The sequence below is a fragment of the Leptolyngbya sp. NK1-12 genome, assembly GCF_032598965.1.
Taxonomy (GTDB): Bacteria; Cyanobacteriota; Cyanobacteriia; order Elainellales; family Elainellaceae; genus Elainella.
On sequence record NZ_CP053586.1, the window covers coordinates 4,766,919 to 4,882,261 of the forward strand.

General features: G+C 50.0%; 76 protein-coding genes (2 of these 76 cut by a window edge). 37 read left to right on the top strand and 39 right to left on the bottom strand.

Annotated elements, in window-relative coordinates; genetic code table 11:
* The 6 genes from cobN to HJG54_RS20415 form a co-directional block, all read left to right on the top strand.
* Positions 1 to 2,901: the 3' portion of a cobaltochelatase subunit CobN gene (gene cobN / locus HJG54_RS20390; RefSeq protein ID WP_316431037.1), read on the top strand. Its footprint begins 855 nt before the window's first position; the window shows 2,901 of its 3,756 coding nt (coding positions 856-3,756); its start codon lies off the left edge, out of view; its stop codon occupies positions 2,899 to 2,901.
* A 324-nt stretch (positions 2,902 to 3,225) separates the two neighbouring features.
* Entirely contained in the window at positions 3,226 to 3,915 is a 690-nt protein-coding gene (locus tag HJG54_RS20395; RefSeq protein WP_316431038.1) for a hypothetical protein, read from the top strand.
* Positions 3,916 to 4,545: 630 nt separating this feature from the next.
* Complete coding sequence (locus HJG54_RS20400; RefSeq protein ID WP_316431040.1) at positions 4,546 to 5,454, top strand: CoB--CoM heterodisulfide reductase iron-sulfur subunit B family protein; 909 nt, start codon at positions 4,546 to 4,548, stop codon at positions 5,452 to 5,454.
* A gap of 1,353 nt (positions 5,455 to 6,807) precedes the next feature.
* Entirely contained in the window at positions 6,808 to 8,043 is a 1,236-nt protein-coding gene (locus tag HJG54_RS20405) for a sedoheptulose 7-phosphate cyclase (RefSeq protein ID WP_316431041.1), read from the top strand.
* Entirely contained in the window at positions 8,040 to 8,867 is an 828-nt protein-coding gene (locus tag HJG54_RS20410) for an O-methyltransferase (protein ID WP_316431042.1), read from the top strand. The genes HJG54_RS20405 and HJG54_RS20410 overlap by 4 nt, the downstream gene beginning before the upstream one ends.
* Before the next feature lie 127 nt (positions 8,868 to 8,994).
* Entirely contained in the window at positions 8,995 to 10,380 is a 1,386-nt protein-coding gene (locus HJG54_RS20415) for an ATP-grasp domain-containing protein (protein WP_316431043.1), read from the top strand.
* A gap of 17 nt (positions 10,381 to 10,397) precedes the next feature.
* Here the strand turns inward: HJG54_RS20415 and HJG54_RS20420 are convergent, their stop codons facing one another.
* The 7 genes from HJG54_RS20420 to HJG54_RS20450 form a co-directional block, all read right to left on the bottom strand.
* Positions 10,398 to 11,201 (bottom strand): Uma2 family endonuclease, encoded by an 804-nt coding sequence (locus tag HJG54_RS20420; protein WP_316431044.1) that lies wholly within the window; start codon positions 11,199 to 11,201, stop codon positions 10,398 to 10,400.
* Between the two features lie 100 nt (positions 11,202 to 11,301).
* The gene (locus tag HJG54_RS20425; protein WP_316431046.1) at positions 11,302 to 11,664 is read right to left on the bottom strand and encodes a hypothetical protein; all 363 of its coding nucleotides are present in this window, start codon (positions 11,662 to 11,664) and stop codon (positions 11,302 to 11,304) included.
* A 10-nt stretch (positions 11,665 to 11,674) separates the two neighbouring features.
* On the bottom strand, positions 11,675 to 12,298 hold the full coding sequence (locus HJG54_RS20430; RefSeq protein ID WP_316431047.1) for a ribonuclease H-like domain-containing protein: 624 nt from the start codon (positions 12,296 to 12,298) through the stop codon (positions 11,675 to 11,677).
* A 31-nt stretch (positions 12,299 to 12,329) separates the two neighbouring features.
* On the bottom strand, positions 12,330 to 12,845 hold the full coding sequence (locus HJG54_RS20435; protein ID WP_316431049.1) for a CAP domain-containing protein: 516 nt from the start codon (positions 12,843 to 12,845) through the stop codon (positions 12,330 to 12,332).
* Positions 12,846 to 13,007: 162 nt separating this feature from the next.
* Positions 13,008 to 13,604 carry a DUF4126 domain-containing protein gene (locus HJG54_RS20440; RefSeq protein ID WP_316431050.1) on the bottom strand — a complete coding sequence of 199 codons (597 nt, stop codon included), beginning with the start codon at positions 13,602 to 13,604 and terminating at the stop codon, positions 13,008 to 13,010.
* A 13-nt stretch (positions 13,605 to 13,617) separates the two neighbouring features.
* Positions 13,618 to 15,426 (bottom strand): ATP-binding protein, encoded by a 1,809-nt coding sequence (locus tag HJG54_RS20445; RefSeq protein ID WP_316431052.1) that lies wholly within the window; start codon positions 15,424 to 15,426, stop codon positions 13,618 to 13,620.
* Positions 15,427 to 15,658: 232 nt separating this feature from the next.
* The gene (locus HJG54_RS20450; protein WP_035997790.1) at positions 15,659 to 15,886 is read right to left on the bottom strand and encodes a hypothetical protein; all 228 of its coding nucleotides are present in this window, start codon (positions 15,884 to 15,886) and stop codon (positions 15,659 to 15,661) included.
* Positions 15,887 to 16,561: 675 nt separating this feature from the next.
* On the opposite strand from HJG54_RS20450, the gene lepA reads away from it, so the two are divergent.
* Together lepA and HJG54_RS20460 are read left to right on the top strand one after the other, a co-directional pair.
* On the top strand, positions 16,562 to 18,367 hold the full coding sequence (lepA, locus tag HJG54_RS20455) for a translation elongation factor 4 (RefSeq protein WP_316431055.1): 1,806 nt from the start codon (positions 16,562 to 16,564) through the stop codon (positions 18,365 to 18,367).
* Between the two features lie 709 nt (positions 18,368 to 19,076).
* Positions 19,077 to 19,445: a hypothetical protein gene (locus tag HJG54_RS20460; RefSeq protein WP_316431056.1), complete on the top strand. Its 369-nt coding sequence runs from the start codon at positions 19,077 to 19,079 to the stop codon at positions 19,443 to 19,445.
* Positions 19,446 to 19,493: 48 nt separating this feature from the next.
* On the opposite strand, the gene HJG54_RS20465 is transcribed toward HJG54_RS20460, so the two are convergent.
* Positions 19,494 to 20,480 (bottom strand): lipid kinase, encoded by a 987-nt coding sequence (locus HJG54_RS20465; RefSeq protein ID WP_316431057.1) that lies wholly within the window; start codon positions 20,478 to 20,480, stop codon positions 19,494 to 19,496.
* A gap of 74 nt (positions 20,481 to 20,554) precedes the next feature.
* The gene (locus HJG54_RS20470) at positions 20,555 to 21,088 is read right to left on the bottom strand and encodes a GAF domain-containing protein (protein ID WP_316431058.1); all 534 of its coding nucleotides are present in this window, start codon (positions 21,086 to 21,088) and stop codon (positions 20,555 to 20,557) included.
* Positions 21,089 to 21,511: 423 nt separating this feature from the next.
* Here HJG54_RS20470 and HJG54_RS20475 point away from each other — a divergent pair, with 423 nt between their 5' ends.
* A complete protein-coding gene (locus HJG54_RS20475) occupies positions 21,512 to 22,438 on the top strand; it encodes a DNA-methyltransferase (RefSeq protein WP_316431061.1) in 927 nt (308 codons plus the stop codon).
* Between the two features lie 13 nt (positions 22,439 to 22,451).
* Here the strand turns inward: HJG54_RS20475 and HJG54_RS20480 are convergent, their stop codons facing one another.
* The gene (locus tag HJG54_RS20480; RefSeq protein ID WP_316431063.1) at positions 22,452 to 25,256 is read right to left on the bottom strand and encodes an ATP-binding protein; all 2,805 of its coding nucleotides are present in this window, start codon (positions 25,254 to 25,256) and stop codon (positions 22,452 to 22,454) included.
* A gap of 471 nt (positions 25,257 to 25,727) precedes the next feature.
* Here HJG54_RS20480 and menB point away from each other — a divergent pair, with 471 nt between their 5' ends.
* Complete coding sequence (gene menB / locus HJG54_RS20485) at positions 25,728 to 26,561, top strand: 1,4-dihydroxy-2-naphthoyl-CoA synthase (protein ID WP_316431064.1); 834 nt, start codon at positions 25,728 to 25,730, stop codon at positions 26,559 to 26,561.
* Positions 26,562 to 26,593: 32 nt separating this feature from the next.
* Positions 26,594 to 27,244 carry a hypothetical protein gene (locus tag HJG54_RS20490; RefSeq protein ID WP_316431067.1) on the top strand — a complete coding sequence of 217 codons (651 nt, stop codon included), beginning with the start codon at positions 26,594 to 26,596 and terminating at the stop codon, positions 27,242 to 27,244.
* 5 nt (positions 27,245 to 27,249) lie between these two features.
* Here the strand turns inward: HJG54_RS20490 and HJG54_RS20495 are convergent, their stop codons facing one another.
* Entirely contained in the window at positions 27,250 to 28,614 is a 1,365-nt protein-coding gene (locus HJG54_RS20495; RefSeq protein WP_316431070.1) for a gluconeogenesis factor YvcK family protein, read from the bottom strand.
* A gap of 198 nt (positions 28,615 to 28,812) precedes the next feature.
* On the opposite strand from HJG54_RS20495, the gene HJG54_RS20500 reads away from it, so the two are divergent.
* On the top strand, positions 28,813 to 29,652 hold the full coding sequence (locus tag HJG54_RS20500) for an ABC transporter ATP-binding protein (protein WP_316431073.1): 840 nt from the start codon (positions 28,813 to 28,815) through the stop codon (positions 29,650 to 29,652).
* Between the two features lie 80 nt (positions 29,653 to 29,732).
* Positions 29,733 to 31,127 (top strand): MlaD family protein, encoded by a 1,395-nt coding sequence (locus tag HJG54_RS20505; RefSeq protein ID WP_316431075.1) that lies wholly within the window; start codon positions 29,733 to 29,735, stop codon positions 31,125 to 31,127.
* 86 nt (positions 31,128 to 31,213) lie between these two features.
* Here the strand turns inward: HJG54_RS20505 and purQ are convergent, their stop codons facing one another.
* The 5 genes from purQ to HJG54_RS20530 form a co-directional block, all read right to left on the bottom strand.
* Positions 31,214 to 31,912, bottom strand: a complete 699-nt coding sequence (gene purQ, locus HJG54_RS20510) for a phosphoribosylformylglycinamidine synthase subunit PurQ (protein WP_035997827.1) — start codon at positions 31,910 to 31,912, stop codon at positions 31,214 to 31,216.
* Positions 31,913 to 32,143: 231 nt separating this feature from the next.
* Complete coding sequence (locus HJG54_RS20515) at positions 32,144 to 34,144, bottom strand: serine/threonine phosphatase (RefSeq protein ID WP_316431078.1); 2,001 nt, start codon at positions 34,142 to 34,144, stop codon at positions 32,144 to 32,146.
* Between the two features lie 261 nt (positions 34,145 to 34,405).
* Positions 34,406 to 35,284, bottom strand: a complete 879-nt coding sequence (locus HJG54_RS20520; protein WP_316431079.1) for an ABC transporter permease — start codon at positions 35,282 to 35,284, stop codon at positions 34,406 to 34,408.
* Between the two features lie 155 nt (positions 35,285 to 35,439).
* A complete protein-coding gene (locus HJG54_RS20525; protein ID WP_316431080.1) occupies positions 35,440 to 36,444 on the bottom strand; it encodes an ABC transporter permease in 1,005 nt (334 codons plus the stop codon).
* Between the two features lie 88 nt (positions 36,445 to 36,532).
* On the bottom strand, positions 36,533 to 38,203 hold the full coding sequence (locus tag HJG54_RS20530) for an ABC transporter substrate-binding protein (protein WP_316431081.1): 1,671 nt from the start codon (positions 38,201 to 38,203) through the stop codon (positions 36,533 to 36,535).
* Between the two features lie 610 nt (positions 38,204 to 38,813).
* On the opposite strand from HJG54_RS20530, the gene HJG54_RS20535 reads away from it, so the two are divergent.
* Positions 38,814 to 40,622: an ABC transporter ATP-binding protein gene (locus HJG54_RS20535; RefSeq protein WP_316431082.1), complete on the top strand. Its 1,809-nt coding sequence runs from the start codon at positions 38,814 to 38,816 to the stop codon at positions 40,620 to 40,622.
* A gap of 57 nt (positions 40,623 to 40,679) precedes the next feature.
* On the opposite strand, the gene HJG54_RS20540 is transcribed toward HJG54_RS20535, so the two are convergent.
* Entirely contained in the window at positions 40,680 to 42,590 is a 1,911-nt protein-coding gene (locus HJG54_RS20540) for a serine hydrolase (protein ID WP_316431083.1), read from the bottom strand.
* 317 nt (positions 42,591 to 42,907) lie between these two features.
* Positions 42,908 to 43,702, bottom strand: coding sequence for an RNA methyltransferase (locus HJG54_RS20545; protein WP_316431084.1), 795 nt, complete (start codon positions 43,700 to 43,702; stop codon positions 42,908 to 42,910).
* A gap of 89 nt (positions 43,703 to 43,791) precedes the next feature.
* Between HJG54_RS20545 and HJG54_RS20550 the strand changes: the two genes are divergently transcribed.
* The 3 genes from HJG54_RS20550 to HJG54_RS20560 all read left to right on the top strand — a co-directional run bounded on the left by HJG54_RS20550 (position 43,792) and on the right by HJG54_RS20560 (position 45,629).
* On the top strand, positions 43,792 to 43,995 hold the full coding sequence (locus HJG54_RS20550) for a DUF2256 domain-containing protein (RefSeq protein ID WP_316431085.1): 204 nt from the start codon (positions 43,792 to 43,794) through the stop codon (positions 43,993 to 43,995).
* Positions 43,996 to 44,231: 236 nt separating this feature from the next.
* Positions 44,232 to 45,194 (top strand): isoaspartyl peptidase/L-asparaginase, encoded by a 963-nt coding sequence (locus HJG54_RS20555; protein ID WP_035997843.1) that lies wholly within the window; start codon positions 44,232 to 44,234, stop codon positions 45,192 to 45,194.
* 69 nt (positions 45,195 to 45,263) lie between these two features.
* Positions 45,264 to 45,629, top strand: coding sequence for a hypothetical protein (locus HJG54_RS20560; RefSeq protein WP_316431087.1), 366 nt, complete (start codon positions 45,264 to 45,266; stop codon positions 45,627 to 45,629).
* A gap of 276 nt (positions 45,630 to 45,905) precedes the next feature.
* Here HJG54_RS20560 and HJG54_RS20565 read toward each other — a convergent pair whose 3' ends face one another.
* Complete coding sequence (locus HJG54_RS20565) at positions 45,906 to 47,303, bottom strand: IS110 family transposase (protein ID WP_316431088.1); 1,398 nt, start codon at positions 47,301 to 47,303, stop codon at positions 45,906 to 45,908.
* Between the two features lie 411 nt (positions 47,304 to 47,714).
* On the opposite strand from HJG54_RS20565, the gene HJG54_RS20570 reads away from it, so the two are divergent.
* Positions 47,715 to 48,662, top strand: a complete 948-nt coding sequence (locus HJG54_RS20570; RefSeq protein WP_316431089.1) for a GDP-mannose 4,6-dehydratase — start codon at positions 47,715 to 47,717, stop codon at positions 48,660 to 48,662.
* A 302-nt stretch (positions 48,663 to 48,964) separates the two neighbouring features.
* Positions 48,965 to 49,255 carry a DUF2470 domain-containing protein gene (locus HJG54_RS20575; protein ID WP_316431090.1) on the top strand — a complete coding sequence of 97 codons (291 nt, stop codon included), beginning with the start codon at positions 48,965 to 48,967 and terminating at the stop codon, positions 49,253 to 49,255.
* Positions 49,256 to 49,263: 8 nt separating this feature from the next.
* Here the strand turns inward: HJG54_RS20575 and HJG54_RS20580 are convergent, their stop codons facing one another.
* Positions 49,264 to 54,684 carry an LpqB family beta-propeller domain-containing protein gene (locus HJG54_RS20580; RefSeq protein WP_316431091.1) on the bottom strand — a complete coding sequence of 1,807 codons (5,421 nt, stop codon included), beginning with the start codon at positions 54,682 to 54,684 and terminating at the stop codon, positions 49,264 to 49,266.
* A gap of 965 nt (positions 54,685 to 55,649) precedes the next feature.
* Between HJG54_RS20580 and hflX the strand changes: the two genes are divergently transcribed.
* Positions 55,650 to 57,344: a GTPase HflX gene (gene hflX / locus HJG54_RS20585; protein WP_316431092.1), complete on the top strand. Its 1,695-nt coding sequence runs from the start codon at positions 55,650 to 55,652 to the stop codon at positions 57,342 to 57,344.
* A 61-nt stretch (positions 57,345 to 57,405) separates the two neighbouring features.
* Here the strand turns inward: hflX and HJG54_RS20590 are convergent, their stop codons facing one another.
* Entirely contained in the window at positions 57,406 to 58,749 is a 1,344-nt protein-coding gene (locus HJG54_RS20590) for an oligosaccharide flippase family protein (protein ID WP_316431093.1), read from the bottom strand.
* A gap of 395 nt (positions 58,750 to 59,144) precedes the next feature.
* Complete coding sequence (locus tag HJG54_RS20595) at positions 59,145 to 59,936, bottom strand: FkbM family methyltransferase (protein ID WP_316431094.1); 792 nt, start codon at positions 59,934 to 59,936, stop codon at positions 59,145 to 59,147.
* 867 nt (positions 59,937 to 60,803) lie between these two features.
* On the opposite strand from HJG54_RS20595, the gene rfbF reads away from it, so the two are divergent.
* From rfbF to HJG54_RS20625, 6 genes are all read left to right on the top strand, one after another.
* On the top strand, positions 60,804 to 61,577 hold the full coding sequence (rfbF, locus tag HJG54_RS20600; protein WP_035997860.1) for a glucose-1-phosphate cytidylyltransferase: 774 nt from the start codon (positions 60,804 to 60,806) through the stop codon (positions 61,575 to 61,577).
* Between the two features lie 63 nt (positions 61,578 to 61,640).
* Positions 61,641 to 62,855 carry an L-2-hydroxyglutarate oxidase gene (gene lhgO, locus HJG54_RS20605; RefSeq protein WP_316431095.1) on the top strand — a complete coding sequence of 405 codons (1,215 nt, stop codon included), beginning with the start codon at positions 61,641 to 61,643 and terminating at the stop codon, positions 62,853 to 62,855.
* A gap of 17 nt (positions 62,856 to 62,872) precedes the next feature.
* Complete coding sequence (locus tag HJG54_RS20610) at positions 62,873 to 63,898, top strand: NAD-dependent epimerase/dehydratase family protein (RefSeq protein WP_316431097.1); 1,026 nt, start codon at positions 62,873 to 62,875, stop codon at positions 63,896 to 63,898.
* Positions 63,898 to 64,437 (top strand): dTDP-4-dehydrorhamnose 3,5-epimerase, encoded by a 540-nt coding sequence (gene rfbC / locus HJG54_RS20615; RefSeq protein ID WP_316431098.1) that lies wholly within the window; start codon positions 63,898 to 63,900, stop codon positions 64,435 to 64,437. Before HJG54_RS20610 ends, rfbC begins: the two co-directional genes overlap by 1 nt.
* 97 nt (positions 64,438 to 64,534) lie before the next feature.
* Positions 64,535 to 65,473 (top strand): glycosyltransferase family 2 protein, encoded by a 939-nt coding sequence (locus HJG54_RS20620; RefSeq protein WP_316431099.1) that lies wholly within the window; start codon positions 64,535 to 64,537, stop codon positions 65,471 to 65,473.
* 2 nt (positions 65,474 to 65,475) lie between these two features.
* Positions 65,476 to 66,831 carry an NAD(P)H-dependent oxidoreductase gene (locus HJG54_RS20625; RefSeq protein WP_316431100.1) on the top strand — a complete coding sequence of 452 codons (1,356 nt, stop codon included), beginning with the start codon at positions 65,476 to 65,478 and terminating at the stop codon, positions 66,829 to 66,831.
* A gap of 1,130 nt (positions 66,832 to 67,961) precedes the next feature.
* Here HJG54_RS20625 and HJG54_RS20630 read toward each other — a convergent pair.
* Complete coding sequence (locus tag HJG54_RS20630) at positions 67,962 to 68,549, bottom strand: L,D-transpeptidase (protein WP_316431102.1); 588 nt, start codon at positions 68,547 to 68,549, stop codon at positions 67,962 to 67,964.
* Between the two features lie 217 nt (positions 68,550 to 68,766).
* Between HJG54_RS20630 and HJG54_RS20635 the strand changes: the two genes are divergently transcribed.
* On the top strand, positions 68,767 to 69,513 hold the full coding sequence (locus HJG54_RS20635; protein WP_316431103.1) for a sulfotransferase: 747 nt from the start codon (positions 68,767 to 68,769) through the stop codon (positions 69,511 to 69,513).
* Here HJG54_RS20635 and HJG54_RS20640 read toward each other — a convergent pair.
* The 10 genes from HJG54_RS20640 to HJG54_RS20685 all read right to left on the bottom strand — a co-directional run bounded on the left by HJG54_RS20640 (position 69,510) and on the right by HJG54_RS20685 (position 90,783).
* Complete coding sequence (locus tag HJG54_RS20640; RefSeq protein ID WP_316431104.1) at positions 69,510 to 70,439, bottom strand: sulfotransferase; 930 nt, start codon at positions 70,437 to 70,439, stop codon at positions 69,510 to 69,512. The two genes, HJG54_RS20635 and HJG54_RS20640, sit on opposite strands and share 4 nt — an antisense overlap.
* Positions 70,440 to 70,468: 29 nt before the next feature.
* On the bottom strand, positions 70,469 to 71,299 hold the full coding sequence (locus HJG54_RS20645; protein WP_316431105.1) for a class I SAM-dependent methyltransferase: 831 nt from the start codon (positions 71,297 to 71,299) through the stop codon (positions 70,469 to 70,471).
* A gap of 75 nt (positions 71,300 to 71,374) precedes the next feature.
* Positions 71,375 to 74,539, bottom strand: a complete 3,165-nt coding sequence (locus HJG54_RS20650; RefSeq protein ID WP_316431106.1) for an HAD family hydrolase — start codon at positions 74,537 to 74,539, stop codon at positions 71,375 to 71,377.
* Positions 74,540 to 74,651: 112 nt separating this feature from the next.
* The gene (locus HJG54_RS20655; RefSeq protein WP_316431107.1) at positions 74,652 to 78,302 is read right to left on the bottom strand and encodes a tetratricopeptide repeat protein; all 3,651 of its coding nucleotides are present in this window, start codon (positions 78,300 to 78,302) and stop codon (positions 74,652 to 74,654) included.
* 221 nt (positions 78,303 to 78,523) lie between these two features.
* Positions 78,524 to 80,569, bottom strand: coding sequence for a tetratricopeptide repeat protein (locus HJG54_RS20660; RefSeq protein ID WP_316431108.1), 2,046 nt, complete (start codon positions 80,567 to 80,569; stop codon positions 78,524 to 78,526).
* Positions 80,570 to 80,726: 157 nt separating this feature from the next.
* Positions 80,727 to 83,240, bottom strand: coding sequence for a tetratricopeptide repeat protein (locus HJG54_RS20665; RefSeq protein WP_316431109.1), 2,514 nt, complete (start codon positions 83,238 to 83,240; stop codon positions 80,727 to 80,729).
* Positions 83,241 to 83,319: 79 nt separating this feature from the next.
* On the bottom strand, positions 83,320 to 84,228 hold the full coding sequence (locus HJG54_RS20670) for a calcium-binding protein (protein WP_051924818.1): 909 nt from the start codon (positions 84,226 to 84,228) through the stop codon (positions 83,320 to 83,322).
* 1,079 nt (positions 84,229 to 85,307) lie between these two features.
* Positions 85,308 to 86,882, bottom strand: a complete 1,575-nt coding sequence (locus HJG54_RS20675; RefSeq protein ID WP_316431110.1) for an HlyD family efflux transporter periplasmic adaptor subunit — start codon at positions 86,880 to 86,882, stop codon at positions 85,308 to 85,310.
* A 101-nt stretch (positions 86,883 to 86,983) separates the two neighbouring features.
* On the bottom strand, positions 86,984 to 89,980 hold the full coding sequence (locus tag HJG54_RS20680) for a peptidase domain-containing ABC transporter (protein ID WP_316431111.1): 2,997 nt from the start codon (positions 89,978 to 89,980) through the stop codon (positions 86,984 to 86,986).
* Positions 89,977 to 90,783 (bottom strand): peptidylprolyl isomerase, encoded by an 807-nt coding sequence (locus tag HJG54_RS20685; RefSeq protein ID WP_316431113.1) that lies wholly within the window; start codon positions 90,781 to 90,783, stop codon positions 89,977 to 89,979. The genes HJG54_RS20680 and HJG54_RS20685 overlap by 4 nt, the downstream gene beginning before the upstream one ends.
* Before the next feature lie 434 nt (positions 90,784 to 91,217).
* On the opposite strand from HJG54_RS20685, the gene HJG54_RS20690 reads away from it, so the two are divergent.
* Complete coding sequence (locus HJG54_RS20690) at positions 91,218 to 92,060, top strand: metallophosphoesterase (protein ID WP_316431114.1); 843 nt, start codon at positions 91,218 to 91,220, stop codon at positions 92,058 to 92,060.
* 64 nt (positions 92,061 to 92,124) lie between these two features.
* Here HJG54_RS20690 and HJG54_RS20695 read toward each other — a convergent pair whose 3' ends face one another.
* Positions 92,125 to 94,461 carry a GumC family protein gene (locus HJG54_RS20695; protein ID WP_316431115.1) on the bottom strand — a complete coding sequence of 779 codons (2,337 nt, stop codon included), beginning with the start codon at positions 94,459 to 94,461 and terminating at the stop codon, positions 92,125 to 92,127.
* A gap of 398 nt (positions 94,462 to 94,859) precedes the next feature.
* Positions 94,860 to 96,296, bottom strand: coding sequence for a polysaccharide biosynthesis/export family protein (locus tag HJG54_RS20700; protein WP_316431117.1), 1,437 nt, complete (start codon positions 96,294 to 96,296; stop codon positions 94,860 to 94,862).
* 774 nt (positions 96,297 to 97,070) lie between these two features.
* Between HJG54_RS20700 and HJG54_RS20705 the strand changes: the two genes are divergently transcribed.
* Positions 97,071 to 99,500, top strand: coding sequence for a single-stranded-DNA-specific exonuclease RecJ (locus HJG54_RS20705; protein ID WP_316431118.1), 2,430 nt, complete (start codon positions 97,071 to 97,073; stop codon positions 99,498 to 99,500).
* A gap of 2 nt (positions 99,501 to 99,502) precedes the next feature.
* Here the strand turns inward: HJG54_RS20705 and HJG54_RS20710 are convergent, their stop codons facing one another.
* A complete protein-coding gene (locus HJG54_RS20710) occupies positions 99,503 to 99,832 on the bottom strand; it encodes a DUF4870 domain-containing protein (RefSeq protein WP_316431119.1) in 330 nt (109 codons plus the stop codon).
* Between the two features lie 237 nt (positions 99,833 to 100,069).
* Here HJG54_RS20710 and HJG54_RS20715 point away from each other — a divergent pair, with 237 nt between their 5' ends.
* From HJG54_RS20715 to HJG54_RS20730, 4 genes are all read left to right on the top strand, one after another.
* A complete protein-coding gene (locus tag HJG54_RS20715; RefSeq protein ID WP_316431120.1) occupies positions 100,070 to 101,494 on the top strand; it encodes an aldehyde dehydrogenase in 1,425 nt (474 codons plus the stop codon).
* Between the two features lie 110 nt (positions 101,495 to 101,604).
* Positions 101,605 to 101,919 (top strand): glutaredoxin 3, encoded by a 315-nt coding sequence (gene grxC / locus HJG54_RS20720; RefSeq protein ID WP_316431121.1) that lies wholly within the window; start codon positions 101,605 to 101,607, stop codon positions 101,917 to 101,919.
* Between the two features lies 1 nt (position 101,920).
* Complete coding sequence (gene tadA, locus HJG54_RS20725) at positions 101,921 to 102,442, top strand: tRNA adenosine(34) deaminase TadA (protein WP_316431122.1); 522 nt, start codon at positions 101,921 to 101,923, stop codon at positions 102,440 to 102,442.
* A gap of 115 nt (positions 102,443 to 102,557) precedes the next feature.
* Complete coding sequence (locus HJG54_RS20730; RefSeq protein WP_051924825.1) at positions 102,558 to 103,964, top strand: GTP-binding protein; 1,407 nt, start codon at positions 102,558 to 102,560, stop codon at positions 103,962 to 103,964.
* A 547-nt stretch (positions 103,965 to 104,511) separates the two neighbouring features.
* On the opposite strand, the gene HJG54_RS20735 is transcribed toward HJG54_RS20730, so the two are convergent.
* Positions 104,512 to 105,366: a peptidoglycan-binding domain-containing protein gene (locus tag HJG54_RS20735; protein WP_316431123.1), complete on the bottom strand. Its 855-nt coding sequence runs from the start codon at positions 105,364 to 105,366 to the stop codon at positions 104,512 to 104,514.
* Positions 105,367 to 105,833: 467 nt separating this feature from the next.
* Here HJG54_RS20735 and HJG54_RS20740 point away from each other — a divergent pair, with 467 nt between their 5' ends.
* Both HJG54_RS20740 and HJG54_RS20745 read left to right on the top strand, forming a co-directional pair.
* On the top strand, positions 105,834 to 106,850 hold the full coding sequence (locus HJG54_RS20740) for an ADP-ribosylglycohydrolase family protein (RefSeq protein WP_316431124.1): 1,017 nt from the start codon (positions 105,834 to 105,836) through the stop codon (positions 106,848 to 106,850).
* Between the two features lie 307 nt (positions 106,851 to 107,157).
* A complete protein-coding gene (locus HJG54_RS20745) occupies positions 107,158 to 109,686 on the top strand; it encodes an HD family phosphohydrolase (RefSeq protein ID WP_316431125.1) in 2,529 nt (842 codons plus the stop codon).
* Between the two features lie 130 nt (positions 109,687 to 109,816).
* On the opposite strand, the gene HJG54_RS20750 is transcribed toward HJG54_RS20745, so the two are convergent.
* Positions 109,817 to 111,007 carry an outer membrane protein gene (locus tag HJG54_RS20750; RefSeq protein WP_316431126.1) on the bottom strand — a complete coding sequence of 397 codons (1,191 nt, stop codon included), beginning with the start codon at positions 111,005 to 111,007 and terminating at the stop codon, positions 109,817 to 109,819.
* Between the two features lie 1,232 nt (positions 111,008 to 112,239).
* Between HJG54_RS20750 and HJG54_RS20755 the strand changes: the two genes are divergently transcribed.
* A complete protein-coding gene (locus tag HJG54_RS20755; protein ID WP_316431127.1) occupies positions 112,240 to 113,628 on the top strand; it encodes a metal-dependent hydrolase family protein in 1,389 nt (462 codons plus the stop codon).
* A 421-nt stretch (positions 113,629 to 114,049) separates the two neighbouring features.
* Here the strand turns inward: HJG54_RS20755 and HJG54_RS20760 are convergent, their stop codons facing one another.
* Positions 114,050 to 114,313 (bottom strand): hypothetical protein, encoded by a 264-nt coding sequence (locus tag HJG54_RS20760; protein ID WP_316431128.1) that lies wholly within the window; start codon positions 114,311 to 114,313, stop codon positions 114,050 to 114,052.
* A gap of 167 nt (positions 114,314 to 114,480) precedes the next feature.
* Here HJG54_RS20760 and HJG54_RS20765 point away from each other — a divergent pair, with 167 nt between their 5' ends.
* Positions 114,481 to 115,343, top strand: partial view of a 16S rRNA (cytosine(967)-C(5))-methyltransferase gene (locus HJG54_RS20765; RefSeq protein WP_316431129.1) — the 5' portion only. The gene runs 511 nt beyond the window's last position; only the first 863 of its 1,374 coding nucleotides appear in the window; it begins with the start codon at positions 114,481 to 114,483; the stop codon falls past the right edge of the window.

The window sequence follows — 115,343 nt, forward strand, 5'->3', positions numbered from 1 at the left end:
CCGGTACTTCAGGTGATTCTGAGTGGTGGGACTGAGGAGCAGTGGCGCAGTCAGCTGCGGGGTTTGTCGCCGCGGGATGTGGCCATGAATGTGGCGCTGCCGGAGGTGGATGGCCGCATTATCAGCCGGGCGGTTTCGTTTAAGGCGGTACAGCAGCGGCATCCGATCTTGCAAACCGATCTGGTTACCTATCAGCCCATAGCGGATCGAATTGAGTTTGTGGCGGAGCTGGCGGCCAACTGGGTGCAGCTGCGACAAACGCCTTGTTCCGAGCGGCGAATTGCCCTGATTCTGGCCAATTACCCAACGCGAGACGGTCGCCTTGCCAATGGAGTGGGCTTGGATACACCCGCGAGCTGCGTGGCAATTTTGCAGGCGTTGCAACAGCAGGGATACTCGCTGACCGATGTACCTCAAACCGGCGCAGAGCTGATCGCTCGCCTCACGGCCCAGGTGACAAACGACCCCGAAGCCCAGCCCCTACGAACTGTCCATCAGTGGCTTCCTCGTGCAACCTATCAGCAGTACTTTGCCACCCTACCCACCGCGGTGCAGCAAGCCTTACTTGACCGCTGGGGCAATCCAGCTGCCCTGCCCACGGCGATTCCGATTGCGGGCATCCAGCTCGGCCAGATTTTTGTTGGCATCCAACCCGCCCGAGGTTACGACCTCGATCCCAGCTTGAACTATCACGCGCCCGATCTAGAACCAACCCATGCCTATCTAGCGTTCTATTACTGGCTGCGGCAAACCTTCGGAGCACACGCCATTGTGCATGTGGGTAAGCACGGCAATCTCGAATGGCTACCCGGCAAAGGCACCGCCCTGTCAGCAGCCTGTTTTCCGGAAGTGGCTCTTGGTCCGTTGCCCCACCTCTATCCGTTTATCGTCAACGATCCGGGCGAAGGCTCCCAGGCCAAACGCCGCACTCAGGCTGTGATTCTCGATCACCTGACGCCGCCCCTTACCCGCGCTGAACTCTACGGCAGCTTGCAGCACCTAGAAAACCTAGTAGACGAATACTACGAAGCCCAAACCCTCGACCCCTCTCGTCTATCTCTGATTCGTGACCGGATTCTAGAACTGATCGTCGAAACCCACTTACAGCAAGAACTAGCCCAAGCGTCACCAGACGCCAATCCAGCCGACCAAACCACCTCCGACACCCTATTCAACTCCCTCGACCGCTACCTCTGCGAACTAAAAGAAGCCCAGATCCGCGACGGCCTCCACATCTTCGGCCAATGTCCCCAAGGCCGCCAGCTACGCGATTTGATTATTGCCATTGCCCGCCACCCCGGCTCCGGTCGCTTAGGTCTCACCCGCGCCATTGCCCAATCCTGGGGTCTAGACTTCGACCCCCTCACTGCCGATCTAGGCGCACCCTGGCACCCTCCCAGCCAATCCCAGATCCAACCCGCCCTACTCAACTGCCGCACCCACGGCGATGTCGTTGAACTTCTAGAAACCGCTGCTGCCAGCTACATCGCCCCCCTCCTCCACCCCTTACCCCCCCCCTCCTCCACCCCCCCACCCCTCCTCCCCGACCTCACCTGGATCACCCACCACCTCCTCCCCGCTCTTCAACAAACCCAGCGAGAAATCACCAACCTGCTGCACGGACTGGCGGGCGGCTATGTTCCGAGCGGTGCTTCGGGAGCACCAACCCGAGGACGGCCTGAAGTGTTGCCCACCGGGCGGAATTTCTACTCGGTTGATATCCGGGCGATTCCGACGGAAAGTGCCTGGGCTGTGGGACGCAAAGCCGCCGAGACGCTAATAGAACAGTATGTGCAGGAGCAGGGCGAATATCCGCGCTCGCTGGCGTTGTCAATCTGGGGCACCTCGACCATGCGCACCGGAGGAGACGATTTGGCGGAAGCGCTGGCCTTGTTGGGTGTGCAGCCGGTTTGGGATGGAGCAGCACGGCGCGTAGTCGATTTCGAGATTCTGTCCCTGTCGGTGCTGGGGCGTCCGCGGGTTGATGTGACGTTGCGCATCTCCGGCTTCTTCCGCGATGCCTTCCCCAATTTGATTGATTTGTTTGATCAGGCGGTGGCATCTGTGGCAGCGCTCGAGGAACCAGCCGAGCAAAACCCGTTAGCTGCTCAGGTGCAGGCCGATACCCAAACCTGGCAGGCAGCAGGCTTGTCAGAAACCCAGGCAATCGAGCGCTCCCGCTATCGCATTTTTGGCTCTAAACCGGGAGCCTACGGAGCGGGTCTACAAGGCTTGATCGAGTCCCAGAACTGGACCGATGACCAGGATTTGGCGCGGGCCTACCTCAACTGGAGCAGCTATGCCTACACCGGCCAAGGCGACGGACGTTCCGCCCCAGAAGCCTTCGAACAGCGGCTGCGGCAGTTGCAAATTGTGCTGCACAACCAAGACAACCGCGAGCATGATCTGCTCGATTCGGATGACTACTATCAGTTTCAGGGCGGCCTAACGGCAGCGGTGCGTGCCCTCACCGGCAAAAATCCCACCACCTACTTTGGCGACCATTCTCTGCCCGAAAACCCAAAGCTGCGGCAGTTGAGCCAAGAGATTGCGCGAGTCTATCGCTCACGGGTTGTCAATCCCAAATGGATCGCGGGCGTGATGCGACATGGCTACAAAGGCGCGTTTGAAATGGCGGCCACGGTGGATTACCTGTTTGCCTACGATGCCACGACCCACTGCGTTGCCGATCACATGTACGAGGGCATTGCCCAAGCCTATCTGCTCGACCCAACGGTGCAGGCATTTATTCAAAACAATAACCCTTGGGCGCTGCGAGACATGGCCGAACGGCTGCTAGAAGCCAATCAGCGCGGCCTCTGGCAAGCTGCTCCAGCCGACACCCTAGAGCAATTGCGGGCACTCGTGCATCAAGCTGAAGCCGAAATTGAATCAAAATGAGTAAAAGCTAGTGATAAGTAGGTCAACCTGATTAGACGGTAGATGCAGTGCGGGCATCTTGCCTGCGCCAGCAAAACGCTTGTCCTACGGATCTTCAAATTAATGATGTTGATCGACTTAGGACTGTATAACAGAGCTGCATAACAGAGCTGCATATGTTTTGGCTTGGACCGGCTAGATGTTTATATATAGTGTTTGCCACAACAATATTTCTGTCCTATCTGTTGTGGCGACGGCTATAACCTTCTGGAAAATCCACCGAAATTTTGTTTATCCAAAGCTGTTTTTTAGCCTAGGATGCTTCACCTCCATCATGGGATCAGAATGAACGAAAAGCAGAATAGAGATCGGAATAGAGATCAAAATAGATACAAGAAAATCAAACAGGCCGAAGCAGAGTTTGAACGATTAATTCAGAGAAGCCGTTGGGAAACACTAAATCCAGTCAGGCTTGAACGAAAACGAGCCGGCAAGCCTGCGCAGGCAAAAGTTTCAACTAATCAAAACTCTGAGTCCATTTGGCCTCTGGCGTTTGGAATCGGTTTAGTTATTTTATTAATATGTCTGATTTTGTATGTGCTTTGGCGATTAAATCCACCTATACGAACAGTTCTTGTTGTCCTTTTATGTTTGGTACTACCTGGGTTGTGTAAAGTCTACGGTATTATCGTGGGCGGATTCACCATATTCTCTGGCATCAGATTAGGATTCTCGGCAGGACAATCTTTTTCGGTGTTGCCAATTGCTCCTTTCTATATCTTTGATCCATCCCTGAGCTATTTTTGCTTGAGCTGGGGGCTGCTGGTCGCCAGTCGGCAAACACGCTCAAAACTTGGTTTTTCATTAGGCTTGCTCAATTTGCTGGGCGGTGTCTTTGGTCTGTTTTATTTTAAGAGCAGTACTAAAGTGACCGCTCCTGGTATTTTGGGTGGCATCATTTCTGGTTTGTATATGGTGGGGCTGGGTAGCTCCATCATTAAGACGATCCACGAGTCTTGGACGCAGTCGGATTAGCACTTATTTATGATTAGGAATTGGTTGCCAATTCTTATTCAGGTATGGATGTGGGAAGAGAAACCAGGAACTAGGAGCTAAAATTTTTCTTGATTTCTAGCTTCTTGATGAATTCATAATTTCTTTAGACCTGCTATAGCTGCAAGACACTTCTAATACCAATTCTTAGTTTTGAGTTTTGGCTTCCGGTGAGTCAGCCGAACCGAGTTTTGAATTACGGAAGCTGCATACCGCAACCCATCGAATGCTGTAATCTGTAGCCCGATTAAGAGACTGTTTGTAAATGAATTTTAAGAGGCTAGAATCGACTTCACATCTGATCCTCCCTAACCCTCCTTAAATAAGGAGGGAACCGAGTTAAATCTCTGAAGTCCCCCTTAAAAAGGGGGATTTAGGGGGATCTCAAGCTTTGTTTACAAACAAGCTCTAAAGGGAAATGGTATAACTGCATTCTAGTGAAGTACGAAAAACGGGGTGCAGGGACAGTGCCCCTGCGTGGGAGCGAAGCCCCCCACCCCTTATACCTCACAGGAGTGAAAAACGCTGTATTTAAGGAATGTGATCACTCAGCCAATTTCATAGAAACACAGCATTATAGAGATAGAGGAGATTACTTTTACCCAACGATCCATGACATTAAAATACGCTTACTTTCCAGGCTGTGTGGCTCAGGGAGCCTGCCGAGAGCTATACATGTCTACGCAGGCACTGACGCAAGCTTTGGGGATTGAACTGATCGAACTGAAAAAAGCATCCTGCTGCGGCTCTGGTACTTTCAAAGAAGACTCCCAACTGCTCGAAGACACGGTGAATGCCCGCAACATTGCCCTGGCCGAGTCGCTGAATTTACCGTTGCTCACCCATTGCAGCACCTGTCAAGGCGTGATTGGACATGTGGACGAGCAGCTCAAAAAAGCCCAGCAGGACAATCCGGCTTACCTAGAACAGATTAATGGTTTGCTGAAACAGGAAGGCTGTTCCCCCTACAAAGGTACGACCGAAGTCAAGCACTTGCTGTGGGCGCTAGTAGGTGATTTTGGTTTAGACGAATTGCAGAAGCGCGTGACTCGTCAACTTTCGGGGTTGAAGTGTGCGGCCTTTTATGGTTGTTACCTGCTGCGGGCACAGGACCACTTGCCCTACGACGATGCCCATAATCCTCAGTCGATGGAAAACTTGTTCACAACGGTAGGGGCAAGGCCAATTTATTACCGGGGGCGGACTCAGTGCTGCGGTTGGCCGCTGTCTAGCTATGCAACCGAAACCTCGTTTAAGATGGCAGGCAGGCATATTCAAGAAGCTATCGATGCTGGGGCGGACTGTATGGTGACGCCTTGCCCCTTGTGCCATCTAAACTTAGACTCTCGCCAACCTGAAGTTGAAAAAGTGATTGATCGCAAACTGGGCTTGCCAGTACTGCATCTGTCTCAACTCGTTGCCTTGGCTTTGGGGATTAGCCCGAAGCAGCTAGGGATGGAACGCCATATTGTTTCAACTCGCCCTGTACTCGAAAAACTGAACCTTTATGCTCTAGCATAAGTCACTGATTGGCTGAGAAAACCTGGATGCTGTGGCTAAAAGCCACGTCTACACAGGCAAAACTCGCCCGGCGGGTTCCTCCTCCTACCAGAGTCGGCGCAGATTGACTTGATTTGTGTAGCAGCGATGACTCTGTGAGAAGCTGCTATCCTAACGACAGGCTATCGCCACCGCATCTAGAATCGCCACAAGCAAACGATTTGTCAGTCAAACAAGGCTTCATACGAACTGGGCTTTAGAAAAGCTGCAATCGGAGCAGGTTTTGCCAGATCTTGGAGGCTAGCCCAAATTGGGTGAACCTGCCCTAACAAAAATTTGGCCTGTCATCTTTCTATTGCATTGAGATTGAATTGAGCAACTTGAACATATGAGACATTGCTAAAACTCGACCGCCATTTTCCAGTTTTGCTCGTTTGATGGATGCATAACTAAAACATTTAGTCGCAAGGTGATGTAGAGCACGTGGCTAGGTGTTTTATAACTAGTAAAATTGACTCATCCTAATTTTTAGTTTCTCTTATTTCCTTTCCAAGACCTCAGCCGATTCATCTCCTATTCTTATTAATAGTTATCGCCGTCGCCACGGCAGTTAGGGCAGAGATATTGTTGTAGGCGCGAAGTGTATCCACGACAATGTCCTCTCTCTTCTGGCAAACACTATAAATTAATATCCTTATTCCTTGGTCTTCTACTTTTAGAGAGATGTTAGCCAAAATCAGCTCTGATAGGTTTGAGGTAACTTAGAACCAACCTGCGTTTGATTGTTATTTATGCAACTCAGATAGGGCGGTAATGCCTACTCTAGGAGAGATACCGGCAGGTTCTAAATGGGGTTGCTTTAAAGGTTTCATCAGCCCAATCCATCATTAGGTTTAGCAATGTTGGGAATTCAATCGATCAAGCAGTTGCAAAATTCTGGTTTGCAAATCAATCAAGGTTGCAACCTTAAGTGGAAACTTGGCGACAAACAATCGCCGCTAGCTCACCCTGCAAGTTTAATGTATCAGGTGGCTACAGACGACAGTGAACGGTAGCCACACCCAAAAGTAAACTGCTTAGCAAATCAGGTTTACTTTTAGTTCAGGCAGCTCACTTTCTTGGCTGCTCAAGACTTTAATGGCCAAATTTATCGATTTGGCTGAGTACACTGCTGGCAAATTACTGGCCAAAGCAGGCGAATGACCATTTCGGTATCGCAGTTCTGGCAGGCTGATGGGGAGAAGGCTACATGGCTACCCTGTCTGGCTTGGCAGATGCGAATGTTCAATCAGTTCGATCATTTGCTGACCTGATACAGAAATTGGGCTTCAGTTTATTTGACCTATTTAACCCTACACTCTAGGAAACATATCCATGACCATTGCTCACACTCAACTGTCTGTTACAGACAAAGCTTTTCGCGTCGAAGGTTATGAAAAAATTGACTACAGTCTGCTCTGCGTGGATGGCGTATTTGATTTGCACAATCCCCAGCTAGCAGAAAGCTACCGGCCTTTTGGGCGCTGTTTGGCGGTTATAGATGCGAATGTTGAACGGCTTTACGGCAGTTTACTCCGTAATTATTTCAAGTATTACGAGCTTGACCTGACAGTTTTTCCGATTACCATCACCGAACCGAACAAATCAATTGACACCTGCTTAAGAATCATTGATGCGTTCACACAGTTTCGCCTAGTGCGTAAAGAACCCGTACTCGTGATTGGTGGCGGATTGATTACAGACGTAGCGGGTTTTGCCTGCTCCATGTACCGTCGCAGCAGTAACTACATCCGCATTCCTACCACCTTGATTGGCCTAATCGACGCCAGTGTAGCAATCAAAGTCGCAGTTAATCACGGTAAGCTGAAGAATCGTCTGGGTGCTTATCACGCCTCCCAAATCGTCATGCTCGATTTCTCGTTTCTGCAAACCTTACCAACAGCGCAAGTGCGAAACGGCATGGCTGAATTGATCAAAATTGCGGTAGTGGCAAATTCCGAGGTTTTTGATCTGTTGGAGCAGCATGGCGAGGCATTGCTCCAGACTCATTTTGGCTATTTAGATGACTCCTTCGACCTGAGGCAGATCGGGCACCGCGCCACCTATGCAGCCATTAAAACCATGCTAGAGCTAGAAGCTCCCAACCTGCACGAGCTGGATCTGGACCGTGTCATCGCCTACGGTCACACCTGGAGTCCGACGCTAGAACTCGCGCCCCAGATTCCCATGTTCCACGGACATGCGGTTAACATTGACATGGCGTTCTCGGCTACAATTGCTGCTCGGCGGGGTTACATTACTGCTAATGAACGCGATCGGATTCTGGGATTGATGAGCCGAGTTGGATTAGCGCTTGATCATCCCCTGTTTGAGGAAGCGTTGATTTGGCAAGCTACCGAATCGATTACTTTGACCCGCGACGGCCTACAGCGAGCAGCCATGCCCCGTCCAATTGGAGACTGTTTCTTCGCGAACGATTTGACCCGGCAAGAGCTAGCAGAAGCTTTACAGGAACATAAACAGCTTTGTGCAGCTTATCCACGCACAGGTGCTGGTGTAGAAATGTATCCGGTTCAGTACGAACCAGAGTTGATCGGGAGTGAATCATGACTGCTACACCCCAATCTCAATCGGACACCAGGCCAGTAACACCACTGGGAATATTAACCGAGCAGCTAGAGATGCTGTTGCAGCAAGTCGGCACCGAACCTCCAGAACTGCATGACCGGCTCTATCGGGCTTGGCAACTGGCAGCTGGATTAGACCCTTACCTGCAAACTTGCACATCACCCGAGTCAGCTGATCTGGCAGTATTGGCGCAGCGCACGGCAGCAGAAGCCTGGAATCAGCATTTTTCAACCGGAACTACAATCCGCCCACTGGAGCAGGAGATGTTATCCGGCCATATCGAAGGACAGGCGCTCAAAATGTTCATTCACATGATCCAAGCGCGTCGAGTTCTGGAAATTGGTATGTTCACTGGTTATTCTGCCCTAGCGATGGCCGAGGCTCTACCGGCAGACGGCAAGCTGATTGCTTGCGAAGTAGACCCCTATGCCGCAGCAATCGCTCAGGCCAGTTTTCAGTCCTCACCCCACGGAGTCAAAATTCAAATCGAGCTGGGGGCAGCATTAGAAACCCTCTGTCGTTTAGCCGATGCCGGTGAAAGCTTCAATTTTGTCTTCATCGATGCGGACAAACGAGAATATATCGCCTACTTCCAAACACTGCTGTCCACCAATCTGCTCCCATCCGGTGGTTTTCTGGCGGTAGATAACACCCTACTGCAAGGTCAGCCCTACTTGCCTCCTGAGCAGCGTTCTCGAAATGGGGAGGCCATTGCTCAATTCAACCGTCTTGTAGCCGAAGATCCGCGAGTAGAACAGGTCTTGCTCCCTCTACGGGATGGATTGACTCTGATTCGGCGCATCTGACCCACAGGTAAATCATTCGATTTGATCAAATCGCAGAGAAGGCGGGCAGCTTGCCCGCTTCTATCTCGTTGGCACGGTAGATTGAATCAAGAATTAGACTCATTTTGCTTCTGATTTAACTCCTTCTATGGCACAATCTTCATTCGGCTCGTTTCTCAACATTCCAACTGCGTTTCCTGGTCGTGTTAATATTCAGGTAATTCTACAAAACCTAGGAACTTTAGTTTTGTTGTCGATTGCATTACCACTTAATGCTGCTTTTGTATTTCTAACATCAATAGGAAATCTATTTATAGAACTATCTCAGCCTCGGATTGCTCAGCCGAAAACCGTTTTGATCAGCGGTGGCAAGATGACTAAGGCGCTTCAGTTAGCACGCTCCTTTCATGCGGCTGGGCATCGAGTCATTCTGGTGGAAACACACAAGTATTGGCTGACTGGACATCGATTTTCTAAAGCAGTGAACCGCTTTTACACTGTACCCACGCCCCAGGATAGTGCTGATGCCTATACTCAAGCACTCTTAGAAATTGTGCAGCGAGAACAGGTTGATGTCTATGTGCCGGTTTGTAGTCCCGTCGCCAGCTATTATGATGCGTTGGCAGAAGCCGCTCTATTGCCCTATTGCGAAGTATTTCACACCGATGCAGCAACGGTGAAAGCCCTCGATAACAAATACAGCTTCAATCAACTGGCGCAATCACTCGATTTATCTGTTCCCAAATCGTTCTACATCACTGCACCAGAACAAGTACTACAGTTCGACTTCTCTCAAGAAACACGCTCCTATATTCTCAAAAGCATTGCCTATAACTCGGTTTATCGGTTGAACTTGACTCGTTTACCCTGTCCTTCCTACGAGGACATGAAAGCATTTGTCTATAGTTTGCCAATCAGCTCAGAAAATCCTTGGATTATGCAAGAGTTTATTGCTGGACAGGAGTTTTGTACCCACAGTACAGTGCGAAACGGCGAATTGCGCTTACACTGTTGCTGCGAATCTTCTGCCTTTCAGGTCAATTATCAGCATGTGGAGAATCCAGCAATTCTGGATTGGGTACAGCAGTTTGTCAAAGGGCTAAACCTAACCGGACAGTTCTCGTTCGATTTTATCCAAACCGCAGATGGTGCAGTCTACGCGATTGAATGCAATCCCCGCACTCATTCTGCAATTACGATGTTTTATAATCATCCTGGTGTGGCAGATGCCTATCTGGATACCGTTCCTCTGTCAGAACCGATGCAGCCTTTACCTACTAGCAAACCTACCTATTGGCTGTATCACGAACTGTGGCGCTTCACGGGAATTCGTTCACTCTCTGATCTACGCACTCGTCTACAAACTCTCTTCCAGGGCACCGACGCAATTTACCAAGTTCACGATCCGCTACCGTTCTTGATGGTACACCACTGGCATATTCCGCTGTTGCTCCTGAAAAATCTAGAGCAGATGAAAGGCTGGGTACGCATTGATTTTAATATTGGCAAACTAGTCGAGCTAGATGGAGATTAACTCAGCTAATTTCCACGCTACAGGTCTGGATCAACACCCATGGCCCGCAGCCGTTCTGCCAGCCTAGCAGCTCGTTGTTCTGCTGATTCGGCTCGTTGTTCTGCTGATTCGGCTCGTTGTTCTGCTAGCTCTGCCCGCTCTTGGCCTGTCAACAGCAGATTGCCTTCCAGATCCCACCAGCGCAGCCAAGCCTGAGTTTGGTTCAGATAAGTCCCCTGCCAAATACCAATTTCTACTTCTAGAGGCGGAATCGGATAGTGACCTCGCTGGTTGGGTATCATGCGTTCATAATAAGCACCAACGAGCTGGTACATCTCTAATTCGTTGCGGGTGATCAGAAAAATGCCGTAGTAGGGAATGTGAATAATTTGTTCATAGACCCAAAACTTGCCGGGTTTACTGCCTGTTCCTTCAACACGGAAGACCGGGGTTTGGTCCCGCTCTTGGCTGCCATCACCCGACGCAAATTCCAGAGCAATTGTGGGGGAAATATGTTCACGCCAGATCACATAGGAGCGGCGGATCTGTCCGTCTAACTTAGGCGGCACATTTGGCACATAGAACCAATCCGGTGCTTCCGCACCCTTTTCCGGGGGATCCGTTTCTCGCCAGTAAATGCCACAATCTTGACCGATCGCATACTGCCCGTCCGGATGCAGTCGCTCTAAAATTGGGTTGAGCGAATCTGTCAAAATCAGGCTTTGAGGATGTTCTTGAAAATTTTTCACAAACGAACCATCTGACTCTGGAAGCTGAGTATGGTCAGGAAATGGAGGAGGCAGATCAGTTTCTAATGAGGTTTGAGCAAGGATTTCAGTCATATCGGCTTGGTTTTGCTCAATTTCTGATTGGCTCTAGCATAGCGTAGTTTTCCATTCCCCAGATTGGGTTCGATCTAGAGGTTCAATGTACAGGCTCAATCTATAGACCAGAAAATCGATAGCGGATTGAAATCCTTCCCGACTTGACGCGGACAGGTTCGTAGCGAATCACAGCTTTGTCGGCGTACCAGTCTCCTTCCCAGATCAAGTTCACTTGATTGTGAATCGTCTCAACTCGATAGGGTTGGGCATTGGCAAGTAGCGCAACCTTAGCTTCTCCATCTAGCTTGCCAGAAAGGTGAATCCGCAGAGCATAAATATTGCCTTGATTCGCCACCTTCTGAAGCGTAATCTCTTCTGATTTCTGAACGTCGTTAATACTTACTTCAGGATTAGAAAAATCACAAGCCGCGAATAAACTAGCAAGGAGAAAAATACTAGCAACTAATACAGTTTTATTCATGCAAAATTTATCAATGCTCAAAAACTCCCTGATATTGCAGTAAATCAAGCGACACAATCGTCGGCAAACATTGAAAACACTGCCGAGCCAGTTCCCAGCGCTCTTCTCGCTGCAGCATATCGGTAAGTTTGAGGCGAACATCCAGTAAATAGCGCACATCGTTAGCCGCGTAGCGCAGTTGTTCGTCTGAGAGGTTAGCCGCATTTCCCCAGTCAGAACTTTGGGCCGTTTTATCCAGCTCAACCTGCTCTAGCTCTTGCACCACATCCTTGAGGCCATGCTTGGGACTGTAGGTGCGGGCTAGCTTACTGGCAATTTTGGTGCAAAAAACCGGGTTGACGTGAATACCAAGGTGGTAGCGCAGCGTAGCTAGATCGAAGCGGGCAAAGTGGAAGACTTTCAAAACCGAATCGGTTTCGAGTAGACGCTTGAGGTTGGGAGCGGCTGCTTGACCCTTGGCAATGCGCAATGCGGTGACATGTCCTGCCGGATCACAAAGCTGCACCAGACATAACCGATCACGCTGTGGTAGAAGCCCCATTGTTTCGGTATCGACGGCGATCGCCTCTGCTTGCAGATAGCCCGCTAAAATTTCTGCCGGCAAATCTTGATCGCACACTTGAAAGTCTTCCACCCTATGCCTCCCTGAATCTTAGAAACTCGTGCTAACGCCTGATAAAGATCTGAGTAAAGTAGAACTCGCCCTGACTGTTTTTGGCAACTCCGATCCCAGTCAGATTATAGTTGCCCATGATGTTGCGCAGATGCCCCGAACTTTTGAGCCAACCATTCACGGCTTGAGCTGCTGGATTGCTGAAACCCGCATTGTAGGCTACGTTTTCGGCAGCAGCCCGATAGGGAATCGTTTTGCCGATCGTTTGAATGCGAGCGCTAAAGCCGTTATGGCTCAAGGTACGGCTATTCGCCATATTTTGGCTATGCTGACGCGCCTGCTGGTTAATAGTGGCATTGCGCGTCAAAGGAGCTAGTCCCCTCTGCTGACGATATTGGTTGATCTGCTGAAACACAGATTGTTCCAACGTCGCCATCGAGGAGTTGGCGGTGGCCCGCTTGTTGACCCGCATTCGAAGTTGACTGAACGGCGATCTGTTTTGGGATCGGCCTAGCTCAACGGTCAGTTGGGTACGCGCAGGCGTAACTGTAGGCACTCTGTTGTTCATTAAAAACACCTCCAAGAGTGTCTGATTTGCCGCCTTCAGGTTAGTAGAGTTGCGGTCCCCCGGGTGTGATCGAGATCGATGACTAATAGCTCAACAGACCCATTTGCCATCGTATTTGCTATCTTGCTTGCTATCTCAATTGGCTATTTCTCTGAGCATCTCCTAGTCTGGATCACGCTTGTACTGACGCGGATTGCGACTATTTCTGGCACCCGCCTGCTGAATATACCAACGTCGCCATTCAGTTGAACTGCGAATTGTCAGCCAGAGGAGCAGCAGCGCCAGTAAGCCCCCCTGCTGAGGGGCATCAAAGGCAAGCAGAGCTAAAGCAACACAGAGAAAGTCTTGAATAAAGATCACCCAGATCGGCAGCCCCCGTAGCCGATAGGACCAGCCTACCTGCACAAGGTGCAGCACAAACGCCAGCAAGCCACCCAAAATGGTTAACACCCAAGCCAAAGCGGCATCGAGTTGGGCGGTGCGAGCCACAGTCATGCCCACAATCCCACCCACAACAGGACTGAACAAAAGCTGCACGATTTGCAACAGCCTCTGCCCCAAGCGCTCCTTCGAGAACAGTAATTCCACCAGCGACCAGCTCACCAGTACCCCTAAGACAATCGGCGGTGGAATCTGTGACAAAATCGGTACATTGGCCCAGAGGTTATCGCTGTAGAGCAGGCCAATCAGCAGCAGCGGCAGGCCAATCCGCATCCCCACCGCAGCTGAAAGCGAGAGGGCGGCTAATACTTCCAGCATTTGTCACCCTCCCTTAAAGCAGCAAATCTGCCGAATCGGTCAACGGTGCTGCCACCATCACCGGATCTTGATACAGCGGTACGGTGAAGGTCACGGTGGATCCCAACCCTTCGCCCATGCTGAAGAAGTTCACCACTCCGCCCATTGCTTCCACCAACTTTTGAGAAATCGCTAACCCCAAGCCAGTGCCGCCATACTGTCGCGTCCGCGAGCCATCCACCTGGCTAAAGGTTTGAAACAGCTTGTCTTGCTTTTCTAGCGATACCCCAATTCCCGTATCGGCGACGCTAATTTTGACCATACCGGGCTTTTCTTCGCCCTGCACAACCACTTTGCCTGGAATTACTTCGGCGCTAATCGTAATGCTGCCCTCATGGGTGAATTTGATCGCATTGCCGACCAGATTCAGCATTACCTGCTTCAAGCGCTGGTAGTTGCCGTATAGGATCACCTCGTCTCGCGTATCAGGGGCACGAATCTCGAAGCTTAAGTTACGCTGCTGCGCCTGCGGACGGGTAAACTTCTCGACATCAACCAGCAGGTCATCGAGCTTAACTGGGTTGAGATCAAGCTGCATTTTGCCCGCTTCAATTTTGGCAATGTCGAGAATGTCCTGAATCACATCCATCAAATGCATAGCAGAGCGATAGGCTTCGTCAATGCACTGACGCTGTTCTTCAGGTTCGTCAATCATGCCGTCTAGAATCAGCTTCAGAAAGCCAATCACACCGTTGAGGGGCGTCCGCAACTCGTGGGAAGTATTGGCGAGAAACTCACTCTTGAGGCGAGAAGCGGCTTCGGCCTGCTGACGGGCCTCTTCCAAATCCGAGTGCTGCCGCATCAGGCTTTCGTTCATCCGCTGCAACTCATCGACTATGGTACGGCTGGCCTTAAATAGCGAAGCATGGGCAATTCCGGTACCCACCTGATCGGCAATTTCGCACAGCAAATCAATCTCGATTTCACTCCAAAGGCGAGAGCGGTTCAACTGATGCAACAGAATTAAACTATTGGGCTGGTCTTGATAACAGGTGGCAATTACCAGCATCGCGGGAGAGGCTGCCTCTCCGTTGCTTTCCGATGCTGGCACCACTACAGGCTTTAGCGTCGTTAACGCTTCATTGATGTGGGGGTCTGCGATGGCCAGCTCAGTGCTCAACAGCGAAGGTAAGTCGGGCTGATGGTACTCCGCTACAGCGCTCAGACTAGAATTGTCCGGCTGATAGGGATAAATCAGGCAGCGACTCACTCCCAGAACTTCGCCCAACCCATCTACCGTCTGCTGACAAATCACCTCTAGATCCAGCGTATGGCGAATGTTCCAGATAATCTTGCTAAGCTGTTTGCGGGAGTGATTGGCCCGAGGCGACGGTTCGGCATGGACTCGATCGACGAACTCTAGCGCCCGACTTTCAGGAACCGTGTAGAGAAACTGCCCGTTCACAACAACGCTGGTGGCTGTGCCGTGGGGCACCAACACTGGACTGACAGTCAAGTTAAAGACAAAGTACTGACCGGCATAGGCGAACGGATACTCAAATTGGAGCGGGATCAGGTAGTCTAATACTTGCTGAATCTGCTCTACATAGGAAACAATCGCCACGGGGGCAAAAGTTTCCTGCATCGGTTGGCCGATCACCTGCTCCAACTTGAGGCCGTAGCGCTGTGCCTCCCGCCAATAGAAGGACAGATAATGCCCTGTCAGCGTTTGGGTGAAAACCAGATCAGCTCCAGCCACCGATGAAAGACCATCCAACCTCTGAGCTGTTGCAGGGGGCAGCGAGTCAGCAGTGGAAAGTGAAAGGTCGCCGGAAGAAGTCATCGGTGTAGAGTCACAAGTAGAACCACAAACAGCAGGGTAAAATTTGGAGAACTTTCCCAGGTTGACTTGAGATCGATCCAGCCGACAGACCAGCCAAGGCAAGTCAACGTTGCGCTAACCTAAATATTCCAATTCATTCCCACCGGAAGCCGGAGCCAGCCAAATTGCTGAGATTGTAAATCACAATTAGCGAAGCAGGTTGCGCTATCCAAACCGATCCAACCGATCCACATTAATCATTCCACTCTCCCTTGGGAGGAACAGGAGGATTTCGGCGCATCGTGCGCGTCAAATCATCATCTCGGCGACTGCCGCCCAGCCATTGCCGCACTGCGACTTCAATTACCTTACTGGGATCGCTTGTTAGATGACTAATCTGCTCTAGCAACTCCGCGTCAATTTGGATCGAGACGCTAACTTTGCCAGACAGGGGTTTAGAGTCAACACTGGGGTCATTCATACAGGATTAGGATGATTCAGAATTAGGGTTTTACCAGCAAATCACTGATAGTAAAGTACGGGGCAAAGTATGGAGCTATTGTAGGGCGGGCGCAGGATCTGCCGTAGGCAAGATGACCGCACTATGCCTGAGAAATAAGGTCGTTCTAACTTTCATGCCGTAAATTTACTAGCAATAAGTACTAGACTAGAGCAAACTGTCGATCGAAGCCGTAAGCATAAATGCTGAGCGGGTAAGGTGCGGCCAAGCTGCAACCCAATTGCAACCAAGCGCCAGAGCCTAAACAGGCCAGTAGAGCTAACTCAATTAGAGCCAACTCAGAGCCACTCAACGCTTCACTGAGCGCCTTCAATTAATCAAGCAGATCCGACGCCTTGAGAACACCGAGACAGACTGAACCTCTGCAATCCATTAAACCCTATTCAACCCCAAATCGCTTTAATTGCTGTCACTTCGGCTAGATGGGTTTGATTGTATGTAGGGGTCAAAATGCCTCAACCGCTTGCCCAACCGCCCTGAGAGAGTCTTTGTTCCGTCCGCAGAGGGAAGGGAAGGATTACAATGTTTTAAGCAAGCATTGATGCTATCTGTTATCCCCAGCGATCCCCGGTATAGGTCAGGTCTGATGCTGTGGGGTTGAATCTACCTACTCTGCTTCCCCTTACGTTGAGGTTTATGACGGACGCACCTGTCTCTCGAATTCGCAACTTTTCGATTATTGCCCACATTGACCACGGTAAATCGACCCTGGCAGATCGCCTGCTGCAAGTGACGGGTACGGTCCCCGACCGCGAGATGAAAGACCAGTTGCTCGACAACATGGAACTGGAGCGGGAACGCGGCATCACGATTAAGCTGCAGGCTGCTCGCATGAACTACACGGCTAAAGACGGGCAGCAGTATGTGCTGAATTTGATCGACACACCAGGGCATGTGGACTTTTCCTACGAGGTCTCACGCTCTCTGGCTGCCTGTGAAGGGGCACTGCTGGTGGTGGACGCCTCTCAAGGCGTTGAAGCCCAAACCCTGGCCAATGTCTACCTGGCCCTAGAAAACGATCTGGAGATTATCCCAGTACTCAACAAAATTGATTTACCCGGAGCAGAACCCGACCGGGTAGCAGGCGAGATTGAGGAAATTATCGGGCTGGATTGCAGCGACGCAATCCATGCCTCCGCCAAGGAAGGGATTGGGATTGATGAAATTCTCGAGGCGATCGTTGAGAAGGTGCCGCCGCCGCGAGACACTATCAACCAACCGCTGAGGGCATTGATTTTTGATAGCTACTATGATGCCTACCGGGGTGTGATTGTTTACTTCCGGGTAATGGATGGAGCTGTCAAGCAGGGCGACCGCATCCGCTTTATGGCTTCCAAAAAAGAATACGAGATTGATGAGCTAGGAGTTTTGTCACCCAACCAAATTCCGGTGACAGAACTGCACGCGGGCGAAGTAGGCTATTTAGCCGCGGCAATTAAATCAGTGGAAGACGCGCGAGTCGGCGATACGATCACGCTGGCAACGGCTGCCGCCCCCGAACCGCTACCCGGCTATACCGAAGCCAAACCAATGGTGTTCTGCGGCCTCTTCCCCACCGATGCCGATCAGTTCGAAGATCTGCGCGAAGCCCTAGAAAAACTCCGGCTCAACGATGCTGCCCTCCAGTACGAACCGGAAACTTCTAGCGCGATGGGATTTGGCTTCCGCTGCGGCTTCTTGGGCCTGCTGCATATGGAAATTGTGCAGGAGCGCCTAGAACGGGAGTATGACCTGGATCTGATCACGACTGCGCCTTCGGTAATCTATAAAGTGACCAAAATCGGCGGCGAAGACATTTTCATCGACAACCCCAGCCTCTTGCCCGATCCCCAATACCGGGAAAAAATCGAAGAGCCTTATGTACAGGTTGATATGATTACGCCGGAGGAATTTGTTGGGGCGCTGATGGAGCTGAGCCAGAGCCGTCGCGGTGTCTTTAAAGACATGAAGTACCTCACCCAGGGCCGCACGACGCTGGTCTACGAAATTCCCTTAGCCGAGGTTGTGACTGATTTCTTTGACCAAATGAAGTCCCGCTCGCGCGGTTATGCCAGTATGGAGTATCACCTGATCGGCTACCGCGAAAACCCGCTGGTGAAGCTAGATATTCTGATCAACGGCGATAAGGTCGATCCGTTGGCAACCATCGTGCATCGCGACAAGGCTTACTACGTTGGCAAAGCGCTGGTGGAAAAGCTGAAGGAACTAATTCCCCGCCACCAGTTTAAGATCCCAATTCAGGCGGCTATTGGCACCCGAATTGTTGCCAGTGAGCATATTCCGGCCCTGCGGAAGGATGTCTTAGCCAAGTGCTACGGTGGCGACATTTCCCGTAAGAAGAAACTGTTGCAGAAGCAGGCCAAGGGCAAGAAACGCCTGAAGGCAATTGGTACCGTCGATGTGCCGCAGGAAGCATTTATGGCGGTGCTGAAGTTGCAGTAGGCTTAACTGAGCTGCTTATATCAGGCACAGGGGTCAGACATTGCTGCAACTGCCGAAGCAATCAAGGTTGCGAAAGTTAGCATAAAAATAGACGACCATTTCCGTGAACAGGAAAGTAGTCGTCTGTTGATTAAAAGGAGAAACAGTGCTGTGAAGAAACGTTAGTGCAATTAACGTCTTCTGTAGTTGTCTCCTACTGTAGCTAGCTCATGAATGAAACACAATAGATAAAGGTCAGTCAAAAGTCAGTTCCAAGTCAGATTCTGCAAGCCGCAGCAATCTTTTCTAAATGCTGTTCTAAATGCTGTAGCTACTGCTTCACTTCCCCACCCATCCACCTCCAATCAGCTGCTATAGATGGCACTCAACTGATACCAATTCAGGAAAGATGCCACAGATGCCTGTGCAAAAATTAATTGCGCCACCAGTCCTCCAAAATCCATAGCTGTTGCCACGACAGTTAGGGCAGAAATATTGTTGTGGGGCACTTCGCTCGCCCATAATAATGTCCTATCCCTTCTGGCAACCACTATAAAATGCAAAATCTAATGGTATGACTTTTCCTGACTTTCTCAGACTGACATCAACCGCAACACCCGATACCCTGAAATCAATTCGTTGCATCAAGGCATAGGGTCTTGCTAGTGGTCTTAAGTATCAATAGGAGAAGTTTAAGGTGCAAGCATTTTCAACCAGATTGCAAGTAACCATGGATCTACGAGATACAATCCTCAGGCGGGAAGAAAATCGGTTCACTCGCGATTACTCCCAGGGATATTGCTACTACAAAGAATCACAGCAGCTCACGCTCTATGGTAACTTTACATTCCACTTTGCCCAAGTTGTATTGGCTTCTATATCAAGCAATAGATCCGGATTACCTACAGAACGCCATCAGATCCATAGCGGAGCGTGGCAGGTTGAAATCCGACAAGGCAGAACCGCGTTGGTGTTGAATAACGAGAATGGTTCTGAAGTATGGTGGTACATCGAAGATGGCGAGACCGGGGTGCAATATTTAGATGGCAAAGCTTGGCAGCGCTGCCCAATTCACGACAAGCTAGAAGATCCTCGCTAAAGTCTCCTAACTCCCAGCATCAATACTCGTAACATTAGCTTTTAAGCTTTACACAGTTGGCACAAATACAGCAATTGCTTGGGGCACCACCCGGAAGTGAGCCGGCGTTTGGCAGGTGATTTCACCATCGGTGTTGATTGCCTGCCGCCTGCGGGTAAATACTTCCACCTCTCGACAACGATAGTGCTGTACAAATGACCAGGAGGTGTGATTGCCGGTGCGCATTGCTGGCAAAATCAGGAGCATTTGCCACCAGTGTTTGATATTGAGACTATAGACATCGAGCTGTTGATCGTCAATGGTGGCCCGTTTGGCAACCGTCATGCCGCCTCCATAATAGCGCCCATTACCAACGGCAACCTGAACAGTCTTCATTTGAATCGGCTCACCCCGATTCAGGCGCAGCTCGACGCTAAACGGACGGGAATGGAGCAAAACGCGCAAAGCCGCTACCCCATAGGCCAAAACACCCCAGTGCCGCTTCATTTCTTGGTTGAGCTGACGAGTAATTTGCACGCTTAGCCCCAAGCTAGCGACGTTGAAGAAATATTGGCCGTTCACCCAGCCCAAATCAATCCGCTCCTGTTTGCCGTTGGCAATGATTTGGCAGGCGGCAGCGAGGTCTGTAGGAATATTCAGCGTCCGGGCCAGGTCGTTGGCCGTACCCAGGGGCAGAATTCCTAGCGGCAGTTGGGTGTCTACCAGTCCGGCGATGGCCGCATTTAGGGTACCATCCCCACCGCCTACAATCACTAAATCTACCTGCTGACGATGCTGTTGCATCACTTCCGTTAAACTGCGCCCCGGCTCAATCAATTCCTCGATTAACTCAAAGCCAGCTTGTTTGAGTAAACCGATTGCTTCAGCAAGCTTGGCCGGTCCTTTGCGGGCACGGCGGTTGACCAAAAATAGGGCACGCTGGTTCACAGAGGTTGCTTCGTTGGGTTTGGAGACAAGAGCGGGCAGGTAGATTGCCAAGCTCCAACTAATCGTACTGGACTGATTCCCCCGCCACATCCCTCCAAAGGTTGTCATAGCAAAGTTCATCGGCCGCTCAGCCAACCTTCTCAGTCCATCCCTGTCTCACCAGCGAGCTAAAACCACAGCCTCTAAACCGTAGCTAACCTGGCCGTCTCCCCATAGCGGACTACGAAGGGTCGGAGGCGCTCTATAACCGGCTCGATCACCGACCGATCAAACTCACTCCAAACTCTGGGATGTCCAAACATACAGGGCTGCAAAATTCCATACAACACGCCGTCCTGGCAGATATGGGCATGAACTAGCGCTCGATGGCCGAAGTTTTTGCGCTCAAAATCGAGATTCACAACCTCTGGTGGGGCAGTTTCCACATCCTCAACATAAATTGACGGCTCAGCTCGGAGTGCGGCGGCATACAGAGGGTCTTCGGCTTCCCACAATTTCTCGCGTTGCCAGCCATCAGTCGTTAGGTCGGGAAACTCAGGACGGCGTCGCCAGCAGAATACCCGGTATAGCCGCTCCGAGGGTTTGCGCACTTCTAGAAAACAGCGATCGGTGTGAAGAATATCACAAATGGCAGGCAACAGAGCCTCAAATAGCGCTTCCGGCTCCTGGTGTTGCGAAAATAGAGTTTCTAGGCTTGCAGGCATTGTGAGAGTCATGCTACTCCTAGCTTGGATGAAGGACAGAATGGCAGGTGACGGGAATGCGCAGAGGAGTAAGGTGGCAGGTCTGATTATCACCAATAGTGATTATCACCAATAGTGTGATCCGCGTTGTGACTAACTTTTATGACCAGTTTTCAGTGAGCATCGGATACGAAGTAGTGCTTTGTAAATCGACCTTTCGAGAGAAATTGTGGTTTGCAGCGTATAGCATTTCGTCTCAGCCTGCGTCCCGCGCCAACTATCGCACCACGCTATATCGTTGGGTCGAGTGACCTGCGAAGGCGGGTTTTGTCTGTGTAGCTGCGGCTTGAAGCCGCCAGCGATTGGAGTTTTGTCAGTCCAGCCTGAAACTAACTTGAAAATAAGCGCTTAGCCTTCTACAACTGACCAAGGACCAATTAATTACTCACTCAAACTGTGGAAAAGCTAAGAGCACCCCGCAATCGAACTCTTCAATTAACCGCTGCCGAGCTGTCTGATTATCAGCAGCAGTTGCTGCACTTATCAGCTGAGGTGACGCCGACCCAAATTTTGAACCGAACAATTCAACAGAATCTGTTTGAGATTCTGGATTGGTTGCCCAGCCAATTTGTCGATTTGCTATTCATCGATCCACCTTACAACCTAACTAAATCTTTTGGTGAAACTGCTTTTCGGAAAGGCTCGATTGCTGATTACCAAACCTGGTTAGAGCAATGGTTGCCAACGCTGCTGAAGGTACTAAAGCCCACTGCTTCGGTTTATATCTGCGGCGATTGGCGTTCGGCAGCAGCTATTCACTTGGTGGCAGAGCGGTATCTGCATGTGCGTAACTGCATCACCTGGGAGCGAGAGAAGGGCCGAGGAGCTAAGGCCAACTGGAAGAACTGTGCCGAACAAATCTGGTTTTGTACGGCGACCGAGCACTATACCTTCAATTTGGATGCGGTGAAGCTAAAGCGGCGCGTCATGGCACCCTACACGGACCCAGTCGGCAACCCAAAAGACTGGCAGCGTACAACCAACGGTAATTATCGCCTCACCCATCCCTCCAACCTCTGGACCGACTTAACCGTCCCGTTCTGGTCAATGCCCGAAAATACCGACCACCCGACCCAGAAGCCCGAAAAATTATTGGCAAAGATTATTCTGGCTAGCTCCCATGCCGGCGATCTGGTGTTCGATCCTTTTGCAGGTGTCGGTACAACCGCCGTGGTTGCCAAAAAAACAGGTCGAAATTACGTCAGCGTTGAAATTGACCGCACCTATTGCTGTTTGGCCGAAAAGCGGCTGGCCTTGGCCGACCAGGACAAAACCATTCAAGGCTACAGCGAAGGCGTATTTTGGGAGCGTAATTCTAAATAACTAGAGGGATGCATCAAGTATTGACACCAACTACCTCAACCTGTTGCTGGACAGGAATTTCGATCACAAACTCTGAGCCACCGTCCCGTACAGGTAAATAGCGCAACCTGCCGCCGTGCTTTTTGGTGATAATGTCATAGCTGAGGGACAGCCCCAATCCAGTTCCTTTGCCGACAGGCTTGGTGGTGAAAAAGGGATCAAATAAGCGGTGGCGAATTGCTTCCGGTACGCCAGAGCCATTGTCGATGATGCAAATCCTTACCCAGTCCCTGTCGCACGGCTGCGTATGAATGTAGATCGTAGGTTTGAAATTGGGTTGATATTTCAGCTTCTCCTCTAGTGCATCGATAGCGTTAGCCAGGATATTCATAAATACCTGATTAAGTTGACCAACATAGCATTCCACAGTCGGCAATTCGCTGCATTCTTTGATCACGGCGATCTCACCACGATTAGGTTTGGCTTTCAGCCGACTCTGTAAAATCAGCAAGGTATTCTCGATCCCCTCGTGGATGTCTACCATTTTGATCTCAGCTTCGTCTTTACGAGAGAAATTACGCAGAGAAAGCACAATTTTCTGAATTCGATCGGCTCCGACTTTCATAGAGGTCAACAGCTTGGGAAAATCCTCTTTGAGGAAATCCACATCAATCGCTTTAGCCTTGGCTTGGATTTCAGCTACCGGGTTGGGGTAATAGCGTTGATAGAGATGCAGTAAGGCCAGCAGTGATTGGGTATACTCATCGGCATGGGCTAGATTGCCATAGATAAAACTGACGGGATTGTTGATTTCGTGGGCCACTCCCGCCACCAATTGGCCCAAGCTTGACATTTTTTCACTCTGAATTAACTGGGCCGCCAGTTGCTGAGCCTGTGCCCGCATTTCCGCTTCAGACTGCTGCAATACCTGCTCGGCCTGTTTGCGTTGAGTAACATCGTGCAGAATCACAATGTATTCCCGAAAATCTTGATGAGGCCGGTCGGAAATCGAGATCTCTAGAGTGCGGGTTTGATTAGGTAACTCTAGGGATTGCTCACTGCGCTGTGGCCATTGCGACGGATCGGGTGTCAATCCTGGCAACCATTTGCTGAGCTGATGTCCGATCAGCCGGTCTGGTTCAACCTCGAATAAGGATTGAATTGTGGGGTTAGCTCGCTGGATCCTACCGGTTTCGTCAACGACCAGAATGCCATCCTGGGCAACTTTGAGCAGGTGTTCTGTGGCTTCACGGGCTTCGGCAATCGCGACGACCTGAGGCAAACTCGTCCAGCAGGCAATTGCTACCCCCACAAACACCACAGTCATCAACAAAATTGCCACCAGATTGTCGCCGCTAGCTGTGTTGCTGTCGTTGAGGCGGGTGCCAAACCACCAGCCTGTCAATACCGAACCTGAAAGCAGCAGAATTAGAATCACGACCTGCACCATAACCGAGTCGTTCAGCCCTACCCAAGGGCGAGGCTGATACCGCCGCCGCCACCACTGAGGGTGAAACAAGGGCAGTTGGACCCGACGAATCATAGCGTCGATGCCCATAATTCCAAGCGGCGGCAGCAATCCCAGCACAAAATTTTGCCAACCCCAGGCCACTGCTGCCACAATCAGCACAATTACTTCTAGGCAAAAAAATCCCAAGCTGATCCGAGGCCAAAGCACATTCGGCTGACGACGTTGTCGCCACAGTCCTAGATGAAACGCCGTCATCGCCACGAACCAGGTGACATTGCCAAACACCACCAGTCGAGAAACATCTCCCCAGGCCAATCCCATCAAGCTCAGGACTGCCATCAGTGCCAAGGCTGGACCGAATACTCCCCGCCGCGACACAACGGCAAAAATGGGCGAAAGATGCCCGTCTAGAGACAGCTGATACAACATGCGGGGACAAATCGAAACAACCGTAGCATTATTCAGCAAACAGGTCGCCACCAGCCAGAAAGTAGTAATTAGCGCTGCCGATTCTCCCCAAAAGGGCTGAGACGCTGCTAGCACATTCAAAAAAGCATCTTCTCCTAAATTTGGATCGGTCGCGAGCCGCATCACGACCCAAGAGCCACCTATAAATACGGGTACCAACAGCCAAGCCGAGATCGGTAAAAACCGGAGCGTCCCCCTCGGATTGCGACTGTCTGCGGTAAAGGCTGCCGCTGACTCGCCAGAATAGGTCACCCAAACCACCAGAAAAAACCACTGCGCCCATTCCCTGAAGCCAGGAATGGCAATGCTTTCTGGGAAAAAACCAGGACTGGCCGATGAAAACGCCAACCAACCCAGCCCCTGGCAGCAAAACAGCAGCAGTAACCCCAGCGCCGGAATAATAAAAAATAAATGCAAGAGACTGATGGCGCGAGCACCGCTGAAGGCTAAGAGTAGGGGCAAGAGTGTAAAGCCAATCTTCAACAGCAGTTCTGGACAAGACAAGTTTAGGACTGCTAAGTTGGCTTTGATCAAATTTGTCAGGACAATTGCATATACCGGAACTGCTGCGACCCAAGCACAGAAGAACGCTAGAGCAACATACCGCGCTATAAGGGGCCGGTCTTGCCAAAGCCGTAGGGTGTAGCTGGAGGTGCCGCCTGCTAGATCGATGAACCGCATGCCTAAGCGCTGAACCTGATAATTGAGCAGCATCCCGATCAGCACCGCCGGAACCCAGACGAAAATGGCTTTTACCCCCAAAGCAGCATGAACCGAGGGCACCACAATCGGCCAGCCAATGTGAGTGACGACACCAAATCCCCAGGTTTCTAAGGTGCTAAGACTACGGGGCAGACGAGGGGTAGGAAAGAGGCTAGAAGGCGGAGGTGCGGTTGTCATGGATTTCTCAGGAAAGTCAACTCAGGGCATCAACGACTAGGAACAAGCTGCCAGGGATTTGAGCAACTAATTTGTGGTAGGTTAAGGCAATTTTGCCGGTTTAGAATAGGTTTTGCTAGATGGGACCGGAAGTGGGTCTGGGTGCAAGATGAGCTGATGTTAATCTAAGATGCTAGTCTAAACGGATGTTTCTTCAACGATAGAATTCCCCTCAACTGCTGGTTCTGCTCGCAACATTGAGCATTGAGTCCCTCCTAGATGAGTCCCCCGTAGAGACCCCATAGAGACAAGTTTGTCTGTATAGGCATAATTGACTCTCGCAAATGCCGCTTTAATCTATACTCACCACATTTGAAGTTTCGTCCGTCACCCTTAAAACTCAAACCTTAAAACACTGCTGTGCAACAGCAAGGTACAAAACTTTCCATTCCAAGGTGTAGGGTAAGAAAGTTGAATTGTTGGCGAAGATCCATGCATCTTGACTGGCAGGTTGCCAAAACCTACGAAGATATCCTGTACCACAAAGCCGATGGTATTGCCAAAATTACCATCAACCGCCCCCATAAGCGGAATGCGTTTCGGCCCAAGACGATTTTTGAATTGTATGACGCCTTTTCCAACGCCCGCGAAGATAGCCGAATTGGGGTCGTGCTGTTTACCGGGGCAGGTCCTCATAGCGATGGCAAATATGCCTTTTGCTCCGGCGGCGACCAGAGTGTGCGGGGCCAAGCTGGCTACTTAGATGAGGAAGGCACCCCCCGGCTCAACGTGCTCGACTTGCAGCGGCTGATTCGTTCGATGCCCAAGGTGGTGATTGCGCTGGTAGCGGGCTACGCGATTGGCGGCGGCCATGTGCTGCATGTGATCTGCGATTTAACCATTGCGGCAGACAATGCGATTTTTGGGCAAACCGGCCCTAAGGTCGGTAGTTTCGATGGCGGCTTTGGAGCTAGCTATTTGGCCCGCATTGTAGGACAGAAGAAAGCGCGAGAAATTTGGTATCTCTGCCGGCAGTACAACGCTCAGCAGGCGTTAGAGATGGGGCTGGTCAATTGCGTGGTTCCCGTTGACCAACTCGAAGCCGAGGGCATCCGGTGGGCACAAGAAATTCTGGAAAAAAGCCCGATCGCAATTCGCTGCCTCAAAGCGGCCTTCAATGCAGATTGTGACGGGCAGGCTGGGCTACAGGAGTTGGCCGGCAATGCCACCATGCTCTACTACATGACCGAAGAAGGGGCCGAGGGCAAACAGGCGTTTTTAGAAAAACGGCAACCCGACTTTCGCCAGTACCCTTGGCTACCCTGAAAATAGAGGTGCGCTGGATAGGAGCAATCGCCATGAAACTGGCAACGGCGTTTGTGCCGCTAAGGAAAGTGAAACCAACCGTGTCGCGCTGGACCTTTTCGGAAACCGAACTGGATGCAGCAGCCCATCTGATACTGGAGGTCGAGGGAATAGTCAACCCCATTGTGGTGCGACGAGAAGGAACGGCCTCCTATACGGTGCTAGATGGCAATTTTGAGTACTATGCCGTGGCGCGGGCGTACCAAATTGATCGGCGCTGCTGCGAATCAATTGCAGCGTTTATTGTGGAACCACGGGACGAAATCATCGTGCAAAAGCAGATCACTTTGTTTAGAAACCAATGGGCTGGCGCACCTAAATTGGTACCGCCTGATTTGCGCTACCACAGCAGCGAAGACCGCATCTTCTCCGGGTTGGACCATCAGCCTTCAGCCTTGCTATCGCCGTCGCTGCCACCATCCTCATTCTCTCATCGGCTATTGGCGGTGTTTAATCGGGCTGCACCTGGCCAAGTGTTAACCTGCATGAAGCGCATTGGTCTCTCTGGCAGAAATGCTGAGAAAGTCGTGGAGGCGATTGAGCAAGAACGCCAGACCAAACCGTTTGCATCACTCAAAGACGTGGTGATGCGCGTCAGGGGATTGACCTACGAAAAGATGGTAGACCTGTTTGAGCTGGAATAGGCGGCTTAGCCGCGAATGCGACCATACCAACGCAGCAAAATTCGGGCCAGCCGATCGGAATTGTGACGCACATAGCCCGTGTCAACATCTTCATCCATCACGTTGGCAACTATGGCGCGCCGCCCCAACCGCATCACATCCTCTCGGTCAAAGAACACCGGATGGGAGCCTTCCTGAGCATAGCGAATCAGAGATTGGGCCGAGGGTGAAGTTTTTTGCACCAGCACTGCATCAAACAGCTTTTGACCGGCCACCTGATCCAGCATGCGGATGTGATCGGCCACAGTGTAGCCGTCAGTCTCGCCCGGTTGCGTCATAATATTGCAAACGTAGATGCGCAGTGCCTTTGATTGAGCAATTGCTTCGGTAATTTCGGGCACCAGCAGGTTGGGGATGATGCTGGTGTAGAGCGAGCCAGGGCCAATCACTAGATAATCGGCTTCCTGAATGGCTTGGATCGCTTTGGGCAGAGCTGGGGGATTCGCAGGCGTGCAGCCAATCCGAACGATTTTACCTCGCGCTTCGGTGATGTTCGATTCTCCTTCAATCCGACGACCATCGGCTAGTTCGGCCCATAGCCGCATGTCGCTGAGGGTGGCTGGCAACACCTGACCGCGAATCGCCAATACTTTAGAACTGGCGGTAATGGCTTGCTCAATGTCGCCGGTTACCTCGCTCATCACGGTAAGAAACAGATTGCCAAAACTATGCCCGACTAGGCCATCTCCTGCCCGAAAGCGATATTGGAACAGTTCGGTCAGCAGCTTTTCCTCATCGGCCAACGCCGCCAAACAGTTGCGGATGTCGCCCGGAGGCAGTACTCCAATCTCGCGTCGCAACCGGCCCGACGAGCCACCATCGTCAGCAACGGTCACAATCGCCGTAATGTTGGCACTATACGTCTTGAGGCCGCGCAATAGGGTAGAAAGGCCGGTGCCACCACCCAGCACTACAATCTTTGGACCGCGATTTAAGCGACGGTGGTTCATCAGCACATCGACTAGATCGCCATTGCCCTGTGGCATCAAGACTTCTGTAATCGAGCCGAGGCTGCGGGTCTGTCCCCAGAGAATCAGCAAAATGCCGCTAATCACGACGATGGGGCCACTGATATAGCTGGGAATTAATCGGGTAATGGTGCGGAGGAAATCCCGTGTAAATTCACTAATGTAGTAAATCGGCGTCAGGTTCGACCAAATAGCCAACCCCAGCGCCACAAATATGACACCAGCTGCACTAATCAACAGCCAGCGTTTGACTAACAATCCAGGCGCCAGCCACTTGAACCATTGATTAATCCGAGCTGGAGTCCGATAGCGCGATTCTTGCTTTAGAACTTGAAACGCCTGTTTAAGAAGACCGATTGACATAGGAGTAGGCGGAAAAGAGAGAACTACGGCCCAGCCGTGCTGCCGGGGCTAAACTCAGCGCCCTACAATCAAATAAATCATCAACGTAAAGCAATCGAACCTAAGATGGCATCCCTGAGTAACTTTAGCAACTCTTCCATAAATTGGTAATAAAGTTAGTTTGCTGATGACTGAATTTAAACCTGATCGGCAACGAATTTGACTAGACTGGCAGAACGGAATGTTAGCCAAATTTTGGATGAAGCGATTAGGGCTGGTATGGCTGAACCACTGATTGAGCTAAAAGGCGTCACCAAGGCATATGACAATCGTGTCATCTTGGATCAAATCGATTTAACGATCTATCGAGGAGACGCTCTTGCCATCATCGGTCCATCCGGTACTGGTAAGTCAACCACACTCAGAGTGATTTCTGGCCTAGAAACCCCTGATGCTGGTGAGATTTATGTGCAGGGACAGCGCCGCGAAGGCTTGGTCGAAGACAACAAAGACCCGATTGGCATCACCATGGTGTTTCAAAACACGGCCTTATTCGACTCACTTACAGTTGATGAAAATATTGGTTTCTCGCTCTATCAGCACACCCGACTGCCGCGCCGCAAAATCCGAGAATTGGTGGAGCAAAAATTAGAGATGGTGGGCTTACCCGGTATTAGCAATCTCTACCCAGCTGCCCTTTCCGGCGGTATGCGCAAGCGGGTTAGCTTTGCCCGTGCGATCATGGAAAATCCGGAAAATCCGGCTAGCAATCCGGAAGTGATCCTATACGACGAACCCACTGCCGGCCTGGATCCAATTGCCTCAACCGTGATTGAAGATCTAATTTGCTCCCTTCACTGTCAAGGTGGCTGCAGTACCTACGTAATTGTGACACACCAGGACAGTACCATTCGGCGGACTGCACAGCGAGTTGTCTTTATCTATCATGGGAAGATCCAGTGGGAAGGAACGGTTGATCAGATCGATACCACCGATCACCCAATGGTGCGACAATTCTTTAGCGGTCAAACCGAAGGTCCAATTCAAGTTGCTGGATGACTTGCCCTGAGCTGGTGCGCATCAGCTGATCAACCTGGGTAAACCGTCGTCTCAACCCACAAACCCTGTGAGGAAGCGTCATGCGAGCGAGAACCATTCGCGAAGGCTCTGTTGGTCTACTAATTTTGTTAGGCTTGGTTGTTTTTGGCGGTCTCTTCCTGTGGTTGCGAGGTTTTAGCCCCGGCAGACGCAGCTATCAGGCGACGATCCGCTTTCCCAATGCTGAAGGAATGCAGGTCGGTGCTCCTGTACGCTACCGCGGAGTAGTAACTGGCAAAATTTCTGCAATTCGCGTCAGTGCCAACTATGCCGAAGTAGATATCCGGGTTCAGCCAGCGTCCGTCATTATTCCTCGCAATGTCACAATCGAAGCCAAACAGTCGGGCTTGGTGGGTGAAACCTTTATTGACATCACACCCAATGCCCAACTCGCAGATGCTTCCGCCACTGGCAATCCCCTTTCTAGGGACTGTAACGATCAGCTGATTATTTGCGACGGCAGCTACCTGCAAGGTACCAACAGCGTGACGCTAACGGAACTGATTGGCTCGGTGATTCGCTTCACCAACCTGTTTTCCAGTCCAGAATTTTTCGGCAATGTCCAAACCCTGACCAGAAACTTTGCTGCCGCTGCCGAAGGAGTCGATACCCTGGCTGGAGAAGTGACCGTGCTGTCGAAAACGGTGCGTAGTGAACTAGGGACCTTATCCAATTCGGCCCAACGCTCTGCCGATTCGGTGGGTCAAGCAGCCCAGCAAATCGGGACGACGGCTGGACAGTTCGGCCTCACCGCGCAGGAGCTACAGGGCTTAATTGCCGAGAACCGCACCTCCTTGGTTAGTACGCTAGACAGCCTCAATCAAACCGTAGGCAGCGTGCAATCGATCGTAAGTACCCTCGCCCCTACCATTGAAGAAGGCGAATTTCTTGCCAACTTAGAAACCCTTTCGGCCAATGCGGCTGAAGCATCAGCCAACCTGCGCAATTTGTCTGAGGCGGTGGGAACGCCGGAAAACCTGCTGCTGTTGCAACAAACTCTCGACTCGGCCCGCGCTACGTTCCAAAATGCACAGAAAATTACGTCCGACTTGGATGAACTAACTGGCGATCCCAACTTCCGCCAGAATATCCTGCGTTTGGTCAACGGTCTGAGTGGCTTAGTTTCCTCGACCCAAGAGCTGCAACAGCAAACTCAAGTGGCGCAAATGCTCAACTCCACGGCCATTGCTTTAGAAGCGACCGAAGCAGCCCCCACCGGACCAGAAGCCAGTAAAACCAAGCGCAACCAGACTGAACAATCGGACACTTCTGCCCAAGATGAAAAGCAGGACGACAAGAGTGAAGTTGAAACGGTTCAACCCACACCCTTACCGGACACCAGATCTCAGCTTCCGGCTGTTTCAGCCCCCTCTGCTCAGGATTTATTGTTGCCTAGTCAGACCTGGCCGAATCCCAACCGACCCGTGCAGAAATGAGCGCTATAGCTTTAAGTTCTAGCTAAGTTCTAGTTTTAAGCTTTGGACCGTTGTGTTTTGAGAGCTACGGCACGGCGTTTGTGCCATCAGCCAACAGCAACCATCGCAGCCAAAATGCCTTTGAATAGATGGATGCCGTCAGTATTGCCCAGCATTGGGTCAGATGCGCGCTCCGGGTGAGGCATCATACCTAACACATTACCGCGACGGTTGCAGATACCGGCAATATTATTGAGAGACCCATTGGGGTTGCTGGCACTGGTAATTTTGCCTTCAGCATCGCAGTAGCGGAACAGGATCTGATTATTGGCTTCCAGCTCAGCTAGGGTTTCAGGGGTAGCGTAGTAGCAGCCTTCGCCGTGGGCAATCGGCAGAGTAATGACTTGACCTTTCTGATAGTGCTGCGTCCAGGGCAGGTTATTGCGTTCTACCCTCAGCGGCACCCGATCGCAAACAAAATGAAGGTCGCGATTCCGCACGAGTGCGCCGGGCAGCAGCCCTGCCTCGGTCAAGACCTGGAAGCCGTTGCAAATACCCAGCACCCATTTTCCGTGTTCGGCATGGCGGATAGTGGCCTGTAGAGCTGGCGAAAAGCGAGCAATTGCCCCACAGCGCAAATAATCTCCATAGCTGAAGCCACCGGGTACAATCACCACATCTAAGTCCGACAAGTCGCTGTCTTCATGCCAAACCATGCGTGTAGGCTGTTGCAGCAGATCTCGCGTCACCATTGCCACATCCCGGTCGCAGTTTGACCCTGGAAACACAATCACGCCAAATTTCATCGCCGTCCTCTCTAGCCCCACCTATCGAGCTGTATTGCTGTCACGCTCTCAGAATAGCGCATCTGAGAAAGTTTTCAGGTTTGTTTTCAGGTTTGAGCTGAGCTTTGTCAGCCATTCACCAGAATTGTAGCGATAGAGCGCGGACAGGCGTTCTGCCACCCGTGAGATGGCAGGAGACAGAGCAAGGTCCTGATGCAGCAGTTCCACAACTCAAAACTTAAAACTCAAAACTTAAAACTTCTGATCAAGATTAGGGCGAACTTTGACCCGCACGGCAATGGCGGTGATGTTGTCGTGTCCATTGTGCTGATTTGCCAAATCAATCAATTGATTGACGCCCTGTTCCAGGTTAGTCCGCTGGTCGAGGAGCGGTTCTAGATGGCTTTGATAATGAAGTTCGAGCAGATCATTGTCGGACAATCCATCAGAGCAGAGCAGCAGCACCCCATCTTCGTTCAACTCCATGAATTTGACATCTGGATTGAGGAAGTTTTCATCGCGTGGTCCTAGGGCCTGGGTTAGCTGATAAGCGTCCGGGCGGGAATAGGCAATGGCGGGTTCCACGCCCCGCTGAATCTCGCGCTGTCCGACCTCGTGATCGACAGTGAGCGGCTGTAAACCACGTCTGCGGCTGAGGCGATAGAGCCGACTGTCACCCACATGGGCAACGGCAGCCTCTGTATTTTGAATTAACAGCAAGACTAGCGTCGTACCCATCCGTCCGCTGCCAGCGCTGGCGTTTTGCTGATTCAGGTCAAAGATCACCTGATTGGCTCGCTGAATAGCTTCACGAATGCTGTCTTCACTGGGTAGTTTGTCGTGCCAGTGGTCGGCAAAATATTGCTGTAACGTTTCTACCGCTAAAGCACTTGCTACCTCACCGCTGGCATGGCCTCCCATTCCATCACAGAGAATGTAGAGTCCTTTGGCCTGTACCATTCGCTTCTGCGGATCTTCAATTTTTTTGACTTCAGTTTGAATGCTGAAGCAGTCTTCGTTGTGATTGCGTTGTCGGCCAATGTCAGTTTGCCCAGCATCTTCCAGGCTGACTAGCCGCATTGCCAATACGACCGTCGGCTGGTCATCCAGGCTGCTATCATCGTCATTGCCATCAGCGAATTGATGCAGAGAATCGGCGGCAAACGCTTCGGTAGAAACAGGCGCGGAGAGGGGCGCAGGTGGAGTAGGCTGCAAATCTTGGGTAATATCGGTGCTAGAAACGGTTCTAGCCATGCTTTCAGCCTCTACTGACCTGCGGTCAGAAGCATTCGAGGGAGTGGACGAGGTCATAGGGGTAGCCGATTGAATTGGTTGCAGTGCCATGGCAATGGCTTCAATCCGCGAGCGGAGATGCTCCACCGAACTGATCATGCCAGCTGCCAACTCAGCACAGAGCCGGGATAAATCGGCGTTTTGGGTGCGTTGGGTTTGCTGGAATAGCTTTTGCCAGAAATAGCCGAGCTGAGCCAAACTAGTGGCTTGGTCAGATGGATCTGGATAGAGGCGCTGGAGACAGAGCAGGTGATCTTCATCAACCCGTAAATTGCTAACTTCTAGCAAACTGCGGCAGCAGCCCTGAAATTCCAAAGCTGCCCACAGTTCAGTCATTTCGTGGAGCCAATGCAAAATTTGCAGCGGCAGCATGGTTTCATCAAGCCAGAGATCCACCAGCAGCGGCAGATGGGAGCGGTCTTCCAAGAGTAGAACATTTAAGCCTGCTTGCTGCCAAGCGTCGTGGAGGCGGGGCAGCGCCAGAAACGGAAATTGCTCTTCTAGTACCAAGTAGGGCTTCGCCATTTCGGGCATCGGGTCGGGCTTCGCCCCTTCTAGCTGGTGTTGGGCATGGAATCGGCTGATTTGTAAAGGGTAGTTGTCCAACACGCGCACTTCCACCTCGGTTACGGCTGCGATTTGCTGAGGTAGAGGTTCCAGCAGCTGATAGCGTTGCTGCCCATCCAAGAATTTATCAATAGATAACAGCACTGCTGTGGTGGCCGCTGTGGCATCCAGCGCAGCTGCGTCGGTGGTTTGGCCGTTACCCCCCTGTATCGGCGACAAAATTGCTTTCCAGATCGTTCCAGTCACAGCACCACACTCTGAACAATACTCTGAGCAAAAGGCAACAAGCGCGCCACATACGGGGCATTCTTTCTCGGCCAGGGAGGCCCCACAACGTTGACAGAACTTGTGAGCATCTGGATTTTCAAACTGACAATGGGGACAAACAAGCATCTGGGAACTCCCTCAACTCCTGCCGGAGGCGCCAAATCTTAGGGTCTGATCTGTTGCGTACAGGTATACAGCTACGAAGATCCTATTTTTGTACAGAGTACACGATTGTTTTGTGAAACTACCGTTGGTGTAACCCCTCCCAGGGTACCCAAAACTTTAAGCCGATTCGCAGCTTGTCAGCAGAGGTTATACGGAATCTTTAGAAATTTAGCCGGGCTTCCTAGGTTTCGATTAGTTTACGTCCAAGCAACTTGCCCCCGATTAGCTCGCTCTTGGATCCAGGCTATCCCGCAGGCCATCGCCCAGCAGGTTGAAAGCCAAGACAATCAGTGTGATCATCAGACCGGGCAACAGAATGGTCCAGGGAGCGGAAAGGGCATAGCCGTTGGTGAACGAGTCAGATAGCATCGTACCCAGTTCTGGGGTTGGCGGTTTGGCTCCTAGCCCCAAAAATCCTAGACCGGCTGCCTCCAAAGTAGCTGTACCAATAGACAAGGTCGCCTGAACAACTAGGGGGGCAAGACTAGCAGGCAAAATATGCAAAAAAATAATCCGCCACGGTTTGGCACCGAAGGCTCGCACGGTTTGAACGAATCCTTGTTCGCGTAGAGACAGCACCATACTGCGAGTTAGGCGAATAAAAATCGGAATCTGCACCACACCTACGGCAATCATAACGCTCTGCAAACTGGGTCCCATCACCGTGGCCACGGCAATTGCCAGCAAAATCGAGGGAAAGGCCAGCAAAATGTCGGTGAACCAGCTAATCGTAGTTTCTAGCCAACCGCGAAAATAGCCCGCTACCAGCCCTAGTAAAGTTCCTACTATCAGCCCCAATCCCACCGACACGACACTGATCAGCAACGAAATCCGAATTCCATACCAGACCAAACTCAGCATGTCTCGCCCCAAGCCATCGGTGCCAAACCAGTGAACTGCACTGGGAGGACTGAGCCGTGCCGCAAAATCCCGTGCTGTGGCCGGATCGAAGGGACGTAACACCGGGGCCAGCAATGCCAGTAGCACCAGCGCAATAGTCAAAATCAGGCCAATCCGAGCAGAAATCGACCGCAGGAACCGCCGTTTGGCTTTTTGCAGCGACGATTCGCGAACAAAGGGAGGAGTGGAGAGAGTGTCCATTTGGGGAAAGTTTTAAGTTTTGAGTTTTGAGTTTTGAGTTGGAAGAAATTGGGTTATGAGAGTTGGTCGTGAAGCCTATGCAGAGCTGATGGTTTTGGGTAGAGGGACATCATTTGAAGCACAAGCTTTGTATTGCCAAAAATCAAAACTTTTAACTACTTGTACTGAATTCGCGGATCGAGAAAGGCGTAGGAGATATCCACCAGTAGGTTGATCAGGACGAATACCAGCGCCACAAACACCACACCCCCCTGCACCACCGGATAATCGCGGGCTAAGATGCCTTCGTAGATCCAGGAGCCGATCCCAGGCCAGGAGAAGATCGTTTCGGTCAAAATTGCGCCGCCCAGCAAAGTGCCGAACTGGAGGCCAATGATTGTCACCACGGGCAGCAGGGCGTTTTTGAGCGCGTGTTTAGAAATCACCCAGCGTTCGAGCAGTCCCTTAGCGCGAGCGGTGCGAATGTAGTCTTGAGACAACACTTCTAGCATGGCACTGCGGGTAATGCGGGCAATAATTGCCAGGGGAATCGTGCCTACCGTCAGGGCTGGCAAAATCAGGTGAGCTAGTATATCCGTCAGAGCTGGAAAGTTGAACTGGAGCAGGGCATCCAGCACATAAAATCCTGTGAGCGGCTGAAAATCAACCCCGACGCCGAGACGGCCACTAGGTGGCAGCCAGCGCAGGTTGACGGCAAACAGGTAAACCAGCAGCAGCCCTAACCAGTAAACTGGCATCGAGACACCCAGCAGCGAAGCACTCATGGCGATGTTGTCGAGCCAGCCATTTTTCTTAACCGCGGCCAGAATTCCGGCTGGAACACCCAAGACGATCGCTACCAGCATTGCCGCCACGGATAGCTCAAAGGTGGCAGGCCAACGGGTAGAAATCTCCTGGGTGATGGGAATACCGCTGATAATGCTGCGTCCCAAATCAAAGCGAATCAATTTTCCTAAAAAGGATAGGTATTGCAGAGGTAAGGGGCGATTGAGTCCTAGCTGTTCCTGTAGATTAGCGATCTGCTCAGGTGTAGCTCGCGGACCTAGCAGCACTACGGCTGGATTACCGGGAATCAACTGCAAAAACAGAAACACCAGTAAACTGATTCCCAACAGCACCGGCAGAATATCGAGAAGGCGACGCGCAATGTAGCGGAGCATAGAAACGAGGAAAGAATTATTAACGTAAACGGAAATCAATGAGGAGGGACAGCCCGAACTCTGGACTGCCCCATCCTGCCTTCAGGCACTAGCTACCTTTCTCAACGGTTTCGAAAGACTCGCTGCCAAAGGGGCTGGGCTGCCAATTTGCGATATTAGAACGCTGGGCCAGCAACGGTTCCGAGTGAACGACAGGAATGCGCACCGCTTCATCCAGGGCAATTTTTTCGACCTGGGAATACATCTGGACGCGCTTAGCCTGATCCGATTCCTTGCGGGCATCTTCTAACAGTTTGAAGACTTGCGGATTCTTCCAGTCACCAATATCTTTGGTGCCGCCCGGACCAAAATGGTAGTAGAGGAAGTTGTCCGGATCGCCGTAGTCGCCAGTCCAACCCAGCATAAAGGCTTGATAACCGGGTGACTTGAGGCGGTCATCTAGATAGGCAGCCCAGTCCTTGGTGTTGAGTTTAACCCGAATACCAACGGCACCCAAATCAGCCGCAAATGCTTCGGCGATCGGTTTGGGCGTAGGAAAGTAGGGACGCGAGACGGGCATGTACCAAAGCTCTAGATCAAAACCATTGGGATAGCCTGCATCAGCCAGCATCTGCTTAGCTTGGTCGGGATTGTATTCATAATCGCTCTGGCTAGCGTCATAAAACTGCTTCAGCGAAGGCGGCATAAAGAACCCATCGCTCGTGGCTAACCCAGACCAGAAGGAATCCACGATGGCTTTGCGGTTGAGCGACATAGCGATTGCCTGCCGCACTTCTTTTTTAGCCAGCGGTTCGTAGCTAGTATTGAGGGCCAAATACCCCACATTAAAAGGCGGGCGGCGCACTTCTTGTAGGTTGGGATCATTCTTCAGTTCGTTTAGCTGGTCCGGAGCAATGTCGATCGTGAAGTCAATGCTGCCGGCTCGCAGTTCAGCCAGACGGGCAGAAGGTTCTTTGATGAAGCGAAACACCACCTGTTCAGTTTTCGGGAAGCCCGATTTCCAGTAGTTGGGGTTTTTCTCCAGCACGATTCGGTCGCCTGTGCGCCATTCTACAAACTTGTAGGGACCGGTACCAACTGCTATAGAGCCAGCGGTGCCATAGTCTGCGCCTGCTTTTTGAATCGCATCTGGACTAGCAATCCCGAAGTAACCGGAGGCAATCGCGGCAGGAAAGGCAGCAAAGGGATTTTTCAGCACAAACTCAACAGTTGAATTATCAACCACGTTGACGGCCTGCAAAATCGAGTTTTCGTTACCCTTGGATCCGCCAAATAGCCCTTCCCAGATGGCATAATCCTTCCCGGCATCGCGAAAACCCAGAGAATTGTTGGGATCCCACCAGCGCTCAATATTCACTTTTACGGCTTCGGCATTGAAGTCAGTGCCATCATGGAACTTAACACCTTCTCGCAGTTTGAACGTCCAGGTCAGACCATCCTCGGATGCTGTCCATTCGGTTGCCAGAGCAGGTTCCAGATCAGTTGTACCGGGCTTATAGTCGATGAGGCGGTCATAGATTTGATGCTGCACATAGATCGAGTTGCTGTCCTCGATATTACCTGGCTCTAAGTTGGCGGGATCGCCCGCAGCACCAAAGATTAGAGTAGAAGCATTAGCAGTCGAACCAGCGGGACTGTTTCCGGGAGACGCGCCGGTAGTAGGAGCCGTGGTTTGGGGTGCACAATTGGAGAGCGTAACCGTTAAAACAGCCGTGAATGCAAATAGTACGGCTTGCCATCGTTTTAAGCGTTGAATCATAAGTAATCGCTTCCTTTCAGAGGCTGATTAAAGATAAAAAACGTCAGAAAAATTAGGAGCAGGCGCAACGAAACAATCCGTCACACAACACCACAGGAATTTAGATAAGTTTCGTTAAAAGAAGTGAGACTGGGGCTAAGTGTAGAGCAGATAGCAAAGAGCTATAATAATACGCGATTGAAATGATCTAAGTCCATCTTCGGGAGGAAAGATCGAGGAATCAATTCAAGAAAATTAGCAAGCTTACACCTTCCTTACACCTTGTTGAGAACTCAATTAGAACTAAACAACAAACCAGATGTAGCCATCCTGATTAGGCAGCGAAAGTCCTTTCTCACTATCAACTCACTTTTTCTAAGTAAATCATAGCTTGCAAATCTATCCAAAGGAATAGGCTACTTGTTCAGAGTACTTTATGCAATGAAATGTTGACATTTTGAAACGAGATGTCGCCTTTGCTTAAACTTTTCCTCTAAAATAATTCAACTATTCAATTAACATAATCTCCATCCAAGCTAAGCAAGTTGGCTAACCAGTGGCTATTGATTCAATAACCAACAGAATTGGTGGCTTGGGTTCATTCTTTATCATAAAAACTGTATCTAAACCTATGAGCACCCCCATCCTCGACATTCGCAATCTCTCGGTTGAATTTCGGCAAGAGCAGCAGCGGGTGCAGGCATTGCAAAGTATTTCGTTTTCGTTATTGCCACGAGAAACAATTTGTGTGGTTGGCGAGTCGGGGTCAGGCAAATCAGTGACAGCGCTGGCGGTGATGGGGCTATTGGTGGCTTCGGCTCAGGTCACCGGCGAAATTTGGTTCCGTAATCCGCACAAGCAAACCGGTCCCATTAATTTGCTGGCACTGCCCATCGAAGAGCGACGCCAATATCGGGGAGGGCAGATTGCCATGATTTTCCAAGAGCCAATGACCTCGCTCAATCCGGTTTATACCTGTGGTGATCAGGTTGTAGAAGCCATTTTATTGCACTCGGATATATCGCGAGAAGATGCCTATGGACGGGCAGTAGATTTATTTCGAGAAGTCAAGCTACCCGATCCAGAAGGCATGATGGAACGTTATCCACATCAGCTTTCGGGCGGGCAGATTCAGCGAGTGATGATTGCAATGGCCCTGAGCGGGAATCCAACGTTACTCATTGCAGATGAACCAACAACTGCGTTAGATGTCACGATTCAGGCCACAATTTTGGAATTGCTGCGAGAAATTCGCGATCGCCGCAATATGGCAATTCTGTTTATTACGCACGATATGGGTGTGGTGTCAGAAATTGCCGATCGGGTAGTGGTGATGTATCGCGGGCAAGTCATGGAAATTGCCAACGTGTATGATCTGTTCGCCAATCCCCAGCATCCCTATACCAAAGGGCTACTGAACTGCCGGCCTCGACCCGATCAACGGCTTAAACGTCTGCCCACAGTTTCCGACTTTATGCAAGTCACCACGATGCCCGATGGTCAGCCTGAAATTATTCCTCAGCCGCTCAGTATTATTGAAAGTAATCCTCGCTTTACATCGGTGACCCAAGCGGAACAAACCCATCGCATGCAGCAATTGTTGCAACAGGAACCGCTGCTGTCGGTGCGGCATTTAACCAAAACCTATCCGATGCGGACTGGGTTGTTTGGACCGACAATTCCGTTTCATGCTGTTGATAGCGTCAGCTTTGATGTTTATCCGGGTGAAACTTTGGGGCTGGTCGGCGAGTCGGGCTGCGGCAAAACTACCTTGAGCCGCGTGCTGCTGCGCCTGATTGAACCTACTGCTGGCGAAGTTTTTTTTGACGGTAAGCCCGTATTCAACCTAAATGAGGCCGAGTTGCGCCAGCTTCGTCAGGCTATGCAAATTGTGTTTCAGAACCCCTACGGCTCGATGGATCCGCGGCAAAGTATTGGCTCAGCCCTGATGGAGCCGATGATCATTCACGGTATAGGCAGTTCTCGGCAAGAGCGCTACCAAAAAGCAGTCGCCTTGTTGGAGCGGGTTGGCCTAGACGCCAGTGCCATGAATCGCATGCCCCACGAATTTTCTGGAGGACAACAGCAGCGCATCTGCATTGCCCGCACGCTGACCTGCAATCCCCGCTTCATTATCTGCGATGAATCGGTTTCAGCCTTGGATGTATCAGTACAGGCCCAGGTGCTGAACCTGCTCAAAGACCTGCAACAAGACTTTGGTCTCACCTACATTTTCATTTCCCATGATCTAAGTGTGGTCAAATTTGTCAGCGACCGCATTATGGTGATGAATCAGGGCAAAATCGAGGAAATTGGCCCTGCCGACCAGATCTACAACCACCCCACCCGTGACTACACCCGCCAACTGATTCGCGCCATCCCCAACGCCACACTAGACGATATCCAAAGACGGCAAGCACAGCGCTCACTGGCAGTATAACCCTGCCTAACTGAAGCTAACTAAAGCCCAACTGAAGAGCAACTGAAGAGCAACGGGTTAGCGGCTGCCACCCCAGCCCCTCTCCGATAGAGTTTCTGGCAAAAAGGTCATATCGATGGCTTCGCTGGATCCATCTTCCGGATCCAGGTTTGCATCCACTTCAGCATCCTCTTGGCTGGGATCAGCCTCTGGTTCAGGGTTGGCAGCTTCTGACTCGGTTGGTGCCGGCGGTTCAATCTCTGGATTGGCCATACCGGGGGCCACCGGAGATGGGGCCGCCAATTGCGGACCAGGAGCGATCGGAGCAGCAGGACTCGGCATGATACCAGGTTGGTTACCCATTTGAGGTATGGGACTAGGCTGGGGTATAGGCTGCTGCATCCCCGGAGACGGCACCCCTGCAGGAGCTGGCATGGTTGGAGCCATAGGCTGTTGGGGAACTGTCTGGGCTGGAGAAGGAATAGGGCTAGGAACCAACACCGGCTGCCCTCCAAAATGTTCGTAGACAATGGCAGCAATTTGCCGGATCAGATCTTGAGCACGGGCATCGTTGTGAGGGCGCTTCACCATCGTGGCAATCGCATAGCGCCGACCGCTGGGCAGATCCACCAAACCGATATCCCCCAACATCGACCCAATATCACCAGTTTTGTGAGCAATGGCCGAGCCAGGCGACATGACGCTGGGCAGCAAACTGTCATTCGCCGTGCGTCGCATAATCTCAAACGCGCGATCGCGGGATTTCATTGAGATCAGTTTGCCGTCGTTGAGCAGTGCCATCAGGCTAGCTAACTCTTTGGGAGAAGTAGTATTGGTTCCCTCCAGATCGGGTAGCGGCTTGCGCAACAAGGTTTGCTGCAACCCCCACTGCCGGAAGCGCTGATTCAAAGCTTGAATACCCCCCAATCGGCGAATCACCATATTGGTCGCCGTATTATCGCTGCTGACGATCATGTTAGTTGCCGTCTCCAGCGCCGAGTATTGGGTGCCGACGCCAGCATACTGCATATCGCCAGACCCTTCAGCCACATCGGTTTGTTGAATTTGCAGCATCTCGTCTAGCTTGATTTTTCCAGCATCCACATCCTGGAAAAAGGCGATCAAAACCGGCAGCTTGATCATGCTGGCAGCAGAAAAGGTGGCATTGCCGTTGAAGCTGAAGAAATCGCCGTTGTCAATATCCATCACATAGACACCAGGCACCAAATCGGTCAGATTGCGGACCAGTGGCGTCGCCTTCACCACCACATCGCTCATTTCCCGACCTACTCGCACACTAGAGACATTAGCCTGCACAGAGGATTGACCACTGGGGCGGTTGGCCTCACTGGATTGGGTCGCTCGCGTCGGATCGGTTACCTGACTGGTAGTTGAACCCCGCAAATTAGGATCCCAAATCGAGATCACCGTTCCCATGATGGCCCCAACCCCAACCCCAACAATCAGCAGCCGCACTAGATAGACCAAGGGTGAAGTACGGGGACGAGCCGATCTTGCCGACTCAGAACGCTCTGATCCCAATCCGCTGGGTTGAAGCTTGCGGACTCCATCTTTAGGTAAGGCTCTGGCTGGAAGACGCTTTTCGGCAGCAGTGGCAGATTTGGCGGTGGTCAGCTTGCGGTGCGCATCGCCTGGTCGGGGTTTAGAAGTCGTCTGTGCTTGTTGAGCTTGGGCCTGTTGAGGCCGTCCTCGCAAGTCCGGGGCATGACCTCTTGAGGCAGCTTGCCTTTGGCGAACATCGGCCGGGGGGATATGACGATTTTGGGAGAGGTTCTGAGAGTGACGCTCTCGCTGCCGGGGCTGAGAATCTGCCGCCCCTAGAGGAGCCTGAGATGTTCGCCGCTGGTCAGGGGGAAGGGGGCGTGGACCACGCCGAGGCTGACGCGAAGCAGCTGACTGAGCTTGAGCATCTGACCGTTTGCGAGCCAAACGGCGCTGTAATCCTTTAGGGCGTCTGGGAAAATCCAACACAGTTCAATCCTCAAACCTACTTGGAAAAAACAAAGCGGGCACACTACTCGGACCAAATTTCAATTCGATGCTTCCTGCTATAGGCCAAATAGTTTGGGGCGGTCAGCAAGCTGCCTCATTTTAATCATTCTGGCGAAATTGGCAAATTTTTTTCGTCTCATCCGAAAATTGCTAACCAAAAATGCCTTCAAGACCTGTTTCTATTCACCTTTCTCATCTAGTTTTTCGCATGTTTTCTCGTGCAGTAAAGACTATCGGATTAATTTGCAGTGGAATGATTTTATTACAAAACTTTAAAGAGTCCCGAGTAGCCCTCAAAACGGCACGTTTTGTAAAGCCCATTCCATTTGGCTCAAAATGCCCCGCAGCATTGCTACTTCAGTGGCGGAAAGCTGGGCACGGCTAAACAAGCGGCGAAACTTCTCCATCCGACTATCCACGGTATGTGGATACAAATAGCCAATCCTTAACAGTAAGGATTCCAACTGCTGATAATAGCCCTCCAGCATATCCAAGCTCGCCAACTCCTCGCTGGCTGAACCATTGGGCTGCTCTGCTACAGTCCCTTTGCTTTCCCCACGTCCACACGCGCTGATGCTCTGCTCTCCCGCTTGCCAAACTGCCAGCTCATAGCAGCAAATGGCGACTGCTTGCGCCAAATTTAAAGAACCATACTCTAGGCTTGTAGGAATACGGACAAACCGCTGGGCATGATTGAGTTCGGTTTTGGTTAAGCCATGATCTTCGCGACCAAAAATCAATGCTGAGGCAACAGGCCTGCCCATTGAGTCTGCCTCTAGCAGCCACGGCAAGGCGGATCTAGGGTGTTCGAGCTGAACCGGAAGGCTGGTGTGATCGAGTCCGGTGGTAGCAATCGCCCGCTGACAGCCAATCAGTGCCTCCGGCAATGTCATCACTCGTCGTGCAGCCTCTAGAACTTCTACGGCATGAACTGCCATTTGGCGCGCCTCACGTCCCAGCGGATCGCACTTCGGGTTTACCAAAACCAACTGCCGCAGTCCCAGGTTCTTCATGATTCGAGCCACTGACCCCAAATTCAGCCCTCCAGCGGGTTCTACCAATACGATGCGCACGGCTGCTAGCGACACGATCAACACCTCCTTGACTTGGTTGAAAATGTAAAAAAATGTAAATATACAAAATAGGTAATTCTTGTCTTTGCCTGGATTTGTTGCCTATGCCCCGTTCCAAATCTAAATCAAATCGCCAATCGACTTCTCTGGGGCGTGTTCGGTCTAAAGCCGACCTCCCCACCAAAATCTGCCCGGTTTGTCAGCGTCCCTTTACCTGGCGCAAAAAGTGGGAAGACTGCTGGGATGAAGTAAAGTATTGCTCGGAGCGCTGTCGGCGGCATCGAACCGCATCCCAAACCACAGATTGATTAGAGACCTAGGTGGCTCAGTTTCTGCTATCTTCAGATATTGTTAAAGGCCGCTAAAGCACGACTGTTCCGATCGCCAGCGTTCAATTCGGTTAGCGTCAGTCTCGGTTCGTTGCAGCTCCACTAGGTTTTGCTTTGCCGCTCCAGCTAGGTTCGCTTGTGTATTCCCGTCTGATGCTGCTGTTGAACCGTGCTCGGCCTATTGCGTTTACTGAAATCTAGGGTATCTCTCAACTATGTCAACGGGTTTAATTCAGCCCAAGCTAATTATTCATGGTGGAGCAGGCAGCTCCCTGAAAGGTAAGGCGGGCGCAGATGCAGTGCGTCGATCCCTCTACGCGGTAATTACTGAAGTCTATGAGCTGCTGCTAGCAGGTACAGATGCCAAATCGGCAGTAATTCGCGGCTGCCAGCTTCTGGAAGACGATCCGCGCTTTAATGCAGGCACCGGCTCAGTACTTCAATCCGATGGGCAGATTCGCATGAGTGCTTCTTTAATGGATGGCACCCAACAGCGATTCAGCGGTGTAATTAATGTTTCGCGCGTCAAAAACCCGATTGAGCTGGCCGAGTTTCTACAAACCTCCGATGACCGCGTTTTGTCCGATATTGGCGCGCTGGAGCTGATGCGGGAGTTGCAGTTGCCCTACTACGACCCGCTGACCAAAATCCGACTACAGGAGTGGATCCTGGAACGAGAAGGCAACTTTGATAAAGCGATGGCTGGCGTAGTAGCTGAACGCGAGCTAGTTTCCGAAGCTGGACGCGGGACCATCGGCGTGGTGGTGCTCGATTCTCATGGACGGCTAGCCACAGGAACGTCAACCGGTGGCAAAGGGTTTGAGCGCATCGGTCGCGTCAGCGATTCGGCCATGCCAGCAGGCAATTATGCCAATGCACATGCAGCCATTAGCTGTACAGGGATCGGCGAAGACATTATTGAAGAATGTCTGGCCGCGCGCATCGTCGTCCGAGTCACAGATGGGATGCCCCTGCTCAAAGCGTTTGAGTGCTCATTTCAAGAGGCCCACTCCCGAAAGCGGGATTTTGGTGCTATTGGCATTGCTGCCGACGGGACGATTGCCTGGGGCAAAACCAGCGAAGTGCTGCTAGCCGCTTACCATGATGGCGAGAAAATGGGCGACACCCTAGAGATGGGACCAGGTACCCAAACCCAATGTCGAGTCAGCCTTGTTTGAAACAACTTGCTCCTGAGCAACGGCTTGCCGTTATCCTAAAAGAAATATTTCTGGTAATAGAAAATTGCTATGAAAGTTTGGGCAGTTGCCGTTGTTGTATTTTTTGGGGCAGCAGAACTCTACCAATGGCTGCAACATCTGAAGCTGCCCCTGCCGGTTTATGGCATGGCCGGTTTGCTGTTGGCGATTGTCTCCAATGCAGAGCACTGGTATTCACCTCAAGCAAAATTGCCCTTAGAACCAGACGCTACTTTAGTTCCCGATTTGCTTTCCCCACCAGAGACGATCCCTCGCCAATCATCCGCTGACTCTCCCCTTCCCTCTAACATCGCCCAAGCCCCATCCCAACCGGAAACAGGTCCCCAATTGCCCAATTTCGCCCCTACCGTTTCACCATCGATTTCTTTTACAATTCAAAAACGGAAGCAGGAGTAGGGAGATGAGGAGAATGAGGAAGATGCGGCTCGTGAGCATCGCCGAACGAGAGGTAAGGAAGATGGGGGAGCGGAAAAATTACCCCACTATTAATTCAGAGCGTTTCTAGTAAAGCTTGCTCTCTTCTAATCGCTTGCAGAAGCCAGCTATCCGCGTCTATTTCAGCAATATCTGCTCACCATCTTTCATGAGATTGGGCTTTTTCTCGAATCACAATCCACACTCGCTGAACTAATCCCCAACCTCCACCGAGGTAGACAGCAGTCACCATGCCTCTCAAGAAACACTTTCAGTGGAGGAGTGGGGCACAACTTCAAAACCGAGAGACTGAGCTGTTTTCTTCAGGTGTTTAACCAGGCGTTCCCGGTATTGCTGCTCATAATAGTTTTCTCCAGGGTCAGCATAGGTTCCGCCCTCAGACCATAGCTTGTAGAACAGACGAGCAATCTTGTGAGCCGTTGCTGTGATTGCCTTAGGTGCGCCTAAACGAGACCGCAGGCGTCGATAAAATGCCCCTAAGGCTGAGCGACTATGGCTAACAGCTTGAGCCGCTAAACGAAAAGCATTCGCTGCTCGATTCACCACTACTCGTGTCTGAGAACTCAGCGACTTTCCCCCAGTAATGCGCGTCCCAGGACATAATCCCAACCAGGAACAAAAGTGTTTGACACTGGCAAAGCGATTGGACTCTAAGCCCACCTCAGAGAGAATCGTCTGGACGCTCAACGCATCAAGCCCAGGAATCTGAGTAAAATCGATGCCGCTGATTCGATATAGCTGCCCACGCAAATCAAAGGCAGGAGCATTTTGAGTGGTCTTACGCCGCTTGTTCTTTGCCTCTGGTGGTGCTTGCTCAGTTTTTGCATCAAACTTCAACAGGCACTGCTCGATCTGCTCATCACAAGCAGCAATCTGCTGTTGATGCAGATCGTAAAGCGTTAACTCCTGTTGCAAAACAAACACCAATTCTGCTCGATAATTACCGCTGAGCGCTTTGGCAATTTCGTCATGGCTACTGCGGATACGCGAGTGCTTGAGGGCAGCTAAGGTTTGAGGGTCATGCTCTCCTGCAACAATTGCTCGAATGATGGACATCCCCGTTAAGCCAGTAATGTCGCTAATCACCTTGTGCAGATGCAGATTCATCTGAATCAAGGCATGTTGCATCCGTTGAATATGCACAGCCGCACTTTGAATCAGTCGTTCTCGTTGACGTACATAGCTTCGCAGCACACATACTTGCTCCTCAGGACGGAATGAGCCAGCTAACAGACCATAGGTGTGCAATTTCTGGAGCCATTGACAATCAAGCACATCGCTCTTACGTCCAGGCACCGTTTTGAGATGGTGTGCATTCACCAGTTTGACCTCCAACCCGCTGGACTCCAGAATCTGAAAGACTGGAATCCAGTAGACTCCTGTTGATTCCATTGCGACTGTTGTCACCCCACACCCCTGCAACCATGCTGCCATCGCTTGTAAGTCTGGGGTAAAGCAACCAAAGGCACGGACATTGACTTCGGCTCTTCCAGCAGGGACACAAACCCAATGCTCAGCAGAACCCACATCAATTCCCGCTGCATGCAGATTGAGTTGCTCAAGATGAGCCAGCTGGGCAGGCAAGGCTGGAGATTGAGCTAACTTACGCTTTGCGATGGACGAGGTATTTTTCATAACGCTCCTCATTACGATTAACCTCCCAAGTTGGGGCGGGCTGAACAGCTAATCTCTCAAACGGGATAGGCTTTGCCACCTTCACCAATCTCATTGCCAGTACGCCCCACAACCACGCTCCTAATCAGACCCTTGATGATACTATTGACCGCTCGGTTTCCTAACTCAGGATTGTCTCTACAATAAATCGAGTACAGACTTGTTTCTTCCATTCGTGCACAGGGCAAACCTGCCCTAGTGAGGCGCTCCTAAGAAATGAAGTGGATGATCTCCATTCCCTCTACGCCCAACTCATCAACAGCTCAAACAATCCGAACATCTCCCCCATCTCCCTATCCTCTATCTCCACCTCGTTCCCCTCCCCCCGCTCCTGGGTACTCTACAACCGAGGCGTTTAGAATTTGCTTGGTCATGAAAACAGCACTCATCTGCGGCATTTCGGGACAGGATGGCGCATATCTTGCCCAGCTTTTGCTGAGTAAAGGCTATACGGTTTGCGGTACATCGCGGGATGCCCAGATGTCTACATTTCGCAATCTGGTGCGATTAGGCATTCGGGATCGAGTCAAAACCTGTTCGATGGCGCTGAATGATTTTCGTAGCGTTTTGCAAGTGATCAGCAAAATTCAGCCGGATGAAATCTATAATTTGGCCGGACAAACTTCGGTGGGGCTGTCGTTTGAGCTGCCGGTTGAAACGATGGAGAGCATCACCTTAGGCACACTGAATTTACTGGAAGCGATTCGGTTTATTGGCGCACCAATCAAGCTTTACAACGCCGGATCGAGCGAATGCTTCGGTGACACGGGTACCATTGCGGCTAGTGAAACGACACCCTTTCGGCCCCGCAGTCCCTATGCGGTTGCTAAAGCGGCGGCATTCTGGCAAGTTGCAAATTATCGAGAAGCCTATGATCTGTTTGCCTGCTCTGGGATTCTGTTTAACCACGAGTCGCCACTGCGCCCCAAACGGTTTGTCACCCAAAAAATTGTCTCCACAGCTTGTGCCATTGCTAGCGGTAAGTTTGAAAAACTTTACCTAGGCAACATCGAGATTCAGCGAGATTGGGGTTGGTCGCCTGAATATGTAGAAGCTATGTACCGCATGTTGCAGCAAGACCAGCCGGATGACTTTGTGATTGCCACCGGGCAGACCTCTTCACTGCAAGCCTTTGTGGCAGAGGTGTTTGCCTATCTGGGACTAGATTGGCAAGACCATGTTGAAATTGACAAAAGCCTTTACCGCCCCACCGATATCGCCGTCAGTTGTGGTGATGCTAGCAAAGCTAAACAGCGCCTCGGTTGGCAAGCCCGCTATACGATGAAAGACATTGCCCACATGATGGTTGATGCGGTCTAGCGGGATGCTACAGTGAGGAGTGAAGACTCGCTGAAAGGGTGACTGCAATCGTGTGGCAAAAAATTCGAGACGGGGTTAATGTGGCAATTACGTTTGTGCTCTTGGCATTTATTGGCATGAGCTTATTTCGCTTGGGCATTTTCTTTCTTCAAGGAAATCCTTGAATTCTCTAGAATTTTCTATTTGTTTCTATTTAATATTCATCTAAAAGCGCTAGAATCGCTCAATCAACGGAAGCATTGCTTTTATCGTTTTTAGCAACGCTATAGTCGTTCAACCAGTCCTGAAGCATCCAATCAACTATGTCAGATCCATTTACACCTGAAGTTAGTGCTCGCATTTGTAAACACATGAATGAAGATCATGCAGATGCTGTGTTGCTCTATGCTAAAGTCTTCGGCAATACGCTAGAAGCAACATCAGCAGAGATGCTAAAAATCGACGCTCAGGGCATGGACCTAATGGTAAAAAGTCAGGCTGAAGCCATGCCTGTGAGAATCAGCTTTGATCATGAACTGCAAGATGCTGAGGACGCTCATCACACCTTGATTGACCTGGTAAAACAGGCGCGTCAACAGGCTAACCGGAGTTAAAGCCAATTTTACGGGGATAATTCAGTGCATTGCTCAGCAGATAGTCGAAGATAACGGCTACATTCGTCTAGCGTCAATTGGCGCAAGCTCCGCTCGCGAGCCAGCTTCAGCAACATTTCCCAGGTTGCCGCCCACAGATCAACTCGACCATTTTTAGATAACGTCGCTACATACTGTCCGTCTGGACTGAAAAAAGCCCGTAGAATTGCCTCTGGCTCTTTCTCAACATTGGGTCGCAGTGTAGCCTGCTCTTCTCCAGTCATGGCATTCCAAAGGCGAGCTGTTCCATCGGCGCTGGCCGTAACCAGTAATCGTCCATCGGGGCTAAACTGGGCGTCCAGAATTGCTTTCTGATGTTTGTTTAGCCGAAATAAAGGGTTGCCTGTGTCAACCTGCCAAACTTGTCCAGTTCCATCCCAACTAGTGGTTACTATTCGTTGCCCATCCGGGGTGAAACTGGCACTACTAACTGCATCCTCATGCCTGAAAATTTTAACCACCTGCCCGGTTGATGCTTGCCAAAGTCGGGCCGTTCGATCCCAGCTTGCACTGATAATCCACTGCCCGTCATGGCTGAACCGTGCCTGACGAATCGTAGCTTCATGGCCTTGAAACACCGCTAGCGATTGTCCAGAGTGAGCATTCCATGAACGCATTGTTAGATCATCAGCAATTCCTAGCAGTTGTTGCCCATCAGGGCTAAAGCTAAGATGACGAATAGCTACTGGCTCCCCAACCTCTGGTTGTGTTTTCTTGTCTCTGCCCATATCAGCTTTCTGGTTGTCTGTATGGCTGATAACTTGGCTGAGGGATTTTGTGCCGCTGCTGGTTGAGCTATTCGTTAAGCCACCAGTGGAGCGCCAGTTTTGAATTTGCTTCAAGAGTTGCAGTGACTGATCCGGCTGAACTCGATAAATTGATATCCAACCTGCAATGTCAGCCGCTGCTAATAATTGTCCATCTGAACTCATGGCAAAACCGCTCAATGCAGCCTTAGCGTCTAACCCACCAAGCTTCTTCAGGGGATTGGTTGCAGAAAGCTCAGTTAAAGTTTGCAAAAAGGGCAGTTGCGAAAATTGGGCAAACCCCACACTCACAGGGAAACTTTTGCGGTTTATCAGTTGGTCGAAATGGAGTTGAACTAGATCGGTCAACTTCTCTCGTAAACTTGGAGCATTCTGCGAGGTTGGAATAGCTGCTGTATGGCTCCCTGCCAACTCGATGTCTTGCTGTTTATCAGTATCAGAGGCAAGAGTATCAGAGAAAATCTGCCAGCGCTGTAGCTGCCCATCAGCAGTAAGCGTGATCATATTTGTGATCAAACTGGGTCCTGGAGTCGCAAATTCGCTTTTCTCGATCCTTGGCCGATTAGAAGAGGCTGAAGCAACCACTGTTTGAGAAGTAGACTCCGATGAGTTTTGCTGGAACCAATTCTGCCACGGTTGCCAGCGAGCAATTTGACTTTTTGCAGTAGATAAGGGCGAGCCGTTGGCATGGTTGTAAGCACCTACCTGAAGTTCTCCCCTAGTACCGCTCGCAGCAGTCAACGTGGGTGCTTGAGTCCCAATTCGATCGTCTGTTGAATCGGCTAAATCAGCTATCGCGCTGTTCGTAAGTGCATTCTGAGCCTTGATAAAATGGCTGGGTAAAAAGGTAAACCCTTCAGCTGAGTTATTCCCCAAACGTACAGATGGTAATTCTCCTCCTTGTTCAGTTGCCCATAGCCGCACTGTGCCATCAACGCTAGCCGTCACGACATAAGTACCATCTGGGCTAAATTGAACTGAGGTAATTGACTTCTGATGTCCGGAGAGTTTACCGATCTGCTGGCCGGTCTGGCTATTCCACAAATAGGCTGGATAAAATTCCTCGCCTCGAACGGGCGCATACCCAGTTGTGATTACCATTCCACCGTTAGGACTAAATTTCAGCAACTTAGGACTGATAAGATTGCTTGGTTGGGCGGCTTGAGAAGAGTTGCTATCCAACTTCAGTCCCAACTGACCCGATTGGAGGTGCCAAAGCCAAACTTGCTGCCTAGAATCAATCGTTGCCAGCGTCTGCTCGTCAGGACTAAACTCCATTTGCTGTATCGGTAGAACAGGTGTTTCATCTGTTACGTTTTGACTCTGAGGGGTGGGTTTAGAAGCTGGTACAGGGTTTGGGATCAAATGCTGCAATTGTCCGGTCTGTCGGTCCCACAGCCTAACGTTGCCGTCTTTGGCAAGGGTTGCAACCCAACGGCCACTGGGGCTGAAGCTTGCTTCATGGATAACGTCAGGATGAGTCAAAGTTCTGGTTGGAGCCAGGTTTAAGCTGTCAGGCATTGCCTCAAGTTGCCAAATCTGAACAGTGCCGTCTTCTCCCACTGAAAGTATAAGCTGGCCATCGGGGCTGAACTGAAGGCTTTGAATCGGGCCGTTTTGCTGAAGTTGAAGCTTTAAAGCGCCAGTACTGGCCTGCCAGATGGAAATGCGACGATCTTCCCCTGCTGTAGCGATCCAAACTCCATCAGGACTAAAGCTCACCTGCCTCACAACAGCAGATCCAACTAGTTGATGCAGCATCGTTCCTGATGAGACTGACCACACCTTCACCACAGACGCATCTTGCGCAATTGCTGCAAGATGCTGACTATCCGGACTAAATGCAATATCTCGAATGTTGATCGGCTGCACCTGTCCGTTGGTTTCTGCCCAAGGCAGCACTTTGACAGCATTCAGGCTAGTACTGTAAATCGTTCTGGCATTAACAGCCCACAGACGAATAGTTCCATCGGCGCTGGCTGTACCTAAATATTGATGATTGGGACTAAAGGCTATTTGCTGGACAGCTCCCTGATGGCCTCGCAATTCCAACTGTAGACGCAGGTTTTGCAAAGCAGCCCTTAAACTGGATTGAGCTTCGTATCCAGTCGCTGTACCTTCCGCTGCTAAACGACCAATCAAGAGCGCCGTCATTGGATCAGCCTTTGAATCTTGCAGGACAGCTTGAGTAATGGCGGCCCGTTCACGTGCTGTAGCCTGCTTGAGCTGATCCTCTTTCTCGGTTTGAGTGCGCATAGCACCATAGTACTGACCCAGCACTACCGTCAATGTGATAACCAATAAGGTTGGAATCGCGATTTGGAGCTGCCGCGACTCCCTTCTAGCCCGACGACATTCCGTACAGCTAACCTGAATGTACTGCTGCGCCAATGCAGACAGTTCTTGGGGATAGAGCTTGAGAAAATCTTCTGCATCTCTCAACCGCAAACCATGCAACAGATATTCTCCACTGGCTGGCTGTCCGGCGTGATCCCACTCTTGAGCTGCTTGTTCAATCCGCCGCTGCCGCCGCAGCATTTCTCGGCTCTCTTCTAGCCAACTTCGCAGCAACGACCAGTTGCGGATCAGTGCTTCATGGGCAACATCAACAATTTCCTGAGACAAACACCGAGTTAGGGCAGTTGCAATAGTCGATGTAGAACCAGACGGTAAATTGGTTGATGTAGAGATCGAGGCAGATTTTTGATCTGGTGGCTCTTGATCGGGCTGCTCATTCGGACTGATGTTCTCTTGGCTAATCACCACAAGTTTGGCTGTGGCCAGTTTCTCTAAAACTTGATCGACTAGCGTTACTGGAAAAGTAGGACTGACAAGTTCCGACTTCACAACCCGGCGGCGGGTATCTTCAGTGCCTTCTCCAAGTTGAGTGAGGGCGAGAAAAATTCGTCTAGCAACAACTTGTTCTTCTGCCGACAAGCAGTGAAATACCTCAGTTGCTCGTTTTTGTAATGTTCCCCGAACACCGCCCAACTCCTGGTAGGCATCCAGAGTCAGGCGAGCCACTCCTCCTTCGGCCCCAACCCGCCGCCGCCGCCACAGCTCTAATAGGGTGTATTGCAACAATGGCAGCTCACCCGGAGCACCAATCACATCCAGGAGCATGGTGTAAACGAGGTTGGGTTCACATACCAAACCTACCTTCTGAGCCGGTTGCACAATGGTCGCCTTGATCTGCTCATACTTAAGGGGTGAAACCGTAACTGGTTGCTGGGAAATTCGTTGAGCCAATCCTTCGTAAAACGAACACTTATTGCAAAAGTCAGAGCGCAGCACAATCACGATGCTGAGTAAATCTTTGACGATCTCTGCCGCCCCAAGTAAACAATCAAAGAATTCTTGACGCTCCCTTTCAGCTTGCGACCCCTGAGATAGGGTAAATACCTCCTCGAATTGATCGATAACCAGCAGAAACTGGGGCCGCTGTTCGCTTGATAGGCCAGTCGGAACTGGTAAACTAGCTCGAACCAGTTGGGCTAATCCTACTCCACCATCCTGTAAAAAGGTTTCTGCGCGTCGGAGCTGCTCTGCTCGCTCCAGATCATTGAGATCCGGATCAATAAATGCCGTTGCTAAGCTTTTTAACGGATGCTCTGTTGGAGTAATGAGCCTGATTTTCCACTGGTTGCTGCCCGATATTTTTTTCCCTTGTCGGAGTTGGGCAATCAATCCAGCCCTGACTAGGGATGATTTGCCGCTCCCAGAAGGCCCAGTCACAGCCACAAACCGTTCCTCTACAACTTTTTTCAGCAGTTGTTCGGTTAGCTCTTCTCGGCCAAAGAAATATTCAGCGTGCGATTCGTCAAAGAATTCTAGTCCTCTGTAGGGGCAGATATCTTTAGATTGAATGGTAGATTGAGCCAATCTTGGTGCGCCACCAGCCTCGCTGTTGCGTCGGGTCAAAATGATTTCACTGCCGGAGCTTTCGAATAGGGGCTGCTGAATTTCCCCTTTGAGAGTGTGGTTAACCCAGTCGGTCAGTGAATGGTTTGTGACGATTCCAGACGCAACTCGGTTTGGATCGAGGCCGGTCAGTAAGGCATCCGTGAAGACGCTATACTCGCTGTCTAAGGATTCATAAGCTGTCTCGTATTCCCGAGATGCTGCCATGAAGAGACGATCCGTACCAGGATGAGCACCTGGATCAGCTTCCAGGAAATTGAGCAACTCTCCGCTGTGGCAACAATCAAGCCAAATGATCCGTTGCCGGACCGGACTTTCTTGCAGCAAACGACGTAGCCAGAATAGTGATAAACCATAAAAACCCTTGTCTGGGTTGGAATCGCTCAGGGCTAAATATCCCTCTCGAATCCCTGCATCGCGCTGAATGCCATGACCAGAAAAGTAAAACACGGCAGTTTGGGGCGCATTTCCTCTCGGCTTAAACAAATTGATCAGAGCAGTTTCCAGATCGCGCAGACTGACCTGCGTTTTCTGCCCTATCTTCGATTTTCCCTCCTGAATCACTTCTGGAAGGCGATGAACTCTAAACTCACCGTAGGCATGCAACTGTTGAGCAATGGCTTCTGCATCCCTAGCTGGAGCTTTCAAGCTGGGTAAATACTGATAAGTATTAATCCCTACTACCAAAGCGTCCCGTGACATCGATACACCCTCTACACAACAGAACTAGTCGTTGCTCAAATTTCCTGATTACATGAACTGGTTACACCAATAAGAGTCGGCTAAAGTGGCAGAAACCGATTGCTACTGGGGGCTTTAATTAACTGATTAGATCATCTAAATAGCGCTATAACTAAGCTAAAGAAATGCTACTAATCAGGAATTATTCGACCAGCACTTAAGAAGTTTGAAACCTAAAAATTCACTTGTCTAGCTAACAATCAAGTAGAAGTGATCAACATCACTTTACCTATGTGATAGTTGCAATTTACTTTCTTGTCTGAAATCATTTTCACAAATGAACTGTTTTGAAAATGGTTGTTGAGCATAGCTTGAAGCGTCTTGAAAAGAGATATTAAGTATTACAATTACGAAGATATCTAATCTTCTAATTGTCGTAAAAGGGGGTAAGAACCCTTGCTTATCTATGTTTTTGATCTAAAAGCAGCAATAAAATTTGTTTTCAGGAATAAAGATTATTTAAAGCTAACCGTCATAATACGGAAAGCCAGTAGTGATCTGCTTTTTGAAGCCGGTAGATCTGCGATTTTTAAGCTGAGTAAGTTAAAAATTGAGTAGTTTTAATGTTACTTACCGCCTTTTTCAGGCTAGTGAAGTACGAAAAACGGGGTGCAGGGGCAGTGCCCCCACAGCCCCTTTACCTCACATGAGTGAAAAACGCTGTAACTGGTTTGCAGAGTTGTCCTGTAGCGTCAAGCTCAGAATCTGAGCTTGGCAAACTCAAGCTTGGTAAACCCAAATTCTGCTAAGGTAGTGGTCTTCAGAAGCATCCAGATGCAGTATGGAGGTGAGTTAACCGTGTTGGCGGCTTTCTCAAGCCTTAGTTTTCCTTGGTCCTAGTCTTGAGTATGGGTTCCGTAGCACCAATTGTTTGAGCGAATCGATAGAATATCACTATCAATGTAGTGTCTAGGACTTTGGTGAGGGTGTCTATCGATACTATTCATGGTCAACTGCAAGGATTAAAATCTAGCCAGCTGAAGCAGCTACAGCGTGTGTATCACCAGCGATTACCGATTGATCGTTTAGTTACTCCTGAGTTTGCTCAACGATTGGCTGCTATCAGCACAGAGATCAACCAGCCGGTCTGCGCCTATCTGAATCGACGGGGTCAAGTGATTCGAGTTGGGGTTGGAACCTTACGGCAGACTCAAATTCCCCCTTTGGAGTTGCCCCGATATGGAGCAGAGCGACTGAGTGGCATCCGCTGTATCGCAACTCAACTGAAGGCTGGTCCCCCCAGTGAGGCGACCATGACAACCATGGCCTTTCAGCGGCTAGACGCCTTGGTTATCCTCACCATAACTGGCAGTGGTTTTGAGCGCCGGGGTGGTGGTGCTACTGGTTATGTCAAAGAAGCTTATTTAGCACATTTGTTACCTGACCCAGAAGCTAGATGGACTGTTTCAGCACCACTAAGCCCAGAACAATTAAGCAGTCAAGACTTCAATGAGTTAATTAGTGATCTGGAGGAAGAGTTCCGTCGCCAATACGTTGCTAAACACGTTAGCTCAGAGCAAGATCGGGTTCTCCTAGTGGGTCTGCAAACCGGCGAAACATCTTTTGACATGTTCAACAATGGGTTATTTGAGTTGGCAAAGTTGGTAGAAACAGCTGGTGGAGAAGTCGTACAGTTTTTGCAGCAACGGCGTTCTGCTGCCCATCCTCAAACCGTTGTGGGTGAAGGAAAAGTCCAGGAAATTGCCCTAACAGCTCAAACGCTGGGGGCCAACCTTGTGGTGTTTGACCGCGACCTCTCTCCAGCCCAAGTGCGCAATCTGGAGACGCAAATTGGTATTCGTGTAGTTGATCGGACAGAGGTAATCCTGGACATTTTTGCCCAACGAGCGCAGTCGAGAGCCGGTAAGCTACAGGTTGAGTTGGCACAGTTAGAGTACATGCTGCCTCGCCTGAGTGGCAGGGGACGCGCCATGTCTCGCTTGGGAGGCGGAATTGGTACTCGAGGTCCTGGTGAAACAAAATTAGAAACAGAGCGGCGAGCCATTCAGCAGCGGATTACTCGTCTACAGCGCGAAGTTAATCAACTTCAAGCGCATCGCTCCCGCTTACGGCAGCAACGGCAACATCTAGAAGTGCCATCTGTTGCAATTGTTGGTTACACAAATGCTGGTAAATCAACACTATTAAATAGCTTAACCAATGCTGAAGTGTATGCAGCTGATCAGTTGTTTGCAACCCTTGATCCAACAACTCGAAGATTGGTGATTACTGATCCTGCTACCCAGAAAAAAACATCAATTGTTTTAACAGATACAGTAGGATTCATTCATCAACTCCCTCCTACTTTGATGGATGCCTTCCGCGCCACTCTGGAGGAGGTAACCGAAGCAGACGCCCTACTACATCTGGTAGATTTATCCCACCCAGCTTGGCAAAATCAGATTCGATCGGTAATGAACATTCTAGAGCAAATGCCGCTTGCTCCTGGTCCAATTCTGCTAGTGTTCAATAAGGTTGATCAAGTTGACGGAGAAACTTTGCAATTTGCTCAAGATGAGTTTCCTCAGGCTGCCTTCATTTCAGCTACAGACCGCTTGGGCTTAGAAACATTGCGTCAGCGCTTAGTACAACTTGTTCAGTATGCGGTTCAGGCTGGATAAGTACCATTCTTGCCGAGATCTTGCTAAAGCGATGTTGGTTACTGCTGCCACTGCCACTAGCTTAGGTGTAGTAAACAATTAGTGTTAGACACCCTGCTAAGGCCACTACTGGAAAATCTAGCTCTGGTTGCCACAAAGATAGGCGATTGAAGTAGAGCGCGTAAGCAATATAGGTCAGCCATTCAGTTGCTGCAATTCCAATAATTACCCCCTGAGGACCTGCCAATGAATAACCCAGCAGCATTGAGTTTAATTGAAATAAAGCGCCGATACTGGTTAAGAGCATTGTTTTGAAGGTTTGCCCCTTGGCAAGCAGAATGTCCTCGTAGGTAACGCTAAGAACACGTCCTAGAAACCCAATAGCGAGAACTCGAAGAATCCAGCCAGCTTCTAGGTAACGCTCGTCATAGAGTAAGTCGATCAAGGGTTTACCAAAAAGAACTAAGAAAATAGCAAAGCTTGAACTCAAAGCTATCAGGATCAAACGAGCTTTTCGTAGGACTCGATATAACGCTGCCGGTCGTTCTCGAATTAACTCAGCATATGAAGGAAACAACACCTTACTATTCATCTGAGTAACAATACTCTCAACAGCACTAGACAGGCCCAATGCAACGGTATAAATACCAAGAAACCGAACGTCAAGTAACCATCCCAGAGCTAAGCGATCACCTTGCAGTGCAAAAAAGGCAATAATCGTGCTGAGAAAAATCCATTGTCCAAATTGTTGCAGTTCATGAAACGCTTCTTTATCCCAACAGAAGGAGTTTCTCTCACCTTTCAGCAGAACATGGCTGGCGATAGATTTGAGAAGACTACCAATTAAACCACCGAGCAACAGAACCCATACAGATCGGTAGAGCCAAGCTCCCACGATCATTACGCTCAGACTGATCGCGTAGATGCTAATTTCCAATGTTGTCAATTGCTTCAATGCAAGTTGGCGGTTTGCTGTTGCTAGTTTAGTAGAAGCAGTGCCATCAATCAGCGCTGATAGGCCAGCAACGGGTAATAACTGCATCAGCATGGGTTCATCATAGAATCGAGCAATTGGTGCTGCAATGATGCAGGTGCCAACCCACAATACTATGCCTCGAATTACCTGAAGCGTCCAAGCCGTATTCAAAAACGCTGGATCCTCACCACGTTTGCTGTGGACAATACTGGGAAATATACCGAGGTCTGAAAACATTTGTAGTCCAGTCAAAAAAGTCTGAACTAGAGCCATCAACCCAAAGGCCTCAGGAAATAGCAGCCGAGTTAGGACTAAATTGCCGCCCAGCCTCAAGATTTGGCTCGATCCATATCCTAAGAAAGTCCAAATGGAACCTCGAATCGCTCTTTGCTTAAGCGTTGGCTTTTGCTCTTTGCTTTCCCTGATGTAGCTGTCTGCCTGACTAGACATATAAAGTCCTAAATTCTACCAGTGATGTACTGCATCTCTATTGAAGAACCTTCTAGATGAACGCAGTATGAGGGTAGAATAAATTCTCTAAGAGGATCTCTAAAGATCTTTGCAGGCTCTAATTTCTAAATCAATATTTCTTAAATCAAGAAGCAAACGGCAACCATGTCAGCCTCAGAATTTTTGAATTATCTGCCAACGGAAAATCAAAGCTATACCTCGCTGCTGGCACCCCACAGAGATATAGCAATCCTTCTGAAGCTGTGAGGCTCTCCAGTAACAATCTGATGAGATACAGCCAAGGTAGTATCGGCAATGCATCTACTACCTGGATGTTCTACAGGATCATTTCAAAACAGCTCTAGGATTGCTATATAGGGCCAATAATTACAAACTTAGTACTCACCAAGCGACCAGCGCCAGATCGGTGCATCAAGAGCCGCCACTGCACGTGAACCAAATCGACCTACGCTGTAACCAAGGTCAGCTAGATATTTCAAACAAGCTTCCCGATCCCGCAGGCAGTTGTATTCAAAACAGATAACAGGGGGTTTGATACGCTCAAAAGGAAACATCTTGATGATTTCAAAGTCGTATCCAGGTGTAGCCAATGCAAATAAATCAAGCTTATCAATATTGTGCTTGGACAATAGGGTGCTGATGGTCATTTGAGGAATTGGAATCTCCTCAATCATGCTATCTAGATCATCGGGAAGATTTTCAACTTTTCTAACATGCTTCCAGAAGTAGAGTGAGGCTTGAAGATGGCCTTTGTCTAATCCACCCGACTGGGGCAGCCAGAACGGTAACCCTGGAATATCTTCACGAACGGTATAAAAAGTTGCTGTTCCGTCCTGCGCACCGATCACCAACTGCTCGAATATGAGCTGATCTTCACCCTTGTAGTTTTCAACCAACTGCTTGAACGAGATGGGTTGTGGTTCAATCAAAATACCGCGCCAGTGATATTTACGAATCAGTCTACCAACTGGATCGGCTGAAATCCCATCATGGGCACCAATCTGAATACAGAAGACATCTGGTTGGTGTTGCATGTAGTCCTGCATTAGCAAATCAAGCAAATCAATACAGGGATAATCGTGCAGTTCAGGTTTTTCAGGCTGGTCTGTCGCTTTTTTAATTTCGTACCCAAAAGACTTAACTACTTGTTGAAGGACTTGCTTCATCGTATTTCCTCAATATTTATGACTCGCTAGAGGTCGGACAAACTAATGCATTGCCACGAGGCAAAGTTGTTACTTTGCCTAGAGTTCACTCCAGTAGTACGGAAATGAACAATCGGCAGTAACAGTTCTTCCTGTTTATCAATACATCAGGCAGGATGATATATCAGGTAACTTTGCGGTTTTGCACCTCAGTTACCAGGTAGGATGCGGGGGAAATAGCTCAACCTGGCCTAAATTTCTGGAGAATATCAGTAATACAACTGAACTTTATGCAACTGCACTTTATTCAAATCTAAAGAGCAATTTCTCTACGCAATTTAGCAAAAACCTTTAGCCTACCACTTGCCGTTGCTACGGATAGTGTCGCGTCGATACAATCTAGTAGCCGGTTTATGCCCAGCCAAGAAATTATAGCTATTTGTCTATATTGTAATGATGGCCACAATGGAATGTTTAGGGCTTGGGGAAGCTTTCACGCAGTTTTCATAGAGAAAAATACTTTGTTCACCCCGCCTTTACAGCTTGCTAACGCGCTTCTTGTTAGTCTCTATAGAAGAGTCATGAAGCTCGGAACAGTTTGTCTGGGAAAACAAGGAGAGGTCATATGGTTGTATGCTGGCTTATTCCAATTCAAGGGAGTATTGGTAGCTGCTACTGATCTGTCAGAAACAGAATGAGAGCGAGTTGTACTGAGTTTTTCTAGGGTTTAAGTTTCGCACGCATTTAAAATATTCCAGTCGAATAATAAAGACCTGTTGCTGCAGTAAACGCTCAGGGAATTCTACGGATGACATGTTTTGAGCTTCATTGACCAAAGATTACAGCACACATTCACACCAAATTCATCATCTTTAAAGAGGTAGGTGCATGAAAGCAGTCATACTAGCTGGTGGTCTGGGTACTCGCTTGAGCGAAGAAACATCTATCAAGCCTAAACCAATGGTCGAGGTCGGTGGACAGCCCATTCTCTGGCACATCATGAAGATCTATGCAGCCCACGGCATCAATGACTTCATTATCTGCTGTGGGTACAAGGGATATGTGATCAAGGAGTATTTTGCCAACTACTTCTTGCGGATGTCAGATGTTACGTTTGACATGCGGTTCAACCAGATGAATATTCATGCTGGTAAGGCTGAGCCTTGGCGCGTAACCTTGGTAGATACTGGGGAAAATACGATGACCGGAGGACGACTGAAGCGAGTTCGTGAACATATCGGTAATTCTACTTTCTGCTTCACCTATGGTGATGGAGTCAGCAATGTGGATGTTACTAAATTAGTTGAGTTCCACAAGCAGGAAGGGTCACTAGCAACTCTGACCGCTGTACAACCTCCCGGACGATTTGGAGCCATTTCTCTAGGTAAAGAACAAACCAAAATTCATCAATTCCATGAAAAGCCCGGTGGAGATGGTGCGTGGATCAACGGAGGTTATTTCGTGCTTGAGCCAGAAGTGATCGACTACATTGCAGACGATTCCACAATGTGGGAACATGAACCTCTCGGTAAACTCGCTCAGGACGGGCACCTCTCTGCTTACAAGCATGATGGTTTCTGGCAACCCATGGATACCCTCAAGGACAAAAACTACCTGGAAGATCTCTGGAAAAGTGGCAAGGCCCCCTGGAAGGTGTGGTAATGTCCTAAATTTTTGACTGTCGGCTAAGTTGTTTATGTCTCTCAATTGAAGGTGGCAAGCTCTATGTACGATTTTGCGATCATCGGTGGTGGCATCGTTGGTCTTTCTACGGGCATGGCTCTGGGCAATCGCTATCCAGATGCCAAAATTCTAGTGCTTGAGAAGGAGAGCCGCTGGGCTTTTCACCAAACTGGCAACAATAGTGGAGTGATTCACTCTGGCGTTTACTACAAGCCTGGCAGCTTCAAAGCAAAATTTTGCCGTGATGGTTGCCAATCAATGGTGGAGTTTTGCCAGCAGCATGAAATTCCCTATGAGGTGTGTGGCAAAGTGATTGTTGCCACAGAAGAACGAGAACTGCCGTTGCTGGAGAATCTCTACCAGAGGGGATTGCAAAACGGTATCAAAGTGGCCCGGATCACCGCCGAAGAGGTAAAAGAATACGAGCCGTATGTCAATTGCTTGGCGGGCGTGCGCGTGTTCTCGACAGGCATTGCTGACTATAAGCGCGTTTGTCAAAAGTATGCCGAGCTAATTGAGAAACGAGGCGGTGATCTACATCTTAATACCAAGGTTGAGAAAATCATTGAGACTCAATCTGGTCAAGTTCTTGAGACCAATCAAGGAACGTTTGAAACACGGTTTGTGATTAACTGCGCTGGTTTACACAGTGACCGAGTCGCTAAGCTTGGCAAGGTAGATCCTCAAGCTAAGATTGTGCCGTTTCGAGGCGAGTACTATGAGCTTGTGCCTGAAAAGCGGTATTTAGTCAAAGGATTGATCTACCCCGTTCCTAATCCGGCTTTCCCATTCCTGGGTGTACATTTCACTCGAATGATTGACGGCAGCGTTCACGCTGGACCCAACGCAGTTCTGAGCTTGAAGCGAGAAGGTTACAAAAAAACCGACTTTGATCTACGCGACTTTACCGAGGTCATGACCTATCCAGCCTTCTGGAAGCTAGCCGCTAAACACGCAGATGAAGGAATCAAAGAAATCATTCGCTCCTTCAGTAAAGCTGCTTTTGTTCGCAGCTTGCAGCGCTTAATTCCAGAAGTCAAATCAGAAGACTTGATTCCCACCCATGCTGGTGTGCGGGCACAAGCCTTGATGAACGACGGTAAGCTGGTTGATGACTTTTTGATCATCAAAGGCCAGAATTCTGTTCATGTTTGTAATGCCCCTTCTCCGGCGGCCACGTCCTCAATTGAAATCGGCAAAGCCATTGTTGAACAGATTCCTGCCCAACAGCATTTGCAATCCACACTCAACGTATAGACGCATTAGGAAGCTTTATGAAAGTACTTGTCACTGGCACAGAAGGATATCTAGGCTGCTTGTTCGCACCCCTCTTGCTAGAGCGGGGGCATGAAGTAACGGCAGTTGACACCGGGTTCTACAAAGTCGGCTGGCTATACAACGGTACCCAATCGACGGCCAAAACCTTAACTAAGGATATCCGCCATATCACCCTGGAAGATTTGCAAGGAATGGATGCCGTGGTTCACATGGCAGAACTCTCCAACGATCCGACCGGACAGTTAGCGCCTCATATCACCTACGAAATCAATCACAAAGGCTCTGTGCGTTTGGCCGAACTTGCGAAGCAGGCAGGAGTGCGGCGGTTCGTGTACATGTCTTCTTGCAGCGTTTACGGTGTGGCCACCGAAGGAGACGTAACGGAAGAATCGCCCATCAATCCCCAAACTGCCTATGCTGAGTGCAAGGCACTGGTAGAGCGTGATGTGAAGCCAATGGCGGATGATGATTTCTCCCCCACGTTCATGCGCAACGCCACAGCTTTTGGAGCTTCCCCCCGGATGCGTTTTGACATTGTGCTGAACAATTTGGCAGGTCTGGCTTGGACCACCAAAGAGATCAAAATGACGAGCGATGGTACACCTTGGCGTCCGCTAGTGCATGCGCTCGATATTGCCAAAGCTTTGATTTGTGTGCTGGAGGCTCCCCGCGATGTGGTTCACAATCAAATTTTTAACGTAGGCGACACGGCCAACAACTATCGCGTTAAAGAAGTTGCTGAGATTGTAGCCGAAACCTTTCCTGGCTGTGAGCTGAGCTTTGGCAGCCAAGGCGCAGACAACCGCAGCTACCGCGTTTCCTTTGAGAAGATCAACACTCAACTGCCTGGATTCAAGTGTGAATGGGATGCCCGTCGCGGTGCACAGCAGTTGTACAACGTGTTCAAGCAAATTGACATGACTAAAGAAGACTTTGAGTCTCGCGGCTTTACCCGTCTTAAGCAACTAGAGTACCTGATTCGCACGCAGCAAATTGACAAAGATTTCTTCTGGAGCAAGTAATGATTTTTACTGAAACGAAACTGAAAGGCGCATTCATTATTGATCTGGAATTGAGAGCCGATGATCGAGGCGCTTTTGCTCGTACCTTCTGCATGAAGGAATTTGAGCAGCATGGCTTAAAGCCGACGGTAGCTCAGTGCAATCTCTCCTTCAACTACAAAGCAGGAACACTGCGGGGAATGCATTACCAAGTTCCACCCGCGGCTGAGACCAAGCTAGTGCGCTGCACTAAAGGTGCAATTTATGACGTGATCATCGATTTACGTCCTGATTCTCCTACCTACATGCAGCATATCGGAGTTGAACTCACGGCCGATAATCGGCGAGCACTCTATGTTCCGGAAATGTTTGCGCATGGCTACCAGGCTCTAACCGATGGAGCTGAGGTGGTATATCAGGTAGGCGAATTCTACACGCCGGGTTACGAGCGGGGTATTCGCTATGATGATCCTGCCTTCGGAATCGAGTGGCCCATGCCAGTAACTGTGATCTCTGATAAAGATGCAGCCTGGCCACCCTTTGCAGCAGTTCCGGTTTAAGCAAAACAGTGTGATTTGCTGGGAGAGGAGCAAGTTCTCCTCTCTTAACCAGGTGCTCTGCCTCGAAGCACTAAAGTTAAATTTGCAGAGGTTAAGAATGAAGTTAAGCGTTGTACTCCCTTGCTTTAACGGAGCCAAAACAATTGCTGTTCAACTTGAAGCATTGACCACGCAACATTGGCCAGAGGGTTGGGAGGTTGTGGTGGTTAACAACGGTTCAACCGACGAATCAATGGCAATTGTAGAGCAGTATCGCAATCGTCTGTCTGGGTTGCGCATTGTTGAAGCCTACAATCCTGCTGAGGGGAGACTGGGTGTTGCCCACTCCTATACGGTTGGGATGAAAGCAGCCACCGGAGATGCCTTCGTTTTCTGCGAAGCGGATGATGAGGTCGGAGCAGGATGGCTGCAAGCGATGGGAGAAGCCCTCAAGCAGCATGATTTTGTGGCAGCGTCAATGGAGTATATGCGGCTAAACGAGGCATGGCTAGCAGGTGATGGGCGGTTTATGCAAGCTCCTGATCAGGGCTTACCATCAAAGGCTCCTTTATTCTTACCTTTTGCTAGTGGCTGTACGTTTGGGCTAAAGCGCTCTGTGTATGAAACCGTTGGCGATCCTGATCCAGCTTGTCTGGCCGATTGGGACACAGATTATTGCTGGCGAGCAAATCATGCCGGTATTCAGCTGCACTTTCACCCTGAAGCCGTGGTTCATTATCGGCTCCGAGCAAAATTGATCGATAGATACTATCAGGCCCGCAATTGGGGAGAAGCTAGCGTTGTGACCTGGAAAAAGCATGGGCCGCATCGAGGCTGGTTCGCGCTTCTGAAATATTTGATTAGAAGAATATTGAATATTTTCAAAGATTCACTCAAGCTGGTTTTCACCCTTTATGACAAAAAGCGCTTCTCAGACCGTGTAGGAGCGTTGGCTTGGCAGGTAGGTGAGCTACAAGGCATCTTCAAATACTTAGTGCTGCCTGGATTTCGTCGTGATCGCGCGGGTCTAACTATCCAAGAATTGAAAGGAGTATAACCATGATTATTGTAGATACTGCGTTACAGTCCCGTGCTGAAGCCGGAAACCCTGTCCGGGTTGGCATGATTGGCTCTGGATTCATGGGGCGGGGAATTGCCAATCAGATGATCAACTCGGTTCCCGGCATGGAACTGGTTGCCGTTTTCAACCGGAACGTGGCCAAAGCCAAGCAGGCTTACACGGAAGCAGGCATCGAAGATGTGCGTGAAGTTAAGACGGTTGAGGAACTGGAAGAAGCAATTCGGCAGGGCAAATCGGCGGTTACCGATGATGCCATGTTGTTGTGTCGAGCCGAAGGCATTGATGCTCTGATTGAAGTCACCGGCTCGATTGAATTCGCGGCTCATGTTGTCTTGGAAGCATTTGCCCACAAGAAGCATGTCGTCCTGATGAATGCTGAGCTAGATGGCACCATTGGTCCAATTCTCAAAGTCTATGCGGACAAAGCTGGTGTGGTGCTGTCTGCCTGCGATGGAGACCAGCCTGGCGTGCAGGCCAACCTATACCGCTTTGTTAAGAGTATTGGGTTGACTCCGTTGATCTGCGGCAATATCAAAGGTTTGCAGGATCCGTATCGGAATCCCACCACTCAGGAAGGTTTTGCCAAGCAGTGGGGCCAAAATGTCTACATGGTAACCAGCTTTGCCGATGGTACGAAGATTTCCTTCGAGCAGGCCATTGTGGCAAATGCAACCGGTATGACTGTCGCTAAGCGCGGCATGTTGGGATATGACTTCAGGCTACATGCAGATGAACTGACTGAGAAATTCAACCTCAACTACACCGGACATATCGATGACTTGACCAAAATGTACGATGTAGACCAGCTCAAAGCGCTTGGTGGCATTGTTGATTATGTGGTTGGAGTCAAACCCGGACCTGGTGTGTTTGTATTTGGGACTCATGATGATCCGAAGCAAAAGCATTATCTCAACCTGTACAAGCTTGGTGAAGGTCCGCTCTATAGCTTCTATACGCCTTACCATCTCTGCCATTTTGAAGTTCCCCTCTCGGTGGCTCGTGTGGTGCTATTTAAGGATGTAGTTTTGGCTCCCCTCGGTGCGCCCCGTGTTGATGTAGTGACAACGGCTAAGATTGACTTGAAGGCCGGTGAAACGATTGACGAAATTGGCGGTTACATGACCTATGGTCAGTGCGAGACATCAGAGATCACTCAAGCAGAACGCTTATTGCCTATGGGCTTGGCAGCTGGTTGTCGCTTAAAGCGGGATGTTGCTAAGGATCAGGTTCTCACTTATGAGGATGTGGAATTGCCTCAAGGTCGTTTGTGCGATAAATTGCGGGCTGAGCAAGATGCTTACTTTGCTCCGGCGGCCCAATTGGCAGCTGTTTAAGTTGGCTGTTTTCTATTGCTAGTTTTTCAACTAGATCAAATTCGTCAAACCATAAAGCGGATTGTAGGGATAGTCAGCAAGGGGGCTATCCCTACTCTTTTTTGAAAATAGCGGTCAAAATTTGGGTATTCTCAAAGAAGCAAGCCTCTTAGTAGTAAAAACCTTCTCGGCTGAGCTGTTTGGGTTAGCAAGCATATGACTGAAGATTCGGATTGGTCGCCAATAGACAAAGAGTCTATATCCTCATTGCCAGAGCATATTGTCGTGTTGCAACTTCCTGCTGATATAGCTATGGCCCTGCAACAGCGGTGCCAACAGTGGGGGCAAACCAAAGCTGAAGTCATTTTGACTTTATTACAGTCGGCCATATCATTATTCCCAATTGCTGATCAGCAAACTGGCAACCAATCAGATACTAGCCAAGCTAGCCAACTAGCAACCCAGCAAGACGTTCGACTATTAAAGGCTCGTCTCAGCCAGCTAGAAGAAATGATACCCAGATTGGAGGCACTAGAGGGAAAGTCGATAGCCTTCTGAGCAACCATTCCACTCCACCTCAGAAGGCCATTCCGTCCAGTTCTACAGTGGTCAAGCAGGAGGAAATTCAGGATCCCGCGTCGGATTCTCAGACCACCAAGCAACCGCCGGTAAATGAGTCAGAAGCCAAGGCAGGGTCATCGGTTGCGACGCTTTGGCTAAAAATCCACCAAGACAACCAGCCTCCAGCTTCTATTCCCTCTACTTTATTTCCTCTAGAAAATTGCCCTTGCTGTCATCATATATTGTCTCTGCCTCTAAAATCATCGGAGCGACAGGTTTGTGGCAAGTGCGGCTGGTCAAATCAGCCAAGTCAGACAATGGCTAGGCAACAGGCTGTTTGCGATCAGCAGAGCGATATGGATTTGCTGCGCTTACTAGAACAAGCCGCTTCCGAATCGCTGAAAAATATGAAACCTCGCAAAAACCGCAAAATTTGATTTGTTGCCTAATTTAGGTGTGCTGTCATGTGGGCATAAAAAACTGCCGTCTAGTCTACACATTTGCTCAACCAACGACAGAATTAGAGAATGACTTCCTAGGGAAGATTTTCTAGCAAAGCAGTTCGTTTAGTGCCTTTCAGTTTTGAACAATTAATTTTGAACAACAACCGGCGTTCCCATATTTGCCCAGTTAAACAGCCATGCAGCTCCCTCGACTGGAACATTGATGCAACCACTGCTGACCGGATCACCAAAGCTATCATGCCAGTAGGCTCCGTGGATAGCATAGCTACCCGAAAAATACATTGTATAGGGAACGTCAGGGATGTCATACTGTTTGCCTTGACTTTCACCCTGCATGCGAGCTGTGCGATATTTGGTCTCAATGGCATAAACTCCAACCGGAGTGGCATCTGAAGCCCGCCCTGTAGAAACAGCGATCGAAAACACAGGGGTACTGCCTTCCCATGCTGTCAGACGCTGCTCGGCTAGATTCACCTGAATCCACCGCTGATTAGACTGCTTCAAATCGTTTATCCAAGCTGCCACCCATTCAGAGTTACCGGTAGAGGCGGCGCTTAGGGACGCATCAGAACTGCCACTGCCTGCTGCTTCAGCCGTTTGAGCATAGCTAGCTTGACTAGGAATCAGCCAAACGGGGATGGCACAAAGCACAAAGCTTAGAATCTGAATCAAACTTGATAATTTAGCAAAACCAGAACCAAAGTTGAGAAACATCAACGACTCCTACACAACTACTGCGCCGATTGCGGCGTTGAATCATATGGCCTTCTACGTGGCCCTATATAATTTTATTTATGAAAATGAAAATTGCACCCATTGAAAGCTAAAACCTTTAAATTTTGCCGTTCTGATCTGTGCTGAGATCGGAATTGCCTGGTACAACTAGAGATGCATTCCAGTAAGAGCGAATCGTAAAGCTGTATACAGAGTCATGCTTGATTTCGTAGTGATTGGTTCCCAGAAGTGTGGTACAACCTGGCTGTTCGACAAGCTGAAAATGCATCCTCGCATTTATTTTCCAGTTGGTAAGGAAGGAAACCATTGGAATCATCGATTTTACCTTGGTGATGTTTATCGAAGTATCTATCATGCAGCCATGAATGGACCAGTTGTTGATCTGTGTCACTATGTCTGTGGTGATATCACACCCGAGTATGCCATTATGACGCTAGAGCAGATCCGAAATCTGAGAAAACACCATCCGGACGTGCAGTTATTCCTGATGGTGAGAAATCCAATTCAGAGAGCGTGGTCAGCCATTAAAATGACCTATCAATATCACAATCTGGATTTAGCTAGCCTAAGTGATGAGAGAACCATACAGGCCATTACAACAGGTAAAACAGCTGATTTGGGCCGCTATGATGTGATTATTCAAAACTGGCTTGCGGTATTTCCGCCTGCGCAACTACATATTCTTTTCTTTGAAGATTTGTCAGTCCATTACCGAAGTGTTTTGGACAAATGCTGCTCCATTATTGGCGTTGAAGCTGATTTTTTTGAACAGATTCCCAATTCTGTTTTGAGCACCCCTTCAATGCCCGGAAAGAAACATCATCTGAGCTTTACAGCGTACAATCGCTCAATCAGCTTTTACCAAGAATCGATCAACTTCCTAGCCTCCTATACGGGCAGAAATCTTGAATCTTGGTTGGAGCACAACAGTGCTAGTCTTTAGCAAGATTTACATTCTAGCCCATTGTTGCCCAAGAGCTGTTTATCTCGATGCTGCCGAATTAGCGCAGTCAGGTTATAGCCTAGATTGAAAGCAGTTGCCATAACTCCGTCGAGGCTAGCAATCTCAGCAATTTGATCCTCATCAAGAACATCAAGCCAACGCTCTGATACCCATCCACCAAACGGTTTGTTGTGATAGTACTCAGGTTTCCATTGTTCTGATGGATCCAACTTAGCATGTTGAAACTGTTGGAATTGAAGGTATGCGCCTGTATTACCGCCAAGGGCATAATTGGGAACTTGCCAGTATTGCATCATTTGAGGGTGGAAAGGAATACCCAAAAATCTCGTTAGCTTTTGTTGCAGAAACCGTTCAGGATCGAGAGCAAAGTCTTCATATCTAATCAAGATATTGGGAATTGAGTAAGAGGAAAGACAGCGTAGAGTATGAGAATATACGTTGCGCCATACCTCTGCCGCGGCCCAGGCTGAAACCTGATTTAACTTTCGGTAGCTGCTGCAAAACGCGAACGGATTGCGAGCCGACACAATTGCAACTACATTGTATTTCTCAATCAAGCTAGGGTATAAATCGATTAGCCAATCAATGTTTTTACTGCCATCAAGCACGATGGAAGTTCCTGTCCGCTCAATAATTTCTAGAAATGCCTCGGCAGTTGAAAGCCATTTGAGCCTGGTCAAAAAGGCTCGATTCCAGAATTCACAAGGCATGTGGTTGTTTTCACTTAGGATGCTTTGGTCAACATAATAATCTGGACAATTCTCATAGCGCCGAAAATAGCGAAGTCTATCTGTTTCACCAAGAAATATCACTTCAGGAGAACCATTGAGCGAATTGCCGAGTAGAGTAGAGCCACTAAATAGGCTGCCTACAATAAAACAAATCGTTTTCTGTCTGAGTGTCATCTTTAATGGCAAATGTTAGTTGATTACTTCTATTGCAAGGGATTAGTTAATTGCTTAAGTGCCAACAATTGATCCTGCAATTCCAGCACTTTCAGGTAGAGATGCAGACGGTTTTGCTCTAGTTTTGCTAGTAAAATATTTTTATCATAAAAGCTGAGAAAATCCTGCAATTTTCTGGCATAGGTGCAGTTAGATTGATACAAAATACCCAAGCCAAATATGCAAGGAATTTCAGCAAGGCTGAAAGAATTATGGCGCTCTAGAAAATCATTCACTGCGGTCATCACTCCATTTTGTTGACCACCCTGATGTACAGCCCACGCAAAAGCTCCTTCTCCCCGAAACCCTCCATCAATCAACTCTTGGCAAGCAAGCGTTACTCCTTGCTGATAGGTAAAAGGATGGCGAGCTTCGATGGGGATTTGTTCGGGTGAGTAGTATACATCTCGATAGGCACAGGGCCAACCGATATCGTGCAAAAAAATCAACGGCTGCTGTTCTGCATTTTGGCACTGTTGCCAAATCAATTCTAGTTCATGGCTAACTGTATAGTAGTTGTGATCCCCATCAATCAGGCAACAATCACAGGGGCCAATTTGAGGTAAAGCAGTCAGACTGGTTTCAACAATTAAACGCGCATGTTTAGATTGATGACATTGATTGAGAACGGTTTCACTAGGCTGAGGTTCAACACAATAAAGCATCCCTCCAGCCTGCTCCACCCATTCTATTAACCGATTGGTGAAGTGCCCCGCCTCACACCCTATCTCCAAAATGCGCTTAGCTTGAATGATGTTTAGGCACTCAAAAATAATGGTTTCAAATTCTGCGAGTGAATAAAGTAAAAGTTGATCAGTCACAAGAATTCACCTTCTGAACATGGGGGGCAGCTTTCAAGATGGCTGTCTGTTTCGATGTTGAAATAAATGGCTGTTCTATCGTTTAGCAAACATTGCCAGCTTGCTCAAATCAGTATCAGCAATATCCAAAGGCATAACACTCATCCCTGCTTCTAATCGAATGTGTCGTACAGCTTGAATTCCTAACAGATTGAAGTCTAAAATAACCTGACCATTTTTGCGAGTGCAATAGGTTGTTGCTCCAATCGCCTGCATTCCAGAAAGCTGAGCCAATGAACTAATTTGGCTGCCGCTGATTGTGAAGCGATGGGTCAAATTGGAACGGTGACACCAATAAGTCAACTGAATGCAGTCAATTTGCAGGATAGCTGGTAAGTCAAACGGCTCGAAGCAGATAGCTTGGATACCGTCTTGGGTTGCTTCCAATTTGATGTAAGTTCGTCCCTCCAGGTTACGGTAGAGTGAAGTCGAGAGGCTGGAGCCTGAAGCAAATCCCTGCCCTAGGTCAAGATGCAGATTGGCCTGCCCTGGAAGAATGGTTTCGGTTGCCTCTAATTTGAGAGCCTGTTGAGAAATTGCTTGTAATAGCCCTGCTGTTGCAGGGGATTGAACCACAGCTAGCCCATAGGGCCAGTAGATTTCACTCATAGGCAAAGCTAAAAACTGACGGGGCGTCATATGGGAGACGAACTTAATGATATCGCCAGAAACTAAGGTTTCTGCTGTTTGCTGGACTAAATTCTCATCATGCTGCCAAGCTTGCAGCAACTGGACTTCATCTATTGTTGGATGACATACGGAACGAAATAAGACACGACGAAGTAAAGATTTAAGAGTATCGGTAAGCTCTAACTGCTGGATATGTAAGGCCGCGATTGTATGAAAGGCAAGAATGCCCTGCTGAATTTCGCGAATTTGGGCAAGTTGCGCGGGTGGAATCATGCAATGGCCGATCACTGGCTGCCCTGAAGCTGTGTAGTCTACCAATGACCCAATCGCAGCAGTGCAGGATTGCTCTAAAATCTCTACCGTGCGCATCATCCATTGGTGTTCTTGACAAGGCCGCCCGCTGTCCGCTAGAAAGCCATAGGCTTTGATTCCTTGCATCGTCAGCTCTTTGATGCTTGCGGTTGTCATCAGATAGAAACCAAAAAAATCAATTTTGTATCCCTCTTGATGAATAATTTGCTGAAGATAACGTTGGATTGAACCATTCCAACCAATGTCAACCAGACCAACTCGATAGCTGCTTTGCCTAGATCCATCAAAGGCTTCTGCTGGTAAAACTGAACGCAAATGAGCCATGAGCCTAGCTCGTTTTAGCGCCGCTTGAGTAAGAATCTTTTGGCAGAGTCTAGGTTGGCCGAGGATAAAGTCAAGCAACTGCTCCTTAACCGATACTTCGGCGAGCGACGCTTCGATTAGATGGGTATGTTTTCCCAAATCGCTAGCATCAAGTCCGATCAAGCTGAGGAATTCTCTCGTATTAGGTAGCTTTCTGCCGCTCATCAAGCTTTCCAAGCCACTGCGATCAATTTTGTAAAGGGCCGCTTGGCGAACTACGCGACGAGAAAGATAAGCTAGCTGGTTTTGATAGCGAGATTGTTCAGTTGACTCTGTTTGATCTGTAGTTTCTAACTGGCTTACCAACTGCAACAAAAACTCTCCTTCTCGCATTAAAAAGAGGGACGTTTCTACTGAAATTTGGGTTTGTAAGCTCAGTACCCAACGAATAAACCCATGAAATACAGGGCCAAGATTTGTAGCACCATATCGCCAATACTGGGATTGAGGGGAGGACAAATTCAACAGTTTAGTACGAAAGGAGGTAATGCCCTGATCGCCTCGATGCGGATCGATATAGTCAAGAATTTCTTGATTGGATTGCACTTCATCAGCAATGATTTGCCATATCTCGCTGGTCCCATTTGGTAAAAAGCCGGTTTGAATACCTAATGTACTAGGTGTTGTAATATCAGAGAGATAATTATCGCCAATATGTAACAGTTGATGCGGTGCAATATTCAGTTCTTGTAGCACAGCATCGAAAAGTTGATCACTTTTTCCAGTTCTCTGATCGCTAGATGAGAAGATCTGTAAGAATTTCAGGTCAACCTTGCCCAGCAAAAATCCTCGTAACTGCTCTGCACTGAAGTAGGTGTCAGATGTGATCACTACTTTCTTGCCTAACTGTATTGCTTGCTGCACTAGCTCTACAAGCGGCAGGTATGGATGAATGATCGAGTCTTCAACCACCAACTCCATTTTCATCGCTTCTTTCCAGCCTGCTGCACCGAAGAAACCTTGCGGGAATTGAATATAAATTTCAGCTAGTCTCACTTCTGAGGTCTTCAAGTCTTCAGATAACCGCTGACGCGCATTTGTTTCCGCTAGAATGCGTAAGTCGTGAAAACGTTTGGCGTCAATTCCTACAGGCAGCATTCCTTTCTCTTGCAGGCGCAACCCAGTTAGGTAAAACGCACAGGTCGGTACAATCACATCCCGGTAGACCAGCGTGTCGAAAAAGTCAAAGCTGACAGCCTTGATTTCCGGCGCTGCTAGTTTTGAAGCAACCGATTGAAAGAAGCTATCAGCAGCAATCAAATTTTCAAAGTTGGAGGGACAGGTTACTTTTTTGGCATCAACAAAGGAGAGCAGTGGGAGACGAGTTTGCTGATTAGAGTTTGAATTGCAATTCGATTGGTCTGAAGAACCAGTTTCCCAGAAAACTGACGGCTCCTGCTCTAGCTGTCTTTGCCGAAAGCAGAGATTCTCAGCATTAGCAGACTGACGTTCTAGCTTGGTTCTCATCTGTAAGCTGCTAGATTGCTCCTGCAATTGATGCAGCTGTTTGGAGAGATACACTCTGCCTTCCTGTTTGCCGTGCTGCAAAAAGTGTTCAGTGGCTTTGAGTTGGCGATAGCGATGCCTGTTAAATCTCTGCTGCAAGTCAGGATTGAGTTCCAGATACTTCTCAAAATTGAAATCTAGAGGTAGTTCGGGCTGCTTGTGCTCAAAATACTGCTGCAAGGCGCGGCTATTTGGAAATCGCCCTTCCAGCTGTCCAAACAGAATCCAGTGTTCGTGCGCTTCTTCATAGCTTGACAAAGTACCAAGATCTTCGTAGTACTCCGTATAGAAGCGCCAGTCAAACAGAATATTTGTTGAAGTAGATTGCTGGCAAAAAGTAATGCTGCTTTGGGGAGTTGTCAGATTGCGAGACTCACGAGTATCTTTCATAAAGGATCGGGAACTTTCGGAAGAAAGACTGGGAACAAGCGGGAGGAGTGGTGTTGTGAGCAGCGGGTATTCGCTATTTGCACAAGAGACCAAGAGGTTGATTATAGCGAGGTCATACGAGCCTGAGGCTGTAGTCTTCTCGCTCTAACGTAAGGTGAGGGCTGTAGCAGGGATCTTGCAGCAGTAGGTCGCCCCATCGTTGGCGCATGGTTTCTAATTCTTGCCGGAAGCGACGCTGCTTCTCTAATGTATCTTCTGTACCTCGGCTTTTAGATTCGTGATGATAAAGCACGACATGTGGCAGATAAAGATTGCGATAGCCGAGCTGCCCCAACTTCAGACAAAAATCTACGTCATTAAATGCAACAGCTAAAGACGGATCAAAGCCTGTCGTTTGGTTGAATAGCTCCCGCCGACACATCAGACAGGCTGCTGTAACGGCTGAGTAGTTATTGACAGAAACTAGCTGAGAGAAGTAGCCATGATTATTGCTAGAAAAATACTTATGGCTATGACCAGCAATGCCGCCAATCCCCAGCACAACACCCGCATGTTGAACGGTTGCGTCAGGATACAACAACAACGCACCGACTGCCCCAATCGATGGTCGCTGTGCTTGCTCTACCATTGCTTCAATCCAATCAGGTGTTATGACTTCTACGTCATTGTTCAGAAATAGCAGATAATCCCCTTTCGCCTGCGTTACGGCATAGTTGTTGATTGTGGAATAGTTAAATGGAATATCTAGAGCGTGGGAGTTAAATCGCTCAGGCTCAGACTGCTCCCACTTAGAGATAACTCGTAGTGTCTCAATTTCGTCACTACCGTTATCAATTAGAACAATCTCGTAGTTGGGGTAAGTTGTTTTCTGGAAGATAGAATCAAGACATCGATCAAGGATTGCACCTAGGTTACGAGTTGGGATAATGATGCTGACAGGTTTGTAGTCGGTAATTTGATATCTAACAATATACACACCCGGAAACTCTGGCTGGGTAATTACTGCTCTGGCCAGCTCTCCGCGACGGCTACAAGCGTTTAATATAGCTCGTTTTGCGGCAATTTCCGCATAGGATTTGGTGGTTTGATCGCTGGCTGTTGAAGATGAGTGCATCCGCCAGTGATACAGCACTTTAGGAATATGAAAAATACGGTTGGTTTGTTCAGACAAACGCAACACCAGATCGTAATCCTGACTGCCTTCATAACCAACCTGGAACCCACCTACGCGCTCTACTAGCTGCCGGCAATATAGCCCCAAATGGCAGGTGTACATGCGGGAAAGGAATGAATCAGGACACCAGTCAGGCTTGAAGAACGGATGGGTACGATGGCCTTGCGGATCTAGTTTGTCCTCATCCGAGTAGATCATGTCTGCTTCTGGATGCCGATTCAACAGAGCAACCATTTCATAAAGGGCTTCCGGTGCTAATACATCATCATGATCGAGAAGGGCAATATATTCGCCTTCCGCTTGAGCTAGGGCGGTGTTAGAAGCAGCGGAAATGTGGCCGTTCTGCTCTCGAAAAGCGACTTTTATGCGCGAATCTTGAGCAACATATGCGTTGAGAATAGCCCGGATATGCGGTTCTGATGAAGCGTCATCCGCAATGCACAATTCCCAATGCTGATAAACTTGATCGAGCACCGATTGAATGGCAGCCCGCAAAAACGGCTCTGGCGTGTTGTAGACCGGCATTAGGATGCTGATCAGCGGCTGGTAGGTGAAAGTAACCGCAACCTCTGCCATGCGCTGCAAATCTGCCACAGTGGGGTTGTGCTGCTCTAGCCAACGCTCGTAGTCGGCATCATTACTCATTCGAGGTTGGCGGACCTGCTCTTGCTGCTGCAAGATCTGCTTGAGCCTGGCAATAATCTCAGCATCATCGGGCTGGAGTTGGCGAGCGATTTGACAGCAAACCAACGCCTCATCCAGGCGGTTATGGATCAGCAGGGACTCAGTCAAGCCGAGGTACAGCTCGACCGCATCGGGTTGTAGTTCTAGCGCTTTGTGATAATTCTCTGGCTCATAGGGCTGTTGCTGAATCGCCTGCCGATAGAACCTGAGGGCACAGGCGCGATCGTCAGCAGCACGTTGTTGCAGCGCATGGGCTAGTCGGGCTGGAGCATGGGGTAAGTCGGGCTGTAGTTTCAGGGCCTTGCGGTAGCTTTCAATGGCGGCATCCCACGCTTCTAGGTGCGACCAAGCCTCGCCCAAGTTAAAATGCGACCAAGCAAAATTGGGATTGAGGGTAATAGCCGTGGTATAAGCATTTGCGGCTTGCTGCCACTGGTCCAACTGAAGTAAGACGTCTCCCAGGTTGTTGTGTGACCAAGCAAAATTTGGATCCAACACAATCGCTTGTTGATAGGCATCTACAGCGTCAAACCAACGGTGTAGCCGACTGAAAACATCGCCTAACTGGTGCCAGTTCTGGGCTGAAGGCTGGAGCGACACGAGTCGTTGACTATACTCCGAAGCATCTTGCCATTGTTCGAGTTGGATGCAGCATTGCTGTAACCCAGCCATTGCTTCAACGTGATCAGGAACGGTCTGCACCACATGCTGATAACACAGCAGCGCATCTTGCCATTGTTCAAGATCGCTGAAGGCATCTCCTAGCTGTAGGCAGAGTTGGTGATTCTGCGTCTGGTGCAGCGCTTGGCGATAGTAGCTGAAGGCAATTTTAGTGTGCCCTTGCTGAGCCAGAACCTGACCCAGGCCAAAAGCGGCCTCAGCCAAGGTTGGTTGACTTTGTAGAGCACGATCGTAGTAATCTTTAGCTGCCGCTAATTGCCCTAAATTCAACAAGCGATTGGCTAGCGAACAATACTCAGTAGCACTAGCCCAGCTGGGCTGAAGTTGCAATGCCTGATACCAACAGGAGATCGCTTCTTCTTCTTGGTTGAGCTGTTGCCAAACCTCGGCTAGCTTCCAGTAGGCTCCAGCAAAAGTAGCATCGAGCTGAATAGCAGTTTGGTATTGTTTAACTGCCTTGGTTAAATGTTCTTGTGCAGCATAGAGGCTACCCAGACGAGCGTGAGCTTCCGCAGAATTGGGTTGCAGGACGATAGCTTTGTGATAAGCCTGTTCGGCAGATGTAAGTTGCCCTTGGCCTTGTAACGCTCGCCCTAGGGCTAAGTAGGCATTAAACGCTTCTGGTTCAAGCTGTTCCAACGCTAGTTGACTTGCAGCTACCGCATCTGACCAATGGCCTGCATTACAGTGAACCATTGCCTGCTGGAGATAGAAACTAGCCTGCTCAAACCACGGCATCTCAGTAGTTTCAGCATTTACAGCAAAAGTTTCTGCCGACCCACCTTCTGGGGAATGCTTCTGTAGCCGATATGTAGTTTTGGCGTTGATAGAAGCATTGGTTTTACAAATACGTTTGCTTGTATTTTCACCGTTGCTTTCGCTGGCACTCTCACTACTCAGAGCAATGGCCTGTCGATAGCAAAAGGCTGCTTCCTGCAATTCCCCCTGCTGACTTAAGGCTTCCGCAAGGTGCTGATAGGCTTCTCCATGCTGGGGATTAAGGTAGATCGCTTGACGATAGGCTGCTACTGCACCCGCTAAGTCACCCGCCTGGAGGCACAAATGACCGTCTTGCAGGCAAGCAAGAGTTTGACTGTTTAACTCGGACTCGGTCAAAGGATAATGGTCGCTACAAGGTTCACTGATTGGCTCAACAGATTCAGGAATCACCCCTATAGCTGCCGCTGGATCGAAGCCGTCTAGTCGAGCCAATCGGTAGAACAAGCCTCTTTTTTGGCCTAAATTGTTTTTGTTGCTAAAAGTAAGAGATGGATTTTTGGCTGCTAAATGGAAAGCCCTAGGTAAGAAGCTGTGCAAGAGGTTAAACATGGTCCGGTATCGTCAAACGTAATAGAGAGTAAAAGATTGAGATAATTAGCAGTTAATACAGTAGAAATTCTTGTAGGCGGACAGTTCCATAAATTTTACGAACGAAGAACAAACAGTTATGCGCGAGTCAAGCTGGGAAGAGTTGGTGGGGATTTAGCAGAATCCATCGGTTTGGTTTGTGGGTTGAGTCGCTTGGCAGGTGGTTTTAACTTGCGAATGATCACCTGATAGCCTTGATAAACTACGGCAATTTGGTGTTTAGCTAGCGCCAAAAATCCATCAATCCCACGGTAAGTTTCCTGCCCTGGGTGGCTGGAATCAATCCACTGATAGTCATCAAAAATCATTAATCCTCCTACCTTCAGCAGTCGCCATGCTAGCGTTGCATCTTTTTGGACATGATCGGCCAAGTGGCAGCCATCAATATAAATGAAATCGTAGGTTTCCGAGGGCAGTTTTCTTAGAATGCAATGGGAATCTCCCACTAGTTTGATCAGTTTTTGAGCAGCTCCGGTCAGAGCTACGTTCGCCTCAAAACTTTCTTGAAAGAACAGATCAATGCAGGTGAGTTTAGCTTGGGGATGGGTGAGAACATGATCCAGTAACCAGCAGGCCGACATGCCTTCAAAACTGCCAATCTCGAGTCCATGCACATGGGGATAATGCATAAACGGCTTGAGATGGATTTCCCAAGCTGAAATATTGTGGGTGAACCAATCATGAGTGAACTGGTAATTACGGTAAGCCGCAGCCTGCCAACCCCGCATCACAATTGCATTTTGATGTAGCTCGATCGCTTCTTCCAGTTCTCCCTGGTCGGCGAGCAAGTTACCCAGGTGAGAATACAGCCAATGATAATTGGGATGCTGCTGAATCTCACGCCGATGCTGGACAATTTCTTGGTCTAAGCGCTGCTGTTCGGCTAAAGCCTGCTGGATTTGGTTCCGTAAGACGGCGTTGGGCTGATGCAGAAGCGCCAAACTGTAGAAGATGACAGCTCCAGCGAACTGTTTGAATTTAAGTAGCTGCTCGGCAATTTGGATATAGAACTGGGGCGTGCGGTTGTGGGATTTAAGCGGAATGGCTTGCCGGTAGGATTGAATTGTGGCTTTCAACCCAGTTCGGGCTTGCCGTCGCAAAGCATATCCAAGACGCGGATAAATTGCTGCTAGATCAACTTGGATTTGCAGAGCAGCCAGAAATGCTGCCACGGCATTATTCCATTGCTTTTGGTGCAGCAAAACCTGACCCAATTGGTAATAGGTCCATGGGAAGTCTGGATTCAGCTTGATCGCTCGATAGAAAGCGGCAAAAGCAGTCTGCCAATTCTGGGTTTTTAGCAGCGCATATCCCAGGTTGTGATAGGCCCAAGATAGTTCAGGATTGAGCTGCACTGCTCGGTAGCAGATAGGTACCGCCTTGTCCCAATAGCGGAGCTTCAGCAGCGTTTCACCCAAGCTGAAATAGGCACCTGGAAAATTGGGATTGAGCTGAATCGAGCGCCAGTAATAGGCAGCTGCGGTTTTCGGCTGTTCGGCCTGTTCGGCAATTTTGCCGAGGCCATAATAGGCTTCAGCATGGTGAGGATTGAGCGCTAGCACTCGCTGAAATGCAGCTTTAGCGGCCTGCCAGTTTTGGCGATACACTTCCGCTACCGCGAGGTTATAGTAGGCTTCATAGAAATCAGGTTGAAGCTGAATAGCCCGCTGATAGCAGTCGATCGCCTCGGTGGTTTTGTCGTATTGAATTAGGGCATTGCCGAGGGTGAGTTGGTTGTTGGGAGTAGCCCAATCTGGATTTAACGTAACGGCTCGATAGCGGTAGGCAATTTCTTCATGCCGCTGGCCCAAATGGGCATAGATACCGGCCAGACTGCGATGGGCTTCGGCATAATTCGGATCAAACTGTAACGCTTGCTGATAAGCCATAATCGCCTTTTGCCAGTGGCCCTGCTTGGCGTAAAGAGCACCTAAACTGGCATAGATCTCAACCGGTTGGGGTTGAGGTTCCAGCGAACGACTATGCCAGATAATCGCTTCTTTAAACCAACCCATGCTTTGCAGCAGGTGACCCAATGTCCGACAGGCTGCCGGAAATCCGGCTTTCTCTCGAAAGGTCTGCTCACAGGCAGCAACAGCGTTTTCTAACTGAACAGCAAACATCTACAACAATCCGGCACAACAACACAGGCAAGCGAGATCACAAGACAGACCACCTGATAGGTAAGCTGTCTCTGGGAGGATAGCAAGAAATTTTTCAGTCGCTCCTTAATCTACATAACTTTTTGTAAAGCTGTGATCCTCAGCATTGCGGCCAACTTCATTTCAAGCCAATCTGCCGGAGTGCGACCTGTAGGGCATCTAGGTCGAGCCAAATATCGTCCATCAACGGGCTGGGATACATGAGACGATGAACTGGAGAACAGATGAATTCCTTACCTTTGATAAACCAGTGTCGCAAGCCAAGCTGGTGGCTAATCACCCAGTAGTAGTGGCGGATGTAATGGGGAGCAAATAGTTCGACAACGCAGGTTCCAGGTTGGCAAAATAGGGTGTTGGTCAAACCGCCACCGTGAGGCGCAACAATCACCTCCGCGTGAGCAAACAAGGCAATCTGCTCAAGGAATGATAAGGATTCCAGTTCAACCGCCACAAATCCCAGGGGTTTCAAGCAATCAAGAACCGCTGCTTCGTTGAGTAAGCGGCGATGATGAGCTTTGTTGCGGCTAATGTAAATTCGCTGATGGAGTGGTTGCCGGGGAACCATAGCGGCAGCAATTGGCAAAAAAGTTTGGCGCAGAAATGCCAATACCCACGGTTCTATCCAGCCTAAATGACCGGGAAACGCTGGCACAATCAAATCAGCCTGGATATGAGGATGACGATCACTCGCTAAAACTTTAGTAGATGGAATGCCCAAAATCTGCAATGTTTCCCGTTGGAATTGGGACTGTGGCTGATTGAGCCAAAACCAGTCTACGTCAGTGAGATCAACTCCACCACGCTGTAATAGTTCAATTCGCGGCAACACATCCACCATCCAATGAAAATAGTTATGACCGGAAAGGCCAGCTAGCACGGCCACTCGCCCTCTGATATGTTCAGCCTCAGAGAAGGCTTTGGGTTGCAATACGCGATCAAAACTGGAATAGGGTTGGGAACAGGTAGGCAACTGCCCTGGATACTCACGGGAAACATCAGCTAATAAATAGCGATCGGGCGTGAAGACAGCCGTTGCATTAGTGACCATCCAGGCATTTACGTAAGGAGAGATCCAAGTGTATCCTTGCATAACTTCAGCCACAAAATAGGATGGCAACTGAACGTGCAACCTTCTAGCCTCGCAAGTGTACACCCTTTGGCCTAAATGCACTAATTGAAATTGGGACTCAATTTCTTGCAGGCATCGTTGACAATTTAATCCACCACACTCCGAATGAATATTGGAACTGTTTTTTATACAACGAGATAGCGAAGAAGCAGAAGACAAACTTTGGGGAAAATCGGTGGGTTTACGAATCAATTGATGATCTGCATCAGGCTGTAAGCTAACATAGTCATGAGATTGAGCATGATTTACCCAATCTAATGTCAACTTATAAATACCTTGAACAGATTCTATTGGAGAAGGTTGACGATTTGGTGAATTTAGCTCGAACGAGGAATCGACCGAAATTGATGCTGTAGATAACGAGCGTCGCTGCTTACTTTTTAACGCTTGGCAGTAATAAAAAATAGCTTCTTGCCATCGCTCCTGTTGCTCTAGCAAATTACCTAATTTCTGGTAAACTGCCCTCTCCGGAGAGAGCATTAGCGCCCAGTGACTGACTAATAATGCGGCGTTCCAGCGCTTTTGCTTGACCAAGCATTCTATGAGTTGGAGAGACAGCTCAATGTCGCGGGGCTGAAGCTGCAAGGCTTTCTGATAATAATGTTCTGCTTGCCGGTATTGGTTGCCTCCACCGTAGCGCATTAACAAATTACCCAGATGCCAATAAGTCTGACTTAAAAGCTGCTGCCAATCTGCATACTGATTTGTACTGGAGCAATCTGCCAAAATCGGGCTTGCCCTCCCTAGCTTTAAGGTTGGGAGCGAGGATTGCGGCTGAAGCAGGGCTTGCAAAAACTGACTACAGGCTTTGCGAGCCACAACCAGCTCATCGGGATCGGTCTCTGGAAGCTGATCGACCCAGTCACAAAAAGCTGCGATGTAGCTTTGCTGGGGCAAAAGAGCTTGCTGGAAATGGTATAGAGCTTGCTGCCAATGGCCCAACGCTAGATAGCTCAAACCACATCCAGTATGAGCAGCGGCATCAGAAGCATCCATCGCCAGCACTCGTTCAAACGCAACAATGGCTGCCTGATGTTGCTCTTGTTTTTGTAAAGCTTGCCCTAGATTGTAGTGAGCCGTAATTAGATCTGGCTGTAAATCGCTGGCTTGACGATAGGCAGCTACTGCGGCTACTGGATCGGTAGACTCTACAGCTCTACCAAGGTTGCAGTACAGTACAGCCCAATCCGGTTTCAATGAAATAGCCTGGTGATATAAGAGCAGCGCTTCATGCCATTTTCCCTGCTGAACCAGAATGCAGCCAATGTTATTGTAGGCTTTGACCGCATCTGGCTGGAGGGCAATCACCTGTTTATAGTGCTGGATAGCAGCTTCATACCGCCCCTGTTCACTCAAGACAACCGCTAAACTGTGGTGAGCCTGAGCAAAAGCAGAATTGAGGCAGATTGCCTGTTGGTAAGCGGCAACTGCCCCAGCTAGGTCATTTTGTTGATGCAGAATATGACCTAAGTTGTAATACAGTTCAGAAAGATGAAGCTTCAAAGGCAATAATTGACTAGACTAGGACTAAACTAGGTTAACTAGCAATTGTAAGCGCTTATAGGATCCTATCTTTAGGCTCCTAGAGAATCCTGAAATTAGCTGCACTCAGCTCGCTAAGATTGGCCTGCAACTGCACCAACGGTACATCTTGACCGCTGGCAGGATTGTAGTACAGAATGCCCGACTTCTGTTCATAAACCAAAGTAGCCGTGACCGTGATAACTTCCGCTTCTACATCTTGAACGATGGCGAAATTTTCACTGCTTAACTGACCCCGTCCTAACCCAGAACCTGGCAACAGCGCCCGACTCAGCTCAATGGTGTCATCACTAGGATTGAAATCAGTGATGCGGTCGAGTTGGCCAGGCCCAGTTGAGCCAGCTTCAAACCGGAATGTGTCGCGATCAAATCCGCCTTTCATGACATCTCGTCCAGCACCCGGAATCAGCAGATCATTGCCTCTTCCACCCCGCATCGTATCGCTGCCATCACCACCGGAAAGGATATCTCTGCCATTACCACCTCGCAGCAAATCTTCTCCATTGCCACCAAAGAGGCGATCATTCCCTGGTCCACCGAGTAGTACATCGTTGCCATCACCGCCTTCGACTCGATCGTCGCCTTCTCCTGCATCAATAACGTCAATTCCTTCATTCCCGAAAAGCTGATCGTTACCGTTACCGCCAAAGATCTTATCTCGACTGCGCCCGCCTTCAATCCGGTCGTTACCTGCACCACCAGACAACTGATCTTCTCCTGCCCCCCCAATAATCTCGTCATTGCCAGCTTCTGCTTCAATCACATAGCCAGTTACATCACCGGGAGAACTAACTCGAATCACATCTCGTCCTGGACTACCCGCTACAACAACTGGCCCCGTAGCCGATTGCTTAAACACTTGAACGGGCTGTTCATTAATAATATTCAAACCCAGAGTGGGGCCGGTGGAGGGTGTACCGGGGGGATTGACTGTAATCAGTTCCGACATAATTACTCCTGCTCGTTACTCCTGCGACTCAAGCATTGCTAATTGCTAGGAGAGTAATAGCTACCGCTGCTCCTTTTGATCCTAATTTTGATCCTTGATGTAGCAGAGCTTGCTCCTTATACTGTTTAGATGCAAAGTTTAGCATTGACCATCAAATATGAACTATGAAATACGCAAGATTCAATAAACTTAATTGCCATATTCAAACCAACAAAAACTAATCGCTTGAAACGCGATCTTATTGGCATAATTAGAATTTTTAACTAAGCTATACCGACGCTTCATTACTTCAATTGATTTGCCACCAATCCTTATTCCTGACGGCAATTCAACCGTTAGCATACGCTGAGATGCTAGCTTCTAGCATCTATTTCGTAAAATCAGCATTCCATCTCTGTCAAATATATACAACCTTTTCCAGGCTAATGAAGTACAAAAAATGGGGTGCAGAAACCCAGCCCTTGCGTGCGGGCTTCGCCCCCACACCCCCGTACCTTACCAGAGTGGAAAAAGCTATATTCGACGAAACGCTTTACTGACTATTGTTACTTAAATAAGTTAACCGCTTAAATTAGCAAGCAAAAACAGCTAATCTACGATCAAATTAGGCTGGTCAATTTAAAAACGCCCGACATCCCTTAGATGAGATTGACTGATGTAACCGTAGCCATATTGGCACTGAGATCAGGCAATCACCAGTCAATTAACTAACTTTAACTAACTCGTCAACCATGCCAGATATACCAATCAAATCATCATGCCCTTTGAACTCTCGTTAAGCTTAGCTCAATTCTCACACAGTGGCACAAATTTTTCTGCCCAAAAAATAAAGGCAGCTAGGCTGTCCTAGCTGCGAAGTGGCTTAACGCAGGTGCAAGATTTCAAGAAGGATGATTTTATTCGAACCTCATTGAATGCCTAGAGTCAGATAGCGATAAGCAAGTAAACCGATAAGGAATTCGTAAAAAATCGCCCTTAGTACCTAATAGACTAACCAAGGGCAAGATTAAACTTCAAAACTAGAAATCAATTGACTGGGTAAATCAACTGAATAGCTCAATAGATGACTACGTCACTAATTAACGAACGTTCTTGAGACTATCGGTTTTACGAGTAAAGAAGTCGGTGAAGATACTCAAGACAGTACGCTTGCGGGTAATAATATTGGCGCTAACAGACATCCCGGACTGCAAGGGTACCTCATTTCCCCGGACGCTGATAGCCTGTCGGTCAATTTCAACCTTGGCTGGGAACCGATAGTAATTGTAAATCTGGTCAGGGGGTAGAGCATCCGAGCCAACATTGACCAAAGTACCCTTGATGTCGCCAAATTCACTAAATGGGAAGGAATCAACCCGCACATCCACCGGCATTCCTTCGCTGACAAAACCAATATCTTTATTGGTGATGTAAACTTCAGCAACCAGTGCGTTGCCCGGTACAATCTTGAGGATTGGTTCAGAGGAATTGGCAACAAATCCCCGGCCTTTGGCTTGCAGATCAAACACAATACCATCAACCGGTGCGCGCAATTCCTGATATCTCAAGGTTAGCTGAGCTTGACTCAATCGCTTCTCGGATTCAGCAATTTGAGACTCATTATCGAGAATCACCTTATTCAACTGGCTATCGATGGCTGCGATCTGCTCATTGTTTTCGGCAATTTTGTCTAGCAAATCCTTACCCGATACGGCAACCGTGTTAGCCAACTCCTGTTGGGCTTGAGAGATCGCATACTGCAAGCGTTGCTCTTCCTGCTCCAGACGGTTGACCTCTGCCCGTGACTCGATCACCTGCTGCTCTTGCCGAACCACCTGCACTCGCGCAATCCCACCATCGACCAGCAGCGGAGCAAGGTCATTGTAAATTTTCTCGTCAATTGCTAAGCTTTTGCGCGCTGACTGTAATTGAGCTTGAGTTTGGCTGAGCTGCTGCTGAGCTTGAGCCACTTTAGCTTGAGCTGCCGCCGCTCGCGATTGAGATTCGAGTAAACCCGTTTGAGCCCGAATCTGCTGTTCTGGAGTTAGGCTAGCTGTATTGCCAGCCAGCTGAGCTTGGTACAAGCGGTTTTCTTCGAGTAAGGTCTCTCGATTTTTGGTGAGTGACAGCACCTCTGGCGGTAGGTTCAATTTGCTGATTTCAGCGACACTGACGGGCGATGAACCGGCTAGTTGCGATCGATAAAACTGATTCTGGCGAACCAGAGAATCACGAATCTGTTCCGCAGCCCGTAGTTCTGCTGCTCCAGCCGTTGGGTCAAAGCGAATCAATAGATCGCCTTGCTTGACTCGTTGCCCATCTTTGACATAGATTTCTTCCACAACCGCGCCATTAATCGGAGCTTGGATTGGTTGTACGGCACCCTGCGGCTCAAGCTGGCCAGTGGCCATCACGGCTTCATCCATCTTGGCAACCGAAGCCCAACCAATCGTCAGCACCGTCACACCGACAATGCCCATGGCAATGGCTCTCGACCAAGTATTGGGCTGTTGCAGAATAATTGGCTGATCAAATTCTTCAGCGCGAATCATTTTATTTTCTGCCGAGCGCGAAGTAGCCAAATCAGATTTACTGCCTACTACCAGCGCTCCGGTTTTTTGCGGATTAGAATCCCTTTGGGTTGAGCCATCGGGTGCGCTGTTTTGTCCATTCATGGTGCTAAACCTCCTGAGGGATTGATCATCTGCCTATGCAGCGATAGAAATTATTGGAAGCAAATTAGTAATTGACGGAATTGATGCAAACGATCAGCAGGCTACATTTCGGCTTCTTGCTGTTGATAGAGACAGAAATAGCGACCCCGCAGTGCCATCAGCTGATCATGGGTACCGATCTCAACTGGAGATCCCTTATCCATTAACACAATCGTGTCGGCATTGCGAATTGTACTGAGGCGGTGCGTAATGAAGAACACGGTACGCCCTTGGAACTCTTCTGCCAGATTGAGACACACGCGACGTTCTGAATCGTAGTCTAGCGCACTGGTCGCTTCATCCAGAATCAGCAAGCGGGGATGCTGCAAAACGGTTCGAGCAATCGCAATCCGCTGCCGCTGTCCGCCAGAGAGAGAAGCACCCCGTTCACCGACGCGAGTGTTGTAGCCACTGGGTAGTTCCATGATGAAATCATGGGCTGCCGCAATTTGGGCGGCTCGGATGATTTCTTCCGCTGATGCCCCTGGGCAGGTAAGGGCAATGTTCTCTTGAATTGTGCCTTCAAACAGCAAGCTATCCTGGGGCACAATCCCGACCTGCTGCCGCAAGGAGTTGAGTTCTACCTTGCTGATGTCATAACCATCGATCAAGATTCGCCCTGATTCGAGATCATACAAGCGTGGCAAGAGTTTCATTAGCGTACTCTTACCCGAACCGCTGAGACCAACAATGCCCACAAACGATCCAGTCGGGAACTCGAGGCTAACGTTATTGAGCTGGTAAGGTCCGCTGGTGCCAAATCGGAAGGAGACATCGTCGAATTTAACAGCGCCTTGAATGGGAGGCATTGGAATGTTGAGGCGATCCACTTCGTCTGCTTCAGGGGCAGAATCGATGATGTCGCTCAAGCGCTCAAGCGACAGCCCCACTTCCTGGAAGTTCTGCCAGAGTTGCGCCAATCGCAGCAGTGGGCTAGTGACATAGCCGGCAATGATCCGGAAGGCAATTAGTTGACCAAGGGTCAGCTGGTTTTGCAAGACCAAGTAGGCACCCACCCACAGCACCAGCAGTCCAGAAAGCTGGTTCAGGAAGTTACTAGCCGATCCAGCCGTTGTAGAGGTCAACACGGTCTTAAAGCCAGCGCTAACATAGCGGGCATAGCGCTGTTGCCACTGCCATCTGGCTCGAAGCTCCATGTTCTGGGCTTTAACGGTTTGGATGCCGGATACCACTTCTACCAAATAGGACTGGGTTTCAGCGTTGCGCTCAGCCTTGACTCGCAACTGCTGGCGAATCAGCGGTGAGGCCACCATTGCTAACAGCACAAACAGAGGAATCGTCACCAGTGAAACCAGCGTCAACAGCCAGCTATAGATGAACATCACCACGATGTAGATTACCGAGAAAACGGCATCCAAGACCACGGTCAAGGCCGTACCGGTTAAGAATTGGCGGATATTCTCTAGCTCGTTAATCCGGGTTGCCAGTTCACCCACAGGTCGCTTCTCGAAGTACCTCAGGGGTAAACGAAACAGGTGATCGATGATCTCCGAGCCTAGAGACATATCGATCCGATTGGTAGTATCGACAAATAGATAGGTCCGTAAGCTGCTAAGCACGGCTTCAAACACTGCCAACACCAGCAACAAAATCCCCAACACATGCAGCGTATCGACGCTTTTTTGGATGATTACCTTGTCGATGATCACCTGAATCATCAGAGGGTTGGCCAGGGCAAATAGCTGCACAAAGAAGGAGGCAATGAACACCTCGATCAAAACACGGCGATGTTTGCGAATTGCAGGCAAAAACCAGGACAGACCAAAGCGCTGTTGTGGCGTTTGTTTGGTGGGTTTGAGCAGCAGAACTTCGCCTCGCTCTCCCCAAGTCTCGACAAAATCGGCTGGTTTGCGGCGGACAATGCCCAGTTCCGGCACTGCAATCACCAGCTCACGCTCGCTAATGCTGTAGAGCAGCGCCAAACTGTCTTGCCACTGCACTAGCGCTGGCGCTTCTAATCGACCAATTGCGCTAGCTGGAACCACCACAAGCTGAGCGTTAAGGCCCATCATTTCCGCTACGGCACCGCACAGTTCTAACGAGATGCCGCCGCTGCGCTCCATCTGGCTGGATAAAACCCGCCGCACTACATCTCGCCGGAAAGGCATATTGAAGTGTTGGCAGAGCATTTGAAGACAGGCCATAGCCACTTCCAGTTCGCCCCGACCGCGGATGAAGGGATATTTTTGCGGTGCTTGCTGAACCGGCAGCTCTATGCTGGGATCGGGTTCGGGCGGGCGATCTGGTGCATAAGGAATATCGAGATCGGCTTGACTGTCTTCAATTCCAACCTCGTCAGAGACAACTTCATCGGGCGCTTCTGCGGTAATCGTTTCTGGAAAGCCAATCACCCGCGCGGCGCGATCGCCATTAACCTCTAAGTATCCTAACCCTCCCATGCTAGAGCGGCTGTTGACATTGAGGCGGCTACCAGCTGAAAAGTTACTGATTGAGCCGCCACCGCTAACGAGCCAGATCCGATCGGGTTCTAGCTGGTTGGTGGGAGTTCGGCCAGGGGGTAAGTTACAAATCACAGCTTGGGATTCGGCTATTAGCGCTAATTCCTTCAGATCGGCGCTACCGTTAGCCTGACGGTGGAGTTCAGTCCCCAACAGGTCGTAGATCTCGATCAGGGAGCAACGGTTCCGAAACGCCTGATCCAGTCGGGGTTCCCGTTTCAGCAACTCTAGAAAATCCGTTGCCCCTATCGTTAAACAGATGCTTTCACGGGAGGCAATAGCCGTTTCGCAAGGGATGCCTCGAATCAGGCCGATCCAGCCTAGAATTTCTCCAGGTTGGAGCAAAGCAAGCGTTACTGGCTTCTGAGTGCGGGGATCATATCCCAACAACCGAATTTGCCCTTGATACAGAATCGAAACTTGGTTCGGCAGCCGATCCCGCACCAACACAGCTTGCCCAATGCGGTAGCGCAGCAGTTGAAATTGTTCTGTAACCCGTTCTAAGGCGTCAGGAGCGAGCTGATCAAACGGATCGACGGTTGCCAAAAATTCTTGAACACTAGATTTGGTATAGGTCATGGTGCTGTGGGGGTAACGGCAGAATCAATTGCAGTAGATTCAACAGGTGGGGCCGGCTCGCTGCCATTGGTGGTTTGAGAGACGGTAAATGCACTGATCTGATTCAGTTGCTCTTGTAGCCAGTTATTGAAGCATTCATTTAATAAGCGGCGTCGCATCGAGTCGTCAAGCTGGGCTGGAATAAATTTTTCTAACCGAACTAAAACCAACCATTCTCCGACACGAGTGGGAGGTGTCAATTGCCCTGGCTGGCTAAGGGTAAGAATCTGAGCCAAAGTGGGATGGGGAACGCTCAGTTCTACAGGGCCAATTAACCCATCGGTTTGGGCTTCTGGCCCTTGGGAATAGGTCCGGGCTAGTTCAGCAAAGCTCTGCTCTCCTTCCAAAATGCGGAAATAAAGCTCTTGAGCAATGCCGGTATCTTGCGTTCGAATCAAGGAATAGATGACTTTGTCTAGCTTATCTTTGCGGCTGAGGAAGTAGGACTCGAGCTTGGGTCCCCAGGTCAACTGCTTATATTTCTCGATCCGCAGTTCACGAGTAGCGAGGGATTCGAGTTGCTCTGGAGCCATCCCATAGCGCTGCAGCCAGACCTGCCGAGCCTCATCTGTGGTGATCTGGTTTTGCACATAAAACTGTTGGCAAGCAGCAGAAACCTCTTCTTCGGTACATTCAATCGAGGCAATGGCCTGATCAATCAAGATCTCTTGAATGAATTGAGGTAACATCTGGTACCCTGCCATCAGGGGCAAGATCTCTTCAGCCGTGATAGAGCGATTCCCAATTTGCAGCACTACGGTCATGGAAGCCGGTTCCTTGAGCAGTTTCTCTTGAGTGGTCCTGATTTGATTGACGGATCAAACCCAAATTAATATCTGAATTGAACCCTAAAACATACTTTGCCTTAATTCGCTTGAGATGGGCAGATTATTATAATTTATTTAGCTAATCTTCAAACCATCAGGATTTTTGCCTGTAGACATGAAAGGTAGGATTTGACCTGTTTCTAGAGTTCCCATATCTAATTACATCAGCGCAATTGCAAAATCCAGATAACTATAGCGTTTAATAAATTCCTTGAAGACAAAATAAGTTCAAATTCGACTGAGCTGTTGGTTTGGGTAGCTTCACCGGAATTGACGACCCAGAATTTAACAGCCGAATGTTGCGACGATAACACCCTATGTGAGATTGCCTTTTGGTAGGCTGGGGTGGTTTCTCAGGAAAGATTGATGCTATGCACAAGCTACTGTCGGGTGGATTGAGCGTCGAGCAGATCACGGTTGCCATTGCCGGTCTGCCATCCTCTTTGGAAGGAACTAAACTGGTTCAGCTCTCTGATTTACACTTCGACGGTTTGCGTCTGTCTGAGGCAATGCTAACCCAAGTCATTGAGGTGAGTAACGCCATCCAACCCGATTTAGTCGCTTTGACGGGAGATTATGTCACTGACGATCCAACGCCTGCCCCTGAGCTAGCTCAACGGCTGCAAACATTGCAGAGTCGCTTGGGTACCTATGCAGTTTTAGGGAATCATGACATATGCCCTGCGGGCGCGCGTGCCCAGGTAACAGCAGCCTTTGAAGCAGCGGGGATCCAAGTCCTGTGGAATCAAATTGCCTATCCATTTGGCACCGGGTTGCCCGTGGTCGGTTTAGCAGACTTTTGGTCGAAAGAGTTTGATCCAACGGTGCTGAACCAACTCAATCCGGACATTCCACGTCTAGTGCTCTCCCACAACCCAGATACAGCCGCACCTTTGCAGCGATGGCGAGTGGATCTACAGCTTTCAGGCCATACGCACGGCGGCCAGGTAGTAATCCCGGGGCTAGGGCCATTGCCAACCTGGTACCAAGCCTTTCGACGATACGTTCCCAAATCTTGGCGGCCTTGGATTCCCTACATGCGGGAAGACTGTTATAAAGTCGTGCGCCATTGGCAGTGGGCACAAGGCCTACATCGGGTGGGCGAAAATTGGCTCTATGTCAATCGCGGTTTAGGAACCTACCTGCCTGGTCGCTTGTTCTGTCCGCCTGAGCTGACGGTGATTACACTGACTGCTGGCCCCCCAGCCCGATAGCTGCTTCTAGCTGAAGTCAAGTTGTCTGGATGTCTTGCCAATCAGCAGCCAGACATCAAGAATTTCAAGCGTCCAGAGCAGAGCCGTCTCGACGCGCTTGCAGCAGATTTTGGTTATAGCGAGTGTAAGCATTGCTGCTGGGGCTGTTGTGCTCCCGCAGATAGTTGGCGACCATGCTGACATTAGCGATTCGCAGGCTCATCAGTTTATTGAGAACGCGCTCAACCGCCGTTCGATTGGTTTTGTTCGCCGCTACCACCATCAGCACCTCATCCACCTGGGTCGTGAGGAAGCTAGCATCGGTCAGGCCAAACAGATGAGGCGTGTCATAGATGACCAGATCAAACATGCTCTGAAACTTTTCCATCAGATACTTCATTTGATCTGAACCGAGCAGGCGGGCCGAACCAGGCATCGAAGAGCCTGCCGTCAGAACAAATAAATTCTCGGCCAGCGGCGACCGTTGAAGCATTTCTTCGGGATTCGCATCACCGGTCAACAAATCGCTTAAACCCTTAGAATTGCGCAGATCCAATCGGGTATGGATCTGGGGTAAACGCAGGTTTGTATCCACCAACAGCACGCGCTGACCGGTGCCCGCTGCCGTCTGAGCTAGGTAAAGCGCGACCGTTGTCTTACCATCTCCAGGCTCGGCAGAGCAGACCATGAGGGAACGAATCGGTGGATCGGCCAAGCGGATATTAGAGTAGAGATCGCTAAAGGCTTCCCGGAATGAGGCGGTTTCTAGGCGACTATCCTCAAAGTCACCGCCACCGAAGCTGGAGGGGAATTCTAGCGATTGCTTTGCGCCCCTCGAGAAAGGAATAACCCCAATCAAGGGCAGCTTTATCGCCTCTTGCAAATCCTCAACTGTGTAGAAGACATTGCGATAGCGCTCCAGCAGTAGCGCCAGCAAGGTTCCTAGCAGTAAACCTAGGGCGGCCCCAGCAATCATCAAGTTCGAGGCTTTCGTAGGTTCGGGGACTGGATTGCCTTCCGCATCGCGCGGAATCAGCGGTTCTGATACCATTTCCCATGGCACTTCGGTCTGGGCTGCTTCGACCCGCAGGGTTTCGCGCTGCGTCTGCAAGCGATTCAAGGTTTGGGTCGCAATTTCTAATTCTCTGGTCAGATCCGTATACTGACGGGAAATCGCGGGAAATTGCTGAAAACGACGATCAAACGCTTGACGAGCCTGAGCAATTTCTCGATTTCGTACTTCCAAAACGCGAATCTGGTTGCCAGCTTCAACCATCTGGTTAATTAAACCAATCCGGACTGAGTTCTGGAACGCCTGCACCTGAGGGTTGCCAGAACCACCAGGCAGGCTTTGGCCGACAATTTGCTGAGCGCGCTGAGATAACAGATTAGAGACGTTCCTTTGCCGTTCCCGCAGGGACCGCACCACCGGGCTATCATCATTGAAACGAGCTGATTCAACGGCAAGCTGGCGATCAATTTCGACCAAGTTTTGCTGTAAGGTCTGGTAGGTTGGGTCTTCACTGAGAGCCGAGGCGGCAATCCCTTCTTCAGGAGTCAGCTCTAACTGGCGCTGGAGACTGTTGTAGAGCGCCCGCTGTTCCTGTAATTCCCGTTGGGTAGCCAACTGCTGCGTCGTAATCTCGTTAATGTTAGTAGAGAGCTGATCGCCCTGGGATGCTGGGCTAATCAAGTCATACTGCTGTTGCAGACGCTGAAGCTCATCCTGAATGCTGTTCACTCGCTGCTGGGCTTCTGGTAACTGGTCGTCGATAAACTTGATACCTTCGCCAAAGCGAGTTTTGCGTTCTTCCAAGCTGTAGCGCAGATAGCGATCGGCCGTCACCTTCAGAACATGCTGAACCAGTTCTGGGTTGGGATCCTCGTAGGTTACCTTGATGATACGCGTCGCGTCCGGAGCGTTCTCTGGTACCAATCGCTGCACCTTCAGCCCTGCCCGCAGCTGATCGTAGGTGAATTCAGGGTACTGGGTTTTCACCTCCTGCACAATTGAGGTCAACATGCTGGGGCTTTGTAGAATCTCAATTTGGGTTGAATAGTCCAGCGTAAACACATCGCCCGATGGAATGTTGTCGCCCTGGGTGCGGGTAACTGTCAAGGGGTCAGTAACACGAGCAGCGTTGGAGACCGGTTCAACCAGCAACTGGAAGTTTCCTTCGTAGACGGGGCGAATCTTCATCGCTTGAAAACCGGCGGCAACAGCCACAACGGTAGCGACCCCGGCAATCAACAAGGCTTGTCGCTGAATCGTTCGGCCTAGGGAACGCAGATTTAATCCTCGATTGGGGGCATTGTCCAGGTCATCAACGTCGGGCGGGGCTAACTGCACAACTGGTCTCCCCCGCACCATAGGCGCTGATGCTTGAGCCGCTGATGCTTGAGTGGTTTGTTCAATCTCCATGTTGACCTCTGTGTAGCTTAACTAACCCGACTTAGAGAAGTAGAAGTAATAGAGTGCCGCGACACCTGGCTGAAGCTGCAAAAACCACCAGCAAAGTCTTCTCGCTTAGAGAAAAAGTATGCCCAGACTGCTGGGATCAGTATCTCTATAATATGGGTGCTTGGTATCATTCAACCCTGCCTCTTTCGCAACCTGCGCCTATCTAGTGTTTATCATGATCATTCATTCACTAAAGATGCACCCGATCTCTTATTGTTGGACCTGATATTAGACCTGATGGTAGAACAAAACCGAAACGATTAGAAAAACGATCTTTTGCGTTTGTGGTCTGTAGTTGAGCAATAAATCAATTAATCATTTAGCACCTGTTTGCTCGTCATTAGCTGTCAGTTATTCAGTTATTCGTCGCCAATCTCAGTAATTGTGTTGATTGTGCCAAAGATGGTGTTGAAAATACCAAAGAATCGATCAAACGGGTCTAAAACGCTGTTGAGATTGTCAGAGAATACAGCGTTGCCGTTGCGGCTGACGATGATTGTGTCAAAGTCTCGCAAAGCTGGGTTGGTCTGATCGTTGATGCCAGCCGCCAAGTCCACATCAACGGTGCGTCGAATTGCAGTGCCATTCGGGCTGAGGCGCACTAGCTCAACTTTGCTAGTTCGAGCACGAGGCCGTTGGAAACCGCCCGCTGCAAGCAAGGCTTGATTCATGGGCGTATTGGGGGATACCTCAATTACCCCAGGATTGGACACTTCTCCAATCACATTGACCCGAATCGTTTCTGGCGAGAGGTTAGCCGAGCCGAGCACAAGCGCTTCGCTCTCATTGAGGGTGGTTGCTGTAGGAATTACAATCGCGTCGCGGTCGCGCAACCGGATATCCTGATTCAGCTCACCGGTCCGCAGCAGTTCCCAGAGGTTGACATCGATAATTTCTAACGAACCATCGGTCAAAGGTCGACGCACCTGAACCCGGCGCAAATCTGCAAATTGAGTAATCCCACCTGCGGCTTGCAGGGCTTTGGTGACTGTGGGCCATTGATTGGTGACACCTCCACCAGCACCGCCTGCTTCTACCAAAATGCGGTTGTCGGTCGCGCCTTCTGGGCTAATCACATAGGCTCCAGGACGTTTCACTTCACCGGCCACGCTAATGCGTAGGGAGCGGGTTTCGATCAAGCTGACGGTTACAAGCGGATTCCGAATAAACCGGGCATAAGCCTGACTGATTGCTTGTTCTGCTTGCTGAAGCGTTAATCCTTGTACCTTGACCGGCCCAGCCCAAATTAGATTGATCGTGCCATCGAGCTGAACGATGTAGCGGCCTGCGGTCGCGCCGCTGAGTTCGGGTACATCAAAGATATCGATTTGAATCTGATCGCTGGGGCCCAGGGTGTAGGCTTCTTCAAAGGGGAAGGCCGAAGTGGGAGGTGGAACAATCGTTCGGTTCGGCAGGGAAGGGGTAAGAATCACACCCCGGCGCGGTGACGATTGGGTGGGTGCACCAGAAGGCGGTACCTGAGACTGGGTAATTTGAGCCGGTTGGGCGTGAGGCTGAGCTGGTTCGGAAGTTGAATGAGTTGAGTTGGCTAGAGACGATGCAACAACTGTCTTCTGAGGCTGCTGTGCGGCGTTAGCTGCCTGAGAGACTGCCCAAGCCAAGGGAGTTAAAAGGGCTGACAATACTGCTGCTGCCATCACTGAGCGCGTAGCTCCACAGAGTTGATTGGTGGCACAAAGCAACACTTTGGACGATTTATTGGACGATTTAGATTGAGAGAAACTGAGAAGTTGAGTACGCTGAGCCGACTGAACCTTCGTTGTTACGCGCATCATTCGTTGGTTGCTAGTGAGTGCTACTAGTTGGTGCTAACGGGTAATTCTAGAAATCAAACAGAAACTTTAAACAAACAGAGAAAGGTAGGTAGTGGTTTCTACGGTCACAAATTCCATTGCTTTCCTGTTCCACCTGATAAATCCATTGATCCGGAAGCCTTTATGAAAGTTCCACAGACGCATGTAATCAAACAAACAACTAGAGAAATTTGAACCTAAAAGCAATCGGGCTGAATGGCAGGTAAATTCCTCTGGCTAAAAGAACTGCAAGGAGCACAAGCAGGTGTTCAAGGTCAATCTCAGCCCATAGCAACCGGGCATAGTTGGATTAAACCTTTGGGTCAAACCTTCGGGTCAACCTGGGTGTAGGCAGGTCATAGGCCAGACTATCCATCCAAACTATCATAAGTTTTCGCTGAAACAGCGAAAAATCAGCTGCTACTCCCAGGTTTCACAACTCAGCACAGTTTCTTATTCAAAACTTTGTAAAAAGCGGTCCAAGCAACGGTACTTCCACTAAATTCTGTCTAAACTTGTTCTTTGAGTATCCTCTGGAAGGGAAAAAAGCTCATCCCGATCCTGCTTCAAGCCAATCCCGTCTAGCCAATTCGGTTAGAGACATTTGTACTTAATATTTAGATGCTGCCGCTAGAGTAGAAAGGCAAGCGTATCAAATCAAGTTATTCAAACTAGAGGCAGGCAAACTAGAGGCAATTAAGCAATGGGTGAGCCTAGAGTAGACAGGCTTGAATTGAGCTGAGGCTGAGGTCAATCATGCTGGAATCATCGGGGTGGCAGGTTCAGCCCACAACACAAGTGCCAGACTGGCTATTGGAAACTATTCGTCCGTATTTGCCAGAATCTTCTGGAAGCCACGCGGCTCAGCTACTGTGGCAACGAGGCATTCGCCAACCTGAGCAGTTACCTGGATTTATTGATCCTCGCTGCTATCAACCCACCAGTCCGTTTGCCTTTGGACTAGAAATGGAGTGGGCGATTGCTCGGTTACAGAAAGCACGACAAGCTGCCGAAAAAGTCGTGATCTGGGGAGATTTTGACGCCGATGGGATCACGGCCACGGCAGTGCTTTGGGAAGGGTTAGGAGAGTTCTTGCCAGCCGATTGTCTTTCCTACGTAATTCCCAATCGGTTAACAGAGTCGCATGGCTTGTCTGAAACCAGAATTGCTGAGTTGGCAGCGGCGGGTTGTTCCTTAATCGTCACTTGCGATACGGGTAGCGCTAATCTAGCCGAACTTCTCTATGCCCAGCGTTTAGGAATTGATGTGATTATCACAGATCACCACACGTTACCTCCAGAGCGCCCGCCCGTCACGGCCATTTTGAATCCTCGCACCTTGCCTCCAAGTCACCCCTTGGCCCATTTGTCTGGAGTAGCTGTGGCCTACAAACTAGTGGAAGCACTCTACCTGACGCTACCCGATGTTCCAACGCGGCCCTTAACGGCACTGCTAGATTTGGTCGCAATTGGCTTGATTGCCGATCTGGTCATGCTGACAGGTGACTGTCGCTATTTGGCACAGCTAGGAATTACCTACCTGCAAAAAAATCAAGACCCAATCAACCCACCCCGACCTGGAATTGCCAAATTGCTGGAGCTATGCCGACGTAGTGGTGATCGTCCCACGGATATTGCGTTTGGCTTGGGGCCGCGGATTAACGCAATTAGCCGGATTCGGGGAGATGCCCACTTCTGTGTAGAATTGCTCACGAGCCAAGACCGAGAACGCTGCCACCAGCTTGCCGTTGAAACCGAGCTGGCTAATGCTCGTCGTCGAGTGCTTCAGCGTCAGGTTGGGCAACAGGTGAAAGACAAAATCGCTCAACTCGATTTGTCTACCACCCAGGTGATTGTTTTAGCCGATCCACAGTGGTCGGTGGGCGTGCTGGGGCTAGTGGCAGGGCAAATTGCTCAAGAATATGGGCGACCAACTATATTGTTGAGCACTGAAGAATCGAGTAGGGAAGGATTGAGCAGCGAGCCGGGTGCAGAGTTAGATTTTGAGCTAGATATCGATCAGAGCACAGAGCAACCAGAATCAGCGACAAGAGTTCTATTAGTGCGGGGTTCGGCTCGGTCGGTGCACTCGATCGACCTCTATGCCCTCTTGCAACAGCAGGCTCACTTGCTGCATCGCTTTGGGGGCCATCCGTATGCCTTGGGATTAAGTTTGCCGGTCGAGAATATTCCTCTGCTCACTCAGGCAGTGAATCAGCATCTGCGGTTGTCAAACGCGGGAGTCGTCGCTAAGCCACCCATGCAAGCAGATCTAGTTGTTAGCGTGGCAGAGTTGGGGTCCGCGCTGTTTCAAGAGTTGAAATTACTAGAGCCATACGGCATCGGTAATCCTACTCCCAAGCTGCTGATCCGCAACTGCTGGTTTACCAAGCCCTGGCACCGCAAGCTGCAAGACCTCCAGGGTCGCAAGCTGGAGTATATTAAAACCGAATTTACGATCTGCGATGATACCCATCCTGAAGGGTTCCCCGGCGTTTGGTGGGGACATTACAAAGATGAACTACCGGTCGGCTGCTGTGATGCGATTGTGGAATTAGATTTCAACAGCTACGAAGATGGCAAGCGCAAAAGACGCTACGAAGTTCGTTTAGTGGCTGTCAGAACCAGTCAGGCGAGCATTCTCTCAGGTGACAGGGAAGTTCAACCTATCCTGGACTGGCGTGGCCAGAGGCAGCACCCAAGCGAGTCGGTTGTGCTGGTTTCAATTTGTCCTAGCAGTTGGGCAGAACTCTTTTCCTGGATGCGGCAAGCGCAAAGCTCGCAACGTCCGCTAGCGTTGGCCTATGCAGCTCCGGTCATGCAACCCGCAGACGAGATCTGGCAGCAGTTGCTCAATATGGCCAAAGAACTGAACCGCAGCACTACTCTCACTGCCTATGAGCCGCTCCAGAACCAGCTAGGTATCGGCAGGCAATCGCTGGAGCTAGGGTTAGTCGCACTGAAATCGATCGGGTTTGCTGTGATTAAAACTCCATCGGGTTTGAAAATAGGGGACCAACCCACAGCAACGGCACCCTCAGAGGCAGCAATCGAGGCGATCGAGCAATTTCTTAGTGCAGTGCGGCAAGAGCAGTTTATGCAACAGTTTTTCTACCAGGTGCCGCTGACTACTCTTGAGGCCGCTATTGTCCAGGAGAGAGGAATTGAGGCTGGAGTCCTGCCTTAGGGCTAGAAAATTCGCAGCAAAAAGGGATAACGGTAGGGTTGATCTGGATTGCTCAAAACCTTGACAATCGCAATAATCGGCAGAACGAAACTGGCAATGCCAAGCAGAATTAATAACGGGATGCCAATACCAATAAAAACTAGCAGTCCAAAAATAGCGCCGTAGATGTAAAGGTTAATATGGAAATTAAGCGATTCCAACGCATTAGCCTTAACAACTGGATCATTGTTGATCAGCAAAATCGCAATCGGGATGCCGATCGAGACCAAAAGCGAGCTAAAGAAAATCGCTCCATGAGAGAGGGCTGAAAAGAGTTTGCGCTGTTCATTCATAGGGTAGGCTATCCTCGACTGCTGGACCGTTTAATCCATGCTAACCATTTGCAATTAGGTTCGAGCAGATCAACTAAACAGCTATTAGACATCCGAATCGTCCGATTTCGCGTATTGCTTTATGGATTGTCTATAGCTGTCTGGTCTTGGCGCTACCCCTACAAAGGGTATAGTTCTGAACATTGTCAAAATTAACAATTGTTAAGAAAGTAGAAGAGTTGCTTAAGGGAGATTTTCATGGTTCAGGTCACTACTAACGTCATTCCAACCGGCACTACAACTGGTCCAGACTCCAGCACAGACTCGATCTCAGCCATTGTTCACCGACAGCGGACCTTTTTTGCAACTGGCCAAACCCAATCGGTTGAGTTCCGCCTCACCCAGCTCAAAGCCCTGAAACAAGCAATTCTCGATCACGAAGCGGCGATCCTAGAGGCGCTAAAAGCCGATTTGCATAAGCCAGAGCTAGAAGCCTATCTGACCGAGATTGGAGTGATCAAAGAAATCAATTACGTAATCAAGCATTTGCGAGCTTGGGCCAAACCCAAGTCGGTCGCAGTGCCCTTGGATCAGTTTCCTGCTAGGGGCCGGATCTATCCAGAGCCGCTTGGTGTGGTGCTGATTATTGGCCCTTGGAATTATCCGTTTCAATTGATGATTGCCCCCTTGGTAGGAGCGATAGCAGCAGGTAACTGTGCGTTGCTGAAGCCTTCAGAACTCGCTCCTCAAACCTCGCGAATCTTGGCACAGCTAATTGCCCAAACCTTTGATCCAACCTATATTGCGGTAGTGGAAGGCGGTATGGAGGTAAGCCAAGCGGTGCTGGCCGAAAAGTTTGACCATATTTTCTTTACCGGCGGTACGGCAATCGGCAAGATTGTGATGCGGGCTGCTGCCAATCACCTCACTCCAGTAACGCTGGAACTGGGAGGCAAAAGTCCTTGTATCGTCGATTCCGATATTCAGGTTGAGTATGCTGCCCGGCGGATTGTTTGGGGCAAATTTCTCAACGCTGGACAAACCTGTATTGCACCCGATTACCTGCTGGTGGATCGTCGCATTAAGCCGGCTCTGCTGACAGCAATGCAAACCGCAGTGCAAGAATTTTATGGCGATCCGGCCCAAAGCCCTGACTATGGCCGCATTATCAACGACAGACACTTCACTCGCCTGGCTCACCTGCTCAACGATGGGAAGATTCTAGTTGGTGGTCAAACCAACCCAGACGAACGCTACATTGCCCCCACAATTCTTGATTCAGTACCGCTGGATGCAACCGTGATGCAGGAGGAAATTTTTGGCCCGATCCTGCCGGTAATCGAGTACGACCAGATTGAAGAAGCCATTGCCCTGGTTACTGCTAAGCCCAAACCGCTAGCGCTCTATATTTTCTCCCGCAATAAGCAATTTCAAGATCGGATTCTGGCCCAAACTTCCTCTGGTGGCGTCTGTATCAACGACACGATTATGCACATTGCTCCTTCGAGCTTACCGTTTGGCGGCGTTGGCGACAGCGGCATTGGTAGCTACCACGGCAAAGCCAGCTTTGATACTTTCTCGCACTACAAGAGCGTGTTGGTAAAAAATTTCTGGTTTGACCTGAAATGGCGCTATGCTCCCTATGCAGGCAAACTGGAACTGTTCAAGCGGCTCATCGACTAGAAGACAAATTTTAGAAGACAAATTTGGGACTGGGCCGTCTTCTAAAATATTCAGCAGTTGCTGTTTTGCACAAGCTGAGTTTAGAGCCACATTCAAAGCCCAATTCAACTATGCTGAACGTCTTAAATTCACTGCTGGGCCGTCATCCCGAAACCGTGAAAGCCAAGGTAGAAATCTACACCTGGCAAACTTGCCCCTACTGCATTCGCGCCAAAATGCTGCTGCGCTGGAAAGGTGTGAACTTCACGGAATATAAAATTGACGGCGATGGGGCAGCCCGCGTCAAAATGGCGGAACGAGCCAACGGACGCCGCACGGTGCCGCAGATTTTTATCAACGGCCAGCATGTGGGAGGGTGTGATGACCTCTATGCCCTCGACCGCCAGGGCAAACTAGATCCGCTGTTGATCCAAGAACCGGCCTAAGATGCGGCCTCCCATCCCACCTCCGGCGGTTGATCATCCCGACTATCTGCGGCACTACCACTGGATGAAGCAGGCGATCGAACTGGCTGCCGCTGCCGCTGCCGCTGGAGAAGTTCCGGTGGGTGCTCTAGTAGTCAATCTCGAAAATCAGCTGATTGCCGAGGCCGAGAATCGTCGCGAGCGGGACCACGACCCAACGGCTCATGCAGAAATCTTGGCGCTGAGGGCAGCTGGGCAGGCACTCAAGAGCTGGCGGCTGGACACCTGCACGCTTTACGTAACGCTGGAACCCTGCCCTATGTGTAGCGGAGCCATGATTCAAGCGCGGTTGGGCCTACTCGTGTACGGAGCCGACGATCCTAAAGCCGGAGCGGTGCGAACAGTGCTGAACTTGCCAGACAGCGTCTGCTCTAATCACCGGCTGACCGTGATCGGCGGTATTCTGGAGTTGCCCTGTCGGCAACAGCTCCAAGACTGGTTTGCTCAGCGTCGAGCTGCTTCAAACTCACGGCGACCGAACTGATCCCTACCAAAAGCCGAACCTGACCGTACTATCAGGCTGCCTCAGTCCTGCGCCACAATTAAGGTGATTCTCATCAAGGGGAATTCTGGTTCCTGCTGTCCTACCTGCTATCATCATGCCTAACGGTTTTTCCGACAAAGGTGTCTCTGCCGGAGCACCAACCAATCTGCAAGATCTCCATTTCGGCCGTGCCCGGTCAAGCCTAAAACAAGCGCTGAATCGCTACACACAGCAGATAAAGTATCGCGGTAAACGCCATGCCGACGCGGTAGAGCTACAGGCCACGCTGAAAATTGACTGCGATCGGCTATCGTCCACGCTAGAAAAACTCGATCAGGGACTGATTCGGATTGCGGTGTTTGGGCTGGTCAGTCGTGGTAAATCGGCGGTAATCAATGCCTTGTTGGGGCAAAAGATCTTGCAAACTGGCCCGTTGCATGGTGTCACCCAATATCCCCGCTCGGTGTATTGGTCGGCTGCTAACGGGCAGGTGCAGATTGAGCTAATTGACACCCCCGGACTGGATGAAGTGGGTGGCGAGAGTCGGGCCAGCATGGCGCGAGAAGTAGCAGAACAGGCGGATCTGATTCTGTTTGTGGTAGCTGGAGACATCACCCGCACGGAATATCAGGCATTGAGCCAACTGCAAACCGCTCGTAAACCGCTGATTCTGGTATTCAACAAAGTTGACCTCTATCCAGATCAGGACCGCCAGAGCATTTACCGCAAATTAGAAATGCTGTTTGCTGCCGATCGGCTTTCGTCTGAGCGCCCGCTGCTGGCTCCTGAGGATATTGTGTTGGTAGCCGCCGAACCAGCTCCAATGGAAGTGCGAGTTGAATGGGAAGATGGCCGCGTCACGCACGAGTGGGAAGCGCCACCCCCGCAGATTGATGAATTAAAGCAAAAATTATTAGAGATTTTGAATCGAGAAGGCAAATCGCTGTTGGCCCTAAACGCCCTACGGCAAGCGCGTGAAACCGAGGCTAACCTGGCTCGTAAAACCTTGAAGCTGCACCGCGCCGAAGCAGAAAACCTGATTTGGCAGTTTGCCAAATGGAAAGCCATCGCGGTCGCCGCCAATCCGATTGCTGGCCTCGATTTACTGGGCGGTGCCGTTACCGATTTGGTGCTGATTCGGGAATTAGCGAAGCTCTACGGATTGCCCATCACCAACCACGAAGCCGGTAAACTGCTGCGGTCGATTTTGTGGAGTTCGGGAAGTTTGCTCGTGGGTGAAGTCGGCAGTGGCTTACTGTTTGGAGCAGGCAAGAGCGCGGCAGCCGTAGCTACAGCATTTGACAGCTTTTCTGGCATCCTAGCCTACAGCAGTGCGGCAGTGGCTCAAGCCAGCTTGGCGGGCTATGGCTCCTATCGAGTGGGCAAGGCTACGCAGGTCTATCTTGAACAGGGTTGCACCTGGGGACCACAAGGCGCGGATACCGTAATTCAAGAAATTCTGCAACAGGTCGATGCTAAAACTGTGATTCACCGATTGCGGCGCGAGTTAGAAGGCCAGTAGTTTAGGGATGGGTAGACGAGTGGATGAGTCTGCGCGAGTGCTCAATCAAGCACCCCGGCAAGCGGCGTATAGGCAATGCTAGAAAATGCCCGCTTACCCCCCTTTTAAAACCCAATGGGTCTGGCAAACAGTTGCCAGACCCTCAAAACATTGGAGTTGTTCGTTCAGTTTTGAACTTGTCTTGACCTAAATAAACTACGGGTGGACATGAACCCACAACACCTTATCTACCGGTTAGATCGAGCCTGTCTCTTTAGGAGACTATAGAGCTTTTGTGGTGCGTGCCCTCATGCTTCAGGAGGTAAAGAAACTTAGGCATTAGGCTTAACGCAATCTCACTTACATGTATTAGGCAGGTCTTCCTCTGTAGTCTAGTGCTGCGCCAGATTAACAGCGGGAGGCACAAGGCTTTAATCTGGGGGTTTGGTTGATTTATGTTTCGCTTGTTTGTGCCTAATTTCAAAATAGCACCACCCCAATAATCCGCAAGCACCTGTTTATCAAACTTGGCATTCATTAACCAAAGTTCATTTTGAGCAGAGATTTCTTAATTCTGACCGAGGAGAACCGCCCAGGTTGCTGGTCCCACAATTCCGTCCGGCTCTAGGTTATAGCGACGCTGGACTTCTTGTACCGCCAATTCTGTTTCGGTGCCAAACACGCCATCCACAGCTCCATTGAACAAACCAATTGCTTTGAGTCGTTCCTGCAACTGGGTTACTGCGGCTCCCTCCATGCCAAGGCGCAAAATTGGCTGCTCGGCTGGAAGTGCTGCGGTTGGGGTAGGGGTAGCCGGAGCCGGAGCCGCAGATGGAGGAGTTCCAGGGGACGTCCCAGTTGTGGAAGGAGTGAGGATAGGGGTGGCAGGGGCAACGGGAGGAGCTGGAGTGGGGCTGGGAGTGGGCGAATTGCCCGGAGGAGCCGGAGGAGCAGCAGTTGGGGCAGCAGTTGGGGCAGCGGCTGTGGTCGGGGCTACGGGAGCAGGAGCAGCGGCTGTGGTCGGAGTGATGGCGGGAGCAGCCGGCAGGAGGCGGCTCCAGGTCTCTGTACCTACAATGCCATCAGGTTGTAATCCAGCAGCTTGTTGAAAGGCAGAGACAGCAGTAGCAGTGCTTTCTTGGTAGCGACCGTCTAGATCGCCAGAGTAATAACCTAACAGCTTCAGGAGGGCCTGTAGCTCTAGAACGGCTGCTCCCTGGCTGCCCAGCTCTAGGATGGGCCGGGGGTTTGATATATCTATGGCGGTGTCAGCAGGATTAGCAGGGTCAATAGCATCAGTTGCGCCTGGTTCCGTGTTGGCTTCTTGACCGGCAAGGGGCAACGGGATCAACCCAATAGTGAGGCTGCTGGCCAGGGCAATGGCGCTGAGGCGATGGCGGCTTAACCATAGAGTGATGGCCATCGTCCTGGCTGGTTGGTTGGATGCCGACGCCTGTAATCTCGATAATGTTTGTAATGCCGGTGATGCTGGTAAAGAGTCCATCAGTGGGGATCGGCAACGAGTCAGATAGCGGTTCACGGCCCTAAATCCTTTCAACATGACATGGACGATATGGACGATAGCGATAATAGCCAAAGATAGCTGCTAAAACGGTCATTGGCTGTGCGGTAGCTAAATACCTATCTGAAAACTCTGACGAGTTTTTGAATTTCAAAACCTCTTCAAGATTTTCGGATAGACTCTAAAGGCACGCTACACGGACAAAACCTGACGAGGCAGGTGGCAAATCCTCAACTTTTCCCCAACTTTAAGGAGTCTGCGTAGGTGGACTTGGCCCTAGTAGTCGCGATTTTAACCGCCAGCTTTTCCAACAACTCTCCAGAGACTTTACTACAAGACGGGTTCAAACCTAAGCATCTTCATCTTCTATGCGTGATTCTCTTTTAAGTCGATTTCGAGCTGCGTTTTGGGGAGCTTGGCTTGGTGAAGCCATCGGGGCACAGAGGTGGAAGCAGCCAGCTCTACAGCCAATTTGGGGTGAGGCTTTCACCCAGGCAGAAATGAACCCGCCACCCACTACGAGCAATCAGGATAGAAAGTTGGCTGGAACAGGGCTACTGATTGCTCAAACTGAACGATTGCTAGCCGAGCCTCATCTACCAGCAGAGCTAGACCTAGCATGGCTTAATGCACAGCCGAGTACTCCCACCGAGTGGGTGATGGCGACCTTGCCGCTGGCGTTGCTCTACCACGACCAGCCTGCTGTTCTACAGACCGCTCTCCAAACCGCTCTCCGCATAACTCCAGAAACCGCTTCACAACAGCTCGAAGCACCGCTTAATCAGGCGGCAATAGCTATGGCCATTACAGGACAGACCATTTCGCTGCTATTACGGGAGCGATTTGTGCCTCAGGAGTTGATTTTGCAGGTGATGCAAGACCTAGAATTGTCGTCTGATACAGTGCTGAGCCAGCAGTTAGGGCAAGCGTTGATGCAGGTTCAAGCTTGGCTGGAGCGACCAACATCTCTGGCAACGGTTTCCGACTGGATCAGGTCCGTCGCTGCTGAGTCAAATCTGCGTGATGTTTTGCCGATTATCTTGGCACTTTACAGCATCTTGAGCACTCCTGATAGCTGGCGGCTGTCTCTGGCCCGTCTAGTTCAGTTGTCCTACCCAACCCCAGCAGCAAAAGTTGGCTCCTGCACTCTGGCTGGAGCACTCTCCGGACTGTATAACGGGCTGAGTGGGCTACCGCTGGTCGAGCGGGGTGAATTGCTGGCAACTGGAAACAGCGTTGCAAAAGCTGACCTGTTGCAATTAGCCGATCACCTGCTGGCTCGGTGGTCAGGTGCGGCCCAGCCGGAGCACTGGCTGAAACAGCCTGAATTTGCTAACCTTACCGCAGCGCCTCGCGTGATTCGTTCCATGCGTTCGTCAAGATGATTTGAGCTGATGGATTTGGAGATGCCCCCGGCAGATTTAAGTTCGAATTAGTAGCTCGGATATACTGTTAATGAATTATTGAATTATCAAGAGCTGTAGCTCGAATGAGGGGTCTAGAGAGGAGTTCCACTCCGAGTCAGCGAGTCAGTTGGCTAGTGAGTTAGCTAGCGGGGCGCAAGCTGCAATGGCTGACAACAAACGCGATATGCTTCACTGCAACTAGGGCAACGCTAATGATGTCAGAACTCTCAACACAAGTCGTCTTACCAGAAGTCTGTGTTCTTCATCAAACCGTCTGGTGCAGCCCATGAAATCTTTGCGATTGTTGACCCGGCGGCTAGTGCAATGGCAGCGGACCTTTCCTTCGCCTGCTTCCAGGACACTATTGCGTCAGCTTTATCGGCAGGTCTATCAGCAAGTGGCTGCCCAAACACAACAGGCTGGCCGATTAGTGCGGATCTACCTCAAACCCAAAGCCTTTTTGAGGCTAATTTGCCAGCCTCGCCGCTTGCGTAAGGGTGCCTCCGATCGCGTCCAGCGCCCGCTGCTGCTGCTGATTGCGATTGTGTCGCTGACCAGTGCGATTGGCTACCGTTTCTATAATGAACCACAGTTGGGCACTGACCGGATTGCGCCCCAAACCCTGCGGGCACCCGCCTCCGCCAGGGTGATCGATACAAAAACGACTGAAATGAACCGCAAAGCAGCACGAGTAGCGGCAGTGCCCGTTTTAATGATCGATCAGGCGGCTAATCAGGATATCTATCGCTCGCTGCAACGGTTGCTGGAGCGGGGAGATGAGTTGCGAGAACAGGCAGGTGCTTTTCCCTTTATTGACACGTCTGTGCTGTCCACTGCCACGCAACAGTATCTGCGACAAACCGAAGAATGGAATTGGCGCATCGCGATTGCCGCCATTGATGGGGTAGGAGTGACACCACCCGTACCCGCGCCGCCGCCCGTTCCCCCAGCTGAGCAGAACAATGGGTCTACCAATGCCTCCCTGCAAGTGGCGGTGATTGAGCTACAAAACTATCGTCGGACTGCTTCTCTAGAAGATTTCTCAGCCTTAACGGATGTGATTTTGCGGGCGCGAGAACGCTATGCCGCAACTGTTGCCGATCTAGCGGCTGACAAACCTGAAGAGGCTGGATTCTACGATGTCAGCTTGCTGAATCTGACCGATGCCGAATGGCAAAAAACCCGCGCCACAATCCGAACTTCACTAGAGCAAATGCTGAGCCAGGGAATTGCCCCAGGTTTACCAGACAAAATTTTGGAAACGGCGATTCAAAATCAACTGACCGACCTTTCGCCAGCCAGTGCGCCGATCGCCACCCGTCTCCTAATGACCGTACTCAAGCCCAATTTGGTGCAAGATCCGGTCCAAACCAAGCTGAGAGCTGAGCAGGCCGCCCAAGCGGTGGAGAATGTAGTCGTCGAAATTGAGCGGGGTGAGGTAATTGTCCAGGCTGGAGAGCGAATTACCCAAGAAGATTTTGTCTTACTCGATTATTTTGGCTTGAGCCGTCGCCGGATCAACTGGTGGGGGTTGTTTGGCTTTAGCAGCTTGATTGCCGCAGGTGTGACCCTATTTTGGGTAGTAGAGCGCCGTTCCCATCCAGGCTTACGGGGACGAGATTACTGCCTGGTCTTGCTGTTGACCTTGACGGCCCCCCTGGTAGTAGCTCTAAACCTGCCCTCGATGAATTTGCCGGCGATTGGCCTGCTGGTGGGCAGCTTCTATGGTTCGGCCTTGGGCATCACCACGGTTGGCTTACTTAGCTTGATTTTGCCAATCGGCATGGAGGTGGCTTGGACCAATTTGCTGGCTAGTGCAGCGGCAGGCTTATTAGGGGCAGGCATGGCTGGCCAACTGCGCTCGCGGGAAGAACTGGCAATGTTGGGTGGAGCGGTTGGTCTGACGCAGGGTGTAGTGTATCTAGTGCTTAGTCTCATGCTCAGTACGGCCACCACAACCGTTTGGTATGTAGTTCTGACCACAGCAGCCGTCCAGAGCTTGATGGGGCTTTCCTGGAGCATTATTGCCCTGGGGTTGAGTCCCTATATGGAACGCTTGTTTGACCTAGTGACGCCCATTCGATTAGCTGAGCTTTCGAATCCCAACCGTCCGATGCTGAAACGGCTAGCGTCTGAAGCACCCGGCACCTTTCAGCACACGTTGTTTGTAGCAACCCTGGCAGAGGCAGCCGCGCGGGCTTTGGGGTGTAATGTGGAGTTGGTACGGGCTGGCACGTTATATCACGACATTGGTAAAATGCACGATCCGTTAGGCTTCATCGAAAACCAGATGGGTGGCCCCAACAAGCACGACGAGATTAACAACCCCTGGCTGAGTGCAGCCATTATTAAAAAACACGTTAGTGAAGGGCTGGTGATGGCCCGTAGATGTCGGCTGCCCAAGGCGGTGCAAGCCTTTATTCCAGAACATCAGGGTACGATGCCAATCAGCTATTTCTACCATCAGGCCCTGGAACAGGCCAAGACCGATCCGACCTTGCAGGTGGACGAAGCCGATTTTCGCTACAGTGGACCGATTCCCCAATCGCGCGAAACCGGGATCGTGATGTTGGCCGATTCCTGTGAAGCTGCTCTGCGTTCGCTCAAAGATGCGACCCCCGAAGATGCCTTGGCAATGGTGAATCGAATTCTGCGCGCCCGCTGGCAAGATCACCAACTGATCGACTCTGGCCTTTCCCGCGCCGAGATGGGCTGCATCGCCGAAATCTTTGTTCAGGTTTGGCAACAGTTTAACCATCAGCGGATTCCTTATCCGAAAGCGGCGCTGGGTTCGCAGGGGGGAAGTAGGGAGTAGGGGGAGTAGGGGGAGTAGGGGGAGTAGGGGGTAGAGGGTAGGGGGTAGGGGTAGGGGTAGGAGATCAATGTGAGCGCACTGCCTCGATGGGACTGGAAAATTGGCCGCAGGGAAGATGGGGGAGATGGGTTTAGAAATGGAATATGGCACTTAGCTGTAGGCCATTTTGACGTACTTCTAATCTGGTGCGCGCGAATCCTTCTCCATCTTCGAAGTCAAAACTACTGAAGTGATAGGCTAGCCGCAGGGATGCGAGACGAGAGAGGCGATATTGCACACCAGCTAGTAGATTCCAGGTCCAGTTTTCATCGGCACCGATGTTGAATCCAGATACATCGCCCCGCAATCCCAGCATCCAACGCTCAGACAGTCCTAGTCCAAGTTCGGCTCCAACTAAAGGTGAGACCAGAGTTTTAGAGTAGCGAAAGGTGCGATCGATGGGCGGCAGCACGTCATCCGCAATCGGCAGGTTTTCAATCCGGATAGTGTCAACTTCAATGGTTTGCCGCAAAAAGTTGGTTCGCACGCCTAGGATGGGGGCAAATAGGAAACGAGGATAAACCATTTCTTCCGGTGATTTATCCAAGGCTGTATCCACTACCCGATAGGATACTGCGGCATCTACTGTGATCTGGCGAACTGACACCTCGCCACTGGCAGATACTCGGACAGGGGTATTTAATCCAATCTGGCGTCCAAGCCCTACAATTTCTTGAACTTGTTCGGGATCAAACCGTTGAATAAACCGTTGTAGTCTTTCGGGGTTAAACTGTTGAACAAACTGTTCTACTCTTCCGGGAGCGACCTGTCGAGCAAATTGGAGCAGGCTTCCAGCAGCAAACGTCCCCCCCAATCTTCTACTATCTTCACCGTACACATAAAAACCATCTAGAATGATGCCCCAGCGGTTGTGCTGTGCTTCTAACCGCAAGCCAGCATCAAAGACGCGATCCAGGTTCAAAATATCGTCTAATCCTAAATTAAGGGAGGTACTCCGCCCATCTATGGTTATATCGGTCTGAATATCAAAGGGAATGAAGAAATAAGGTTCTACTGAAAATTGCCAGCGGCCGTTGGATAAAGGATTAGATAAGGATTCAGTTTCGGCAGGTTGGGCCACCGGTTCGGCTTGAGCAAGAGGATTGGAGGGAAAGGGTTGCTCCGTAGGCTCAAGACTGGTCAACTCAACTGCAGAACCAGGAGGTTCAAGCTCATCCACTTGAACAGGATCGGGTGGAGAACTGGGTTCAATGGCAACAGATTCAGGAGATTGAGTGACGGGTTGAGTAGGTGAATCGTCAGTCTGTCTCAGAGGTTGCACCAGATCAACGGGGTCTTCTGCTTCTGATATAGCAAATGATATAGCAAAACCTTCTATGGCAGCGTGATGCGGCCCTTCTGGAAAGGTAATTTCCTCAAAAGCAACCTCATCAACAGTAGCAATCCTGAAGTTCTGACTGGAAAACTCTGAGAAAAGATCCGGTAAAGGCTCTGAATTGAGCAGGGAATCAAGCTCAGAGGTGGGGGTTTGAGAAGCATGCAGAACAGGGGAATGTGCTTCTGCTCGTACAGGCAACCCTAAAAGGACAATCGCAATTGATAGAATGCTGCTCGCACATAACCCAAGCGGCCTCAATAGTAGGTAATCAAATCCACTCCAATACTTTTTAGCGGTTGAGTTTACTTGATTGAGACAATTAACTTGAATCGAGCCGACTCTTTCTGTCGTCTCCAAGACAATCTTTGAACTTGATTCCTCTTGCTTGATGGTGCGCAAAGTCGGCAAGTTGATGATGCTCATGACAAAAAGGTAGGCTGATACAATTTACTTATTTAGATTATTTAGCCTATTTAGGTTTTCGCTTGATTGGCGATCGTCCATGCAATTAGGCCAAATAGCGTGAAACTCGATATTTGCCTGTATCCGGCTAGCCTAGATTGGCACTTTTCAACCTATGAAAAAGGCAGAGTTTTGGAAATTTTGTCAATCAATTTATCAATCGATTGAGTTCAGTATCTGCCAAGCTGCTCAAGTTGCCACCCAGGTTTTTCAAGGGAGTTGAATCACAAGAACGATATCACAACTTCTATTTATTTCCAAGTAGATATAAAACATATCAGTAATTTTTTATTAAAAAAATTTATGGTTTTTAGCTGTATTACATCACTGCATTATATTCTGGGACTAGAGTTCTGCTTGGCATCTGGTTTGGCATCCGAAATTAGATAGGACCTGAGTTCAGAAAGCAAAATCTTACTCGGTGTGTTTCGCTAGCATGCTCTGGTCAAGCCAGGTAAATGCGGCTAACAGTGAAGCAGAAATTGTTTGTTGTTCATGTCTATTGCTCAATTTAACCGTTGACTTACGCCGAGTTGCAGCATGTCATAAGTCCTTGGTGCGTAACTTGTGCGCACAGGTTACGCACAAGTTGCATACAAGAAAACGACTGGTATTCTGTGCTTAAGTTCAAAGAATTGGATTTCCTTGCTTTTGATTTCTAGGATAGATTCAGCATCAAGCGAATATATTTACTTCTATTTTGGAGAGGTCATATGCGATTTCGTTATCCGGTCATCATCGGAACGTTACTACTAGTAGTGATTGGATTGATGACACAAGTGGGCCTTGCTCAGAATCAGTCTTCTCCCAATCCGCCCAGTCAGGCACCTACTAACACCTTGTTTGAGAATGTGCGAATATTTGACGGCGTCTCTGAGCAACTGTCTGCTCCCTCAAATGTGCTCGTGGTGGGCAACAAAATTCAAACCATTTCTACCGGGTCAATTCCTGCACCCGACGGTGACGTCACCCGCATCAACGGCGAGGGACGGGTGCTGATGCCAGGGCTGATCGATGCCCACATCCACTTATTTATGGAGACTAGCACAGAGGAGGATTTGGTAGCCGCGACTGCGGCACCGGAACGGCTGCTGCAGCAAGCCCAGGAAAATGCCACCGCCATGCTGATGCGGGGGTTTACCAGCGGACGGGATGTGGGGGGGCCGGCCTTTGAACTCAAGCGCTCCATTGACCGCGGAGATGCGGTGGGGCCGCGCATTTGGCCCTCGGGAGCAATGATTTCCCAGACCAGCGGCCACGGCGACTTTCGTCAGTTGAGTGATCTGCCCCGCACGCCTACCTCAAAGCTGAGTTTGGCGGAGCAATTTGGGGTGGGGGCGATCGCCGATGGGGTACCCGAAGTGCTGCGCCGCACCCGCGAGCAGTTGATGCAGGGAGCCAGCCAGATCAAGCTGGCCGCCGGGGGCGGCGTGTCTTCAGCTTTTGACCCCCTCGATGTCAGCCAGTACACCGAAGAGGAACTGAGGGCAGCGGTGGAGGCCGCCGAAGACTGGAACACCTATGTGACGGTTCATGCCTACACCCCCCGCTCCATTCAAAAGGCGATTCGGGCCGGGGTAAAGTGCATCGAGCATGGCCAGCTAATGGATGAAGAGACAGCGCGGATGATCGCTGAAAACGGTGTATGGCTGAGCATGCAGCCGTTCCTGGACGATGAAGACGCTAACCCCAAACCAGAGGGGTCCGAGAGTCGGGCCAAACAGTTGCTGGTGGCCGAAGGCACAGACAGGGCCTACAACCTGGCCAAGCAGTACAACATTAAAACGGCCTGGGGCACTGATACCCTCTTCAGCCCCCAGGGGGCCACTCGCCAGGGGGCAAAACTGGCCAAAATGGTGCGCTGGTATACCCCGGCAGAGGTGCTGCGCATGGCCACCAGCACCAATGCAACGCTGCTGGCGCTGTCGGGGCCGCGCAACCCCTACCCTGGTAAGCTGGGTGTCGTGGAAGAGGGCGCCCTGGCGGATCTGCTGCTAGTCAACGGCAACCCCCTGGAGAACATTCGCCTGATTGAAAATCCAGGCACCAACTTCTTAGTGATTATGAAGGACGGGGTGATTTACCAGAACCTGCTGGGTTGATGGATAGGAGCAGGCGTAGTCGATAACCATCGATTTTGAGGAGGTTAATCCCGTGAGAATGGGGATGTCAACCACTAAAACAGCGGCCACTCTTGCTGCACTCTGCTGCGTTTGAACCTGACGTCAGGTTTGAGCGCAAATGGTTCGGTGTGGCTCCCTAGGAATGTTCATGTGTACCTATGCCAACCTGCACTCTACCGTATTCAGTCTAAATTGGCTCGCATATTCTAATACGGTTAAAGCAGTGCCACTCGCTAAACTCAATGCATGATGGGCGACCGACACCTAAACCGACACCTAAGAATATTGACAAGCTAATGGTCTTACCTAGCTTTTCGTCTTTCAATACTATTTTTCTATGAGGTGCTTTTCGTAGATTGTTTGCCATTGTCTTCCGGTGGAAAATTTGGCATCTTTGGCATCACAGATTGTTGATGGCATACAGTGATGGCATACGGTAAGGTGAAAATTGGATGGACACAATCTCTTCGCCGTTGCCGCAGCCAAAACTTTTGCAGACGATCGGAGCAGGGAACTGGCCCTTTGGATATCCGAATTCGGCGGATTGAAAACCACCTGCAAACCTTCGAACGGGAGCATCTGAACACCCAAGGCATTGCTGAATAAAGCTATGAATCGTGCAGTCAATTGTCATCTTGGCAGCCCCCTTTTCTAGGATGCCCACAGGACTATAATCCCCTTTTCTGGTATGCCCGTTAGGGCTATATGCTGGGGGACTTTGATGGTTTGATTCCCCCCAACGGTGGGAGGCAAAGGGGCCTATCATAGCCGAATTCAGCAACGCCGAAGACAACCTGCTCCCCCCTCACCCCCTCACCCCCTCACCCCTCCATGCCCCCCACCCCCCGCCAACTCGCCTTTCTCGCGCTCCGCTCTGTCCATGCGGGTGCGTTTGCTGACATTGCCCTAGATCGGGTCCTGCAGCAGGCTACCGTGAGTCCAACCGACCGGCGGCTGATTACTGAGTTGGTGTATGGCAGTGTCCGACGCCAGCGCACCCTCGATGCCCTGATTGATCAATTTGCCAAGAAGCCCGTTCAACAACAGCCTGCCGATCTGAGGTTAATTCTGCATCTGGGGCTGTATCAGTTGCACTATTTGGATCAGATTCCGGCGACAGCAGCGGTGGATACCACAGTGGAATTGGCGAAACTGAATGGGTTCAAGGGACTGGCGGGGTTTGTCAACGGGTTGCTGCGGCAGTATCTGCGTCGCTGTGGCGATGCCAATGCTTTAGCGGATTGTTTAACTCTGCCCACGGAGCCAATTCAGCGGCTGGCGGTACAGCACAGTTATCCAGACTGGATTGTGCAGGTCTGGTTCGATCTGTTTGGTAATTCCGAAACCGGACAGGCGGAAGTCGAGCAGCTTTGCCAATGGTTTAATCGTGCACCATTTATTGATTTGCGGATTAACCCGCTGCAAGCATCCCTAGAGCAAGTAAAAGCCGCCATGCAGGCTGCCCAGATTGCCGTCCGGCGGCTGCCCGGTTTACCGCAAGCGCTGCGTTTACCGCAGGGGGTGGGTGCCATCCAGAACCTGCCCGGATTCAGCGAAGGTTGGTGGACCGTGCAGGACAGCAGTGCCCAATTGGTCAGCCATTTGCTCGATCCCCAGCCCGGAGAATTGATCATCGATGCCTGTGCCGCCCCTGGTGGCAAAACTACCCACATCGCCGAACTGATGCAGGATCG

What these genes read in the sequence shown, in the direction of transcription:
- HJG54_RS20635 (WP_316431103.1), top strand. Translation starts at nt 68,767, where the DNA reads ATGCTTGATTTCGTAGTGATTGGTTCCCAGAAGTGTGGTACAACCTGG.
- HJG54_RS20465 (WP_316431057.1), bottom strand. Translation starts at nt 20,480, where the DNA reads ATGACAACCTTTGGAGGGATGTGGCGGGGGAATCAGTCCAGTACGATT.
- rfbC (WP_316431098.1), top strand. Translation starts at nt 63,898, where the DNA reads ATGATTTTTACTGAAACGAAACTGAAAGGCGCATTCATTATTGATCTG.
- HJG54_RS20470 (WP_316431058.1), bottom strand. Translation starts at nt 21,088, where the DNA reads ATGACTCTCACAATGCCTGCAAGCCTAGAAACTCTATTTTCGCAACAC.
- HJG54_RS20555 (WP_035997843.1), top strand. Translation starts at nt 44,232, where the DNA reads ATGTCAACGGGTTTAATTCAGCCCAAGCTAATTATTCATGGTGGAGCA.
- lhgO (WP_316431095.1), top strand. Translation starts at nt 61,641, where the DNA reads ATGTACGATTTTGCGATCATCGGTGGTGGCATCGTTGGTCTTTCTACG.
- HJG54_RS20520 (WP_316431079.1), bottom strand. Translation starts at nt 35,284, where the DNA reads ATGGACACTCTCTCCACTCCTCCCTTTGTTCGCGAATCGTCGCTGCAA.
- HJG54_RS20480 (WP_316431063.1), bottom strand. Translation starts at nt 25,256, where the DNA reads ATGACAACCGCACCTCCGCCTTCTAGCCTCTTTCCTACCCCTCGTCTG.
- HJG54_RS20550 (WP_316431085.1), top strand. Translation starts at nt 43,792, where the DNA reads ATGCCCCGTTCCAAATCTAAATCAAATCGCCAATCGACTTCTCTGGGG.
- HJG54_RS20755 (WP_316431127.1), top strand. Translation starts at nt 112,240, where the DNA reads ATGCGATTTCGTTATCCGGTCATCATCGGAACGTTACTACTAGTAGTG.
- HJG54_RS20445 (WP_316431052.1), bottom strand. Translation starts at nt 15,426, where the DNA reads ATGACTTCTTCCGGCGACCTTTCACTTTCCACTGCTGACTCGCTGCCC.
- HJG54_RS20435 (WP_316431049.1), bottom strand. Translation starts at nt 12,845, where the DNA reads ATGAACAACAGAGTGCCTACAGTTACGCCTGCGCGTACCCAACTGACC.
- HJG54_RS20700 (WP_316431117.1), bottom strand. Translation starts at nt 96,296, where the DNA reads ATGATGCGCGTAACAACGAAGGTTCAGTCGGCTCAGCGTACTCAACTT.
- HJG54_RS20460 (WP_316431056.1), top strand. Translation starts at nt 19,077, where the DNA reads ATGGATCTACGAGATACAATCCTCAGGCGGGAAGAAAATCGGTTCACT.
- HJG54_RS20735 (WP_316431123.1), bottom strand. Translation starts at nt 105,366, where the DNA reads ATGGCCATCACTCTATGGTTAAGCCGCCATCGCCTCAGCGCCATTGCC.
- HJG54_RS20670 (WP_051924818.1), bottom strand. Translation starts at nt 84,228, where the DNA reads ATGTCGGAACTGATTACAGTCAATCCCCCCGGTACACCCTCCACCGGC.
- HJG54_RS20530 (WP_316431081.1), bottom strand. Translation starts at nt 38,203, where the DNA reads ATGATTCAACGCTTAAAACGATGGCAAGCCGTACTATTTGCATTCACG.
- tadA (WP_316431122.1), top strand. Translation starts at nt 101,921, where the DNA reads ATGCGGCCTCCCATCCCACCTCCGGCGGTTGATCATCCCGACTATCTG.
- HJG54_RS20710 (WP_316431119.1), bottom strand. Translation starts at nt 99,832, where the DNA reads ATGAATGAACAGCGCAAACTCTTTTCAGCCCTCTCTCATGGAGCGATT.
- HJG54_RS20695 (WP_316431115.1), bottom strand. Translation starts at nt 94,461, where the DNA reads ATGGAGATTGAACAAACCACTCAAGCATCAGCGGCTCAAGCATCAGCG.
- HJG54_RS20415 (WP_316431043.1), top strand. Translation starts at nt 8,995, where the DNA reads ATGGCACAATCTTCATTCGGCTCGTTTCTCAACATTCCAACTGCGTTT.
- HJG54_RS20730 (WP_051924825.1), top strand. Translation starts at nt 102,558, where the DNA reads ATGCCTAACGGTTTTTCCGACAAAGGTGTCTCTGCCGGAGCACCAACC.
- HJG54_RS20650 (WP_316431106.1), bottom strand. Translation starts at nt 74,539, where the DNA reads ATGAAAGATACTCGTGAGTCTCGCAATCTGACAACTCCCCAAAGCAGC.
- HJG54_RS20405 (WP_316431041.1), top strand. Translation starts at nt 6,808, where the DNA reads ATGACCATTGCTCACACTCAACTGTCTGTTACAGACAAAGCTTTTCGC.
- HJG54_RS20595 (WP_316431094.1), bottom strand. Translation starts at nt 59,936, where the DNA reads ATGAAGCAAGTCCTTCAACAAGTAGTTAAGTCTTTTGGGTACGAAATT.
- HJG54_RS20450 (WP_035997790.1), bottom strand. Translation starts at nt 15,886, where the DNA reads ATGAATGACCCCAGTGTTGACTCTAAACCCCTGTCTGGCAAAGTTAGC.
- HJG54_RS20395 (WP_316431038.1), top strand. Translation starts at nt 3,226, where the DNA reads ATGAACGAAAAGCAGAATAGAGATCGGAATAGAGATCAAAATAGATAC.
- HJG54_RS20505 (WP_316431075.1), top strand. Translation starts at nt 29,733, where the DNA reads ATGCGAGCGAGAACCATTCGCGAAGGCTCTGTTGGTCTACTAATTTTG.
- HJG54_RS20535 (WP_316431082.1), top strand. Translation starts at nt 38,814, where the DNA reads ATGAGCACCCCCATCCTCGACATTCGCAATCTCTCGGTTGAATTTCGG.
- HJG54_RS20675 (WP_316431110.1), bottom strand. Translation starts at nt 86,882, where the DNA reads ATGAATGGACAAAACAGCGCACCCGATGGCTCAACCCAAAGGGATTCT.
- HJG54_RS20440 (WP_316431050.1), bottom strand. Translation starts at nt 13,604, where the DNA reads ATGCTGGAAGTATTAGCCGCCCTCTCGCTTTCAGCTGCGGTGGGGATG.
- HJG54_RS20685 (WP_316431113.1), bottom strand. Translation starts at nt 90,783, where the DNA reads ATGACCGTAGTGCTGCAAATTGGGAATCGCTCTATCACGGCTGAAGAG.
- lepA (WP_316431055.1), top strand. Translation starts at nt 16,562, where the DNA reads ATGACGGACGCACCTGTCTCTCGAATTCGCAACTTTTCGATTATTGCC.
- purQ (WP_035997827.1), bottom strand. Translation starts at nt 31,912, where the DNA reads ATGAAATTTGGCGTGATTGTGTTTCCAGGGTCAAACTGCGACCGGGAT.
- HJG54_RS20495 (WP_316431070.1), bottom strand. Translation starts at nt 28,614, where the DNA reads ATGTCAATCGGTCTTCTTAAACAGGCGTTTCAAGTTCTAAAGCAAGAA.
- rfbF (WP_035997860.1), top strand. Translation starts at nt 60,804, where the DNA reads ATGAAAGCAGTCATACTAGCTGGTGGTCTGGGTACTCGCTTGAGCGAA.
- HJG54_RS20620 (WP_316431099.1), top strand. Translation starts at nt 64,535, where the DNA reads ATGAAGTTAAGCGTTGTACTCCCTTGCTTTAACGGAGCCAAAACAATT.
- HJG54_RS20680 (WP_316431111.1), bottom strand. Translation starts at nt 89,980, where the DNA reads ATGACCTATACCAAATCTAGTGTTCAAGAATTTTTGGCAACCGTCGAT.
- HJG54_RS20490 (WP_316431067.1), top strand. Translation starts at nt 26,594, where the DNA reads ATGAAACTGGCAACGGCGTTTGTGCCGCTAAGGAAAGTGAAACCAACC.
- HJG54_RS20425 (WP_316431046.1), bottom strand. Translation starts at nt 11,664, where the DNA reads ATGAATAAAACTGTATTAGTTGCTAGTATTTTTCTCCTTGCTAGTTTA.
- grxC (WP_316431121.1), top strand. Translation starts at nt 101,605, where the DNA reads ATGCTGAACGTCTTAAATTCACTGCTGGGCCGTCATCCCGAAACCGTG.
- HJG54_RS20570 (WP_316431089.1), top strand. Translation starts at nt 47,715, where the DNA reads ATGAAAACAGCACTCATCTGCGGCATTTCGGGACAGGATGGCGCATAT.
- HJG54_RS20580 (WP_316431091.1), bottom strand. Translation starts at nt 54,684, where the DNA reads ATGTCACGGGACGCTTTGGTAGTAGGGATTAATACTTATCAGTATTTA.
- HJG54_RS20515 (WP_316431078.1), bottom strand. Translation starts at nt 34,144, where the DNA reads ATGCTTGTTTGTCCCCATTGTCAGTTTGAAAATCCAGATGCTCACAAG.
- HJG54_RS20590 (WP_316431093.1), bottom strand. Translation starts at nt 58,749, where the DNA reads ATGTCTAGTCAGGCAGACAGCTACATCAGGGAAAGCAAAGAGCAAAAG.
- HJG54_RS20745 (WP_316431125.1), top strand. Translation starts at nt 107,158, where the DNA reads ATGAAATCTTTGCGATTGTTGACCCGGCGGCTAGTGCAATGGCAGCGG.
- HJG54_RS20560 (WP_316431087.1), top strand. Translation starts at nt 45,264, where the DNA reads ATGAAAGTTTGGGCAGTTGCCGTTGTTGTATTTTTTGGGGCAGCAGAA.
- HJG54_RS20565 (WP_316431088.1), bottom strand. Translation starts at nt 47,303, where the DNA reads ATGAAAAATACCTCGTCCATCGCAAAGCGTAAGTTAGCTCAATCTCCA.
- HJG54_RS20640 (WP_316431104.1), bottom strand. Translation starts at nt 70,439, where the DNA reads ATGACACTCAGACAGAAAACGATTTGTTTTATTGTAGGCAGCCTATTT.
- menB (WP_316431064.1), top strand. Translation starts at nt 25,728, where the DNA reads ATGCATCTTGACTGGCAGGTTGCCAAAACCTACGAAGATATCCTGTAC.
- HJG54_RS20625 (WP_316431100.1), top strand. Translation starts at nt 65,476, where the DNA reads ATGATTATTGTAGATACTGCGTTACAGTCCCGTGCTGAAGCCGGAAAC.
- HJG54_RS20525 (WP_316431080.1), bottom strand. Translation starts at nt 36,444, where the DNA reads ATGCTCCGCTACATTGCGCGTCGCCTTCTCGATATTCTGCCGGTGCTG.
- HJG54_RS20410 (WP_316431042.1), top strand. Translation starts at nt 8,040, where the DNA reads ATGACTGCTACACCCCAATCTCAATCGGACACCAGGCCAGTAACACCA.
- HJG54_RS20705 (WP_316431118.1), top strand. Translation starts at nt 97,071, where the DNA reads ATGCTGGAATCATCGGGGTGGCAGGTTCAGCCCACAACACAAGTGCCA.
- HJG54_RS20610 (WP_316431097.1), top strand. Translation starts at nt 62,873, where the DNA reads ATGAAAGTACTTGTCACTGGCACAGAAGGATATCTAGGCTGCTTGTTC.
- HJG54_RS20575 (WP_316431090.1), top strand. Translation starts at nt 48,965, where the DNA reads ATGTCAGATCCATTTACACCTGAAGTTAGTGCTCGCATTTGTAAACAC.
- HJG54_RS20400 (WP_316431040.1), top strand. Translation starts at nt 4,546, where the DNA reads ATGACATTAAAATACGCTTACTTTCCAGGCTGTGTGGCTCAGGGAGCC.
- HJG54_RS20660 (WP_316431108.1), bottom strand. Translation starts at nt 80,569, where the DNA reads ATGTTTGCTGTTCAGTTAGAAAACGCTGTTGCTGCCTGTGAGCAGACC.
- HJG54_RS20740 (WP_316431124.1), top strand. Translation starts at nt 105,834, where the DNA reads ATGCGTGATTCTCTTTTAAGTCGATTTCGAGCTGCGTTTTGGGGAGCT.
- HJG54_RS20715 (WP_316431120.1), top strand. Translation starts at nt 100,070, where the DNA reads ATGGTTCAGGTCACTACTAACGTCATTCCAACCGGCACTACAACTGGT.
- HJG54_RS20690 (WP_316431114.1), top strand. Translation starts at nt 91,218, where the DNA reads ATGCACAAGCTACTGTCGGGTGGATTGAGCGTCGAGCAGATCACGGTT.
- HJG54_RS20630 (WP_316431102.1), bottom strand. Translation starts at nt 68,549, where the DNA reads ATGTTTCTCAACTTTGGTTCTGGTTTTGCTAAATTATCAAGTTTGATT.
- HJG54_RS20420 (WP_316431044.1), bottom strand. Translation starts at nt 11,201, where the DNA reads ATGACTGAAATCCTTGCTCAAACCTCATTAGAAACTGATCTGCCTCCT.